At 33.9% G+C, this 100,427-nt stretch carries 69 protein-coding genes and 1 pseudogene (1 of these 70 only partly in view); 37 read left to right on the forward strand and 33 right to left on the reverse strand.

Going from position 1 to position 100,427, the window contains the following annotated elements:
* The 13 genes from FLV_RS16630 to FLV_RS16690 all read right to left on the reverse strand — a co-directional run.
* A protein-coding gene (locus FLV_RS16630) for a sulfatase-like hydrolase/transferase (protein WP_243235368.1) crosses the window boundary here: on the reverse strand, positions 1-974 show its 5' portion. 394 nt of this gene lie to the left of the window's left edge; the window shows 974 of its 1,368 coding nt (coding positions 1-974); it begins with the start codon at positions 972-974; its stop codon lies off the left edge, out of view.
* A 157-nt stretch (positions 975-1,131) separates the two neighbouring features.
* Positions 1,132-3,579 carry a glycosyl hydrolase 115 family protein gene (locus FLV_RS16635; protein WP_243235369.1) on the reverse strand — a complete coding sequence of 816 codons (2,448 nt, stop codon included), beginning with the start codon at positions 3,577-3,579 and terminating at the stop codon, positions 1,132-1,134.
* A gap of 95 nt (positions 3,580-3,674) precedes the next feature.
* Positions 3,675-5,003, reverse strand: a complete 1,329-nt coding sequence (locus FLV_RS16640) for a glycoside hydrolase family 28 protein (RefSeq protein ID WP_243235371.1) — start codon at positions 5,001-5,003, stop codon at positions 3,675-3,677.
* A gap of 1,012 nt (positions 5,004-6,015) precedes the next feature.
* Complete coding sequence (locus tag FLV_RS16645; RefSeq protein WP_243235373.1) at positions 6,016-7,368, reverse strand: glycoside hydrolase family 105 protein; 1,353 nt, start codon at positions 7,366-7,368, stop codon at positions 6,016-6,018.
* 23 nt (positions 7,369-7,391) lie between these two features.
* Positions 7,392-8,675, reverse strand: a complete 1,284-nt coding sequence (locus tag FLV_RS16650) for a DUF4861 domain-containing protein (protein ID WP_243235375.1) — start codon at positions 8,673-8,675, stop codon at positions 7,392-7,394.
* Positions 8,676-9,171: 496 nt separating this feature from the next.
* Positions 9,172-11,604, reverse strand: coding sequence for a DUF4982 domain-containing protein (locus FLV_RS16655; protein WP_243235377.1), 2,433 nt, complete (start codon positions 11,602-11,604; stop codon positions 9,172-9,174).
* A gap of 33 nt (positions 11,605-11,637) precedes the next feature.
* Positions 11,638-11,952: an L-rhamnose mutarotase gene (rhaM, locus tag FLV_RS16660; protein ID WP_262916468.1), complete on the reverse strand. Its 315-nt coding sequence runs from the start codon at positions 11,950-11,952 to the stop codon at positions 11,638-11,640.
* Between the two features lie 39 nt (positions 11,953-11,991).
* Positions 11,992-13,062 (reverse strand): glycoside hydrolase family protein, encoded by a 1,071-nt coding sequence (locus FLV_RS16665; protein ID WP_243235383.1) that lies wholly within the window; start codon positions 13,060-13,062, stop codon positions 11,992-11,994.
* A 48-nt stretch (positions 13,063-13,110) separates the two neighbouring features.
* Entirely contained in the window at positions 13,111-14,097 is a 987-nt protein-coding gene (locus FLV_RS16670) for a family 43 glycosylhydrolase (RefSeq protein ID WP_243235385.1), read from the reverse strand.
* 193 nt (positions 14,098-14,290) lie between these two features.
* Positions 14,291-17,944, reverse strand: coding sequence for a T9SS type A sorting domain-containing protein (locus tag FLV_RS16675; protein ID WP_243235393.1), 3,654 nt, complete (start codon positions 17,942-17,944; stop codon positions 14,291-14,293).
* A gap of 362 nt (positions 17,945-18,306) precedes the next feature.
* Positions 18,307-19,803 carry a sialate O-acetylesterase gene (locus tag FLV_RS16680; protein WP_243235395.1) on the reverse strand — a complete coding sequence of 499 codons (1,497 nt, stop codon included), beginning with the start codon at positions 19,801-19,803 and terminating at the stop codon, positions 18,307-18,309.
* A gap of 370 nt (positions 19,804-20,173) precedes the next feature.
* Positions 20,174-21,718, reverse strand: coding sequence for a RagB/SusD family nutrient uptake outer membrane protein (locus tag FLV_RS16685; RefSeq protein WP_243235396.1), 1,545 nt, complete (start codon positions 21,716-21,718; stop codon positions 20,174-20,176).
* A gap of 1 nt (position 21,719) precedes the next feature.
* A complete protein-coding gene (locus FLV_RS16690) occupies positions 21,720-24,863 on the reverse strand; it encodes a SusC/RagA family TonB-linked outer membrane protein (RefSeq protein ID WP_243235397.1) in 3,144 nt (1,047 codons plus the stop codon).
* 405 nt (positions 24,864-25,268) lie between these two features.
* Between FLV_RS16690 and FLV_RS16695 the strand changes: the two genes are divergently transcribed.
* The 4 genes from FLV_RS16695 (at position 25,269) to FLV_RS16710 (ending at position 34,086) form a co-directional block, all read left to right on the forward strand.
* The gene (locus FLV_RS16695) at positions 25,269-28,070 is read left to right on the forward strand and encodes a glycosyl hydrolase (RefSeq protein ID WP_243235402.1); all 2,802 of its coding nucleotides are present in this window, start codon (positions 25,269-25,271) and stop codon (positions 28,068-28,070) included.
* A gap of 18 nt (positions 28,071-28,088) precedes the next feature.
* Positions 28,089-29,213, forward strand: a complete 1,125-nt coding sequence (locus FLV_RS16700; protein ID WP_243235404.1) for a glycoside hydrolase family 88 protein — start codon at positions 28,089-28,091, stop codon at positions 29,211-29,213.
* 111 nt (positions 29,214-29,324) lie between these two features.
* The gene (locus FLV_RS16705) at positions 29,325-32,291 is read left to right on the forward strand and encodes a glycoside hydrolase family 2 protein (protein WP_243235412.1); all 2,967 of its coding nucleotides are present in this window, start codon (positions 29,325-29,327) and stop codon (positions 32,289-32,291) included.
* A complete protein-coding gene (locus FLV_RS16710) occupies positions 32,275-34,086 on the forward strand; it encodes a prolyl oligopeptidase family serine peptidase (RefSeq protein WP_243235414.1) in 1,812 nt (603 codons plus the stop codon). Before FLV_RS16705 ends, FLV_RS16710 begins: the two co-directional genes overlap by 17 nt.
* Positions 34,087-34,146: 60 nt before the next feature.
* Here the strand turns inward: FLV_RS16710 and FLV_RS16715 are convergent, their stop codons facing one another.
* The 4 genes from FLV_RS16715 to FLV_RS16730 form a co-directional block, all read right to left on the reverse strand.
* The gene (locus FLV_RS16715) at positions 34,147-36,546 is read right to left on the reverse strand and encodes a glycoside hydrolase family 31 protein (protein WP_243235416.1); all 2,400 of its coding nucleotides are present in this window, start codon (positions 36,544-36,546) and stop codon (positions 34,147-34,149) included.
* A gap of 201 nt (positions 36,547-36,747) precedes the next feature.
* Positions 36,748-38,652, reverse strand: coding sequence for a 1,4-alpha-glucan branching protein GlgB (gene glgB / locus FLV_RS16720; protein WP_243235420.1), 1,905 nt, complete (start codon positions 38,650-38,652; stop codon positions 36,748-36,750).
* A gap of 178 nt (positions 38,653-38,830) precedes the next feature.
* Positions 38,831-40,111 carry a glucose-1-phosphate adenylyltransferase gene (locus FLV_RS16725; RefSeq protein WP_243235422.1) on the reverse strand — a complete coding sequence of 427 codons (1,281 nt, stop codon included), beginning with the start codon at positions 40,109-40,111 and terminating at the stop codon, positions 38,831-38,833.
* Positions 40,101-41,528, reverse strand: a complete 1,428-nt coding sequence (locus FLV_RS16730) for a glycogen synthase (protein WP_243235424.1) — start codon at positions 41,526-41,528, stop codon at positions 40,101-40,103. The genes FLV_RS16725 and FLV_RS16730 overlap by 11 nt, the downstream gene beginning before the upstream one ends.
* A gap of 134 nt (positions 41,529-41,662) precedes the next feature.
* Here FLV_RS16730 and FLV_RS16735 point away from each other — a divergent pair, with 134 nt between their 5' ends.
* From FLV_RS16735 to arsB, 7 genes are all read left to right on the forward strand, one after another.
* Entirely contained in the window at positions 41,663-42,532 is an 870-nt protein-coding gene (locus FLV_RS16735) for an alpha/beta hydrolase (RefSeq protein ID WP_243235425.1), read from the forward strand.
* A gap of 11 nt (positions 42,533-42,543) precedes the next feature.
* Positions 42,544-43,188 (forward strand): endonuclease III domain-containing protein, encoded by a 645-nt coding sequence (locus tag FLV_RS16740; protein WP_243235426.1) that lies wholly within the window; start codon positions 42,544-42,546, stop codon positions 43,186-43,188.
* A gap of 30 nt (positions 43,189-43,218) precedes the next feature.
* Positions 43,219-43,947: a DUF3667 domain-containing protein gene (locus tag FLV_RS16745; RefSeq protein WP_243235427.1), complete on the forward strand. Its 729-nt coding sequence runs from the start codon at positions 43,219-43,221 to the stop codon at positions 43,945-43,947.
* 84 nt (positions 43,948-44,031) lie between these two features.
* Entirely contained in the window at positions 44,032-44,358 is a 327-nt protein-coding gene (locus FLV_RS16750) for an ArsR/SmtB family transcription factor (RefSeq protein WP_243235439.1), read from the forward strand.
* Positions 44,359-44,413: 55 nt separating this feature from the next.
* On the forward strand, positions 44,414-44,887 hold the full coding sequence (locus FLV_RS16755) for a DUF6428 family protein (RefSeq protein WP_243235440.1): 474 nt from the start codon (positions 44,414-44,416) through the stop codon (positions 44,885-44,887).
* Positions 44,888-44,905: 18 nt separating this feature from the next.
* On the forward strand, positions 44,906-45,535 hold the full coding sequence (locus tag FLV_RS16760; protein WP_243235444.1) for a low molecular weight phosphatase family protein: 630 nt from the start codon (positions 44,906-44,908) through the stop codon (positions 45,533-45,535).
* Position 45,536: 1 nt separating this feature from the next.
* Positions 45,537-46,595 (forward strand): ACR3 family arsenite efflux transporter, encoded by a 1,059-nt coding sequence (arsB, locus tag FLV_RS16765; protein WP_243235446.1) that lies wholly within the window; start codon positions 45,537-45,539, stop codon positions 46,593-46,595.
* A 36-nt stretch (positions 46,596-46,631) separates the two neighbouring features.
* On the opposite strand, the gene FLV_RS16770 is transcribed toward arsB, so the two are convergent.
* Positions 46,632-48,002 carry a TlpA family protein disulfide reductase gene (locus FLV_RS16770; RefSeq protein WP_243235447.1) on the reverse strand — a complete coding sequence of 457 codons (1,371 nt, stop codon included), beginning with the start codon at positions 48,000-48,002 and terminating at the stop codon, positions 46,632-46,634.
* Positions 48,003-48,290: 288 nt separating this feature from the next.
* On the opposite strand from FLV_RS16770, the gene FLV_RS16775 reads away from it, so the two are divergent.
* The 3 genes from FLV_RS16775 (at position 48,291) to FLV_RS16785 (ending at position 53,236) form a co-directional block, all read left to right on the forward strand.
* Complete coding sequence (locus FLV_RS16775; RefSeq protein WP_243235449.1) at positions 48,291-50,819, forward strand: PIG-L family deacetylase; 2,529 nt, start codon at positions 48,291-48,293, stop codon at positions 50,817-50,819.
* Positions 50,820-50,935: 116 nt separating this feature from the next.
* A complete protein-coding gene (locus FLV_RS16780) occupies positions 50,936-52,666 on the forward strand; it encodes a sodium:solute symporter (protein WP_243235456.1) in 1,731 nt (576 codons plus the stop codon).
* Between the two features lie 21 nt (positions 52,667-52,687).
* Positions 52,688-53,236, forward strand: a complete 549-nt coding sequence (locus tag FLV_RS16785; protein WP_243235457.1) for a GNAT family N-acetyltransferase — start codon at positions 52,688-52,690, stop codon at positions 53,234-53,236.
* 78 nt (positions 53,237-53,314) lie between these two features.
* On the opposite strand, the gene FLV_RS16790 is transcribed toward FLV_RS16785, so the two are convergent.
* Entirely contained in the window at positions 53,315-53,548 is a 234-nt protein-coding gene (locus FLV_RS16790; RefSeq protein ID WP_243235459.1) for a VF530 family DNA-binding protein, read from the reverse strand.
* A 70-nt stretch (positions 53,549-53,618) separates the two neighbouring features.
* Between FLV_RS16790 and smpB the strand changes: the two genes are divergently transcribed.
* Together smpB and FLV_RS16800 are read left to right on the forward strand one after the other, a co-directional pair.
* Positions 53,619-54,074, forward strand: coding sequence for an SsrA-binding protein SmpB (smpB, locus tag FLV_RS16795; RefSeq protein WP_110345592.1), 456 nt, complete (start codon positions 53,619-53,621; stop codon positions 54,072-54,074).
* A 333-nt stretch (positions 54,075-54,407) separates the two neighbouring features.
* Complete coding sequence (locus FLV_RS16800; protein ID WP_317235678.1) at positions 54,408-55,463, forward strand: Fic family protein; 1,056 nt, start codon at positions 54,408-54,410, stop codon at positions 55,461-55,463.
* A 1-nt stretch (position 55,464) separates the two neighbouring features.
* Here the strand turns inward: FLV_RS16800 and FLV_RS16805 are convergent.
* Positions 55,465-56,313 (reverse strand): annotated as a pseudogene (locus tag FLV_RS16805) (NAD(P)H-hydrate dehydratase).
* A gap of 282 nt (positions 56,314-56,595) precedes the next feature.
* On the opposite strand from FLV_RS16805, the gene gcvT reads away from it, so the two are divergent.
* The 5 genes from gcvT (at position 56,596) to FLV_RS16830 (ending at position 63,151) form a co-directional block, all read left to right on the forward strand.
* Entirely contained in the window at positions 56,596-57,678 is a 1,083-nt protein-coding gene (gene gcvT / locus FLV_RS16810) for a glycine cleavage system aminomethyltransferase GcvT (RefSeq protein WP_243235461.1), read from the forward strand.
* Positions 57,679-57,826: 148 nt separating this feature from the next.
* Positions 57,827-59,857, forward strand: a complete 2,031-nt coding sequence (locus FLV_RS16815) for a S41 family peptidase (RefSeq protein ID WP_243235462.1) — start codon at positions 57,827-57,829, stop codon at positions 59,855-59,857.
* A 307-nt stretch (positions 59,858-60,164) separates the two neighbouring features.
* Positions 60,165-60,878, forward strand: a complete 714-nt coding sequence (locus FLV_RS16820) for a YebC/PmpR family DNA-binding transcriptional regulator (RefSeq protein ID WP_026729302.1) — start codon at positions 60,165-60,167, stop codon at positions 60,876-60,878.
* A 573-nt stretch (positions 60,879-61,451) separates the two neighbouring features.
* Entirely contained in the window at positions 61,452-62,270 is an 819-nt protein-coding gene (gene kdsA, locus FLV_RS16825) for a 3-deoxy-8-phosphooctulonate synthase (RefSeq protein WP_243235463.1), read from the forward strand.
* Between the two features lie 17 nt (positions 62,271-62,287).
* Complete coding sequence (locus FLV_RS16830) at positions 62,288-63,151, forward strand: hypothetical protein (protein WP_410745978.1); 864 nt, start codon at positions 62,288-62,290, stop codon at positions 63,149-63,151.
* Positions 63,152-63,215: 64 nt separating this feature from the next.
* Here the strand turns inward: FLV_RS16830 and FLV_RS16835 are convergent, their stop codons facing one another.
* Both FLV_RS16835 and FLV_RS16840 read right to left on the reverse strand, forming a co-directional pair.
* Complete coding sequence (locus FLV_RS16835) at positions 63,216-63,758, reverse strand: DUF1697 domain-containing protein (protein WP_243235465.1); 543 nt, start codon at positions 63,756-63,758, stop codon at positions 63,216-63,218.
* Positions 63,759-63,822: 64 nt separating this feature from the next.
* A complete protein-coding gene (locus FLV_RS16840) occupies positions 63,823-64,629 on the reverse strand; it encodes a hypothetical protein (protein ID WP_243235467.1) in 807 nt (268 codons plus the stop codon).
* 161 nt (positions 64,630-64,790) lie between these two features.
* On the opposite strand from FLV_RS16840, the gene recG reads away from it, so the two are divergent.
* The 4 genes from recG to FLV_RS16860 all read left to right on the forward strand — a co-directional run bounded on the left by recG (position 64,791) and on the right by FLV_RS16860 (position 68,871).
* Positions 64,791-66,899: an ATP-dependent DNA helicase RecG gene (gene recG, locus FLV_RS16845; protein WP_243235473.1), complete on the forward strand. Its 2,109-nt coding sequence runs from the start codon at positions 64,791-64,793 to the stop codon at positions 66,897-66,899.
* Positions 66,900-67,033: 134 nt separating this feature from the next.
* Positions 67,034-67,867 (forward strand): 50S ribosomal protein L11 methyltransferase, encoded by an 834-nt coding sequence (prmA, locus tag FLV_RS16850; protein ID WP_243235475.1) that lies wholly within the window; start codon positions 67,034-67,036, stop codon positions 67,865-67,867.
* A gap of 36 nt (positions 67,868-67,903) precedes the next feature.
* Complete coding sequence (locus tag FLV_RS16855; protein WP_243235477.1) at positions 67,904-68,179, forward strand: ATP-dependent Clp protease adaptor ClpS; 276 nt, start codon at positions 67,904-67,906, stop codon at positions 68,177-68,179.
* Positions 68,180-68,415: 236 nt separating this feature from the next.
* Positions 68,416-68,871: a 2-dehydro-3-deoxyphosphooctonate aldolase gene (locus FLV_RS16860; RefSeq protein ID WP_243235479.1), complete on the forward strand. Its 456-nt coding sequence runs from the start codon at positions 68,416-68,418 to the stop codon at positions 68,869-68,871.
* Positions 68,872-68,934: 63 nt separating this feature from the next.
* On the opposite strand, the gene acs is transcribed toward FLV_RS16860, so the two are convergent.
* The 7 genes from acs to FLV_RS16895 all read right to left on the reverse strand — a co-directional run bounded on the left by acs (position 68,935) and on the right by FLV_RS16895 (position 79,548).
* A complete protein-coding gene (acs, locus tag FLV_RS16865) occupies positions 68,935-70,845 on the reverse strand; it encodes an acetate--CoA ligase (RefSeq protein ID WP_243235481.1) in 1,911 nt (636 codons plus the stop codon).
* 493 nt (positions 70,846-71,338) lie between these two features.
* Positions 71,339-72,808, reverse strand: coding sequence for a ketol-acid reductoisomerase (gene ilvC, locus FLV_RS16870; protein ID WP_243235483.1), 1,470 nt, complete (start codon positions 72,806-72,808; stop codon positions 71,339-71,341).
* 46 nt (positions 72,809-72,854) lie between these two features.
* Positions 72,855-73,379, reverse strand: coding sequence for an acetolactate synthase small subunit (ilvN, locus tag FLV_RS16875; RefSeq protein WP_243235485.1), 525 nt, complete (start codon positions 73,377-73,379; stop codon positions 72,855-72,857).
* 87 nt (positions 73,380-73,466) lie between these two features.
* Positions 73,467-75,155 carry a biosynthetic-type acetolactate synthase large subunit gene (gene ilvB, locus FLV_RS16880; protein ID WP_243235491.1) on the reverse strand — a complete coding sequence of 563 codons (1,689 nt, stop codon included), beginning with the start codon at positions 75,153-75,155 and terminating at the stop codon, positions 73,467-73,469.
* Between the two features lie 111 nt (positions 75,156-75,266).
* A complete protein-coding gene (gene ilvD / locus FLV_RS16885) occupies positions 75,267-76,940 on the reverse strand; it encodes a dihydroxy-acid dehydratase (RefSeq protein ID WP_243235495.1) in 1,674 nt (557 codons plus the stop codon).
* Between the two features lie 270 nt (positions 76,941-77,210).
* Positions 77,211-78,329: a 3-isopropylmalate dehydrogenase gene (gene leuB, locus FLV_RS16890; RefSeq protein ID WP_243235507.1), complete on the reverse strand. Its 1,119-nt coding sequence runs from the start codon at positions 78,327-78,329 to the stop codon at positions 77,211-77,213.
* Between the two features lie 43 nt (positions 78,330-78,372).
* The gene (locus FLV_RS16895) at positions 78,373-79,548 is read right to left on the reverse strand and encodes a 2-isopropylmalate synthase (protein WP_110345572.1); all 1,176 of its coding nucleotides are present in this window, start codon (positions 79,546-79,548) and stop codon (positions 78,373-78,375) included.
* A 154-nt stretch (positions 79,549-79,702) separates the two neighbouring features.
* Here FLV_RS16895 and FLV_RS16900 point away from each other — a divergent pair, with 154 nt between their 5' ends.
* Positions 79,703-81,247: a hypothetical protein gene (locus FLV_RS16900; RefSeq protein ID WP_243235510.1), complete on the forward strand. Its 1,545-nt coding sequence runs from the start codon at positions 79,703-79,705 to the stop codon at positions 81,245-81,247.
* A 39-nt stretch (positions 81,248-81,286) separates the two neighbouring features.
* Here the strand turns inward: FLV_RS16900 and FLV_RS16905 are convergent, their stop codons facing one another.
* The 3 genes from FLV_RS16905 to pyrF all read right to left on the reverse strand — a co-directional run bounded on the left by FLV_RS16905 (position 81,287) and on the right by pyrF (position 91,172).
* A complete protein-coding gene (locus FLV_RS16905; RefSeq protein WP_243235517.1) occupies positions 81,287-88,450 on the reverse strand; it encodes a PKD-like domain-containing protein in 7,164 nt (2,387 codons plus the stop codon).
* Positions 88,451-89,394: 944 nt separating this feature from the next.
* The gene (locus FLV_RS16910; RefSeq protein WP_243235520.1) at positions 89,395-90,195 is read right to left on the reverse strand and encodes an ABC transporter substrate-binding protein; all 801 of its coding nucleotides are present in this window, start codon (positions 90,193-90,195) and stop codon (positions 89,395-89,397) included.
* A 125-nt stretch (positions 90,196-90,320) separates the two neighbouring features.
* Complete coding sequence (gene pyrF, locus FLV_RS16915) at positions 90,321-91,172, reverse strand: orotidine-5'-phosphate decarboxylase (RefSeq protein WP_243235521.1); 852 nt, start codon at positions 91,170-91,172, stop codon at positions 90,321-90,323.
* Positions 91,173-91,771: 599 nt separating this feature from the next.
* On the opposite strand from pyrF, the gene FLV_RS16920 reads away from it, so the two are divergent.
* The 9 genes from FLV_RS16920 to FLV_RS16960 all read left to right on the forward strand — a co-directional run bounded on the left by FLV_RS16920 (position 91,772) and on the right by FLV_RS16960 (position 97,243).
* Positions 91,772-92,323: a helix-turn-helix domain-containing protein gene (locus tag FLV_RS16920; RefSeq protein ID WP_243235523.1), complete on the forward strand. Its 552-nt coding sequence runs from the start codon at positions 91,772-91,774 to the stop codon at positions 92,321-92,323.
* A gap of 20 nt (positions 92,324-92,343) precedes the next feature.
* A complete protein-coding gene (locus FLV_RS16925; RefSeq protein ID WP_243235525.1) occupies positions 92,344-92,793 on the forward strand; it encodes a response regulator in 450 nt (149 codons plus the stop codon).
* 14 nt (positions 92,794-92,807) lie between these two features.
* Positions 92,808-94,592: a CHASE3 domain-containing protein gene (locus tag FLV_RS16930; protein WP_243235530.1), complete on the forward strand. Its 1,785-nt coding sequence runs from the start codon at positions 92,808-92,810 to the stop codon at positions 94,590-94,592.
* A 139-nt stretch (positions 94,593-94,731) separates the two neighbouring features.
* Positions 94,732-95,316 carry a DUF4142 domain-containing protein gene (locus FLV_RS16935; protein WP_243235531.1) on the forward strand — a complete coding sequence of 195 codons (585 nt, stop codon included), beginning with the start codon at positions 94,732-94,734 and terminating at the stop codon, positions 95,314-95,316.
* Between the two features lie 11 nt (positions 95,317-95,327).
* Complete coding sequence (locus tag FLV_RS16940; protein ID WP_243235533.1) at positions 95,328-95,948, forward strand: porin family protein; 621 nt, start codon at positions 95,328-95,330, stop codon at positions 95,946-95,948.
* A gap of 33 nt (positions 95,949-95,981) precedes the next feature.
* Positions 95,982-96,134, forward strand: coding sequence for a lmo0937 family membrane protein (locus FLV_RS16945; RefSeq protein WP_243235534.1), 153 nt, complete (start codon positions 95,982-95,984; stop codon positions 96,132-96,134).
* Positions 96,135-96,183: 49 nt separating this feature from the next.
* Positions 96,184-96,468, forward strand: coding sequence for a YtxH domain-containing protein (locus tag FLV_RS16950; RefSeq protein ID WP_243235535.1), 285 nt, complete (start codon positions 96,184-96,186; stop codon positions 96,466-96,468).
* A 35-nt stretch (positions 96,469-96,503) separates the two neighbouring features.
* Positions 96,504-96,863, forward strand: coding sequence for a hypothetical protein (locus FLV_RS16955; protein WP_243235537.1), 360 nt, complete (start codon positions 96,504-96,506; stop codon positions 96,861-96,863).
* Positions 96,864-96,892: 29 nt separating this feature from the next.
* Complete coding sequence (locus tag FLV_RS16960) at positions 96,893-97,243, forward strand: hypothetical protein (RefSeq protein WP_243235538.1); 351 nt, start codon at positions 96,893-96,895, stop codon at positions 97,241-97,243.
* Between the two features lie 445 nt (positions 97,244-97,688).
* Here FLV_RS16960 and prfA read toward each other — a convergent pair whose 3' ends face one another.
* A complete protein-coding gene (gene prfA, locus FLV_RS16965; RefSeq protein ID WP_243235540.1) occupies positions 97,689-98,765 on the reverse strand; it encodes a peptide chain release factor 1 in 1,077 nt (358 codons plus the stop codon).
* A 409-nt stretch (positions 98,766-99,174) separates the two neighbouring features.
* On the opposite strand from prfA, the gene FLV_RS16970 reads away from it, so the two are divergent.
* Both FLV_RS16970 and FLV_RS16975 read left to right on the forward strand, forming a co-directional pair.
* Positions 99,175-99,630 (forward strand): hypothetical protein, encoded by a 456-nt coding sequence (locus tag FLV_RS16970; RefSeq protein WP_243235541.1) that lies wholly within the window; start codon positions 99,175-99,177, stop codon positions 99,628-99,630.
* A 193-nt stretch (positions 99,631-99,823) separates the two neighbouring features.
* Positions 99,824-100,288 (forward strand): hypothetical protein, encoded by a 465-nt coding sequence (locus tag FLV_RS16975; protein ID WP_243235543.1) that lies wholly within the window; start codon positions 99,824-99,826, stop codon positions 100,286-100,288.
* Positions 100,289-100,427: the final 139 nt, after the last annotated feature.

A 100,427-nucleotide genomic window follows, 5' to 3' on the forward strand; every position in this document is an offset into this window, starting at 1 on the left:
TTCCAGTAAAATATACAGGGAACTCTGATAGCGCCTTCATAATTTGATGTTTTCCAATCCCTGAGCGGCGTATTATCTCCCAAAGTAGTATTGGATGGATGAATACCGTTATATTCATTTTTAGAATCCCAATCCTGCATAGCGCCATTATCGCTCATAAAGATTATCAAAGTGTTTTTATCCAGCTTTTCCTGTTTTAACTTCTCAAGTAATATCCCTATACTGTTGTCCATATGACTCATAGCTGCGGCAAAATCCCTGCGGGAACTGTCTTTTATGGAATTCATATAAGGATCCTTCCATTTTTGCTCTTCCTGCAAAGGAAAATGTGGGGCACTGTAAGCTACCTCCAAAAAGAAGTTTCTCTTTGGATCTCTTTTTTCTGAAATCCATTTGACAGCTTCATTGGTAAGCAGGTCTGTTACATGACCTTTCTCTTCAATAAATTCACCATTTCTATACCAGCTCTTATCTCCGTTTTTATACAAATGCGTATATTGGTCTAATTGTCCGTGCAAAAAACCATACGAATAATCAAATCCGTATGCTTTCGGCCCACTGCTTGTCTGCAAACCCAGATGCCATTTGCCTATGAGCGCTGTCTGATAGTTATTCTTATATAATAATTTCGGTAATGTCGGAATTGAATCAGGAAGTTTCAATTGACTTTTGTCGCTAATTGGCGCAACTATTCCCATACGGCTCGCCGGTTTTCCGGTAAACAAACTTGCTCTTGAAGGAGAACAGGTTGGATTGGCATAAAACCGATACAGTTCTACCCCGTTTTTAGCTAAAAAATCAATATTTGGCGTTTTGATTACCGAACCGTGGTACCCGACATCATTCCATCCGGCATCATCAGCTATTATCAAAATGACATTCGGCTTTTCAGTTAAATTATTTTTACTTTTTTGGCTATATGAAACTGAAAAACAAAAAGATAACAGTACTAAAAGTTGTTTATTTGTATTCATAATTTTTAAAATTTGATTCAACTTAGATTTAAAACCCATAGTGAAATTATTCTTTGACAACGATTTCATAAAAAACGGTTCTCAATACTTTTTTTGTTCCGTTCCACTACACAAAAAACACTCGAACTGACGTTTTGAATGATTAAACTAATTGGGTTTAGATTTTAGTATTTACTGTGATATAATCCAGTACAATTCCTGTTTGATTCACGCTAATTGCAATCGTATGTTGTCCTTTATTTGCATTTGAAACAGGCAGTTTTACAATGGCACTATTGCGCAATACATTTTCTTTCCAGGTTTTATCCCTGTCTTTTGTATTGATCGAAAAGAACTGCGTTTTATTTCCATCAATCTGCACTTCGATTTGATGATCAAAGTTATTGGCATGCGTAGGCAAAAAGTGAATTTCTATTTCATAATTACCCACATTTTCAATTTCAAAATCATAAGAAACTGACGGTTTTTCAGTTTTAAAATACTTTTGTTTTAACGGAAATAAAGTAATAGCATTATTACTATACCCTAAACCGTTAATGTTTTTCCATTGGTATTCTTTAGATTCTTTTTTAGAAATAAACTGATTTGCACTTATGAATTTTATCGTTTTTGAAGTTTCTTTAACTGATGCTTCTTTTGAAAATTCGGCTTTTTTAATAGAATCGAAAACCGGCAGATTTCTCGGGCGCATCGACATCATGTGATTCCATTTGCCACTGCTCAGTTTCTCATTATAAAAATCAGTCAGTTCTTTTATTTTGTTGTATGATTCATTAGATAGTGTTTCGTATTTTTTTTTCTCATTTTCATCTGATGCCCTGCAAGCCAGATTCCAGTATAAAAATTTATGGTTCATATAAGCAGCTGATTTAATCGGATAAGTTACCAATTGAAAATAAGCATCTAGTCTTTCATCAGGAACAAGTTGGCCAGTATCTACTGAAACAGCAGAGTTCCAAACATCTACTTCTTTAACCAAATTATTGTAAGCTTTTATTCTTTTCTGACATTCTTCTTCAGTAAAATCGGATAGTTTTATTTGCGTAGTAGGTTCAGTCTGACTCCATCCCATGTATTCCGGCTTTCTTAGAAATGCCAATCGGTAATATTCTTCAAATACAGGACTTAAGTACTCTGCAATTTGAGGGGAAAACTCTCTGGTAAGCCAATCTTTCAAATACCCATTGATTCCATCCGATTTTATGCTGTTAATATCCCACGCCAAATCCAGAAAAAGTTCCGTATCGTATTCAGCAGGTTTAATGTCACCCACATTTACAATCCACATTTTTTTAGCTCCATTTTCATACGCTTTCGTCATTTCGTACCAAATCAAACCTGGCTGTGTTGTACTTAGCCAAAGATAATCATGCGGTCTTCCCCAATAACTAATGTGATAATAAACTCCGCTTCCTCCAGCTCTTTTTTGTTCTTCTTCATTACTCAGACGACGAATATACCCGTAATTATCATCCGGCCAGACAAGCGTAATATCGTCCGGAACTTTTAGTCCGTTGTCATATAATTCTAATACTTCTTTGTACGGAACAAAAGCCTGTGGAATATCTTTTAACGGCTTTTTAAAAGTGTTCGAAAGCATCTCACGCTGATTTAGAATGATTTTTTCGACCATTTCAATTGATTCTTTCAAATCTTTGGCTCCTTCCATTTTACTGTCATGAACACCACGCATACCTAAGGTCATAATGGTTTCGTTTTGAGCCGACTTTAACTCATCCAATCGATCCTGCCAATATTTATCAACCTGCGTTTTATTAGTGAAATAATTATAATCGCCATGGATTTTTGGTTTCCATTCGTCAACATTATTCCGGAGCATTGGTTCAGCATGTGATGAACCAATAACCATATGGTATTTTTGAGCCATTTCCTTATTCCCCGGAAGGGTAAAAAAACCTTTTGTAGAGGGATGCATAGCTGGCCAGATCGTGTTGGCTTTTAAACGTAATAATAACTGAAATATCTTCTCGTAGGTTTTGGGTCCGATGTTTCCAACTTCCGCTTCGAATGTTTTTTCTGCCCAGGGCTCTAATCCCCAGTCTTCATCATTTAAAAAGATTCCTCTATATTGTACCGATGGTGATGAAATGATGCCTTTTTGAGGAAGCTCTAATGTTAGTTTTTCTTTTTTTATCGGATGAACATCTGCCCACCATTTCCATGGAGAAATTCCCAGACGCTCTGTAATTTCGAAAATGGCATAAACTGTTCCTCTTACATCGCTTCCAACTACCACAAGATTTTCCTTCTCTTTTTTAATGGAAAATTTCTCCCACTGACCAGACAAATCTTTTGATTTTGATTTAAAAAGATCTGATGAAGCCTGTCCAATATAAATTCCTTTTTTCGAAATAGTTTGGGTTGGAACAATTTCGGGTCTTTTTCCGGTTATCTCTTTTACATCATCTGCCAATTCGTTTACAGCCCAAATAACTAATTCGTCTGTATTTTTATCGATATAAATTGTACTTAACTGATTGGAATCTGTAATTGAAAAATTAACTGCGTTTTTATCCTGACTGTAAATGTTGTTACTCAAAAAAATAAGCAACAACAGCAACCTTGCAAGTATATTTTTGTTCATATTTAAGTTTATTTATCTAAAAACAAAAGTTCAAAGTTTACAACTCATTACGTTTCAACTTTGAACTTCTGTATCTTTAAGATTATTAGAAAAAATTACTCCACCAACTGCTTGTTTAAAAGCACATTTTTTAAGGTAATTCCGTCTACAATACTTTTATCAACAGCTGTTTTTGTTGCTTCAATATTCAGGTTCTCAAAAGTAAAATTAGATAAACGAACATTCGGGTCCTTTTCTACATTAAAAAACGTATCCGATTTCATTTCGATATTTTTTAAAGTCACATGATCGCCATAAGATAACGGAACATCAGGACGGCCTTTTAAATCAAAAAACTGTTTCCATGCCAATACAACAAGAGTATTTTTTGCCTGTCCTTTAATATCTTCTACTCTAATGTACTCGTATCTTTGAGGTGTATCCGGTCTCATTTTTAACCAAAGCATTCTCGTAGCACCATCGATTTGGCAATTACGCATAATTACATTTCTGTTGTGAATAGATTCACTTCCGTTTGTTAATGCCGAATGACAGAAACCAAATCGGCAATCTTCAATGATGATATTAGCATTTGGTCCATTATTTTTATCCTGATCTGCATAAGGCCCTTTACCGCCTTTTAATGCAATTGCATCATCATTTACAGACAAATAACATCCTTTCACTAATACATTCGTACAGATATCAACATCAATTGCATCTGTACTTGGAGCCTTAACTTCTAAATGCGGAGAAAAGATGTATAAATCTAATAGTTTTACATTATTACATTTATAAAAGTGATTTGTCCAGAAACCTGAATTGATCAGTTTAACATCCTGAAATTGCACATTATTGGAGTTCCATACAAAAACCAATCTTGGTCTTGAAACCTCTAAATTGGTACATTTTGGGTTGATCTTGCGTCTTGCCCAGAAAGCTTCATAATATTTATAACCATTTCCGTTGATGGTTCCTTTTCCTGAAATCGAAAAATTATCCACACCATACGCGTTGACCAAAGCCGGAAAATAATCCAGGTTCTGACCTTCCATTCTTGAGGCCATAATTGGGTAATTGGCAATATCATCAGAACCTTTTAAAGTTCCTCCTTCAGCAACATATAAACTTGTTTTAGGCTTAAAGAACAAAGCACCACTCAGGAAAACCCCTTTTGGAATGACAATTACCCCTCCACCGCTTTTGGCTGCTTTATCAATTACCTTTTGAATCGCAACGGTCTGGATCTTGGTACTGTCTTTAGTAACTCCAAAATCTGTAATGGTATATTGTTTTCCTAAATCTTTCAATTGAAGTTTAGTGTAATCTTTAAACCATGGTGTAATGGCGCTTCCATCAGGAAATGTATCGTTTTTATAATTTTGAGAAAATGCAGACTGGGAAATTCCCAAAATGCAGATTGCAAGTGTCAATAATCTTTTCATTGTATCTTTTTTGGTTTTTAAATTTTATGAGGTTTTATTTTAATTTGACTGATAGAAATATAATATCCTGTGCTTCTTAGCTTTTTAATATTAACTCATTGGGTGTAATTAGTTTTTGATGATAATTTTTCGTCAGTTCAAGTGATCCCGATTTTTCATCGGGATTGTATCGAGAACAGAAAAATTAGTATTAAAAACGGTTCTCGATACTTTTTTTGTTCCGTTTCTCTACACAAAAAACACTCGAACTGACGTTTTTAATAATTACAACCAACGGGTTTATAATATTAATATTTTATTGCGTCTGACGATAACCTTAAACAGTATCTTTTCTTAAATATTTAAAAATAAAATAATTATTTCTGCCCATTTTTACGATTCCAATTCTTAATTAATCAAATTTATTCTATTCTTATTTTTTGTGTATCCTGTACTATCGGTTTTAATTGTTAAATAAAAACACAGGATGCTGCAGGATAACAATTCTTGCCTAACCGGTTATTTTTACTTTATCCTAAACTAAAACCATGACAAAGAAACACAGCTACATCTGTCTGTTACTGACTGCTCATATAGAAATCAGAGTCTGGATAAACGACAAAGAAATCAGACTGTAAAACAATTGTTCATTTCCTTACTGAAATACATGAATTCTGATGCTTTCAATCCAAAAGAAAAATTGAGCTTTGATGAGTAAACGATATTTTCGTAAGCCCTTCAAAAGAACAATTTAAAACGTTTACCAAAGACAGTCCGGATGAATTGAAACCTAATTCCAATCAGAATAAAGTAAAATAATTTTATAATTGAATTAATAAAAAATCTCAATTTAAACTTTTAATAGTTACACTTAAATCACTTATATACAAACAAAAAGCGTTTATAGAAATAATTCCTATAAACGCTTTTTGATATTGAAAAATTATAGAGTTTTACTGATTGGAAACAAACTTTTGATTATTTAACTTTTCTTTTCAATCATTCATAATAATTAAAATTCAAAACTTTTAACCTACTTCAACAGATTATTTTTCCCTTCAACTTTCAACTGTATAGCACTGTCGTTTATTTGAAACTGATTGTCTTTTAAAAGTAAAATCACTTCGGCACCAGCCAATAAAACAGGGCCATAACCATGAGCGGCAAAAACATTTATCGGACGATAATAGTAAAACGCAGGATCAAAACCCATTCCGGTTCCTACACACGTTCCTTCCACCTGACCTTTATCATTTACTTTTGAAGCAACAGCATTCCAACCCAATAAAACAGCAGGACCATAGGTCATTTTATCTACATAACCTCTATTAATAGCTCTGGCTATTGAATAGGTATAAATTGCTGTAGCAGAAGTTTCAAGATACGAATCATTTTTATCCAGTAACTGGTGCCAAAAACCAGTTCCGTGCTGGTATTGTACCAATCCTGCGATGTGCTTTTGAAGTTGTGATAACACCTGTGGATATCCCGGATGATTCTTAGGTAAAACTTCAAGTAATTCAACCATAGTCATTATAGCCCAGCCATTTGCTCTTGCCCAATGAAACTGAGGATGTACTTCCATAGACTCTACCCAGCCGTGCATGTAAATTCCTTTCTGGTCGTTAAACATTCTTTTAGAAAACTGATTGACCTGTTTTACGGCATCATCAAAATATGTAACATCTCCTGTATAACTTCCCATTTGTGCCAAAGCCGGTACACTCATAAACATATCATCTAACCAAAGCGTGTTGTCCTGAGGTCGGTTTCTCGCTAAAGTTCCGTCTTTTAATCGAAATTGTTCCTTACTGATGAAATGAATATAATTATTAACCAAAGGGTCAATATTAGCTTTCAAACCGTCTTTTTTGGCTTTGATAAAGGCTGCACAAAGCGCTCCTGCAAAATCTAAGGCTTCCGGATGAAGCGTTTTAAGCATGTCTTTATCTTTGATGTTTTTTTCCTGAATATTTTCTGCAACATCGGCGATTAACTTTATTCTTTTATTCGAATAATCTGCAAAATATTTTTCGCCTGTAGCTTGAGAAGCCAAAAGCATTCCCGCATAGGTAACACCCCATTCGTAACTGGTCAGCCTAAAAGCTCCTGATTCAAAAATTATGTCTTCCTTGTTTTTCTTATAATCTGTAATTTCAGCTTTTGTTGTGGCATTGACGATTTTAGAAGCCGAATTTTTATCTAAAAAATTATAAACTCTGTCCAAAACCACTTTTATGTTTTCTTTTTGCGGAATAACATAAGGCGCTGGATAATCTGGCTGCATTAAATGCAATGGGGTTGTAGCATCATTGGTCTGGGCATTTACAAAACTGTAGACTCCAAAAACAAATAAAGTTATAATTTTGGTTGGTATATATTTCATGGTTTTAGATCGTAAAGGCTTTATTATTTGCTTACTTTGATCTCTATTTTAGCAGAAAGCTGTCTTGCCAAAGTAGTTACATAATTACTGAAATAGGCAGCATCTTTGAAATTTTGATCAGCACTTAACTCCCATCCTGCAATTGGATAATAACTAATTGGGTGATTGTTTTTTGTATTCACTTTTATCAAATAGGAATTGGTTAATTTACCTGTTTTTGGAGCTTCAACATATCCTATATAATTCGCTTTTGAAACAATAACAGCTGTTCCCAAAATCCATTGACGCTCATAAGTCAGTTTATCGTGCTGAATAAAACAAACATAATCTCCGGAATCGATTACCTGTAACGGATTTTGATTATTGATATTCGAAAGCGCGATAACTAATGTTTCATTACCTTTCAACCCGCTTAAAGAAACGGTATTTTTGTATCCGTACATCCCAGGCCAGATAGAAGCGGTTTCCTGTACCTGATATTTGTTTCCTGAAGCCTGCCAGTTTTGATATTTATAACTCAAAACCGAATTTACAGGACCTTCGCTTACAATTTTAAAAGTCGTTTTCTCAACGTTATTTATCGTATCATTGATTAGAATACCAAGCCTGTTGATTTCATTCCCGACAATTAATCCGTAACCGCCTAATCCGGCTGAAGTACCAACAGGAAAAATATCCCTGCCCCAATCGTGCATCTGATGGTAATTATCTTCTACAGCTCCCGTACTGCTGATTCCAACATTTTCAGGTGTGATTCCGGGAGTCTTCTTTCCAAAAACATCTTTACAATTTCTTCCATCAAGATAATGTCTGAAACCTACTTTATCATTTTCCCAGGTTGGGCCGTCAGTCTGGTATTTTTGATAGCCTAATTTTTTATATACCTGATTGGCCAATAAAACCTCTTCGGTTGCAGGCTGTACAGGTAAATTTTCAGCTTCACGTTTGCCAAATCTGGCGCTGGTTTTTACCGTATATTTAGGATCTGTTTTGGACCATTTCAGTTCAACTGTTTTCTTTTCTTTTGCAGAAAAATAGGCAACAAAAAACAACTCATCCCATTTTCCGTCTCCATCCAGATCATTAACCTGTGCCGGAATCGTATCTGAATTTTGTAAAACTATCGGAAAAGATTTTTCAGCCCCCTTTGCCTTAAGCGTACTTCTTTTAATTGAAATTGCTTTTTGAGGTAATTCTAAATCAGCATTGTTGGTTAAAACAATTTTAATCGATTGAGATTTTTGCGCTTTACAACTTATAAAAACCATAGCTGATAAAGCTATTGAAAGACAGAGTTTCGATTTCATTATTCTTAATTTATTATTTTTTACTATTTATTTTACGACAATATTCCAGATTTTTGATAATCCTGATTTTCCTTTAAACCTCAGTTCGATTATTAGACCAATAAAAAAGTATATTAATAGCCTCCTGCTTTAGCTGGAGATTTATTGAGTTTTAGAAAGACAATCTGGCTTTAGCCAAAAATCAACACTCTTTTTATTTGGCTAAAGCCTTTTTAACTAAACTATAAGTTCTCCAGCTGAAGCTGGAGGCTATTTAATAATAATCGAACTCAGGTTTTAAGATCAATAAATTCAATACTTCCGAATCAATTTTAATCTTACGGTACCTTTCAAATATATTTATTAAAAACAATTATACTATCCTGTCCCATAGGGTTCAAAAGAAAAGATACATCTAAAATCTAAACATAAAAACCTGCCGCAGCTGCGCAAAAAAAGCACGCAGATAGGGCAGGTCTTTACAAATTAAAAAGAAATTAATCTGTAAGCTTTAACATTATTTGGATTCTAAAGCAATTTTACCCCCTTTTAATCCTTTTCCTGTTACTGATAATTCTATCTTACCTGCCTCTTCTGTTGATTGCACTAAAACAACTAATTTACCGCTAAATAGCTTCATTGTTGGTAAATGAAATTGTTCTAATGAAGTAGCGTCACCGTTACAGGCTGCACGATAGGTACCTTTACCCGAAACACTAAATTTTAGTTGTTCCGTAGCTGTTGGGCAAAGATTTCCGTTTTTATCTACAACTGAAACCGTTACAAAAGATAAATCTTCTCCATTAGCATCAAGGCTTGTTCTGTCTGCTTCCAGTTTTATTTGGTATGGTTTTTCGGCTGTGTGAATTTCTTCTTCTGCTGCTGCTTTTCCCTCTTTATCAAAAGCAACCACTTTTATTGTTCCCGGTTCATATTTTACATCCATCCACATCAAACGGTATCTGCTTTGCGGTGTTGCGTTGTTTTTTTTCTGGATCCCCATACTTTTTCCGTTCACAAAAAGTTCTGCGCTGTCATAATTGGTATAGACAAAAACAGGTGTTGCCTGACCTTCTCTTCCTTTCCAATTCCAGTGAGGCAAAATATGCAACGTCTTGTCGTTTTTATTCCAACGGCTTCTGTACAAATAAAATCGGTCTTTTGGCAAACCTGCTAAATCACTCATTCCAAAGTAAGAACTTCTCGAAGGCCATTTTTCGTCATAAGGCGTTGGCTCTCCTAAATAATCAAAACCTGTCCATACAAATTCGCCAATTACCCACGGCTTATCGTCCTGCAAAATAAAATCATCTTCGGGTAAATTAGACCAGCTGCAGTATTCTAAATCATAAGATGAACTCTGAAAATCATCATATTGCTTTGAAATTGCTTTTTCAACAGGAAACTTATAAATACCTCTTGAGCTCACTGTTGATGCTGTTTCTGATCCTAAAATAAATCCCTGAGGAAATTTTTCAAAAGCCTCTTCGTACAAATGCACACGATAATTTAGTCCCGGAATATCCATAATAGCACCAAAACCGGATTCCATTGTGGCTTTCACCTGATCCATTCCTACCGTAACCGGTCGGGTCGGATCTTCTCTGTGAAAAATTTCCTGAAGCCATTTGGCTCTTTTTACCCCTTCAGCCCCCCATTGATCCGGAACTTCATTACCAGAACTCCACATTACGATCGAAGGATGATTACGTGTAGCATGAACCAAATTAATAATATCTTTTTCTGCATCAGCCTGAAAAAAACGATTGTATCCATTCTCTACTTTAGGTTTCGCCCATTCGTCGAACGTTTCGGCTAAAAACATAAAACCCATTTCATCACATAATTCAAGCTGCTCCAGTGACGGCATATTGTGTGAACTACGCACCGCATCACATCCCAAATCTTTTAAAATAGCTAATTGTCTGCGTAAAGCTGCTTTATTGATTGCTGTTCCGATAGGTCCCAAATCATGATGCAGACACACTCCTTTAAATTTTCGAATTTCACCATTTAAGCTAAATCCTTTATTCGGTTCGTATTTGATAGTACGGATTCCAAATCGGGTGCTGGTTTCGTCTTTAAGAATATCCCCAGAATATAGCTGGGTAACAGCCGTATAAAGATAAGGCGTTTCCGGGCTCCATAATTTCGGATTTTTTACGGCAATATTTTCTTCAAATTCATTTCCGAAAATAGCATCCGATTTATTCTCAGCTACCTGATTTCCGTTGGCATCTTTTATTTTAATTACAATTTTAAGATTATCGCCTGTAACTTTTGTTTTAATATTTACTTTGGCTAAATCTTTGGTCACAACAGGCGTTGTAATAAACGTCCCCCATTGATCTACGCTCTCTTTGTCTTTTACAATTAATTTTACTTTTCTGTATATACCTGCTCCCGGATACCATCTGGATGAAAGTCCTAAATTAGAAACATGAACGGCCAGACTGTTTTTCTTTGTTCGTGAAACAAAATCAGTTACATCAAGATAAAAATAATTGTAGCCGTAATTCCACTCTCCTGCTTTTTTACCATTAACGAATACTTTTGGTTCGCTCATCACCCCTTCAAAAAGAAGCAGTACTTTTTTGTTTTTATCCAAATTTGGAACTGAAAATTCGTTTCGGTACCAGGCTTCTCCAATATATGGTAAAGCTCCGGTTCTGCCGGTTTTTTCACTGGCTGCTTTTTCATTATTTTGAACAATGGCGATAGTTTGTTTATCGACTTCTTTATCAAAAGGACCATAAATAGCCCAGTCATGAGGAACGGTTACTGATTGCCATTTGGCATCATTAAAATTACTTTCAAAAGCTTTGTCATTTTGGCCTTTGGCGAATTTCCATCCTTTGTTTAATTCAGTAACGGTTCTTTGTTGCGCATTAGCCGAAAAACCAATTACTAAAAAAGAAAGAATTAAAAGAGCGTTTTTTTTAAATTGCATTGGTGGTTTTTTTTTGAATAATTACAAAAATAATTAATCTAAGTGGAAAACCTCCTTCAACCCTACCGCTATTGGTGAATTATCAGGGTTTGTCTCCATAATATCGCCCATATAAGCCCACCATTTTTTTACAATTGGATGATTGGGCAGCAATTCAAAATCAAAATCATCGCTTATTTTTTGAACCGCAAAAAGAATTAATGTTTCTTCATCCAGAAAAATACTGTAATCCTGTATTCCGGTTTCAGAAAGTAAACCTGCCAACTCAGGCCAGATCTCATCATGCCGCTTTTTGTATTCAATTTCAAATCCCGGTTTTAATTTCATTTTAAAAGCATTTCTTACCATATTTTTTTAAATTTTAAAGGATATTTTTTCTAAAGATATTTAGATTATTTTGAAAATAAACGAAGAAGCAGTTTCAAATTTTCCGCCTTGTGAAGCAGTAAATAAATAAGTTGCTTTTCCGTTTTGAAATAATAACTGAGGACGTTCTGCACGACCATACCGGTTGAGATGTTTTGGTGCTTCGGGCTGATTGATGTATTTATTTAACGGCTGATAGGAAATTAAAGGATCAGACCAGTGAATTCCGTCATCTGAGTCCATATAAAGCCCGTAATCCTGCCCAAAAACCCCTAAATCCCTTGCCAGCATTTTGAACTTTTTATCTTCATACCACACAAAAGCATCTTCGCATTGTTTATTATCTCCTAATTTTGAAAAATCAACAACCGGATTGCCTTCATATTTCAGGTAAGGGCCATAAAGCGATTTAGCAACTGCCAATCCATATTTTCTGTTTCCTTTAATTGGAAATTTTGGATGCACATAATTTTCTGTATCCAATGATTTATAGTACAGCCAGTATTCACCGTTTGGATGTTTTAAAAAAGAAGGGTTTGTAGTCAACAGATCATCCCAGGAACCTTCATTTCCCGGAAGCAATAAGGGTACATCCGGTCTTTTCCAAGGTCCGTAAAGAGAATCTGAAGTAGCTAATCCAATACGTTTGGTATTCATTTTGCCATTAGAATTTCCCATAAAAAACAACGCATATTTTCCATCAACCAAATGAATACTCGGATTATGACAGGTTGTAGCATCCCAAAAACCTTCACCACGGGGAGCCAAAACAGTACTCACATACGTATAAGGCCCTTCCGGTTTATCGGCAACAGCATGAGCAATTTCTGACCCATTGATCCACCCACTCATTGATTTAGATTTTTTCCAACGCGAAAAAAAGACATGAATTTTACCATCAGGTCCTTCAATGGGACTGTTGCACCATACATAATAATCTTCAAATTCAAGTGCGCGGCCTACCGGCTTAAGTTTTTTTTCAAAATCAGAAAGTTTCGGATCAGACTGAAAACTATTACTTTTGAGTGGAAACGGAAGACAAAGCCCAAAAAGAGCCAGGGAGTTACTAATTATGAATTTTCTTCTGTTCATTTTATTTTTCGATAAAAATCAAATTTTAAATATTTTAAGACTAGCCAATTAATGTTTTAGATTAATATAAACCTGTTTGTCTCTATCGCAGAATAGCTCTCCATTATTATATTCTAATTCGGCTACCTGTATGGAACTTCTTCTGGTTTCAAAATTATCAACTCCTTTATTTTCAGGTATTCTTCCCGGATGGGTAAAATAAAAAATATACGCCTTGCCATTATTTACGATAACATCGGCATGTCCTCCAATTACTTTATCATCTTCCCCCGTTCCCGGAATTTGAAGAATATTTTTCTCCTGACGTTTCCAATTTATAAAATCATCAGAAGAAAAAACAGCCAAACCTTTCCATGGATCTGTAATCATCCAGTTTTTTCCTTTCCAGCTAAAAATTTTAGGCCCTTCTCCTCTGTCTTTTACTACTTTTTTTCCGCTGTCTTTCCAATGATACAAATCTTCACTGTCTGCATAATAAATAGATTTCCCATCATTTTCATTGTTGTAATACATTCGCCAGTTTCCATCAGGCAATTGAAATACAGAAGCGTCAATGCAACGCTCTGAAGCCAGTTTTAATTGCGATTCAAATTTCCAGTCTATTAAATTTTTGCTGGTCAGATGCACAATATATCTCGGATGATACCAATCTTCAAAAATACCCGGAACAATGGTCAGGTACATGTGGTATTTATTTTTATGCTTAATCACTTCCGGAGCCCAGTAAGTCACATCTTTAACCGTATAATTGATATTGCAATTGGTTTTATACTTCCAATAAGCCCCATCTTCTGATTCGGCAATGCCAATAGGAGTTCCATGCACCCAGCTTACTCCGTTTCCGTCAATATTCGCTCTTCGATTGGTATAAAACATCAGCCATTTTTTATCTTTTTTACTCCATACAATAGTCGGATCGGCAGCTCCGTCAAAAACAGTATCCCTAAATAAGGGTTTATCTGCCTTTTCATTTTTTACTTGCTGAGCAAAAGCAGAAAGACAAAATATGAAGTATATGAAAATTATTTTTGGCAAGTTTATTAAGGAGAATTTCATGGAATCTAATAAGTGATAATTTCAAATATATTTATTTATTGTTCGAATACCGTCCTGTGCTATACTGCACTTTTTAAAGCATAAAAAGAGTGATTAGTACTTAGTCATTAGTGATTAGCTTTTCTTTTAGCTATCTTCACTAATCACTCTTCACTAATCACTTACAATATTATTATTTCTCAATCAGAATTTTAAGTGTTTTAGTTCCTTCTTCACTAATTACTTTTAGAAGATACACCCCCTGATTGTGGTTAGGAATACTAAATGCTGCATTTTGATCATTTCCGGTAAGTTCAATATTTTTTTGTACTATAATCTGTCCGGTAATATCTGAAATTACAACAGTAGCTTTAGTTGATTTATAACCGTTAAAACGAATATTGAATTGTCCCGAAGAAGGATTTGGATACACCAGCACTTCTGCAGATACAGAAGCCGTTTTTTTAATCCCTAAATTCGAAATGTCTTTTATAACAATATTAGATGCAGGAACCGGAGCCATATCATATCCTAAAAAATAACTTGGATGAGGAGGCTGATTGTAAGCTGAATTTTGCCAGGCAATTGCTGTACGGTATTGAGGGTCATGCATCAAAGTAGGGATTCGGTAATCAGAAGCGATATTGGTCGTAAAAAGAATCAGGGCAGTATTGTCAGTACGACGCAGTATAATTTCCTCTCTCCAGTCTCCCAAAATATCTCCGGTAAGTGCCGGATTCTTTTTGGTATCATTATTATGCGAAACCGGAGCTGCCTGATAAATAGTAAACAAGCGGTTTAGTGATTTTGTAACCGGATTCCATTTATCCATAATGGTACCATCAAGCAATTCACGTCCTAAATCACCATCCCACCATACAGCACCATTTACAGCCTGGCTTCCGTTCGTTGGTCTGCTGGTACCAATTTGTCCATCCTGTACATTATACAAATTACCTGAAGAACTCCACATTTCATAACCTCTGTGGTTTGGATCAATATCTGCCGCCAAAGCACGACCGACATCCCCGGTAGTTACCGCTCCAAAAATCATTTTACCTGTTTTGGCATCGTTAAGCCTGATTCCGTATGGACTGTATTGCCCTTCTGATTCCAAACATTGCCAGATTTCCTGACCGGGACGATCCGGATCCATATCCGACATGTGAAGCGCATCTCCATGTCCCTGTCCATATGTCCAAAGACGTTTTCCATCATCATTAATCGCACTTGAGCCATTTATAATTTCGTCTTTTCCGTCACCATCCACATCACCAATCGTCATCTGATGATTCCCCTGACTTGAAAAAGCATTATTAGCAGGGTCACTCGCATCTTTACTGTCAAAAATCCAACGAAGTGTTAATTGTCCATCGCGCCAGTCATAAGCAGCACGCATTAATTTGTCATAATATCCACGACCGACAATCAGACTCGGACAGGCACCATCTAAATACGCTACAGCAGAAACAAAACGATCCTGACGGTTTCCGTAAGTATCTCCCCAATCTGCTGTATTTGCTCTTGCCGGCTGATAAGCAACCGTTGCCATTGCAGCTCCTGTTAAACCATTAAAAACAGTCAGAAATTCAGGTCCAGCCTGTACCCATCCTCCTGAATTTCGATGATCTATAGTTGCATTACCAATGACCACTCCTTGACCATCAATAGTTCCGTCGGCAGTTTTTAAAATTATTTCTGCTTTTCCGTCTCCATCAAAATCATACACCATAAATTGATTAAAGTGTGGACCTGCATTTACGTTTTTACCTAAATTGATTCGCCACAGTAAAGTACCATTCAATTTGTAACAATCAAAAATTTGTTCTCCCGAAAAACCTCCTCCGTTATGATTTAATGAAGTAGGATCCCATTTTAAGAAAATTTCATATTCACCATCTCCATCAACATCTCCAACACTTGCATCATTTGCTGTATAAGTGTAAGCTGTTCCATCCGGGATATTTCCTCCCTGCGGAATTTGCAACGGAATCGACAATTGATTATTAGCCCAAACCGAAACAGGAGCCGATGCAGCGCCTTCAGTACCACCAATAACTGGTTTTATGGTATAAGATCCATTGGTCAGAATAGTATCGATATAGTTTGTAGAAGTTGTTATAGGTGCCGAATTAATTTTTACATTATCCCTGTACACATTAAAAGCGATATTTGAAGGATCATTACCTAACAATCTCCAACTGATAAAAACTTCATTGGTCGATTTACGCAAAGCTACTACACCACGATTCAAAAATTCTACCTGTTTAGGTGTGTTCACTACAGCATCGGGTAATGCTAAGGTATTAAACCTAATATTTTCTCCATAGGTAGTGCCGCCATTTATAGCATAGGCTCTAGCATAATACAACGTAGCAGGTGTAAGTCCCGGAATATTTACAGAAAAACTGCCTGTTCCTGTGGTACTCGCCATAACTTTTGTATTGGCTACCGTTGGATTATTACTAGTGCTGTAAACAATTCCTCTTTCTGTAATCGCAGTCCCTCCATCAGAAGTAATATCTCCTCCTGTTTCTACAGTAGTAGCTGTAATATTGGTAACCGTATTTGTGGTAAGTGTTGCCGGAGGAGGAGCTGGAACATAAGTTCTAACAATAGGCGTTACAATACCTCCTGTATTGGCTTTTGTATAAACTACAAACGGGTATTGGCTTCCTGCAGCAATGGTTAAACTTGCCGCCGGTTCATCAATTCCTCTAATAACAGTTGGATCTTTCATTTCTGTCCAGGCAGTTGCGCCGGCAGCTTGTTTAAATACACGAGCCGCATTCGGCGGGCTACTACTCGTTATATTATCAATAAAAGAACAATATAAATTACCGGAAACATCCTTAATTAAACTTAAACTTGGAGAATCTCTTGTGCCTAATCGTGTAACAGCACTCCATGCAGGAGTTACAGCATTTTTACTGTACTCGATTGCTGTGGCCCGGTTATTTCCCGCAGGACCGGGCGTACTTGGTGTAGCATCAAAATATACAATTACTAAATTATTTGTAGAATTAAGAGCCATACTCGTATGACGAACACCACCGGTAACAGGAGAAGCAGAAGCTTCAGACCAAATTCCTCCGGTACATTTATACAATTTCATTATACCTGTACTGGTCGTTGCGGTCTCTAAATTACAAAATGCCAGCCAGGGTACATCTGCCTCATCCAGTACTAAACTTACCCCAATAGCAATTGAAGCAGCATTTACTGAAACACCTCCTACAGCTACCCAGGAAGTTCCATCAAATTTTTTGACAGTAGGAGTTAATGAAGCACCTTCTCCAAAAGCAATGTATGGATTGTTATCAGAATCAAAAGCTAATGAACAGCGTGGTGTTGAACCATATTGTGAAACACTACTGTTAACAGAACCAGACGAAACATAGAGATTGCCAGTCTCATTGTTTAATGGTTCCCATGCATCTGTAATTGCATTGTAAATTTTCACTGCAAGTTTATTACCATTTGCAGCATCCACGTAAGTCACATAAAATTGGTTGGTTTTATCCAGTAAGATTCTTGAAAAATTAAGATTAGCGCCAATATCGTTCCCTACTTGTTCCCAATTTCCGGTAACGGGATTTCTTTTTTTAACTTTGACAACGGGTCCAGTTCCTTCTCTGAACACTACATAAGGAACGTCATTTAAAACAGCAATAGATGTGTACGATGATGCTACAGCTGATACCTGTGATTCATTTCCTAAAATATTCCAGTTTTGTGCAAATGACTCATGAGCATTAAAAAAACTAAAAAATGTAATAAAAAGAATTTGAAGGAATCGCTTCCGAAAATGAATTGGTTTAAATTCATAAAGTACTTGTTTTTTCATAAAGGGTTGGTTAAAAGTTAGTGGTATTAAAATTATCTGGATAATTATTTAATACCGTCCTGCCCTACCCTGCTAATTTTCTGAAAATTAGATTTTTACAACTTAAAAACACTTAAATAAAAACACAAACTATTAGAAATCAATAGATTAACAAAATACAAATCATTATTAAAAAATACATACCTGTTTTGTTATAAAAACTAATATTATACTTTTTTATTCACAATATTTTATCAAATAATCAAAACGTATTAATTATAATTTAATTCTGAAAAACAAAAATCCCTGCCCATTTCTTAAACTCAGAAATAAACAGGGAACAATATAAACTAAACTAAAAACTTCGTTATTATCCTTTTCAATTACCAGTTATCTGTACGAAAAGGAGATGCCGGTAAATTTTCGGCATTAAATAAATTGGGTTCCGGTACTGCTTTCCAGGCAAAACGAACTGCTACGGGATTTTTTACTTTTTCAGAAGAAACTACAATTGTCTTACCATCTATTTTTGCAACAGCAGGATAAAAGATTTTATCTTCACCGGCAATTTCAAATTCCTTTAAATTTTCAGTTGTTTTCCTGAACCCCGAATCAGTATAATCAAAAAACAACTGAATTTTATCTTTTTTAATTTTCAGATGATTGTAAATTGGTCCCGAATAAACCAGTTTATCTTCCTTATATGTTTTCGCTAAAGCAATTAACGACAGCCTGTGTCCTACAGTCTGCTTGTCAATTGGATGAATATTGTTAGTATCTCCAACATCTGTAGTGACTGCCATTCCGCTATTAGCTATTTTTTTTAAGGACAATAATTGTGATTCCCTGATTTCCGGAGTCTGCCCTTTATGGGGTGTGATCTGTACATAATAAAAAGGAAAATCGCCTTGTTTCCAGTCGTCTCTCCAGTTTTTTACCATAGCAGGAAACAAAGTCTGATATAACTTCGCTTTACCCGAATTACTTTCTCCCTGATACCAGATTACACCTTTCATGGTATAATTAATTAAAGGATGCAGCATGGCATTATACAATACATACGATGTTTTATTGGCTTCTTTTTTAGGCTTTTTAAGTTCCGTTTTTGAACTTTTATTAGCCAGTTGTTCATTTTTTAAATTTAAATAATAGGCTTCTAATTTTTCCTGATATGTTTTTTCGTTTTTAGCATCTTCTTCCAGAATGGTTAAGAAATCCGGATTTTCTTCCAGCACGGTCTGAGAAGTCCAGGCCTCTGCTTTTGTTCCGCCCCATGAAGTAGAAATTAAACCAATTGGAATTTTTAATTTCTGATACAAATCTCTACCATAAAAATAGGCTACAGCAGAAAACGTTTTTATTGTTTCAGGAGAGCATGCTGCCCATCTTCCGGTAACATCATCAAGCGGTTTTGGAGAAGCATTAGTTAAAACTGTAAACAATCTGATATGAGGATAATTGGCTTTTACAATTTCTTCCTCATAGTTTTTAACTCCGGTTTTCCATGTACCTTCTTCTTTTCCAACCGGAAAATACATATTTGACTGCCCTGAACAAATCCAGACCTCGCCAATAAGAACATTATTAAGTACAATTTTGTTAGAAGCGTTAATCGTTATCGAATAACCTTTTTCGCTTCCTTGCGGAGTATCAACAGCTACTTTCCAGTCTCCTGCTGAATTTGTAACAACTTCTATTGAATTATTTTGCCAGCCTAACTGAATATTAATCTTTTCATTTGGCGATGCCCAACCCCATAAATTGACTTTTGCATTTTGTTGCAAAACCATATTATCACTAACCAAAGCCGGCAGTTTAACCTGAGCTTTTATGGAAAATGATGCATTAAAAAAAATTAAAAATAAAAGTAGATTTTTCATGTAAATCATTAAGTATTAAATTGAAACTGGAATTTTAAAGATAGACGACCAAAATCTTTTTCCTATCCTGTGCTTACCTGTTTTTAAAAAAGATATCAAAACAAAAAAAGGGCAATAACGATGTTACGCCCTTAAAATTAAAACCACTTAATTTTTTTATCAATTACCATTAAAACTCCAAACTATTTTTGAAATTTAATATTCAAATTTACTCATTAAACAATTGATAACAATCCTGTTGCACCCTGCTTATCAATAAAAAAATCAATAATCTAAGATTTTGATTTTGTCTCATTTAAATAAAAAAAACCGCCTCAAATTTGAGACGGTTAAAAAAAAACAATTTATAGAAAGGGGCAAAATTATTTCATTAATCGTAACCTAGATTTTGATCGTAAAGTCCGGGAACTGCCAGCATTTCCTGCAATGGAATAGGGTAAAGCAACATATTAGCATCAATAGTTCTAATTTTGTTACCAGTATCTTCTGCGGCTTTCCATGCATTCATTATAGTTATAGCATTCCCTGATCTGATCAAATCAAACCATCTTGTTCCTTCAGAAAAGAATTCTTTTCTTCTTTCGTCAAATAATTGATCTAAAGTAATACCAGAAGCATTTGCCGGCACACCAGCTCTGGTTCTGACCTGATTTACAATTCCGTCAACATCTGCCTGGGTACCGCCTCCCCCATGAAGTGTACATTCAGCCATCAGCATCAATACATCTGTATAGCGAATTACCATAAAATCTACACCCCAGTCTTCACGACCACCTGTTCCGTATCTGGCTGCATCAATATATTTTTTGAAAACCGGAAGTGTATAACTTCCTTTGTATGTTCCGGATGCCACTGTATAACTTGTTGCAATTCCAACTGTTTTTCTATTATCATTAGCAGCAAACATATTTAAAAATCCTGTTGAAATTGGTCTTGGCTCCAGCGATCCCTGATTTGATGTTATACCTATTGATGCAAAATAAGGCTCGTAACCAACTTCAATCATAAAATTCCCTCCAATAGAACTTGCTAAACTTTGTGTATAAGGAATCGTAAGAACATTTTCTTTATTAGTAATTCCTTCTACTTTAAATATAGCAGCATAATCAGCACCAAAAGTGTACAAACCACTTGTTTTAACATCATTTAATTGCTGATATGCTTTATCCCATTCGTTTAAACCAAGCATAGCACCATCAATACCGTAAGTTGGACTTGAACGCGTCATGTAAACCAAACCCAGTAAAGCTTTTGCTCCATATTTAGTAACACGACCAACATAAGTTGCATCTGTAGTTGGAGCCGGAAGATCTGTAATTGCTGCTTGTAAATCTGAAATAACCAGATTATAAACATCTACAACAGGACTTCTTCCTATTTTTGCAGATTCCTGAGCCGTCATTGTTCTTTCGATCAACGGAACCCTTCCAAACCATCTTAATAAATCAAAATAACAAAATGCTCTTAAAAAACGAGCTTCGGCAATCATTGTTGCTTTATCTGCAGGATTTGTAAAAATCTGATCGCCTTTTTCAGCAATTTTTTCTAATAACTGATTCGCTTTGTAAATGGCATTATAATTACTTACATAAGCTTCTTTTACATAGGTATTAGCACTAATAGAAGTATAAAAACTATTAATTCCTTCCCAATCTCTCGAAGCTGTTGTTAATGCTAGTAAATTATCTGATCTGGTTTCGCTTAAATTTAGTACGCGGTTTGCATAGCCATACGTACCTGTACCATGAAATGCAACCGAATATACTGCGTTTCTTGCCTGTACAAAATCTCCGGGTGTAGCATAAAAGTTCTCCTCAGTTCCTTGTGACAAAGGAATTTGCGTCAGTTCATCCGTACAGGAAACTGTTCCCAATAAAAGCAAATTTGCTGCTAATAAATAAATATATTTTTTCATTTTAATTAAAATTAACGTTAAGACCTAAAACGATTGATTTTGCTAAAGGCGCACCTCCATAATCTACAGGAACAGCAAAATCATTATTTGAACTTCCAGAGGTATTTACCGCTTCAGGATTAAAGCCTCCTTTGTATTTATTCCAGTAAAACCAGTTTTCACCCGTTATATAAAGCCTCATATTATCAATTCTTTTTAAGCTTTTAATAGCATCTTTCAAATTGTATCCAAGAGAAATACTTCTTATACTAACATAATCTGACTTATACATCCAATCAGAATTTGCCTGAAAACCGAAAGAAGTTTTCCAGTTCCCTCTTACAGCAGGATCAACATTTAATGAATTTTCTACAGAACCCATTCCGGTACGGTTAATTGCTCTTCCTGTTAACCCGTAAACTGTTCCTCCATTTTGACCTTGCAACAATACATTTAAATCCAAATTTTTATATTTAAAAGTATTCGTAATACCCCAGGTGTATTTTGGAGTAGGATTTCCTAAATCAACACGATCTTCTGCATTGATTTTTTTATCACCATTCTGATCAATGTATCTTGGATCTCCCAAAACTAATTTATTTCCTCCAATTGTAGTTCCACCTGCATCAATATCAGCCTGAGTTACTACACCATTTTGCTGCAAACCAAAAATCGTGTACATTGGTTTTCCTATTTCTAATTTTACAAACGGAACCCCTGCTGCAAATTCACTGCTAATTTCAATTTTAGTCTGATCCGGTCCTAATGCCAACACCTTATTTTCGTTATGACTTAAATTTGCAGATGTTTTCCATTCAAAATTATTAGTTTTAATGTTTACCGTATTCAATTCAAATTCCCATCCCTGATTTTGCACCGCTCCTACGTTGGTAAGATAACTCGTAAAACCTGATGCCGCAGGTACCGGAAGCCTAAGCAATAATTCGGTATTCTTTTTTCTGTACATATCGAATGTTGCTGAGATTCTGTTTTTTAGGATTGAAAAATCCAATCCGAAATCAATACTTTTAGATTGTTCCCAATGCAATGATGGATTTCCAATAGAATTTACTCCCTGCCCTATTCCTACAGCTCCATTAATTGAATAATTATAAGATCCTAATGTTGAAAAAGGGGAATAACTACCTATATTATTACTACCATTAGTTCCTGTGCTTGCTCTTAATTTTAATTCGCTTAACCAATCAACATTTTCTAAAAATGATTCCTGCTTAACTCTCCATCCTAATGATAGAGAATAAAATGTCCCCCATCTTTTCTCACTTCCAAACTTAGACGAACCGTCTCTTCTTACACTTGCAGAAAGCATATATTTTTCTTTATAATCATATTGAAATCTACTGAAATAAGATAATAAAGTGTTTTTTTCTGCATTAGTAGACCCCAAAGAACCTGTTGGAAGTGTTTCTATCGTTGAACTATTATAAAGTCCTCCGGAAGAAAGATTTGATCGCGTAATTTTATAAGAACTAAATGACTGACCCAAAAGAACATTAAAACTATGGTCGCCTACTGATTTATTATACGTTAAAGTATTTTCGTTTACGAAATTTAATCTTCTGTAGGTGTTATAGGCTCCTCTAATACTAGCCAAAACATCATTTGGTGTATAACTTTCAAATGCATTATCTGAATTATCAAAGTTAATTGTACTTTTTAATGTATAAGCCTTTGCAAATTTATAATCAGCATAAGTAGAAACAATATTTCTGTACATAGAGTTTTTACCTGTTTTGGCCAATGCATTAAGCATATTGGTTGTGCTGCTTCCCCACGCATATCGGGTTGTATATTTTTCACCAGCAGCATTTGCAGCACTTTCAAAAACTGGAGTTGCTGTAAGTGCTTTAAATAAGGTATTGTCTTTTCCTTCAACACCCGGATCATTTCTTTCTGAATAAGATGGAGAAAAGTTAATTCCTACTTTAAAACTATCTGATAATTTAAAGTCAATATTAGCTCTTGCAGAAAACAAGGTATAATCTGTACCAACAATATAACCTGTGTTTTTTTGATAATTAGCAGAAACATAATAGTTAACAGCATCAGTTGCCCCCGAAGCAGATAATTGATAATTACTGAACTCTCCTGTACGGAAAACTTTATCCTGCCAATCGATATAATCTAATCCCGGATGTCCTGGCATATCCCATCTTTCATCATATAAATATGTAAAATATCTGTTATTAGTTGTAACAAGCGGCGCTGATGGATTTACTGCATTGTAAGCAGCAATACGCTCTGCATTTGTCTGACTTGCAGAGGCACCGGCAATGCCAGAACCCACCCATTGACTATCAATCATGGTTTTTGCTCTTTTAATCCAACCTTCTGCCGATAACATATCCACTCTGCTGGCCTCTTTATTTATACCGCCATAAGTATTAAAAGTATATTTCGTTTTTCCTTTTGTACCTTTTTTGGTTGTAATTAAAACAACACCATTAGCTGCTCTGGAACCATAAATAGATGCTGCCGCCGCATCTTTTAAAACCTCTATAGAAGCAATGTCATTTGGATTCATATTATCTAAAGGGCTTCCACTCGAAAAACCTCCATTAACATTTGTTCCTTCTGTAGAAATAGGAAAACCATCAACAACATACAAAGGTTCGTTTCCTGCAGTAATAGAACCCGCTCCACGAATTTCAATACTAAAAGGCTGACCCGGCATACCTGTTGTTTGTTTAACACGAACACCTGCTACCTGACCTATTAACCCCTGATCTACTCTTGAAATTGGTCTTTCTGTAAAATTTTCTGTTTTAATTCCTGATATCGCACCAGTAGTTAATTTCTTTTTTTGTGTTCCATAACCAATAACTACAACTTCATTTAAATTAGCGCTTTCAGCATCTAAGGAAATATCATAAGTAGCAGCCCCACTTACTTTTTGCTCTTTTGAAACAAAACCAACGAAAGAAAAAACCAAAGTCTCTCCGGCAGAAACCGATATTTTATATCTTCCGTCAAAATCAGTACTTGTTCCTCTGTTCGTTCCTTTTACTAATACGTTTACTCCCGGAATAGAGAGTTTAGCCGGATCAGTAACCACCCCTGTTACCTCTTTATTTTGCGCATAACCAGATGCATGCAATAATGCAAACATGGCCAAAAACAGCAAAAGACTAAATTTGTTTTTCATAAAAAATATTTTTGGTTAATTAAATTAGTTCAATCAAATTTATTCAGAAGTACTTTCGACAGCATCCTGTAGTATCCTGTTAACTTTCAGTGTATTATACTTTTTTATTCAACAAAAAGAAGACAACTTACTGATTTGCAACAGCAACACTACAGGTTTTTAACAATACGAAATACAAAATTTAACTTATTTATTTTTCATATATTCCTAATTTTTCAAACAAAAAAACAACAAATAAAAAAAAATGCACTTCATTATTTATTTATTAATTTATTATCAATAAACAGTCAACAGGATGCAACAGGATAGCAAATTCATAAAAGCTTTTTATTTTTACTTGATTAGTATGCACCAAACACTGTTCTAATTTTATTATTCTTTCAAACGCTGAACACAGACATCATAATGAAACTTACGAAAACCTCACTTTCCTTCTTATTTATCTTTAGTTTTATCATTAATTCGTTTTCCCAACAGTCAAATTCATCACCCTGGCCGGAATCAACTAATATAAATCAGCCCTGGGCTCGCTGGTGGTGGATGGGAAGCGCCGTAGATAAACCAAACTTAAAAAAGAGTCTTGTCGATTTTCAGAAAGCCGGAATTGGCGGTGTAGAAATTACTCCTATATATGGTGTAAAAGGTGAAGAAAGCAATTTTATTGATTATCTGTCTCCAAAATGGATGGAAATGCTTGATTATACGATTCATGTTTCAGACAGTCTTCACATGCAGGTTGACATGGTTTTGGGAACCGGATGGCCTTACGGCGGTTCTCATGTTACCCTGCCTCATGCAGCCACAAAACTGATTGTCGAAAAATACCCGCTAAAAAAGAACGAAACAATAGACCGCTCAATTAAACTGGAAAATACTAAAGAAAAAACTCCTGCAGAACTTTTATACGTAGTAGCATACGGCAGCGATGGAAGCTATGTAAACCTAACAGATCAATTAAAAAACAAAAATTCAAAACTAAATGATAAAGGTATTGAAGGAGCTACAGTAACCTTGCCCAACACATTAGAACCGAACAAACTAAAATGGAAAGCAAAAAAAACAGATTATACTATCTATGCTGTTTTTAGCGGTAAAACCGGACAGCAGGTAAAAAGGTCTGCTCCCGGTGGAAAAGGCTATACTTTAGACCATTATTCAGAAGAAGCACTAAATGCTTACGTGGTTCCTTTTAATAATGCTTTAAAAGGGCGCGAAGGAAAAATCAGGGCTGTTTTTAATGATAGTTATGAAGTGTACGGAACTGATTTTACTCCAAATTTTTTCGAAGAATTCCAAAACCGAAGAGGTTATGATCTAAAAAAACAACTCCCTCTGATATTGAACGAAACCGATGATGAAATTTCTAACCGAATAAGAAGTGATTACAGACAAACGATAGGAGATTTATTATTGAATAAATTTGATACCCCATGGACACAATGGGCGCATTCAAAAAACTTTAAAACCAAGCTTCAGGCACACGGATCACCCGGAAATCTAATTGATTTATACGCTTCTGCTGATATCCCTGAATGCGAAACTTTCGGGTCTATGCCTTTTGATATCCCTGGTTTCAGACGTGATAAAGAAGACATTCGTGAAGGTGATGCTGATCCTGTAATGCTTAAATTCTCTTCGTCAGCTGCCCATATTTCAGGAAAAAACCTGGTTTCATCAGAAACTTTTACGTGGTTAAGAGAACATTTTAAAACTGCATTGTCACAATGTAAACCAGAAGCTGAAGATTTAATGCTAAACGGAGTGAATCATATTTTTCTTCATGGTTCGACATATTCGCCCGAAAGAGCAGTTTGGCCGGGTTGGAAATTTTATGCGTCTGTAAATTTTAACGCTACCAATAGCATTTGGGAAGATGCTCCTGCCCTGTTCTCTTATATCTCAAACTGCCAGTCGATGCTGCAGCAGGGAAAAGCTGATAATGAAATATTGCTTTACTGGCCTATTTTTGACAATTGGAACAAATACAAAAAAGGAAGTTTATTTGTCGAATACAAAATACATTCTTTAGATGAATGGCTGCATGGAACTCCTTTCTACAACACCACAAAAGAGTTAATGAAAAAAGGGTACGGTGTTGATTTTATCTCTGATAATTTTATTGCCGAAGCCAAAGTAATAGACGGAAAAATCAATCTTCCGGGCGGTACTTTTAAATCTTTAATTGTTCCTTCCTGTCAAAAAATACCTCTCGCTACTTTGCAAAAACTGATCGAGTTAAAAAAAGCCGGTGGTGAAATTATTTTTGAAGGACTACCGGAATCTGTTCCCGGTTTTAATGATTACAAAAATCAGGAAGCAAAACTTCAGTCTGTTTTAGCTGAAAACAAAGAGTATGTAAAGCCTGTTTCGAATATTTTTGAGACTTTAGAAAATGCTCAGATATATCCTGAAGTACTCGTTAATACAGGATTAAAATTCATTCGAAGAAATGTTGACGGCGAAAAAATATATTATCTGGTAAACCATACTCCAAAAACGATTGAAGGATTTATTCCATTAGAAATTGGCAATAAAGAAGTCGTGATTTTTGATCCTTTAAACAGTAATTATGGAAATGCAGCTGTTCAAAAAACAACCAAAAATACTTTGGTCAAAATAAAAATTGAACCGGGACAATCCTATTTTTTGAAAACTGAAAATACAGCTTCGCAAAAAAAATGGAATTACTATGAACCAGCCGCTGATGCCGTTACATTAAAAGGAAACTGGAAAATTACATTTGACAAAGGCGGTCCAAAATTACCTCCAAGTGCAACAATTTCAAATTTAGAATCATGGACAAAATTAGGTCCTGATGCAGAAGCGTTTTCAGGATCTGCAACGTACACTTTAGATTTTGATAACCCAAATGCTAAAGCTGAATCATGGAGTTTAAATCTGGGCGATGTTCGTGAAAGCGCAAAAGTCTGGCTTAATGATCAATTTATTGGTACTGCATGGTCTGTTCCTTATAAATTAAACATCGGAAAATTGAAACCGGGAAAAAACACCTTGAAAATTCAGGTAACAAACCTTTCTGCAAACCGAATTCGTGATAAAGAACTAAAAGGCGAAGAGTGGAAGATTTTCTACGAAATCAACATGGTTGATAAAGATTACAAAAAATTCGACGCCACAAAATGGTCGCCAATGCCATCAGGATTATTAGGACCTGTTACGATTACAGCTTTAAAACAACAAAATTAATTTCTCAATTATAATAAAATGAAAAAGTTACTTTTAGTTTTCGCTATATGCTTTTTATATACGAATACCACAAATGCACAACAGCCATTTGATAAAAAATTAGTGCTGAAACAAATGATTTTGGCAAATGATTATTTCATGCAAAAATGGCCGGAAACAGGTAAAACAATCATCACAAACAAAGAGCGCCCAAGCAATATCTGGACACGTGGTGTTTATTATGAAGGATTAATGGCTTTGCATGAAATTTTCCCAAAAGAAGCTTACTACAAATACGCTTACGACTGGTCAGAATTTCATAAATGGGGGTTTAACAGCGGAAACGTTACCCGAAATGCAGATAATTATTGTGCGGCTCAAACCTATATCGATTTGTATAATTTAGAACCGGATGCTAAAAAACTAAAAAATACCAAAGCCAATATCAACATGCTGCTGAATACGCCTCAACTTGACGATTGGTCATGGATTGATGCCATTCAGATGGGAATGCCGGTTTTTGCTAAACTGGGAGTACTTGAAAAAGACAATCGTTATTTCGAGAAAATGTATCAAATGTATATGTATTCAAGAAACAAACATGGAGACAACGGACTTTTTAATCCAAAAGATGGTTTATGGTGGCGTGATGCCGATTTTGATCCTCCATACAAAGAACCAAATGGAGAAGATTGCTACTGGAGCCGTGGAAACGGATGGGTAATTGGTGCTTTGGCTAAAGTTTTGACCATAATTCCTAAAAATGCGCCTCATAGAGAACAATATGTAAAAGATTTAAAAGCGATGGCAGCTGCATTGGTTCCTATTCAAAGAGCAGACGGATTCTGGAATGTAAGTTTGCATGATCCTACGAATTTTGGAGAAAAAGAAACTTCAGGAACCGCTTTGTTCGTTTACGGAATGGCTTACGGAATCAACAGCGGAATCTTAAAGAAAGAAACGTATTTGCCTGTAATCGAAAAGGCATGGAACGCCATGACCAAAGACGCTTTGCATGATACCGGATTCTTAGGGTTTTTACAGTCAACAGGAAAAGAACCTAAAGATGGTCAACCGTTATCATACGATAAAATCCCGGATTTTGAAGATTACGGATTAGGTTGTTTTTTATTGGCCGGATCAGAAATTTATAAAATGAAATAATTTGGGCGTGCCCCTCCCGAAAAGGTCGGGTCGGGCTGTACGTTCCCGCTTCCCGATGAAAAATCGGGAGAGCTCCACTTCCATCCCTCACGCAACTAACCAAGAACCACCATGAAAAAAATACTCTTTTGTCTTGTTTTGATATTCTTTAATTCAAGTCTTTTTTCACAAGAATTTAAAAGAGAAAAATACAATTTCAATTCCGATTGGAAATTACAAACAGGAGATTCCCAAAATGCGGAATCTCCTGTTTTTGATGATACCGCATGGAGAAAAGTTACGCTGCCTCATGCCTATAATCAGGAAGAGGCTTTTGAAAAAGATATTGACCATCATACAACAGGTATTGTCTGGTATCGTAAAAAATTTAAATTACCAAAAGGCATCAAGGACAAAAAAATCTTCCTGGAATTTGAAGGTATTCGTCAGGGCGGTGTTATTTATATCAACGGACAAAAAGTAGGGCTTCATGAAAATGGTGTAATGGGCTTTGGCTTTGATATTTCTGAAATTGTAAAATCTTTCCCTGAAGAAAACACAATTGCCTTAAGAATTGACAATGACTGGAAATACAGAGAAATAGCGACCAATTCTACCTATCAATGGAATAACATGAATTTCAATGCTAATTATGGCGGAATCCCAAAAAACGTTTTCCTTCATATTACAGGCAAATTATATCAGACACTTCCACTCTATTCTAATCTAAAAACTACTGGAGTTTACATTTATCCTTCTGATATAAACATTCAGGAACAAAGTGCCATTATTCATGCAGAAACTGAGGTTCGAAATGAATTTGAAACAGCAAAAAAAGTAGAATACAATGTAGTTATTGAAGACATTCAAGGCAAAACAATTGCTTCTTTTACAGGAGAAAAAACAAGCCTTCTTCCAAATGAAACTAAAATTATAAAATCCAGCAAACTCATTAACAATTTACACTTTTGGAGCTGGGGTTACGGCTATTTGTACACAGTAAAAACCATTTTAAAAGTCGATGGAAAAATCGTTGACGAAGTTTCAACCAAAACAGGTTTTCGTAAAACAGCATTCAAAAATGGTGAAATTTGGCTAAACGACAGAGTGATTCAGATCAAAGGTTATGCGCAAAGAACCAGCAACGAATGGCCGGCTATCGGTATGTCTGTTCCGCCCTGGCTGAGTGATTTTAGCAATAAATTAATTATTGAAGGCAACGGAAATTTAGTACGCTGGATGCACGTTACACCCTGGAAACAAGATGTAGAATCCTGTGACAGAATGGGATTACTACAGGCAATGCCTGCCGGAGATGCTGAAAAAGATGCTAAAGGCGAACAATGGAACCAGCGTACTAACCTGATGCGCGATGCTATTATTTACAACCGAAATAACCCGAGTATTATTTTTTACGAAAGCGGTAATGAGTCTATCAGCGAAGAACACATGAAAGAAATGAAAGCCATTCGAAATCTTTATGATCCGAATGGCGGACGTGCTATTGGCTCCCGTGAAATGCTGGACAGCAAAGAAGCAGAATATGGCGGTGAAATGCTTTACATCAATAAAAGCGCAAGAATACCTTTATGGGCAACCGAATATTCAAGAGATGAAGGCCTGCGTAAATATTGGGATGAATTCTCTCCTCCCTTTCATAAGGAAGGCGATGGTCCTTTATATCGTGATAAACCTGCCGAAGATTACAACCATAATCAGGACCGTCATGCTATCGAAAATATAATTCGCTGGTATGATTATTACAGAGAAAGACCGGGTACAGGAAAAAGAGTAAATTCGGGCGGTGTTAATATTATTTTCTCGGATTCTAATACCCACCACAGAGGCGAATCGAATTACAGAACCAGTGGCGAGGTAGATGCCATGCGTATCCCAAAAGACGGATTTTGGGCACATCAGGTGATGTGGGATGGTTGGGTTGATATCGAAAAACATCGTACTCACATTATGGGACACTGGAACTACGCCGATAAAGTGGTCAAAAATATTTATGTAGTTTCCACTGCTAATAAAGTGGAACTTTTTATCAACGGAATCTCACAGGGGTTTGGAAAACAAAGCAACCAGTTTCTCTTTACTTTTGAAAATATTGCATTTAAAGAAGGCACTATAAAAGCGATTGGCTACGATGAAAAAGGAGCTATTTTAAGTGAAGACTCTAAAATGACTGTTGGAAATCCCACAGCAATCAGACTAAAATTAATTACGCAAAAGCTGGGACTTCTAGCAGATGGCGCAGATACAGCTTTGATTGATGTTGAAGTTGTTGACAAAAATGGAAATCGCTGCCCAATCAGCAATGACCTGATTACTTTTTCTGTTGATGGTCCTGCGACTTGGTTAGGCGGAATTGCTCAAGGGCCTAACAATTATATTCTTTCTAAAGCGCTTCCGGTTGAAAATGGTGTTAACAGAGTGATGCTGCAGTCCATGATGATAAACAGAAAGATAAAAATTTCAGCTGTAGCCAAAGGATTAAAATCAGCTGAATTGACTTTTGAAAGCAAAGTCTTTAAAACTCAAAATGGACTTTCCACAGCAATTCCAGGTGTTAATTTAGCGTCGAATTTAGAAAGAGGCCCTACTCCAAAAACGCCATCTTACACAATAAAAAGAAATCCTGTAGTTATTGTAAGTGCTTCGTCGCTTTCAAATAATAATGATACTTTTAAAAGCTACGATGATAACGAACTAACAGAATGGAAAAATGATGGAAATGTAAAAAGCGGTTCAATAACCTATACATTCTCAAAACCTTCAACAGTGAACGAATGTGTAATAAAATTAACCGGATGGAGGTCTAAAATTTATCCAATTCGTATTTTAGCAGACGGAAAAGAAGTTTTCAAAGGCAATACAACTCAGAGTCTGGGTTATATTACGATTCCTGTAGAGCCGGTTTTAACTGAAAAAATCACAATTGAACTCATTGGATCAAACACTGAAAAAGATGGATTCTCTAAAATTGTTGAAGTGGAAGCAAACAAAGATTTAGATTTATTTAAAGACCCAACAGCTGTAGATGCAAAGGGACAATTACGCATTGTTGAAATAGAATTTTATGAAAAAATCAAATAATTTAAACCGAATTAAAGCAATTTTAATTAGTATTTCTTTAGGAATAAGTCTTTCAGCTTCCTCTCAAAAAAAAGAAATTCCATTGTGGGATAAAGTTCCGGATGCTATTGAGAATACAGAATATACAGAGAAAATAGTTACTAATAAGGAGGGTATTGCTGTTGATGTCCGCAAAGTAACCACGCCTACCCTTACAGCTTATTTTGCAGATCAGGAAAAATCAAACGGAACAGCTGTTATAATATGTCCTGGAGGCGCTTACGGAATACTGGCCATTGACAAAGAAGGTTATAAAGTTGCCGAATGGTTTAACAGTTTAGGAATAAATGCTTTTGTTTTAAAATACAGACTGCCGAACGATTTGATTATGAAAGACAAAACAGTTGCGCCTCTGCAGGATGCTCAGGAAGCCGTTCGCCTACTTCGAAGAAATGCAGTTAAATGGAACCTAAATCCTAACAAAATTGGTTTTATGGGATTTTCTGCCGGAGGTCATCTGGCTTCAACTTTAGCTACGCATTATAACGATAAGGTTTACACTCCTTCTGATACAACAAGTGCAAAACCTAATTTTTCAATTTTAATTTATCCTGTAATATCCATGCAGGAAGGTGTTACGCACCAAGGTTCAAAAGATAATTTGTTAGGCAAAAATGCCCAGGGCGAAATCGTTGAAAAATATTCGAACGAAAAACAAATAACTACTGAGACACCAAAAACATTTTTAGTGCATGCTACTGATGACAAGGCTGTTCCTGTAGAAAATAGCATCAATTATTATTTAGGTCTTAAAAAAGAAAAAGTCCTTGCAGAAATGCATTTGTATGAAAACGGAGGTCACGGATTTGGCCTGGGCGTAAAAGGCACCAACTCCTACTGGCCGGAAGCCTGTAAAAAATGGCTCGCTGTTAACGATTACATCTTAAAATCTGATGGTTATGTGTTCACTTATTTTAAAGGGAATGGTGAAGACGGTTTGCATCTGGCTTACAGCGAAGATGGTTATAAATGGAATACTTTAAAAAACGATACTTCTTTTTTAACTCCTGAAGTTGGAAAAGATAAGCTTATGAGAGACCCGTGTGTCATAAAAGGCGGAGACGGCTTATATCACATGGTCTGGACGGTAAGCTGGACAGATAAAGGAATTGGTTATGCCTCTTCAAAAGATTTGATTCACTGGTCAAAACAGCAATTTATTCCGGTTATGGCTCATGAAGAAAAAACCAGAAATACCTGGGCTCCTGAAATTACGTATGATGAAAAATCTAAAACCTACATGATTTACTGGGCTTCTACAATTGACGGAAAGTTTCCGGAAACCAAATCAGAAGAAGAAAAAGGATACAATCACAGGATTTACTATACCATAACTAAGGATTTTAAAAAATTCTCTAAAACCAAATTGCTTTACGAACCTGGTTTTAATGTCATTGATGCTTCTATTGTAAAAACAAATGAAGGCTACACAATGTATTTAAAAGATGAAACAAAAGTCCCGGTTCAGAAGAATTTAAAAATTGCCACAAGTAAAAAACTCGAAGGTCAGTACACAAAAGCAAGTGAACCTATCACTGGAAATTATTGGGCAGAAGGCCCTACTGCTATCCAAATAAATAATGAATGGATTGTTTACTTTGATAAATACACTCAAAAGAAATATGGTGCTGTTAAACAAACCTCCAAAGGCTGGGAAGATATTTCAGAACAGGTTAGTTTTCCTAAAGGAACCAGACACGGAACTGTAATTAAAGTTTCTGCAGCTGAAATTAAAGCTTTAAAAGAAATAAAATAAAATCTGTATAGATGATAAAAAAACAGCGAACTTAAATTTCAAAGTTCGCTGTTTTTTTTATTATTCTCCAACAATATGAAGCTCATTAAATTCCTTGTCTACAATTAGGAAATGATTCAATTCAAAATCAATTGCGTTAAATTCAATCTTTTCATTATCAATTTCAATTTCAGTCACTTTAAAAGGCAATCCAATTAAGTTGATTTTGTACTTGCTGTAAGCTGTATCATATTTTCCTTCTTTATGTAGCTGAATAATAAGTTCTTTTTCTTTTCCGATGGTTCTGAAAGATAAAAAGCTATAACGTCCTTTTTTATAATCGTAGCCATCCTGTGCATCTTCATAAACTTCTGATTTTTCCTTACCAATTTTAAAGTAACAATCCAGAACTAATTCATCAAATTCCAATTCCCCAACATATTGCTGTACAGGATATTTTGGAATAATAGATCCCGCTTTTACGAAAACCGGAATTTCATCAAATTTAGTATCAACCCAAACTTCACGACCTCCAATCGCAAATTCATTCGTCCAGTAGTTATACCACTCACCTCTTGGAATATACATACGTCTTCCTACAGCATTAGGCTCCAGAATTGGGCAAACTAATATATGATTCCCAAAGATAAATTCGTCATTGCGATAATGCGTCTGAGTATCATCCTGATCGTAATATACCAACGGTTTCAGCATCGGAATCCCCTCTTCAATATACTGCCAGAACATCGTATATAAGTAAGGTAACAATTGGTAGCGAAGATTCACAAATTTTCGGGTAATATTGACTACTTCTTCATCAAAGGCCCAAGGCTCCTGATTTCCGTGATCTCCTGAAGAATGTGTTCTGCAAAAAGGATGAAAAACACCTAACTGAATCCAGCGTGCGTATAATTCACCTGTTGGCTGTTCGGCAAATCCTCCAATATCAGAACCCGTGAATCCCATTCCGGAGATAGACATTCTCTGAACCTGAATATTAGCAATCCACAAGTGTTCCCAGGTTGCTACGTTATCACCTGTCCACGAAGATGTATAGCGCTGTGCACCCGAATAAGCAGATCTTGTAATGACAAAAGGGCGCTTTGGATACGCAAATCGTTTCACTCCATGATAAGTTGCTCTTGCCATTTGAGTACCGTAGATGTTATGCGCTTTTCTGTGACTGCATGGATTTCCGTCATAAACATGTCGAACATCCATTGGAAAAGTTTTATTTGGAACCTCCATAACGGCAGGCTCGTTCATATCATTCCACACTCCTTTTACTCCAATATCAGAAATTAATTCTTTAAATAACCCTGCCCACCATTCTCTTACTACAGGATTGGTATAATCCGGAAAATTACATTCGCCTGGCCAGACTTTCCCTTTCATATAAGGTCCGTCTGCTCTTTTACAGAAATAGTCTTTTTCCAGACCTTCTTTATAAACCCAGTAATTTTTATCTATTTTAATTCCGGGGTCAATGATTACTATCGTTTTAAAACCATCTTCGGCTAATTCAGCAACCATTTTTTTTGGATCCGGAAAATAATCTTTATTCCATGTAAAACATCGAAAACCATCCATATAATCGATGTCCAGATATATTGCATCACAAGGAATTTTAAGTTCCCTGAATTTTGAAGTGATTTCTTTTACTTTACTCTCCGGATAGTAACTCCATTTACATTGATGGTATCCTAAAACCCAAAGTGGCGGCAATTCCGGCTTACCGGTCAAATCGGTGTAAGTCGTAACAACATCCTGCATTTGCGGGCCGTAAACGAAATAATAATTCATTTCGCCACCTTCACTCCAGAAACTGGTTACGTTTCTTCTTTCCTGGCAAAAATCAAAAAAAGTTCGAAATGTATTATCAAAGAAAATACCGTAAGATTGTTTGTTATGCAGGCCAATATAAAAAGGAACTACTTTATACAAAGGTTCCTGATCTTTATGATAAGCGTATTGATCCGTAGCAAAATTTTCTACTCTTTTGCCTTTTAAATTCATTTGTGTGGCTTTGTCTCCAAGACCGTAAAAACATTCACCATCTTTTGATGATTTACTCATTTTTACGATATTTCCGCCATATTCATAACTCTCTTCCCAATGAAAACCAAGTTCGTCTTCGAGAATTAAAAAATCATTCAAATCATAAATCGACAAACGAAGATCTGCCTTTTTAATTTTACATTTTACTTTACTAGTCCTGATTTCAAAATGATTTTCTTCTTCTGTAACATTCAGAACATTATAACCATGCAGCTGACTTTTATCAATTGCATACGAAAAATCATTACTAAAATAGCCTTTTGTAGTAAACCTAAACCGAATTAAACTATCCCTAAGAATAGTGACTTTTAAAATTACATTGTTATCTGTATTGAAAGAAATGGAATCGCCTTCATGCTCATACGAAACGACTTTTGATGGAAATAAATTTCCTTTGTATTCTAGTGCGGTATTTGTAATCATATGACTAATGGATTAATTTTAATTTTGCTGCCTTTAGTTTCAAACTTACAAAAAAACTTAGTAATCCCCTATGAATAAACGGTTTATTAACGAAAACGTTTTTTCTGCCTGAGTGATAATTTACACCTCAAAAAAACATCAATTCATTAATTTACACCCTTAAAAATAACAAAATCACAGTCTTATGAATAAGAAGATTTTTTATACGAAAGAATAAACCGTAACACTTAATGGAGGCAAAATTAATTCAACCGAAAAATCTCTCCCATCATAAGAAAAGGATTCAACTTCTAATACTCCTGAATTTGTAACCCCGCTTCCGCCGTAAAGTTTAGAATCACTGTTAAAAATTTCTTTCAGGTTAGCTTCTTTAGGAACTCCAATTCTGTAATTATCCCTGACAACCTGAGTAAGATTGCAGACAATGACTAAATTTTCATCAGGATTATTTCCCTTTCGAATATAGGATAAAACAGCATTTTGATGATCGGAATAATTAATCCATTCAAAGCCATCTCCGCTGAATTGTTTTTCATACAAAGCCGGACTTGATTTATACAATTGATTTAAATCTCTAATTACATCTTTGATACCTGAATGATAATCATATTTCAACAGATGCCAATCCAGGCTGTTTTCAAAATTCCACTCGGCTGTTTGTCCAAATTCAGATCCCATAAACAATAATTTGGTTCCGGGATGTGTAAACATATAACCGTAAAGCAGTCTAAGATTGGCAAATTTCTGCCATTCATCACCCGGCATTTTATACACAATAGATTGTTTTCCGTAAACCACTTCATCATGCGAAAAAGGCAGCATAAAATTTTCGGTAAAAGCATAAGTCATCGAAAAAGTCAAATCATTTTGATGGTATTTTCTGTAAACCGTATCTTTTTGAAAGTATTTTAAAGTATCGTGCATCCAGCCCATCATCCATTTCATTCCGAAACCTAAACCTCCTGTGAATGTTGGTCTGGAAACCATTGGAAAAGAAGTACTTTCTTCTGCAATGGTTTGAACCCCATTAAAATTAGCATAAATAACTTCATTAAATTCTTTAAGAAAACTTATGGTTTCAAGATTTTCTCTTCCACCATAAATATTAGGTTCCCACTCCCCTTCATTTCTGGAATAATCTAAATATAACATCGAAGCTACAGCATCAACTCTTAAACCATCAACATGATAATTTTGAAGCCAAAAAACGGCGTTGCTAATTAAAAAAGCACGAACTTCATTGCGTCCGTAGTTAAAAACAAGACTTTTCCAGTCCGGATGATAACCTTTTCTACGATCCGGATGTTCATATAAATGCGAACCGTCAAAAAATCCTAGACCGTGCGCATCATCTGGAAAATGTGACGGAACCCAATCCAGAATTACACCAATACCAGCCTGATGCAATTTATCTACCAAAACCATAAAATCCTGTGGTTTGCCAAAGCGGGAGGTTGGCGCAAAATACCCTACCAGCTGATATCCCCATGAAGGATCATAAGGATACTCCATGACCGGCATAAATTCTACGTGTGTAAAACCGGTTTCTTTAACATAAGCCACCAAATCATCCGCCAGTTCCAGATAGGTTAAAAACTTATTATCATTTCCGCGTTTCCACGAACCTAAATGTACTTCATAAACTGAATAAGGTTTATCCAAAGCATTGTGCTCAGGACGTGACTGCATCCATTTTTCATCTTTCCAGTTATAATCCAAATCCCAGACCACAGAAGCCGTATGAGGTGGTTTTTCGCAGTATAAAGAAAACGGATCTGCTTTTTCTGTTACAATTCCATCAATATTTGACTCAATTTTATATTTATAAAGTGCTCCTTTATCTAAATTTGGAATAAAACCTTCCCAAATTCCGGAAGAATCCCAACGCACCTGAAGCAAATGCTCACCTTGTGTCCAATAATTAAAATCGCCAACCACTGAAACAGATTGTGCAGTTGGTGCCCAAACGGCAAAATAAACACCTTTTACTCCATTAACTTCTACTAAATGCGCACCTAGTTTTTCGTATAATTTGAAGTGTTTCCCTGCCTTGAATAAATCGATATCAAAATCAGTAAATAGAGAATAGGTAATAACGTTGGACATATATTGGGGTTCTTAGTGATTAGTAACCAGTACTTAGTGAATAGTAACTAGTCCTTAGTATTTAGTAATCAGTGTTTTTTATTTTTATTGATAATTAATTAATAATCCTAGTCATAGTCGTTAGTACAAAGAATACTCTTTACGAATCACTAAGGACTAATTACTCGGGACTAAAAAACTAATCTATCCTGAAATTATCCGGAAGAATTGCTCCTTTTTTAATGACCACAATTCCGTCCTTAATACTATATAATTCATTAGTAAAATTTTCTAAATGCTTTCCTCCGTTAATATGAACGTTATTTCCAATACGTACATTTTTATCAACTAAAACATTTTTAATGAAACAATTTTCACCAATTCCAATATGTATTTTGTTGTTTATTGTATCCCGATTCATTTCATCAAGATCCTGATAAAAATCATTACCCATTACATACGAGTGCTTAATCACGGTTCCTTCACCAATTCTGGAACGTATACCTATTACCGAATTTTTAATTTCATTCGCGTTGATGATACAACCTTCTGAAATTAAAGACTGATTGATATTTGAATTTCTAAATTTTGAAGGCGGCAATAACCTCGGACGTGTAAAGATTTTGTTTTCATCATCAAATAAATTAAATTCCGGTATATCAGCAGTCAAACCAATATTTGCCTCGAAAAAGGAATCAATATTTCCAATGTCTGTCCAGTATCCTTCGTATTGGTAGCTTAAAATTTTATGTTTTCCAACGGCTTGGGGAATAATTTCTTTTCCAAAATCCTTTGTATCCGGATTAGCCATCAAATCTTCCAATAATTGACGATTAAAGATATAAATCCCCATTGAAGCCAGATATTTTTTGCCTTTTTCCTGCATTTGTTCACTTACTTCAGACTCCCATTGCGGTAAAAGCGAAGCATCCGGTTTTTCAATAAAAGCTTCAATACAACTTTCATGATTGGTTTTCAGGATTCCAAATTCAGGGGCGTCTTTTGCATTTACGGGCAAAGTCGCAATCGAAATTGCAGCATCAGCCTTGATGTGAGCTTCCAGCATTTCGTTAAAATCCATTTGATATAACTGATCTCCGGAAAGTATTAAAGCATATTCAAAATCGTGTTTTAAAAAATGCGACATACACTGGCGAACAGCATCGGCAGTTCCCTGAAACCAGGTTGGATTGTCAGGAGTTTGTTCGGCAGCTAGAATATCAACAAATGACTGGCTGAAAATACTAAAATTAAAAGTGTTTTTGATATGCGCATTTAAAGAAGCCGAATTAAATTGTGTCAAAACAAATATTTTAAAGATATCTGAATTAATACAATTTGAAATAGGAATATCTACTAATCTGTATTTTCCACCAATTGGAACAGCCGGTTTTGACCTTGTTTCGGTTAACGGATACAAACGTGATCCCTGACCACCTCCTAAAATAATGGCAACAACTCCTTTTTTGTTAACTTTCATGTTTCTGAATTATTTGGTTATATGTTTCGATATATTCTTGGCAAACTCTTTCCCAGGAATGATCCGTTGACATTCCTTTTATTATTATTTTATTAAACCTGGTTTTATCATTATAAAGATTTACGGCACGATTGATTGAATAACAAACATCTCCAACCGAAGCCTGATCGTGACAAATTCCGTTTCCATCATCTCCAAAATCAATTACGGTATCCCGCAAACCGCCGGTTCTTCTCACAATAGGAATTGTTCCGTAGCGCAAAGCATACATCTGATTTAATCCGCAAGGTTCTACTCTTGACGGCATTAAAATAAAATCGGAACCTGCATAAATCAAATGTGCCAGTTCTTCATTATACCCAATAAAAACATTATAGTTTCCTTTGTAATCATTACTTAATTGTAACAATTGAGCTTCGATATCAGGATTTCCGGATCCTAAAATCAATAGGTTTATATCCTTAAAATTTTCAGACAAGGCCAATGCTGAAGCCAGAGGTAAAAGATCACCTCCTTTTTCATCAAATAATCTTCCAATAAAACTAAACAGCGGTTTTGAAGCATCTAAATCAAACCGTTCGCAAAGCTTTTCTTTGTTTTTTTGTTTACCTGTTTCAAAATCATCAATACTAAAATGTTCTTCCAGCATTTTATCTTTTAAAGGATTCCAGACTTCAATGTCTATTCCGTTTAAAATTCCCTTCGATTTACTTCGTACCGAATTAAATAAAGATTCCAGTCCATTAGCCGAAACATTAATTTCATCCAGATAACTTGGTGAAACAGTCGTAACCGCATGGGCACATTTGACAGCCACAGCTAATGAATTGAGAGAATTATTCCATTCTAAAAAGCCGGCGTGTTTTAAATCAAATTCAGGTATATAATGCATTTTATCAAACCCAAACCATCCTTGATACAAACCGTTATGAATGGTTATTACGGTTCTCACTTCGCTTAACACTTCATATTTATAGCTAAATTGAAGCATAAACGGAATCAGTCCTGTGTGATGATCGTGGCAGTTTATAACATCAGGAACCGTATTTCTGGCCTTAATCCAGTCTAAAACCGCAATCTGAAAAGATAAAAACCGTTCGATATCATCATCATAGCCATAGATATTTGGCCTGTCAAATAGTTCTTTAATTTCTATCAGGTATAACTCGTAACCTAATTTATCTGTACGCTCTTTTAATACACTATACGGAAATTGAAAACTGCCTAATTCGACTGTTCCCCAGTGTACACATACAAAATCATTTTCATTTTTAAATTTAGTATCATAAGAAGGAACAACTACCCGCACCTCATGACCTGCGTTTTGTTGGTATTTTGGTAATGCCCCAACAACATCGGCTAATCCGCCAACTTTGGCCATTGGGTAACATTCTGCACTAATATGAAATATTTCCATTAAAAGACTGCTGTTTTTATAAATTGGTGCTCAATTAAATTAATACGTAAATTGGTATTATTCTGTAATTTTATGTTTTTTTAAATTTAGGAAAAAACTAAGTAAAATTCAGCTGCTAAATAAAAATTATCATTATGCCAAAAAAATCAGTAAATCCTGTAAAATCCTTAAAAATCCCGCTATTTATTCTTGTTTCCAGCAAATTATGTGCTTTTTTTTCTCCTAAGCTTGCTACCATTTATGCAGCTAAACTTTTTACAACACCTATAAAACATAAAGTTCCGAAAAGAGAACTGGAAATGGATGCAGGAAGCGCACAAAAAGTAATTCATATTCCGTCAATCAATAAAAACATTACAGTTTATGAATATATTAAAAGCGAAAAAAAAGTTTTACTGGTTCATGGCTGGTCAGGAAGAGGTACACAATTGTTTAAAATTGCAGATGCTTTGTTAGAAAAAGGATACGCTGTAGTGAGTTTTGATGCTCCTGCGCACGGAAAATCAAAAGGAAATTCTACTATAATGTCTGAATTCATTGAATCAATCTTGGAAATTGAAAATTTGTACGGAACGTTCGATATAGCCATAGGTCATTCGCTTGGAGGAATGTCAGTTTTAAATTCAGTTAAGAGCGGTTTAAACGTAAAAAAAGCTGTAGTAATTGGTAGTGGTGATATTGTACAGGATATTTTAGATGATTTTATTTTAAAATTGGGTTTAAAAACCGAAATTAGTATTCGTTTACGTGATTATTTCGAAAACAAATATCAGGTCAAAATGGATGATTTTTCGGCATACAAAGCGGCTGCAGAATTAGAAATTCCTGTTTTGGTTATCCATGATAAAGACGATCCTGAAGTTCCTGTAAAAGCCGGAATCCATATTCATGAACATTTAAAGAAAGGCAGTTTGTTTTTAACCGAAGGTTTGGGACACCGCAAAGTTTTAGGAAACCAAAGCGTAATTAAAAAGATTACAGAATTCATAAACAAAAATGATTAATTGAAATTGACATGGATTTATTTGGCGAAACAAAGAACCGGGAAAACGACTTAAAACCCATTTTAAATAAATACAAAGGAAAAAAGCATCCTTTGCATTATGAAAACACCTATCAATTATTGGTAATGGTGATTTTATCAGCTCAGGATTCTGATGCCAATATCAACTCTATTGCTCCTGCCTTGTTTGCTGAGTTCCCTACTTTACAAAGTTTATCGAAAACAGACAGAGAAAGTTTTATTCCTTATGTCAGCAAGGTTCGGAATCATGCAACCAAAACAGAATGGCTTCTGGAAATTGCAAAAACAATTAAAAATGATGACAATATTCCATTAACCATGAACGGATTGACAGCTTTAAAAGGACTGGGAAGAAAATCTGCGAATGTTATCCTGAGAGAAACACACCAGCCCGCAGAAGGAATTATTACCGATTTGCATGTAATAAGAGTGGCTCCCAGAATTGGAATTGCACAGGAAAGTAAAGACGGTAACAAAATAGAAAAGCAATTAATGGAAGCTTTGCCAAAAAAAATCTGGTCAGAAATTGGCATGGCCATTTCTTTTTTAGGTAGAGAAACCTGCAGGCCAAAACCCAAATGCGAAGAATGTCTTTTGAAAGATTACTGTGAATACTTTTTAAGTTCTTTAAACTGAAAAATTATCCTTTAAATATAATTTGAATCTATGAATATTACATGTAAAAATTGCGGACAGATTTTTAAAGGGCATTACTGTAACAATTGCGGACAAACTGCCGAAACCCATAAAATTAACTCCCATTTTTTATGGCACGATATTCAACACGGATTATTACATTTTGATAAGGGAATCTTATACTCTTTCAAACAGTTATTTACACGCCCGGGACATTCTGTTCGTGAATTCATTGAAGGAAAACGTGTAAAACATTTTAAACCTTTTTCTCTGGTTGTTGTACTGGCAACACTATATGGTTTTTTATTTCACTCTTTTCATGTTGATTTATTTGGTGATTCCTCAGAAATAGATTTAAGTGGTTTCAACGAATGGTCCGTGACACATTTTTCATGGATTACTATTGCTACCATTCCAATTTTTACATTAGGAACTTACATTTGTTTTAGAAAACAGGGCTATAACTTTATTGAATATTTTGTTTTAAATTCATTCAAAGCTTCTCAAAAACTTTTTGCTCATCTTGCCACTTTCCCTTTACTTTATTATTTTAACGGAACATCGCATTACAAAACCATAACATTCATCATTTACCTGATTGATATTATTTTAATTTTTTGGACAAACATTCAGTTTTTTAATAAAATTTCCAAAAGTAAAGCACTGCTTTTGTCCATTCTTAGTCATATCATTTTCTTAATCCTTTTTACAATCATACTGGTTGCAAGCTTCATGACTACCGGAAAAATTCCATCATAACCTATGGATTTAAAAAATATATCTTTTTTTTCTTTTTTATTACTTATTTAATCGTAATATTGCAATATTTAAATAAAAAATAAAATGGGGGCTACAAAAACAGATCATTTTACTGAGAGACAAAATCAGATTGCCAAAATTGCAAAAGCATTAGGACATCCTGCCAGAATTGCCATTATTGAATATCTGCTTAAAGTAAACACTTGCATTTGCGGTGATATTGTAAACGAACTTCCTCTCGCCCAGCCTACCGTATCACAACATTTAAAAGAATTAAAAAACGCAGGCATTATTAAAGGAAATATTGAAGGAACTGCAATTTGCTACTGTATCGACGAAAAAGTTGTAGGCATTTTAAATGATTATTTTTCTAAAATTATCCTAACTGTTACCAATCAAAAATGTTGCTAAACATTTTTTTTATAATCAATCGTAATATTGCAATAAAATAATAAAATATAAAACCATGAAACTTTCAGAAATTAAAATCATACTTGAAACAGTAGAGACAGTAAATTTTCAGTTACCCAACGGGAATTTTGTACCGGAATACTTTCATGTTACTGAAGTAGGCTTAATCACTAAAAACTTTATTGATTGCGGAGGAACGGTTCGCAAAGAAACCTTAGTAAATTTTCAGCTTTGGAATGCCAATGATTTTGAGCATCGTTTAAAACCACAGAAACTAATTGATATTATTGAACTTTCTGAAAAAGTTTTAGGAATTGAAGATTTTGAAATTGAAGTCGAATATCAGGATACTACAATTGGAAAATATGATTTAGACTTTAACGGAAAGGATTTCCTGTTGCTGAACAAACAAACTGCTTGTCTGGCTCAGGACCAATGTGGAATTCCGACAGAAAAACCAAAACTTAAATTATCTCAATTACATACAGACAATTCTAACTCATGTACTCCAGGCGGAAGCTGTTGCTAAACTTTAACTTAAATAAAAATGTTAAATAAAAACACATTATTTACTGAAATAAAATATTTTACAGAAAAAATAAACTTTAAAAGTATCACTACAGAACGTAAAATAATTTTACAACCGCTTATTGATTTTATTCAACTTAAAGTAGAAAATCAAGAAGAAATCCAATTAAATTTAATTTGCACACACAACTCCAGAAGAAGTCATTTGTCACAAATCTGGGCACAAACAGCAGCATATTATTACGGTATAAAAAATGTTTTTTGTTATTCTGGCGGAACAGAAGCTACTGCTATGTTCCCGAAAGTTGCTGAAACTTTACAAAATACAGGATTTAAAATTCAGAAACTTTCTGATGGAAACAATCCGGTTTATGCAATAAAATTTGCTCAAAATCAATTACCAATTATCGCTTTTTCTAAAACCTATGACGATGCTTTTAATCCGGAAAGCAATTTTGCAGCGATTATGACTTGTTCTAATGCAGATGAAGGCTGTCCGTTTATTGCAGGAGCCGAAAAACGAATTCCGATTACATTTGAAGATCCAAAAGCTTTTGATAATACCCCGCAGCAAGCAGAAAAATATAAGGAACGCAGTCTTCAAATTGCTACTGAACTATTTTATGTTTTCTCTCAAATAAAAAAATAAAATGACTGTAAATCATTGCGCTCCGGCTGAAAGAAAAAGACTGGGTTTTCTGGACAGATTTCTAACCTTATGGATTTTTATCGCCATGATAATTGGCGTCTCTATAGGATATTTTATTCCGTCAAGCGGAAATTTCATCAATTCCTTTTCCAGCGGAACCACCAATATTCCTTTAGCAATTGGACTTATACTTATGATGTATCCACCGTTGGCAAAAGTGAAATACGAGAAGATGGGAGACGTATTTAAAAATACAAAAGTTTTAGGTGCCTCTTTATTTTTAAACTGGATTGTCGGACCAATTCTAATGTTTGTACTGGCTCTTTTGTTTTTAAAAGGATACCCTGAATATATGATTGGATTAATCCTAATTGGTCTCGCCCGCTGTATTGCTATGGTAGTGGTATGGAACGATCTTGCCGATGGAAACCGTGAATATGCCGCAGGATTAATTGCTTTGAACAGTATTTTTCAGGTTTTACTATATAGCGTTTATGCCTATCTTTTTATCACAATTCTGCCACCCTATTTTGGTTACACAGGCTTTAATGTGAATATAAGTATTATACAAATTGCTGAAAGCGTGGGTATTTATTTAGGAATTCCGTTTGCACTTGGCATCATAAGCCGATATGGTTTCATAAAATTTAAAGGAGAAGAATGGTTTCAGAATAAATATATTCCGTTAGTTTCTCCTGTAACTCTGATTGCTTTGCTTTTTACAATTGTAATTATGTTTAGTTTAAAAGGAGAATTAATTGTACAGATTCCGATGGATGTTGTTCGAATTGCGATTCCTTTAGTGATTTATTTTGTTGTTATGTTTGTTATCAGCTTTTTTACCGGAAAGTATTTTGGTGCTGATTATTCGAAAAGTACTGCAATAGCTTTTACAGCCACGGGAAACAACTTTGAACTGGCGATTGCTGTTGCAATAGGTGTTTTCGGAATCAACAGCGGACAGGCTTTTGCAGGTGTTATTGGACCTTTGGTCGAAGTTCCTGCTTTGATTGCCCTTGTAAATGCAGCCTTTTGGTTTAGGAAAAAATATTTTTCATAGAACGAAGCTTAATTTTTTTCTGATAGCGCAGTGAGGCTATTTCTTTGCTAATTTCAACAACTCTAATTTGTTGTTTAAATCATCTCCTCTCAAATCAATATCAATAATTTTTCCATCTGGATCAATTAAATATGTTGTAGGCCATGAATTAACATTGTAGCCTTTATTAATTGTTAATGGATTTTTTTCATCAATATTTTGCCAGGTTACATTTTGATTATTAATGAAGTTTTTAATATCCATTTTTCCTCTAACATCAACTATTCCAATAATTTCAATATCGTTTTGACTGAATTTGTCAAAAACCTCTTTTATTTTTGGGAATTCTTTTATACAAGGAGCGCATGTAGTACTCCAGAAATCAAGAAATACATATTTCCCCTTATATTTTTCTAAAGAAATTTTACTTTGATCAAGAATGTTTATACCGCTTATATTTGGAGCCATCATCCCTACTTGATTTGCTGTTGGGGTTGCTTTATTGTCTAAATCGTTGTGGCTTATTGTCAATTTTATTTTACTAAGATTTTGTGTTATTGGAGAATATTGAATGTAATTGTCATTTATTTTCAAATATTGAGAAGGATTAATAATGTTATTTTTATCAAGTCTGTCAAAGTATGGTTGGTCTTTAGCTAAATAAATAGATTGATTACGATTATTAGATTCCGAAATTATTAAGTAAGAATCATTTCCTAATTGGACTTTTCCATATCGGTATTGAGGAAATTTGAACATTAAAGAAAAATCTTTGCCCCTAAGATTTTGCTCAACTGTTATAAGTTGTTTGTCTTTCTGAATTGATTTACCATCAAAATATTCTATGTCAACATTGACAGCATTGTCGAGGATATCATCTTGTTTGTTTAAATTAGAAAGTAATTTTTTTGGTATATCATCTGAATAGTCATCATTATTATTTGAATCAACTATATATACAATTGATTTGTTAGAAGTATAACCTGCTACAATTGAAATTGTATTTTTTACTTTTTTATCACTTAAATGAATGGTGTCTTTAAGGTTCATTTTATTCTTTTCAGCTTCCTTTATAAAGAAATCTTTACTGTAAATACCTTGTTTATAATTTTGATAACAAAACTGAAAGTCATTTAAAATGAAAAGATATTCTTTTAGATTTGTCAATGAGTCAGGTATGTTTTTCATTTTAGGATAGCCCTTTAGTTCTTCTTCGCTAATCATGTCTCTGGAAGCTATTCCTGAACTACTTATTCCTGCAGGTCCAATTCCTTGTATAACCTTATCAAGTACTACTACTTTAGATGTTGTTTGTATTGAGTTGGTTTTATTTTTTTTATCAATAAAAGCTTGATTGTTTTTTATTTCTTGAGAATAATTATTAATTCCAATCAAGCTACACAGTAATAATAAGGTGCTGTTTCTCATTGTTATTGTTATTTTTAGTTTTATCATACAAATGATATAAAAATATCAGATATTGTTTTTTCTCAAATATATTAAAATATTCTTACAAAAAATGTTTTAAAGAACAAACGTAATTTCATAGCCGTGATGGAAGCGGCATCCTTTTTATTTTTCCTTTAAAAATAAAAAGATACAGCGGACAGCGGGAATAGCTTCTTATTAAAAAATTCAACATTAACATTTCATTTAATTACTGTTCAAAGATTTAATTAGTATTTTTGAAGCTATTTCAAAAATACGATTCACGCTATGCGAAAAACTCAGCTATTTTTATTTTTTTTTGTCACTATTCAAATTTCTTTTGCCCAACAGCCACAAAAACCTAATGCTGTTGAGATTTATAATCAAATTCAAAAACTAAATTTTTTGGGATCTGTCCTATATCTTGCAGCGCATCCTGATGATGAAAATACCCGTTTAATTTCTTATTTATCCAATGAGGTAAATGCCAGAACAGCCTATTTATCATTAACCCGAGGCGATGGCGGACAAAATTTAATTGGCCCACAGTTACGTGAATTACTTGGGGTTATCAGAACTCAGGAGTTAATTGAAGCCCGAAAAATAGATGGAGGAGAACAGTTTTTTTCGCGTGCGAATGATTTTGGTTTTTCTAAAAATCCTGATGAAACTTTAAAAATCTGGGATAAAGATAAAGTCCTTGCCGATGTGGTCTGGACTATCCGAAAATTTCAGCCGGATGTAATTATCAATCGTTTCGACCATCGTTCACCCGGAACTACACATGGGCATCATACTTCATCAGCGATGCTGAGTGTGGAAAGTTTTAATTTGACAAACGATTCAAAAATATATCCTGAACAATTAGAATTTGTAACGCCTTGGCAGGTAAAACGTCAATTTTTTAATCCTTCATGGTGGTTTTATGGAAGTCAGGAAAAATTTGATGCAGCCGACAAATCAAAGTTTACTACACTGCAGACAGGTGTTTATTATGCCGGAACCGGAAAATCAAATCAGGAAATTGCCGCCTTAAGCCGCAGTTGTCATCAATCGCAAGGATTTGGGAGCACCGGAGCCCGCGGAAATGAAACTGAATATCTGGAACTAATTAATGGCGAAAAACCAAAAAACCGTAATGATTTATTCGACGGAATCGATACCTCATGGAATCGTGTAGAAAATGGAAAACCAATTGGCGAACTGATTTCAAAAATTATAGCAGATTATAATTTCACCAATCCATCTGCCAGTATTCCAGATTTGGTAAAAGCGTATTCGATGATTCAGGAATTAGAAGATACTCATTGGAAAACTTTAAAATCGGATGCTATAAAAAACATCATTGCGGCCAGTGCAGGTTTATATCTGGAAGCTGTTGCTGAGGAACAGGAAGCTACCCCCGGAAGCACTATCAAACTAAACATTGAAGCCATTAACAGATGTTCAATTGAAATGCAGTTGACAGGCTTAACTTCGTTTCCTGACAACACCACCACGATTAAAAATAATTTTATCTTAAAAAACAATAACGACCAACGATTAAAACTTGAAATCCAGCTGCCAGATACAATAGAATATACTCAGCCCTATTGGCTGAAAGAAAAAGCCAGCGTAGGAATGTACACGGTTTCTAATCAGGAAATCATTGGAGTTCCGGATATTATCAGAGAAGTAAAAGTTGTTTTTAACATTAAAATTGATGGCGTTGAAATTCCGTTTGAGCGAACTGTTGTTTATAAGTATAACGATGGAGTAAAAGGCGAAATGTATAATTTCCTGGATATTGTACCCGAAGTTACTACTTCGATTCTTGAAAAAGTCTTGATTTTTAAGGATACGAAAAGTAAAATGATTCCTGTAAAAGTTCGTGCAGGTAAAAACGAAATAAAAGGAAATTTACAACTGGAACTTCCAAAAAGCTGGATAGTTTCTCCAAAACAAATTCCGTTTACTCTGGATAAAAAAGGTATGGAACAAACTTTCTATTTTGAAGTGATACCTCCTTCAAACCCTGAAGAAGCTATTGCAAAAAGTGTCGTTATAACCGAAAAAAAAAGTTTTGATAAAGACCAGACTATTCTTGATTTTAACCATATTACAAAACAATTAGTTTTAAAATCAGCCGAGTCAAAATGTATCCGAATTGATTTAAAAACTACCGGAGATGCAATTGGCTACATTATGGGTGCCGGTGACGAAGTTCCCGAAAGTCTGTCTCAAATGGGATACAAAGTTACTATTTTAAACCCCGAGGAAATTACACCTGAAAGGTTAGAATCTTTTAATGTAGTAATGACCGGAATTCGCGCTTACAATACTGTAAATGCTCTTGCTAACAAGCAAGCAATTCTTTTTGATTTTATAAAAAACGGCAAAACCATGATTGTACAATACAATACAAATGGCAAGTTAATTACAGATAAAATTGCTCCTTACCCACTTAAACTTTCAAATGATCGCGTTACTGAGGAAAATGCAAAAATCACTTTTTTAGCACCAAATCATCCTGTTTTAAATACTCCAAACAAAATCAGTACAAAAGATTTTGAAGGCTGGACACAGGAACAAGGTTTATATTATCCTAATCAGTTTGATCCTGCCTTTACACCTATTATTTCTTCACATGATAAAGGTGAATCTCCTAAAAATGGTGCTTTATTAGTCGCTCCTTATGGAAAAGGATTCTATATTTACACAGGTTTAAGCTTTTTTAGAGAACTCCCGGAAGGCGTTCCCGGTGCTTACAGATTACTTTCGAATATTATTTCGCTGAAACAACCAATAGAAGCTCCTAAACAGGAATTAAAGAACTAAAGTAAATGGAAGCCAAAAAACAAAAAAAATGGAAAAAAAGCTACACTTATGTATTAGTAGCTAATGCGGTTTATATCGTTATTTTTTTCTTAATCATGCAATTATATTCATAAATTATGCAATTATTTGATTGGGTCGTACTAATTGTTACTCTTCTGTTTATTGTAGGATACGGATCCTGGAAAACCAAGGGAAGTAAAAATGTTGAAGACTTTATTCTAGGAAATAACGAAACTCCCTGGTACACAGTAGGTCTTTCAGTTATGGCTACACAAGCCAGTGCCATTACTTTTTTATCGACACCCGGACAGGCTTACCATGACGGAATGGGTTTTGTGCAATTTTATTTTGGATTGCCTATTGCAATGATTGTCATTTGCGTAACCTTTATCCCGTTATACCACAAAACCAAGGTTTTTACTGCTTATGAATTTCTTGAAAAACGATTTGATGTAAAGACACGTTCATTGGCCGCCATTCTCTTTTTGGTTCAAAGAGGATTAGGAACCGGATTAACCATTTATGCTCCAGCCATTATCTTATCGGCTTTGTTAGGCTGGAATTTAACTTTGATGAACATTATTATTGGCTTGCTGGTTATAATTTACACTTTTTCGGGAGGAACAAAAGCTGTGAACGTCACCCAAAAACAGCAAATGTTCGTGATTATGTCAGGAATGTTTATCACTTTTTTTCTGATTCTACACTATTTGCCACAAGACATGACTTTTTCAAGTGCTATGCACATCGCTGGTGCCAATGATAAGATGAATATTGTAGATTTCTCTTTTGATCCTGAAGAAAAATATACTTTTTGGAGCGGAATTACAGGTGGTTTTTTCCTGATGCTTGCCTATTTTGGAACAGATCAGTCTCAGGTAGGCCGTTATTTATCGGGAAAATCCGTTAAGGAAAGCCAAATGGGACTAATCATGAACGGATTACTAAAAGTACCAATGCAGTTTTTTATATTACTTACAGGCGTAATGGTTTTTGTTTTTTTTCAATTCAATCCTGTTCCGTTAAACTTTAATCCGAATAATAAAATTGTCATTGAAAAATCACAATATAAAGAGGAATACCATGCTTTAGAGCTAAAACTGAATAAACTTTCTGAAGACAAAAAAGTAATCAATCTTTTATATATTGAACAATTGAATCAGGATTATGACAACCCTATTCTTCGAAAAGAATTAGTAACCTTATCCAATAAAGAAAAAGATTTACGCGACCGTGCAAAAGAAATTATTTCGAAAGCTGACAGCAATAGCGAAACCAATGATAAGGATTATGTGTTTTTTCATTTCATTTTACATTATTTGCCAAAAGGGCTCATTGGATTATTACTGGCTGTAATTATTTCGGCAGCAATGTCATCAACGGCTTCCGGATTAAATGCACTGGCATCGACAACTGCAATTGACATTTATAAACGAAATCTCAAAGAAGAAAAATCTGAAAAGCATTATCTCAATGCTACCAAATTTTTCACCCTTTTTTGGGGAATTGTTGCCATCCTTTTTGCCTGTGTTGGAACTTTATTTGAAAATTTAATTCAATTGGTAAATATTATTGGCTCTATTTTTTACGGTACCGTTTTGGGGATCTTTCTTGTAGGCTTTTATCTGAAGCGCGTTCAGGCAAAACCAATGTTTTACAGTGCGATTATTAGCCAGATAACCATTTTTATCATTTATTATTTTATGATTGCAATTTATCCAAGCGGTCAGGAAAAACTTGGTTATTTATGGTTAAATTTTATTGGAGCAATCCTAACTATTTTATTATCATTGTTTATGCAAATTGCTTTTTTCAGAAGAAATAATCTCGAAGCAAATGAACTATAGCACTTTATAAAAAACTTATTTATGCTGAACTTTAATTTTACTCCTTTTCCGGTTATAGAAACAGAACATTTGATTTTAAGACGAATTACAAATGATGATGTAAATGAAGTTTATAAATTACGATCTAATCCGGAAACAATGAAATATATCCCGAGACCTTTAGTTAAAACTACTGAAGATGCACTCGAACATATTGCAACTATTGAAGAAAAAATTGTTTCCAATACCGGAATAAATTGGGGTATTACTTTAAAAGGTAGCCCAAAAATATTAGGTCTTATTGGATATTACAGAATGCAGCCTGAAAATTATCGTGCTGAAATTGGCTACATGCTACTTCCGGAATTTCATGGAAAAGGAATTATTACTGAAGCCGTAAAACGATTAATTACTTATGGTTTTAATGATTTGAAACTACATTCTATTGAAGCCGTAATTGATCCTGAAAATTTTGCTTCTGAAAAAGTTTTACAAAAATGTGGATTTGTGAAAGAAGCCCATTTGAAAGAATCTGAATTTTACGAAGGGAAGTTTTTTGATAAAGTAATTTATTCTTTATTGAATCTGTAATCCCTTTATTTTTTTCATTATGCCAATTGTCTGTTGGCTTCTTTATGAGGCTAAAACAATAACTTACTGCATGTTAAATTAATTTTCAGGAAATTTAGAAAGTGATTTTAGATACAAATTTTCTACTTTTTTTCTGGCCCAATCCGTTTTTCTTAAAAAAGTCAAACTTGATTTTACGCTAGGATTTTCAGTAAAACATTTTATCTGAATTAATTCACCTAAAGTATCAAAACCATAGTAATCAACTAACTTTTCTACTATTTTTTGAAGTGTAATTCCGTGTAAGGGATCTTTTGATTTTTGGTTTTCCATACTGCAAATTTATATCATTTCTGTAAAAACAATTGCTCTTTCATATATTTGTTGCTAAATTTGTCTTCCTATGTTAAAAACAGTCAATATACTTAATAAAAGAGCCAGGTTTGATTATGAAATAATCGACACCTATACTGCCGGAATTGTTTTGGCAGGAACTGAAATAAAATCTATCCGATTAGGGAAAGCAAATATTACTGAAAGTTTTTGTGAGTTTAGTAATAATGAACTTTTTGCCATTAATACCTATATTGAAGAATACAGTTTTGGAAACCAATTTAATCATAAATCAAGAAGTGAAAGAAAATTACTTCTGAATCGTAAAGAATTAAAAAACCTTCAGAAAAGTGTTCAGGCAAAGGGATTGACTATAGTGCCGTTAAAATTGTTCACGAACGAAAAAGGTCTTGCTAAACTTCAAATTGGTCTTTGTAAAGGAAAGAAAAATTATGACAAACGTGAATCTCTGAAAGAACAGGATACAAAACGCGACTTAGACCGCATAAAAAAAGCATTTAATTAATTTTAGAGCCTGTTTAAAATTTAAACAGAATCTTAGTCGTAGATAAATATTTTTTTCTATCAAAAATCCTTTTAATATAAAGTTCAAAAAAATTAAAACAGACACTCAACCACATCGCTTTTTCATATTTTATAATTAAATTTACTACAATAACATAATTCATAAAAACATAAAAAATATCTGATTTAATCTGTTTTTTTTATGTTTATAGGCTACTGAAGCAATACAGCAATTATAAGCAGTTAAAGAGACTTCGGTAAACATCATACAGGAAAATTTCAAAAAGCAATATTTATAGTATTGCTTTTTTTATCTAAAACATAATGACAAAAAATGTCAAGACAATTAATTTCCTTCGAAATGAAATCACTTCTTAAAAATGGCAGAGAACAAAAAGGCTTAAAAACTCGTGAAGTTGCACAAATATTGGGCATTGATCAGGCTTTAATCAGTAAATTTGAAAGTGGTCTTCGAAAACCCACAAAAGAACAAGTTTCTAAATTAGCAGAACTTTTAGAAATTGATTATGAAACTTTAATCACCGCCTGGCTAAAAGAAAAAATTTTATATGAAATTGAAAACGAAGAATTTGCTTTAAAAGCCCTTGTAGCAGCTCAGGAAGAACTCAAATATCAAAAGTCAGTTTTCAAAATAAAACTATCCGGTGCATTAGATAAAATCCTAAAAGAAATTGATATTTTAAAAACTAAATATGAGGTAATTTCTCAAAACAATTTTTATGAAATTTTGAAAGAATCTGAATTAGATTATACTTTTGAAAGCAATCGGATGGATGGAAATACCATGACGCTCAGGGAAACTGAAATGGTAATTAAAGAAGGTTTAACGATTTCGGGCAAAAGTATGAGGGAGCATCTGGAAGCTGTTAATCATCAGGAAGCGATTCGGTTTATAAAAGATTTACAAAAAAACAACTCATTTAATGAACGGAATCTTTTATCGATACATAATTTAATTTTACGAGGTATAAATCCCGAAAGCGGAAGCTATAGAAAAACAAAAGACACAAACGATCAAAACCATAATATAGTTTCTGAGCCATCATTAATTGCTAAAGAAGTAGAAGATTATTTCATCTGGTATGAAATCAATAAAAACAAACTCCATCCTATAATTTTAGCAGCAGAAATGCATTTTCGTCTTTTAAAAATACACCCATTTATTGATGGAAACGGAAAAACTGCCCGACTGGTGATGAATATGATTTTATTACAAAATGGATATTCAATCGCAAACATAAAAAGCGATAGTGAAAATAAAAAACAATATCACCAATTAGTCGAAAATACTGATTCGGAAGGTTTTATGTTTTTAATTGCTCAGTCAGAAAAAGAGAGCTTAGAAAAATATATAGAAACAATAAAATAGATTAATTTTCAAGAATTAAAAAGGCTTTTCCAAGGTTTTCAATAATATCAGACGCAATAAAAGATTGATAACCGGTTTGTGGCAATGCAATATCTGCCGTCAGTCCATGAAGAAAAACACCTAATTATGCTGCATGACAAGGTTCATAATGCTGCGCCAGTAAACTTGTAATGATTCCGGTTAGTACATCCCCGCTTCCAGCTGTTGCTAAAGCAGCATTGCCTGTCGTATTTTGGTAAACTGAAGTTTGATTAATTATAAAAGTTGGAGCGCCTTTCATTACGACAATTACTTTATAATGCTCTGAAAAAGCGATTGCTTTTTGAAATTTTTCAGATTCTGAATTCCATTTGCCTATCAAACGCTCGAGCTCTTTTGGATGCGGTGTCAAAATTGTTTTTTCAGGAACTAATTCCAGCCACGATTGATTTTCTGACAAGATATTTAAAGCATCGGCATCGAGAACTAAAGGCACTTTATTGATTCTCAAAAATTCAAATAATGCCTTTTGAGTAGCCAGCTCCTGCCCTATTCCCGGTCCTATTCCGATTGCTTGCGGAATTAAAGGCAGATTAATATGTGCTATAAAATTTGTATTTTCATCAGTAACAACCATAACTTCGGGAATGGCTATTTGTAGAATTTGATAACCACATTTTGGTACAAAAGCCGTTACGAGTCCGCAGCCAGATTTTATACAGGCTTTTGATGCTAAAACTGCTGCTCCTATTTTGCCGTAACTTCCGGCAATAATCGCAGCATGCCCCTGAAGTCCTTTGTGCGTCAATGGATTTGCAGGTTTGTAGAATTTTAAAATTTCTTCTTTGGTGATTAGATACGAAGACTTCATCTAAATGTTTTTATATACTAAAATTACATAAAAAATCGAAAAACCGAATCATTTCTTAAAAGCGATCTGCCTTAGCCCTGATTACTTCACAATGTCTTTATTTCTAATTGGAGTTCAGTGAACTTCATTTGCAGCGTTATCCTTTTACTTTTTTCTTTAAAAAGCAAAAGATATAGCGGATAGCAGGAAATAGCTCCTAATTATTGCGAAATTTATAATTTAGGCTATTCAAATTCGATATTTTTTGAATAAATTTGTAGCTCAATTTTATAAAACAATACAATGAAAAATACTGCGCTTACGCACATACATGAAGGTTTAGGAGCAAAAATGCTTCCTTTTGCAGGTTATAATATGCCAATTACGTACGAAGGTGTGAATGCTGAGCACGAAACAGTTCGTAATGGTGTGGGCGTTTTTGACGTTTCGCATATGGGTGAATTTTTGTTAACAGGTCCGAATGCTTTGGCTTTGATTCAGAAAGTAACTTCAAATGATGCTTCGACTTTGACAATTGGAAAAGCACAATATTCTTGTCTTCCTAATAATGAAGGCGGAATCGTAGATGATTTGATTGTTTATAAAATGAAAGAAGAACAATATTTGTTAGTCGTTAATGCTTCGAATATTGAGAAGGACTGGAACTGGATTTCGTCGCACAATGATTTGGGCGTTGAGATGAAAAACCTTTCTGATGATTATTCTTTATTGGCCATTCAGGGGCCAAAAGCGGTTGAAGCTATGCAATCCTTGTCTACGATAGATTTGTCTGCAATTGGATATTACCATTTTGAAGTGGCTGATTTTGCCGGAATCGAACATGTAATAATCTCTGCTACTGGCTACACCGGTTCTGGCGGATTTGAAATTTATTGCAAAAACAGTGAAGCAGAACAGGTTTGGAATAAAGTTTTTGAAGCAGGAGCGGCATACGGAATTAAACCAATTGGTTTGGCTGCCCGTGATACTTTACGTTTAGAAATGGGATTTTGTTTGTACGGAAACGATATTAACGATACAACCTCTCCGTTAGAAGCCGGCTTGGGATGGATAATCAAATTCAGTAAAGAATTTACAAACTCCGAAAGTCTGAAAAAACAAAAAGAAGTAGGTGTTTCTAAAAAACTAGTAGCTTTTGAGATGCAGGAACGCGCTGTACCAAGGCATGATTACGAAATAGTAGATGCTTCAGGAACAGTAATTGGTGTTGTTACATCAGGAACTATGTCGCCTTCTATGGGTAAAGGAATTGGTCTAGGATACGTTACAGCAAATAATAGTGCTGTTGACAGCGATATTTTTATCCGAATCAGAAAAAATGATGTTGCGGCAAAGGTCGTAAAACTGCCTTTTTACAAAAAATAAGTTCAAAACAAAAATATTTAAAAAAATGCATTACTTAATTGTAATGCATTTTTTTTATCTGAATATATCGTTTAGATGTAAGAATATTTTAAAAAATGTAACATTTAATGGAAAATTAAGCGTAAATTTAGTGTAAGATTCCAGAAGTATGAAAAAAGTAGTATTGGCATTTCTGTTAATGACGAACATTCTATTTTCTCAAAATAGTGATAAGACGTGCGAAATACTTACCAAAATAAATACACTTATTCAAAATGAACACATTAGACCAAAACCTGTAGACGATAGTTTATCTGTGTACGTTTTTGACAATCTAATGAATGAATTAGATCCTTCAAGAAATATCTTTTTCAAATCAGAATATGATGAAATGTCTAAACGCTATCGTTTAAATTTAGACGATTTAATATTAAAAGGTGATTGTGGTTTTCTATCTGATATATCAGCTAAATATACAAATGGTCTTTTACGAACTAAAGCCGTTTTAGAGAAAATTCAAGCCGGACCAATTGATTATAGTAAAAAAGATACTATTCGGTTTTATAAAAAAGCATTTACATTTTATCTCAAAAAAGAAGATCTTGAAAAAGTCTGGCTTAAAAAACTGCGCTATCAAATTCTGGATGATATCGCTGAAACAAGTGACAATCTTGACTCTCTTAAATTAAACTTCAAATCGATTGAATTACAATCAAGAGTCATTATTTTATCAAATGAAATCTGCAGAATCAATACGTTATTAGAACGAAAAGACACACAACAGGAAAACCTTTATAACTTTTTTTGTACTTATTTTGATCCTCACACAGCCTACTTTAGTGATGATTCGAAATCCAGTTTTGTAGCATCGCTATCAAAAGAACATTTTTCATTAGGTGTAAGTTTAAAATTAAATGAGAAAAATGAAATCATTATAGAGGGATTAGATCCAAATGGTCCAGCTTTTCAAACGGGACAAATTAAAAAAGGCGACCAAATTGTTTCAATTTCAAATCAAAAAGAGACTTTACAAGTTTCATGCGCTTCGTTAGAATCTGTTTCAACTATGATTTTATCGGAGTCTAATAAAAAAATAACACTTACTTTAAAACGAAATTCAGGCAAAAATTTTGAGGTTTATATCGAAAAGCAAATCATGAAAGATGAGGACAATTCGGTCTACAGTTTCATTATAGGCAAGGACAGTAAAATTGGCTACATAAAAATTCCAAGTTTTTATGCTGATCTCGACGAAAATAACCGCAAAGGCTGTGCCGATGATGTTGCCAGAGAAGTTATAAAACTTGAAAGAGACAACATAAAAGGCCTTGTAATCGATCTGATTAATAACGGAGGCGGCTCTATGGAAGAAGCTATCAGGTTGTCAGGAATGTTTGTTGATTACGGTCCACTTTCTATAGTGATCGATAATAAACAAGGCCAATCCATAATTAATGATCCCTATAAAGGTTTGATTTACAAAGGGCCACTTGTTATTTTAGTAAATAGCAATACCGCTTCTGCCAGTGAATTTTTTGCATCAATTTTACAAGATTACAACCGAGCTTTATTATTAGGCAGTAATACATTAGGAAAGGCTACCATGCAAACTATTGTTCCTCTTGATGAAAATACAACTACCGATTTTTTAAAAATAAGTATCAATAAATTTTATAGGGTTACAGGCAAAAGCCATCAAAATATAGGTGTTACACCAGATGTGGTGCTTCCGGAATTTTATGAGAATGTTTACCAAAAAGAAAGCAATTTTCCAACAGCTATAAAAAACGACAGCATTGTTTCTTTATTAAAATATAAGCCGTATGTCAAGAGAACTCTAATTGACAAAATTGCAAAAAACAGTTCTGCAAGATTGACTGACAATTACTATTTCAAACAGATTAAAGAAATCAATTCAAAAATTGACGGAATGATTAATGTTCCAAAGTCTGAAGTTCCAATGACATTAAGTGCCATTTTTGAACAAAAAATCAATCGAAACAAACTCTGGAAAGAAATTAATACGTTTAGTGATGAAAACAATCCGTTAGACGTTTACAATTCAACCGTAAATCAATTTTTATTGGGAGTTTATCCTGCGGAGAAAACAATAAACCAATATCAAATTGATAATCTCAAAACCAATCCTTACCTAAACGAAGCCGTAAATATTATTAATGAATTTAATGCTTCCAGGTAAATTTCAGATTATCTAAACCTGAACCTATAACTGAATCACATTAGTTTATTTTCAAGCAGAAACATTAGACATTTATTGTCTATATAATAAAGCTTTCCGTTTCAAATAAAGTTCACGAAACTCATTGTAACGAGGTAATTGAGGCTAAAACGAATCATTTTATTCTTTTACAATCATTCGAAAAAATAACCTAATTTGGTTAAAGCTATTTTCTTTACGCTAAAACATAATTTGAAAAAGAATAGGCTTTGATTTTGGAAAAATAAGGAATAACCGTATTTTTGCATCACAAAACTAAAAATTAGAAATGGGAAGAGCGTTCGAATTTAGAAAAGGAAGAAAAATGAAACGTTGGTCAGCAATGGCCAAAACATTTACCAGAATTGGTAAAGATATCGTTATGGCTGTTAAAGAAGGCGGACCAAACCCAGACGCCAATTCGAGATTAAGAGCTGTAATTCAAAATGCAAAAGCAGCCAACATGCCTAAAGACAATGTTGAGCGCGCTATAAAAAACGCAAGTAATAAAGACACTGCCAACTATAAAGAAATTTTGTTTGAAGGATATGCTCCTCATGGAATTGCAATTTTAATTGAAACAGCATCTGATAATAATAACAGAACGGTTGCCAATATTCGTAGTTATTTCAATAAATGTAACGGAACAATGGGAACTCAGGGATCTGTTGAATTCATGTTTGATCATACCTGTAATTTCAGAATTGCAAACAATGGTCTTGATGCTGAAGAATTAGAATTAGAATTAATTGATTTTGGTGCCGAAGAAGTTTTTGAAGACGAAGACGGGATTTTAATCTATGCTCCTTTTGGAAGCTTTGGAGCTTTACAAAAAGAACTTGAAAACAGAGGTCTGGAAATTTTATCTTCAGGTTTTGAGCGTATTCCACAAATCACGAAAGAACTTACTGAAGCCCAAATTGCTGATGTTGAAAAATTGATCGAAAAAATCGAAGAAGATGATGACGTAATGAACGTTTATCACACAATGAAAGAAGAATAATATTTTTCTTTTTTAGAAATAATCAAAAGCTCTGAAAATTCAGGGCTTTTTTTGTTTAAAAATGTTAAATAAAAATAGAACTTATGAAGTTTCAGATTAACTATTATATTTGTAATTATCAAAAGTAATTTAACTTAAAAAAAAAATGAAAAATTCTAAATACACAAAAATTGCGGTAATCGCTTTGGTAATTTTATTCGTTATCATTAGCGTTATTAGCTAAATAAAGAAGAATCTTTACGATTCATTTTGCAAATAAAACTAACGTTGTGCCTTCCGGAATCTGTTTTCTGAAGGCTTTTTTTTTAAATACGAATATTACTAAAGCCTTAGCCCGGTTATTTTATTTTCCTTTTATTTTTACAAGAGTTATGTAAACTTCCTTCTAAATGAAAGTATTTTTTGAGATTTTTTTTCTCAGAGTAACTAATGTAAGCTTACTCTAGAATTCAGAAAAAAGTTGGAAAAAAAATATTGTTATGGGATAGCGGGAATAGCATCTTAAAATAATCCAAAATCTTCATCTGTAAATCGCAAAACCTAACTACCTTTGCACTGTCAAAAAATCATATTATGAACATACAACATATTCCACAAATTAAGCATACTGAAAGCGGGAATTTCTTTTTATTGGCTGGGCCTTGTGCTATTGAAGGAGAAGAAATGGCGCTCAGAATTGCCGAAAAATTAGTTGGTATTACCGACAAACTTCAGATTCCTTATGTATTTAAAGGATCCTTTAAAAAAGCCAATCGTTCCAGAATTGACAGTTTCTCCGGAATTGGTGACGAAAAAGCATTAAAAATTTTACGAAAAGTTTCTGAAACTTTTCATGTTCCAACTGTAACAGACATCCATACTAATGAAGATGCTGATATGGCTGCGCAATATGTTGATGTTTTACAAATTCCTGCCTTTTTAGTACGACAAACTGATTTGGTTGTGGCTGCCGCCAATACAGGAAAAACTGTAAACTTAAAAAAAGGGCAATTTATGAGTCCGGAAAGCATGAAACATGCTGTACAAAAAGTATTAGACTGTAATAATGAAAATGTTATGGTTACAGATCGCGGTACTATGTTTGGTTATCAAGACATGATTGTTGACTATCGAGGAATTCCTACCATGCAGCAATATGCTTCAACAGTTTTGGATGTTACGCACTCTTTGCAGCAACCAAACCAAACTGCCGGTGTTACAGGAGGAAGACCTGATATGATTGAAACCGTTGCCAAAGCGGGTATTGCTGTAGGCGTTGACGGTATTTTTATCGAAACTCATTTTGACCCTGCTAATGCCAAAAGTGATGGAGCCAATATGCTACATTTAGACTATTTTGAAGGTTTAATGACCAAATTGGTAGCTATCAGAAAAACAGTTAATTCATTCTAATTTTTACAATTCAATCATTGAAAAATAAATTTTTATTCTTGCCTTTCTTTTTAATGTGTTTTGCTGTGAACACATTTGCTCAGGATGAAATTGCAATACAAGATAAATATACAGCACACAATAAAGGAAAGTTTTTTGTATCATGGGGCGGCAACAGAGAAAGCTACTCAAAGTCTGATGTAACCTTCAGAGGAAAAGATTATGAATTCACTGTTCACAATATGAGTGCACATGATAAACCAAAAGGCTGGCATGTTGATTATGTTAACCCGGCCCGAATGACTATTCCGCAAACGAATCTGAGACTGGGTTATTTTTTTAGCGATCATTACAGTGTAACGATTGGTGTTGACCACATGAAATATGTCATGACGCAGAATCAAATCGCGAATGTTACAGGAGAAATTAATTTGCCTCTAACTGATGCCGGTTCTGTACACAATGGCGTTTACAATAATGAACCAGTACCTTTTGAGGACGGAACTTTTCTTATGTACGAGCATACTGACGGTCTGAACTATGTAAACACAGAAGTTTCAAGATTTGATGATATTTCAAAATGGTTTAGTCTTCCAAACACAGATAAAGTTCAGATTAATTTAACTGAAGGACTTGGTGCAGGGCTTTTGTATCCTAAAACCAATACAACTCTTTTAGGAAAAGAACGACATGATGATTTTCATGTTTCCGGTTACGGAATTTCGGCAAAAGCAGGAATTAATATTACTTTTTTCAAGCATTTTTATATTCAGGGAGAACTTAAAGGCGGTTACATTAACATGCAGGATATCAAAACTACCGCAAGTAATGATGATAGCGCTTTTCAGGATTTTTTCTTCTTTCAGAGAATTATTGCTTTTGGAGGAATTTTCAGAATTTAAAAAATCATACCACAATAAAAAAAGCAGAATTCAATATTAATTTGGATTCTGCTTTTTTATTGAATTATTCCGAATACATATTTAACAAATTTGTTACCGTATTCCAATTTCTTATGGTTGCTGTGACATTAAGTTTCTTCTCAATATATTTCTGGTCAAATCTCGTCTTTCCGGCTCCAACAGCATATTTAATAAAAATTCTGTTACCATCAATACTTGCTTCATCCGGTTTAAACTGACTGATTTTTAAATCATTAATATTTTCTTTTTTCAAAGCAATTGAAACAAAAGCTACGTAGAGTTTTTTGGTATCAAAATCTTTTTCTTTTAGAAAAGGATTGTTTTTAAAACACAATTCCAGGCCTTCTTTTGTAATAACAATCGTAGGAACTTCATGCCCGAAAACTTTAAAGATTTCCTGTTTAATCATAAACCCTACTTTTGAAGCACTTTCTTCTTCTGTATCAATAAAAACATTTCCGGATTGTAGATAGGTTCTCACGTTTTGAAAACCAATATTTTCTAACATTGTTTTCAAAGTTTCCATTTTCATCATGTTATGACCTGAAACGTTGATTCCTCGTAAAAGTGCTAAGTGGGTTGTCATTATTTTTTCTCTAATTAATTAACAGACTATAAATGTAATTCTAAAAATGCAAAATAGTTTGAAATTAATTACATTCTCTTTCAAATATTAATGAAATATTATCCAAATCATACGATGGTTCATAAGTATAACTTGTAGTATTTAATAGCTTAAAAACATTGTCAGAAAATCCGTAATCACATACCTTTATATTTGAATAATTATTTTTCGAAAACGCTGTAAATAAAGCTCCACTTATAAAAAACTTACCTTTTAATAAATTTTCTGAAGTATCATAACCTGAAAATATATATTCTCTTTTACCTATAACTTCATTGTCAGGAAATGAATACTTAATTTGCTCTACTTTTATTAAATTGCCAGCAGATAGTAAAAATTTCCTATATACTCTGCCATTTAACATTTCCATAATTTCGTTACCATTGTACTCATAAGTGTACAATATTGGTTCAGATTTAAAGGGATAAAAATTAGTTGTTTTTCTATTTATTAATCGGTCATCATCAATTACAAATTCTTTAGTATAAGGCGAAGTAAAATTATGAGAATACTGCACCTTAATAATGTCATTTTCATAAGTAATTAAATCTTCTGCTTCATTTGACATCCTCCAATTAGTCAGATTATTTGAAGTTGGAATTGAAACAAAACTACCTTTTACTTTGCTAATTCTATTTTGGTTATCATATTCGAAATTAATTTTACCTGTGAAATTTGGATCAAACACAGTATTTGATAATACAATATCATCGTAAGTTAAAATAAGTGTTTTCACACTTACAACTTTACAGGTTTTAATAGCTTCATTTTTATCATTTGAACATGAAAACAAAACTGTAGTTAAACAAACTAGTAGAAAAATTTTATTCATCTTATTTTTTATTTTATTTCAAAAATAGGTAATTAAGTACAAAATTTGACAACAATAAGCCCTTTTAAATTTCCTAATTAAAATCTATCTTCGCTTTTGAATTAAATCCTATCATGAAAAACCAAATTCTAAAATCAACAATCTAAACTCTTAAATCCAAAATGTCCAACAATCTCCTCGAAACCCCTATCGAATACCTAAAAGGTGTTGGCCCAAGTCGTGGCCAGCTGCTTCGTAAGGAATTGGGCATCCATAAATACGGAGATTTGGTTAATTTTTTCCCAAACCGATATATTGACAGAACTCGTTATTACAAAATAAACGAATTACAAAATACGGGTTCCGAAGTTCAGATTATTGGTAAAATCATTAATATAAAAACAGTTGAATTTGCTAAAAATAAAAAACGACTAGTTGCCACTTTCGTGGATGATACCGGGCAAATAGACCTGAACTGGTTTCAGGGACACAAATGGATTCGGGAGAGTTTAAAACTCAATGAAGTATGTGTCATTTTTGGAAAATGTTCTTTATACGGAAGCCAGTTTAGTATGGCACACCCTGAGATTGAACTTTTAAGTGATCATGAAAAAAGTCTTCGATCTGCCATGCAGCCAGTTTATCCTTCAACAGAAACGCTCACAAATCGCGGAATTTCAAATCGGACAATAAATAAATTGATGGAACAGCTTTTCATCGAAACGCAAGCTTTATTTACGGAAACTTTTCCTTCTTACTTAGTTGAAGAATTAAAGTTAATTTCAAAAAAAGCGGCATTATTCAATATCCATTTTCCCAAAAGTGCCGATGCTTTGGCAAAAGCTCAATTTCGATTAAAATTTGAAGAATTATTCTTTATTCAACTGCAATTAATAACCAAAAACCTGATTCGGAAACATAAAATAAAAGGACATCCTTTTACAAAAGTGGGCGAATTCTTTAATGAATTTTATCAAAATCATTTGCCTTTTGAGCTCACTAATGCACAAAAAAGAGTGGTTAAAGAAATCCGATCCGATATGGGAAGTAACGCCCAGATGAACCGATTATTACAAGGAGATGTAGGATCAGGAAAAACAATTGTGGCTTTTTTGAGCATGCTTTTGGCAATCGATAATGGCTTTCAGGCTTGCTTGATGGCGCCTACTGAAATTTTAGCCAATCAACATTTTATTGGTTTATCAGAATTAGCTAACACACTAAATATCAATATAAAAATACTAACTGGCTCAACAAAAACTGCAGCTAGAAAAATTATTCATGAAGAACTTGAAAATGGTACTTTACAAATTCTAATTGGAACTCATGCCTTGTTAGAAGACAAAGTAAAATTTCAAAATTTAGGATTAGCCGTAATTGATGAACAACATCGTTTTGGTGTTGAACAACGCTCAAAATTGTGGAAGAAAAATGAAATTCCGCCACACGTTTTGGTGATGACCGCCACTCCTATCCCAAGAACTTTAGCAATGAGTTTATATGGTGATCTGGATATTTCTGTAATTGACGAATTGCCTCCCGGCAGGAAACCAATTCAGACCGTTCACAGATTTGACAGTAATCGACTAAAAGTCTGGAAATTTCTACGCGATGAAATTGCAAAAGGAAGACAAATTTACATTGTTTATCCGTTGATTCAGGAATCAGAGAAAATGGATTTTAAAGATTTAATGGATGGCTACGAAAGTATTTCCCGTGATTTTCCATTACCTCAATATTCAATTTCCATCTTACACGGAAAGATGAAACCTACGGATAAAGATGCTGAAATGAAACGTTTTTCTGAAGGAAAAACCAATATCATGGTTGCAACAACCGTAATTGAAGTTGGTGTAAATGTTCCAAATGCCAGTGTGATGATTATTGAAAGTGCGGAACGTTTTGGCTTATCGCAGCTGCACCAATTGCGGGGCCGAGTTGGACGTGGAGCCGAACAGAGTTATTGCATTTTGATGACAAGCCACAAACTGAGTTCAGACAGTAAAACCCGAATGGAAACAATGGTTCAGACCAATGATGGTTTCGAAATTGCAGAAGTTGACCTTAAACTTCGAGGACCGGGAGATTTAATGGGAACGCAACAAAGCGGTGTATTAAATCTGCAAATTGCAGATATTGTTCGGGATCGTGATATCTTGGCTTTAGCCAGAAACTATGCAATGAAAATCTTAAAGGAAGATCCTCCTTTACAAAAACCTGAACATGCCATTTTAAAAACCATTTTCATCGAACTAACCAAGAAAAAAAGTATCTGGAATTATATTAGTTAGCAATTCATATTAAAATCCGTTTTTAAAACCTTCACATTACTCTTATTTCTAAAAAAACACTTAAAAAATAAAGGTTAATCATTATTTTTAAACAACATCTGCTTTCGATTCTTACCTTTGCAAAAAAATTATCTATGTCAAATATATATTTAGGGTATCATTTTTCAATTGAACCCAAAGAACTGGGATCAGAAATATTAATTGCCGAATTAGGTGAAAAAGCTTTCGAAAGTTTTACAGAAACTGAAAAAGGAATTTCTGCTTTTGTGAAGAAAGATTTATGGGATGAAAATATCTTAGATGACATTTATATTTTACAATCAGACGAATTTACAATCGAATATACTATTGAGGAAATCGATCAGGTAAACTGGAATGAGGAGTGGGAAAAGAATTTTGAAGCTATTGATGTTGATGGAAAATGCCATGTACGCGCTCCTTTTCATCCAAAAACTAACGCTGAATTTGACATCCTAATCGAACCCAAAATGAGTTTTGGAACAGGTCATCACGAAACAACACACATGATGATTCAGCATTTACTTGAAATGGATGTTGAAGGTTTAAAAACGTTGGATATGGGTTGTGGAACTGCAATTTTAGCTATTTTGGCTGAAATGAAAGGCGCTCAGCCTATTGATGCAATTGATATTGACAACTGGTGTTATTTGAATTCTATTGAAAATGCAGAGCGCAATAATTGCAAACATATTACCGTTTACGAAGGAGATGCAACCTTATTATCTGAAAAAAAATACGATTTAATTATAGCAAATATTAATCGTAATATTTTATTAAACGACATGCAAAGCTATGTTGATTGTTTAAATCCAAAAGGAACATTACTTTTAAGTGGCTTTTATGAAGAAGACATTCCGTTTATCGATGCTTCCTGTACAGAAAAAGGATTAACTTATGTTAAAAAGTTTCAAAGAAACAACTGGGTCTCATTAAAATACGTAAATTAGATATTAGTAATTACAACAGTACAAAAAACTAAAAAAATGAGTACTAAAGAAAAAGTAAGAGAAAGAGTTCGTGAAAAAGAAGCTATAGGTTTCAATAACGAAATTATTGTTTATAATGATGATGTAAACACTTTTGATCATGTAATTGATACTTTAATGCGTGTTTGCAGCCATACAGCCGAACAAGCAGAACAATGTTCCTTAATTGTACATTATAACGGAAAATGCACCGTAAAAACAGGACCTATTGATAAATTAAAACCACAATGTACACAACTTCTGGAAGCTGGACTTAGTGCCGAAATTGTTTAATTTTAAATAATATTAAAAAAAACATTCTACCTGATTCAAATACAGAATAAGGCAGAATGTTTTTTTATTTATAACGATATGGCACAATATCTGATTGTAATTGATATCTTCAATTAAATTTAAAACAACAGAAATTAAACTTGTTTTCTTATTTTTAAAAACCCAAAATTAGTTTTAATTCATAAATCTCTCGTGAAAAAATCTTTTACATTTGTATCAAAAATAATATCAAGTCCATGAAAAAAATAACCTTTCTTATTGTTTTATTAATTGCAGCAACTTCGTGTGTAAGTACTAAATCGACATTAAAAAATGTTGATGATAATGCTCCAGACTTAGTTTTAAGCAAAAACAATACGTTTATCATTAAAGAATTCAGTAAGGACAAAAAATATGGTTACAATCCAGATTATCCAATTAATATTTTCTACAGGAATACAAAAGATGAAACACTAAATGAAACTCGTTTTTTAAATGCTTTAGCAGGTCCAAATGGAGAAAAAATCACATACACAAGATTAGAAACCTGCTGTCCTTTTCCAACAAAACGAAGTGACATGGGAGCCGGCTTCCTTAATGTTTATGAATTGAAGTGGGAAGGACAGAAAAAACCGGCAACACTCTACCTTAATATTTACGAAAAAGGTATTTTGATGGTTCCAATGGGATTGACTTTGAAACAAGAAAAATAAATCAACAAAAAAAGCGTCTTAAGAATTTACCTTAAGACGCTTTTTTTATACTCATTTACAAAATCAGGAAATTCTTTCATTCATAATATCTTCAACAACTTCAGGGTTTAATAATGTCGAAGTATCTCCAAAATTAGAAAAATCTCCTTCAGCTATTTTACGCAAAATTCTTCGCATAATTTTACCTGAACGTGTTTTTGGTAATCCTGATACAAACTGAATTTTATCCAATTTAGCAATTGGACCAATATGATCCGCAATATATTGATTGATTTCCTTCGCTAAGTTTTCTTTATTTCTAACTTCACCGGTTTCTTTTAAGATAACATAACCATATAATGCATTCCCTTTTATTTCATGAGGAAAACCTACAATTGCAGATTCTGCAACAGCCGGATGCTCATTTATCGCATCCTCAATAGGTGCTGTTCCTAAATTATGTCCTGAAACAATTACAACATCATCTACCCTACCTGTAATTCTGTAATATCCAACTTCATCTCTTAATGCTCCATCTCCTGTAAAGTATTTACCTGGGAAAGCAGAGAAATATGTCTTTTTATAACGCTCATGATCTCCCCATATAGTTCTGGCAATTCCAGGCCACGGAAATTTAATACACAAACTACCAACTACTTGATTTCCTTCAATTTCGTTACGTTTTTCATCCATTAAAACAGGTTGAATTCCAGGTAATGGTAAAGTTGCGTAGGTAGGTTTCGTTGGAGTAACAAAAGCAATTGGCGAAATCATAATCCCACCTGTTTCTGTTTGCCACCAGGTATCCACAACCGGGCATCTTTTATCTCCAACATGGTCATTGAACCAGTGCCAAGCTTCTTCATTAATTGGTTCCCCAACAGAACCAATCACTTTAAGTGATTTTAAAGGATATTTCTGAATATAATTTAAGCTTTCTTTAGCTAAAGAACGAATGGCTGTTGGAGCAGTATAAAATTGTGTAATTTTATGTTTTTCGATAATTTCCCAGAAACGGCTAAAATCAGGGTAAGATGGAACTCCTTCAAAAATTACAGTGGTTCCTCCATTTAATAATGGTCCGTATAAAATGTATGAATGTCCGGTAATCCAACCTATATCTGCAGTACACCAAAAAATATCATTTTCTTCATGACTGAAAACATTTTTAAAAGTATAAGCTGTATAAACCATATATCCGGCTGTAGTATGCACCATGCCTTTTGGTTTCCCTGTTGATCCTGAAGTGTACAAGATAAACAAAGGATCTTCAGCATCCATAATTTCTGCTACGTTATAATCAAGAGCAACATCTAATAAAGGCTGTAACCAAATGTCACGGCCTTCTTGCATTTTAATTTCAGTTTCAGTTCTTTTCACAACCAAAACTTTAGAAACTGACGGACAGCTTTCTAAAGCTTCATCAACTATTCCTTTAAGATCAATTGTTTTATTTCCTCTATAACCTCCATCAGAAGTGATAACCATTTTACATTCACAATCATTAATTCTTGCAGAAACTGCCGAAGCTGAAAATCCTGCAAAAATAACCGAATGTATCGCACCAATTCTGGCACAAGCCAAAACTGTTACGGCAAGTTCCGGAATCATAGGTAAATAAATACAAACTCTGTCTCCTTTTGAAACTCCTTGCTCACGCAAAACGTTTGCCATCTTAGAAACTCTTTCGTATAATTCATTATACGTAATATGTATTGCATCTTCTGAAGGATTGTTCGGTTCAAAAATAATTGCCGTTTTTTCTCCTCTTTTACTTAAATGCCTGTCAATACAATTCTTTGTAATATTAACTTTAGCTTCAGTAAACCATTTTACTTCGGCTTCAGCCATGTTAAAATCAACAACTTTTTCCCATTGCTGGTACCATGTAAAATTTTCCTCAGCTATTTTTCCCCAAAATTTTCTTGGCTCTCTTATTGACTTATTGTAATGTTTAAAATATTGTTCTAAATTTTCAATTTTATAATAACTCATAGTTGTTGTAATTTTTTTATAAATGTATTAAATAACAATCTATTCTTAAAATTATTTAATTCATAAATTTCATTAAAAAAAAGCACATCTTTAAAAAAACAAACGTTTTTAATGTATTTTATACAAATTATTGAATTTTAATCCAATATTAGCAATACAAAAAAGGCATGATATTTTAAATACCATGCCTTTTTAAATCTAACAATTTCAATAACAATTAATTTTAATCCTGCCTGCTTTTGTCATTTATTCTGAAAATAGCAGCAACATATTAATCATAACAGAAATCTCTACAAGTATATTTATAACTAAACACACCCCTGATAATTTAGGGATTACTTCACTTAACCTTACAATCTAAAGTTAAGTGAATGTAATATGCGCTATATCTGTTATTATCTTAATAAGTGCTTACTAATTCAAAATATTACATAAAACTAAGATACAGTGCAAAATCCCAACACACTTATATGTGTGTAATTCCTAATTTATATTATCCAATCTTTTTCATTGCTGTCATAGACTCTCTTAACCAAGCACCTACTTCTTCGATAGGATGTTGACGAATCTCTTTATTCACCGCAATTAAAATAGCATTATCCACTCCGTTTGAAGTTGAAAATGGTTTTCCAATGATATTCGTTTCAACTTTTTTCATGAATTCAGTCAACAAAGGCTTACAAGCATGGTCGAATAAATAACATCCGTACTCAGCTGTATCCGAAATAACACGATTCATTTCGAATAATTTTTTTCTTGCAATTGTATTAGCAATTAATGGTAATTCGTGCAGTGACTCATAATAAGCAGATTCTTCAATAATTCCTGCTTCAGTCATTGTTTCAAAAGCCAATTCAACACCAGCTTTTACCATTGCAATCATTAATACTCCATTGTCAAAATATTCCTGTTCTGATATTGGAGCTTCTTGAGGAGCAGTTTTTTCAAAATTAGTTTCTCCTGTAGCTGCTCTCCATGTCAATAAGTTTTTATCGTCATTTGCCCAGTCAATCATCATAGTTCTAGAGAATTCTCCAGAAATGATATCGTCCTGATGTTTTTGGAATAACGGACGCATGATATCTTTCAATTCTTCTGCAAGCTCGTAAGCTTCAATTTTAGCAGGATTTGAAAGACGATCCATCATATTAGTGATACCTCCGTGCTTCAATGCTTCTGTAATAGTTTCCCATCCGTATTGAATTAATTTTGAAGCATAAGCAGCATCGATTCCTTTTTCAACCATTTTATCAAAACATAAAATAGAACCGGTCTGCAATAATCCGCAAAGGATAGTTTGCTCACCCATTAAATCTGATTTTACTTCAGCCACGAAAGATGATTTCAAAACCCCTGCTCTGTGTCCTCCTGTCGCAACCGCATAAGCTTTTGCCTGATCTAAACCTAAACTATTTGGATCATTTTCAGGATGAACCGCGATAAGTGTTGGTACACCAAAACCTCTTTTATATTCTTCACGTACTTCAGAACCCGGGCATTTAGGAGCACACATAATTACTGTGATATCTTTACGAATCTGCATACCTTCCTCAACGATATTAAATCCGTGAGAATATGCTAAAGTCGAACCATTTTTCATTAATGGCATAATGGCAGTAACCACAGCTGTATGTTGCTTATCCGGAGTTAAGTTACAAACTAAATCAGCAGTTGGAATTAATTCTTCATAAGTACCTACTTTAAAACCATTTTCAGTAGCATTTTTAAAAGAAGCTCTTTTTTCAGCAATTGCATCTGCACGCAAAGCGTAAGAAATATCTAAACCTGAATCTCTCATATTTAAACCTTGGTTTAAACCTTGTGCACCGCAACCTACGATTACGACTTTTTTTCCTGCTAATGCATCTATTCCGTTTGCAAATTCTGATTGATCCATAAATTCGCAAACCCCTAATTGTTCTAATTGTAATCTAAGTGGTAATGTGTTGAAATAATTGGCCATTTTTTTAATATTTATAAGTATGATGTTTAATTTTGAATGATTGTAACTATTTTAATTCGTTTAATAATAATGATGAAATTTCCATTTTTTCTTTCGATACAGAAATTCTTCCTGAACGAACGAATTGCATAATACCGTACGGTTTAAATTTCTCATATAATTCTTCTATTTCAGAACGTCTGCCTGATTTTGAAATAACAAAAAAATCACGAGAGACGGTTACTATTGTAGCCTGACTTTCTTTGATTATATTCTGAATTTGTTTTTCATCAAACAATAAGCTTGAAGCTATTTTAAATAACGCATTTTCCAGATAAATAGTTTCTTCATCTGTGTGATAAAATGCTTTTATTACTTCAATTTGTTTTTCAATTTGTCCAACGATATTTTTAACCCATTTCTCCGTTGTTTCAACTACAATAATAAACCTTGAAACATTCTCTATTTCTGATTCTGAAACGTTTAAACTTAATATATTAATGTGACGCTTTAAGAATATTCCTGATATTCTATTTAATAAGCCTACGTTATTTTCCGAGTATACCGATATGGTAAATGTTTTTTCTTCCATGTTATTTTTTAGTTTTTTTTGTTTCAGGCTTCAAGTTTTATGTTAACGAGAACCTGAAACTTGAAACCTGAAACTTGAAACTTTTTTTTAGCTCAATCTCATATCAGAAACCGAAGCTCCTGTCGGAATCATTGGGAATACGTTATTTTCTTTTTCAACCATAACTTCTAAAAAATAAGAATCTTTTGAAGCCAGCATTTCAGCAACTGCTTCATCTAATTCTTCTCTCTTAGTTACCTTTCTTGATTTAATATAATACCCTTCTGCAATCGCACAAAAATTTGGATTAACCATAACTGTAGAAGCATATCTATAATCAAAAAACAATTCCTGCCATTGGCGAACCATTCCAAGAAATTCATTGTTTAGAACAACAATTTTTACAGGGACTTTTGTCTGGTGAATTGTACCTAATTCCTGAATATTCATTTGAAAACCTCCATCACCAATAATAGCAACAACTTCACGATCCGGTTTTCCCATTTTGGCACCAATAGCTGCCGGTAAAGCAAATCCCATTGTTCCTAAGCCACCAGAAGTAACATTACTTTTAGTAGAATTGAATTTAGCATAACGACAAGCAAACATTTGATGCTGTCCTACATCCGAAACCATTATCGCATCTCCTTTTGAGTGTTTGTTAATCATTTCGATAGTTTCTCCCATCGAAATTCCTTTTCCGTTAGTAGGAACTAACTCCTCATCTATAACTGCATCTAATTCAATTTTATATTTCTCTTTGAATTCATTGTGCCAGGAATCATGTGATTTTTTATCAATTAACGGAATCAAAGCGGTTAATGCTTCTTTAAGATCAGCCAAAACTGCTACTTCGGTTTTTACATTTTTATCGATCTCTGCAGGATCAATTTCAATATGAATCACTTTGGCTTGTTTAGCATAAGTGGCTAAATTTCCAGTAACGCGATCATCAAAACGCATTCCTAAAGCAATTAAAACATCACATTCGTTTGTTAAAAGATTTGGCCCGTAATTACCGTGCATCCCCACCATCCCTACATTTAAAGGATGATCAGTTGGCAATGCAGAAAGTCCCAAAATAGTCCATGCAGCGGGAATTCCCGATTTTTCAACTAATCTTTTTAGCTGTTCTTCTGCTTCACTTAATATAATTCCCTGACCAAAAACAATAAATGGTTTTTTGGCATTATTAATTAAATCCGCAGCTTCTTGTACTTTTTTAAGATCTAATACAGGTTTTGGATGATAACTTCTAATTCCTGTGCATTTTTCATAACTAAAATCCATCTCATCAAACTGAGCATTCTTAGTAATATCAATCAAAACTGGACCTGGACGGCCTGATCTGGCGATATAAAAAGCTTTTGCTAAAATTTCCGGAATTTCATGCGCTTCCGTAATCTGATAATTCCATTTAGTTACCGGAGTTGAAATTCCGATAATATCAGTTTCCTGAAAAGCATCCGACCCAAGCAAATGTTTTCCAACCTGACCAGTAATACAAACCATTGGTGTAGAGTCAATTTGAGCATCTGCAATACCAGTTACTAAATTTGTTGCTCCTGGTCCGGAAGTAGCAATCGCCACCCCTACTTTTCCAGTTGCTCTGGCAAAACCCTGTGCTGCATGAGCCGCACCTTGTTCGTGGCGTACCAAAACATGGTGTAATTGATCCTGAAACTTATATAATTCGTCATAAACCGGCATGATTGCACCTCCCGGGTAACCATAAACCAAGTCTACTCCTTCAGCTAATAAACATCTAATAACGGCTTCTGCCCCTGATATTTTCATAGTATATTTTTTTTCAAAAAATCAATGACAATAACAAAATCAATTTGAATAGTAAACTGATTCTTTTATATTTTCATTGGTATTGCAATTGATTTTTGATATTGTTATTAATTATTTGTCAGTAACACATCCCTCTGAGGCACTGGAGACCGAACGCATATATTTAAGCAAAACTCCTTGTTTAATTCCATTTTCAGGTTTCTTCCAATTAGCTTTTCGTTTTGCTAATTCTTCATCTGAAACCTTCACATCTATAGTATTATTTACAGCATCAATTGTAATAACATCTCCATTTTCTATTAAAGCAATTCCTCCTCCTTCGTAAGCTTCCGGAGTTACGTGACCTACTACGAAACCATGTGAACCACCAGAGAAACGTCCATCAGTAATCAGAGCTACACTACTTCCTAAACCGGCACCCATAATAGCTGATGTTGGTTTTAGCATTTCAGACATTCCAGGACCACCTTTTGGACCGCAATAACGAATAATTACTACATTTCCTGACTTAACCTCACCAGCCTGAATTCCTCTTATTACATCTTTTTCACCTTCAAAAACTACAGCCGTACCTTCAAAAAACTCCCCTTCTTTACCGCTAATTTTAGCCACACATCCTTCAGTAGCAATGTTTCCGTATAAAATTTGAATATTTCCCGTAGCTTTTAATGCTTTTTCGATTTCAAAAACTACTTGCTGACCATCATGTAAGTCAGGAACTGAATCTAAATTTTCAGCTATTGTTTTTCCTGTTACAGTTAAACAATCACCATGTAAAAAACCTTCTTTCAGTAAATATTTCATTACTCCCGGAACACCTCCAACATTATGTAAATCTTCCATTAGGTATTTCCCACTTGGCTTCAAGTCTGCTAATAATGGTGTTTTATCACTAATATCCTGAAAATCTTTCAATGTCAATTCAATACCCACAGAATGTGCCATTGCGATTAAGTGCATAACCGCATTTGTAGAACCTCCCAAAACTGCTACCATCGTAATTGCATTTTCAAATGCTTTACGAGTCATAATATCTCTGGGCTTAATATCTTTTTCTAATAATATTCTGATTGCTTTACCGGCATCAACACATTCTTGTTTCTTTTCCGGACTCAAAGCAGGATTAGAGGAACTGTAAGGTAAACTCATTCCTAATGCTTCAATCGCAGATGACATAGTGTTAGCGGTGTACATACCACCACAAGCACCAGCACCAGGACAAGCATTTTGAATTACTCCTTTGAAATCTTCCGGTGTAATCGTATTTTTAATTTTTTTACCTAAAGCTTCAAAAGCCGAAACAATATTTAAATCTTCACCTTTCCATTTTCCCGGATGAATTGATCCTCCGTAAACCATAATAGAAGGACGATTTACTCTACCCATAGCCATCAAAGCTCCCGGCATATTTTTATCACAACCCGGAACAGCAATCATACCATCATACCATTGTGCCCCCATAACAGTTTCAATAGAATCGGCAATAACATCACGGGAAACCAAAGAAAAACGCATCCCATCATTTCCATTAGAAATACCGTCACTTACACCAATAGTATTAAAAATCAAACCGACCAAATCAGCATTCCAGACCCCTGCCTTAATATCTTTAGCCAGATCATTTAAGTGCATGTTACACGGATTTCCGTCATAACCCATACTCACAATTCCTACCTGCGCTTTTTTAAGATCTTCTTCTGTCAAACCAATTCCGTAGAACATTGCCTGTGAAGCTGGTTGAGTTTCGTCTTGCGTGATTGTTTTGCTGTACTTGTTTAATTCCATTATGTATTATTTGTAATTAATTTTATTCCTAAAAAAAACCTCCCAACTATGTGGGAGGTTATAATATATTTTTTTCAATTATATTTATACCATTCCCGCTTCAGATGCGCTAACCACACTGACAACAATAATAAAAGTAATAATAATTGAGATTTGCATTTCCTTATTTTTTTGGTGTCACAAAAGTACAAAAACTAATAGGACTAAAAAAATAAAATCTCAACATTTTAAACACTTCTTGTTATTTAATTCAATTTTTATCAAAAAAGATTAAACAATCGTAGATTGCCCTATATGAACGTTATCATTATTAAAATACAGTAAATCATCTTTACTGAAAATAAAATTCGAAACAAACTCTCCCACTTCGTTAGTACCAAATTTAGAATCCGGTTTCAAATCCATGGTAACCACTTTAAATTCAATTGCTTTTTCAATTGCTTTATAGATCACATTTGCTTCTTTAGACAATCCAAAATGCTCTAATAACATTGCTGCTGATAAAATAGAAGCTATTGGATTTGCTATATTTTTTCCTTTTGCCTGAGGATAGGATCCATGAATTGGTTCAAAAAGTGCATTTTTTTCTCCTAACGATGCCGAAGCTAATAAACCGATAGAACCTGTAATTACACTTGCCTCATCTGACAAAATATCTCCGAATAAATTTTCTGTTAAAATCACATCAAATTGTTTCGGATTTAAAATTAATTGCATTGCCGCATTATCAACAAATAAAAAATCTAAAAGAACATCCGGATAGCTTTCTCCAACTTTCTGAACCACTTTTCTCCACAACCTTGAAGTTTCTAAAACATTTGCTTTATCAACCATCGTAAGTTTTTTGCGTCTGTTTTGCGCAGATTTAAAAGCCAAATGTGTAATTCTTGTAATTTCCTCTTCTGAATATTCACACAAATCAGATGCATGTGTCCCTTCTTCATTTAAAGTTTTTGCTCCAAAATATGCCCCCCCGGTTAATTCTCTAAAAATAGTAAAATCAGCACCTTCTATAATTTCTCTTTTTAAAGGAGAAGCATCAATCAATGATCTATAAGGCTTAATTGGACGAATATTAGCAAATAAACCTAACTCTTTACGCAATTTCAACAATCCCTGCTCCGGACGAACTTTTGCATTTGGATTATTATCGTATTTTGGATCACCAATCGCTCCAAACAAAACTGCATCCGTATTTAAACACAGATTTAGCGTTTGCTCAGGAAGTGGTTTTCCGGTTTTATCAATAGCAATTGCCCCCATTAGAGCTTCTTCAAAAACAAATTCATGATTATACACTTCACCAATCGCATACAAGGCTTTTTTGGCTTGTGCGATTACCTCCGGTCCAATTCCGTCTCCTGGTAAAACTGCTATTTTCAAATTCATAATGTCTCGTCCTTTATGTATTTAAAACCTCTTTTTATCTCAATTAATTTCTTATTAAATCTCCCTGAATTTTAGAGGCTTCAATAATTTGATGAATATCTTCATCTAAAACCTCTTTCTTAATATCTGCAAATTTCAGAAACTCAACATAAACAATATCTAATTGTGTTTTTGTCAATTCGTAACCAACTTTCTTTGCACGATATGCTAAAGCCGCTCTACCACTTCTTGCTGTTAAAATAATCGAAGATTCATTAACACCAACATCAAGCGGATCCATTATTTCGTAAGTTGCTCTGTTTTTAATTACACCATCCTGATGAATTCCTGAACTGTGAGCAAATGCGTTTGCTCCCACAATAGCTTTGTTTGGCTGTACTATCATTCCCATACTTTCAGAAACTAAACGACTCATTTCGTTTAACTCCCTTGTATTGATATTAGTATCTAAATTCAAGTACGGATGCTGTTTAAAAATCATTACTACTTCTTCAAGTGCAGTATTTCCTGCTCTTTCACCAATACCATTAATAGTACACTCAATTTGTCTTGCCCCATTTATAGCTCCTGCAATTGAGTTTGCAGTTGCCATCCCTAAATCATTATGACAATGGCATGAAAGAATTACATTCTCAATACCTTTTACATTTTCTTTTAAGTATTTTATTTTTGCCCCGTATTCTTCAGGCAAGCAATATCCGGTTGTATCAGGAATATTCAATACTGTTGCACCTGACTTAATTACTTCTTCACAAACTTTTGCAAGAAAAGCGTTATCTGTTCTACCAGCATCTTCTGCGTAAAACTCAACATCTTCTACATACGATTTTGCGTGTGCTACTGCATATTTTGCTCTGGCAATAATGTCTTCTGGAGTAGTATTTAATTTATGGAGTATATGAGATTGTGAAGTTCCGATTCCGGTATGGATTCTAGGTTTTTTAGCATGCTTTAAAGCAGCTGCAGCAACATCTATGTCATTTTTTACGGCTCTTGTTAAGCCACAGACAGTTGCATTTTCAACAATTTTACAAATCTCAGAGACCGATAAAAAATCGCCGGGACTTGACACAGGAAAACCTGCTTCGATGATATCAACGCCCATTTTGTCTAGTCTCTCTGCAATAACCAATTTCTGATTAGTATCTAACTTACATCCTGGAACTTGTTCACCATCACGCAAAGTGGTGTCAAAAATTTGAACTTTCTCTCTATTCATATTCATTTATTTAATGTAATTTCACATCTTGAAACAAATATATATTGTACTTCATCAGTATGAAATTCGTTTTAATGAAATTATACTGTTCATAACGCAATTTATAACACTTTAAATTATTAAAAATCAATAAGTTACATTATTATATTTTACAATGGCTAACCATCAAAAAGATTTCTTATTTGTACTAATCAAGTCACTTTCTAAATCTGAAAAAAGACAGTTTAAAATTTTTGCAAGCCGTTTAGAAACAAGTTCGAATACTAAATTCATTGAGTTATTTAATATTTTGGATAAGTCTGAAACTTATGATGAAAAACTTATTCTAAAAAGCGGAATCATCAAAAAAGTTCAGTTATCTAATTTAAAATCATACTTATACAAGCAAATTTTAGTTAGTATCCGTTTGAATATTCCCAGCCAGAATATTCGTTATCAGTTGCGTGAACAAATTGATTTTGCTGTAATTCTATACAATAAAGGATTATACAAACAGAGTTTGAAAATTTTAGATAAAACCAAAATATTAGCACTTGAAAATGACGAAAAACTAATGGCTTATGAGATTGTCGAATTCGAGAAATTAATCGAATCACAATACATCACACGAAGCATTCAGGGACGTGCTGACGAATTGGTAATTCAGGCCAAAGAATTAAATTACCGCAATACAATTTCCAGTAAGCTATCCAATCTGTCTCTTCAGCTATATGGAATCATGCTAAAAACCGGCTATGTAAAAAATGACGAGGAGTACAAATACATTGATGATTATTTCAACAAGCATATTTCAAAATTAGACGAAAGTAAATTTGGTTTCCGTGAAAAATATTGGTTTTATAACGCAAATCTATGGCGTAGTTTCCTTGTTCAGGATTTTCTGTCAAGTTACAAATACGCTTATAAATGGGTTCGATTGTTTTATGATCATCCAAATATGATTTATCAAAACCCAGTATTTTTTCTAAAGGGAAATCATTACTTTTTAGAATCGCTTTACATGTTGAAATATAAATCGAATTTCAAAAAATACTTAACGCTTTTAGAAGAAACCATTCAGGATCCTAAATTTCCGGTTAATGATAATATTGCATCGCTATCATTTTTATACCTATATAATAACAAACTAAATTTTCATATTCTTGAGGGAACTTTTGCCGAAAGTGAATATTTGATTCCGGAGATTTTAGAGAAAATTAAAATTCATAGCGAACACCTTGATGAACATCACGAAATGTTGTTTTTCTACAAAATTGCCTCTATTTATTTTGGAAACGAAAAATACAACGAGTCGATTTATTATCTGGACAAAATTATCAACAACAAAAACTTAACGATGCGGGAAGATTTAATGTGTTTTGCAAGGCTTTTATCCTTGATCGCACATTATGAGTTAGGAAAAGATTATTACCTTGAAAATCATCTTAAAAACACGTATAAATTTTTACTCAAGATGAATGATTTACATGAAGTTCAAAAAGAAATTATAAAATTCATGAGAAACCTAAATAATTTTTATCCAGCCGATATCAAAAAAGAATTCATTAAGATGCGTGAACGTTTTATTGAATTAGAAAAAAACACTTATGAAAAAAGAGCTTTCCTGTATCTGGATATCATTTCATGGCTGGAAAGCAAAATAGAAAATCGAAAAATTGCAGATATCATAAAAGAAAAAGCAAAATTAAGTAGCCGTTAAAATAAAAGAGCTTCCAGATTGGAAGCTCTTTTATTTTAATTATCTTTTTAATGCAAAATGTGCTCTAAATACTTTTTTTACAGATTGCTCTATATATTCTACTGTAAACCAATAATCGGATGCCGGCATAACTGACCCATTATAAGTTCCGTCCCATCCATCTTCTAAAGAACTTATTTGTTTTAATAACTTTCCGTAGCGATCGAATATAAAAATTTTGGAATCGGGCTGATCTTTTAATCCAATTAAATTCCAATATTCGTTATAACCATCTCCATTGGGAGTAAAAAATTTAGGGTAACCAATAATATAAACCTCAGCACTTAAATCAGTACATCCATTAATATCCCTAACTGTTACAATGTGTGGACCTGGTTTTACATTATGAATTTCATTTGAACTCTCAAAAGGACCATTATCCAATTGGTATTCATAAGTTGCACTTCCGCCCGTTACTGTAATTGTAATTACTGAATCATCTGCAAACGCTAGTGTTTGGCTTGTTTTTAATTCTAGCCCCGGGAAAGATGCATCTACATTTGCCGTGACAGGATGAGAAACACAACCTGTACTATTATTAATTGCTATTACAGCATATTCTCCTTCTTGAGTAGCCTCATAAGTATTTGATACTGCACCACTGATTTTATTAGAATTTAAATACCATACAAAATCATAATTTGTTTTACTCAATCCTGTATCTAAAATATAGGATTTAAATGCTTTACCTGTTTTTTGATCCACACATATAATACCATTTTTTAATATTGGTTCTGGTAATGGGTTCACTAAAACCTCAATAGAAATTGACTTCCCAATACATCCGTTAAGTGTTGGAGTAATAGTATAAGTAACGCTTCCCTGATTATTTCCTGAAGTCTCCAGTATTTGATTAATAACATCTCCACTACCATCTGATGCTCCCGAAACTCCGTTTACAACAACTGTCCATTGAAAAGTTGTACCTGCCAAACTAGGAGATAAACTAATATTAGGCGATTCACCACTACATATAACCCCTGGCGGAGTTCCAAACACCTCAGGTAAAGGATTTACTTTTACAATCACATCCAAAGGAATTCCCGAACAACCATTTTTATAAGGGGTTATTGTATATGTAACTGTCCCTTGCGTACTTCCTGTTGCAAATAATTGCTGATTTATAATATTACCTGTACCTGAACTGGCACCGGATGCACCATTTTGTACTACAGTCCAATTAAAAGTTACCCCTACAATATTTTCTGCAATTAAATTCACATTGGTTGTTTCTCCTGAACAAATTGTATTTTGATCAGGGTTTGCTTTAACTATTGGCTTAGGCTCTACAATAAAATTGATTGCAATAGGCAAACCCTCACAGCCATTAGTTATTGGAGTAACCATATAAACGACTTGCCCCGGGTTATTACCATTACAGGTCAATGTTTGCACAATTGTATTTCCATTTCCTGCACTGGCTCCTGTAACATTTGTCTGTACTACATTCCAGACAAATGTTGTTCCCGGCAGATTACTAGACAATAATATCGAAGTTGTATCTCCAGAACAAATGGAAGCACTTGAAATATTTGAAATTGCTATTGGTGTTGGTGTAACATTTATTGTAACATCAACAGGATCTCCAACACATCCGTCAATAGTAGGGAAAACTTTATAGACAACAGCACCCATTGCATCCGAAGTCGTTTTTAGCAATTGGCTAATCGAATTGCCTGAACCTGCTACTGCTCCGGTAACTCCTGTTTGAGAAACAGTCCAGGAAAAATTTGTTCCGGCTGTAGAACTAGTCAATAAAATATTTGTTTGCTGATTAGAACAAATAGTTTCTGTTGATGGCGTTGAAACAACAATTGGAATTTCATTCACTTTTACCAAAACATTTCCGGTTTGTATCTGAAAGCAGTTAGTTGCAGTATTTCTTACACTTACCAAATCATAACTTGTAGTTGTTGTTAGATTTCCTGTTACTAAAGAAGCTGTCCCATTAGAATTTAAAAGAATTGTTTGGTTAGCCCCTGAATTTATTTTATAAGTTACTTCTGCTTCTGGCGTTCCTGTAAAATTAACTGTTGTTCCAATTCCTGCACAAACTGTTGTTGTTCCTGAAATACTTGCTGTAGGCAATGAATTTACAGTTACTGTAGCTGTCCCTGCCTGAGCTTGCGAACAGGTTGTTACAGGATTTTGTACACTTACCAAATTATAAATAGTATTTGTCGTTAAATTTCCTGTTGCTAAAATAGCCGTTCCTGCGGCATCCAGATTTATTGTTTGATTTGTACCACTATTGATAGTATAAGTTACTATTGTATTTGGAGTCCCTGAAAAAGTAATATTTGCCCCAGTTCCAGAACAAACTGAAGTACTTCCCGAAATACTTGCTACAGGCAATGAATTTACAGTTACTGTAGCTGTCCCTGCCTGAGCTTGCGAACAGGTCGTTACAGGATTTTGTACACTTACCAAATTATAAATAGTATTTGTCGTTAAATTTCCTGTTGCTAAAATAGCCGTTCCTGCGGCATCCAGATTTATTGTTTGATTTGTACCACTATTGATAGTATAAGTTACTATTGCATTTGGAGTCCCTGAAAAAGTAATATTTGACCCAGTTCCAGAACAAACTGAAGTACTTCCCGAAATACTTGCTGTAGGCAATGAATTTATAGTTACTGTAGCTGTCCCTGTCTGAGCTTGCGAACAGGTCGTTGCAGGATTTTGTACACTTACCAAATTATAAATAGTATTTGTCGTTAAATTTCCTGTTGCTAAAATAGCCATACCTGCGGCATCCAGATTTATTGTTTGATTTGTACCACTATTGATAGTATAAGTTACTATTGTATTTGGAGTCCCTGAAAAAGTAATATTCGTCCCTGTACCTGAACAAACTGAAGTACTTCCAGAAATACTTGCTGTAGGCAATGAATTTACAGTTACTGTAGCTGTCCCTGCCTGAGCTTGCGAACAGGTCGTTACAGGATTTTGTACACTTACCAAATTATAAATAGTATTTGTCGTTAAATTTCCTGTTGCTAAAATAGCCGTCCCTGCGGCATCCAGATTTATTGTTTGATTTGTACCACTATTGATAGTATAAGTTACTATTGCATTTGGAGTCCCTGAAAAAGTAATATTTGCCCCAGTTCCAGAACAAACTGAAGTACTTCCCGAAATACTTGCTGTAGGCAATGAATTTATAGTTACTGTAACTGTCCCTGTCTGAGCTTGCGAACAGGTTGTTACAGGATTTTGTACACTTACCAAATTATAAATAGTATTTACGGTTAAATTTCCTGTTGCTAAAATAGCCGTTCCGGCTGCATCCAGATTTATTGTTTGATTTACACCACTATTGATAGTATAAGTTACTATTGTATTTGGAGTCCCTGAAAAAGTAATATTAGTCCCAGTGCCTGAACAAATAGAAGTAGTTCCCGAAATACTTGCAATTGGCAATGGATTGATACTAATTTTAAATGTGCTAGCTGGTCCTGTACAGGTCCCATCTGAAGCTGTAACTGAAATAACAGCAGTCTGAATTACCCCTGTTGTATTTATAGCAGTAAAGGATGGAATGTTTCCTGTTCCATTTGCAGCAATTCCAATAGAAGTATTGTTACTTGCCCAATTAAAAACTGCTCCTGTAGGAGTACTTGTAAAACTTGGAACTACTACTAACTCATTGGCGCAAACTGAAGTTATATCGGCCATTGAGTCAACTATTGGAAGTGGACAATTTGAGGAAGAGCAATTTCCACTACCTGACGTAATACAGGTATTACCTACAGAAGTAACAGTTATCGCAACATTTTGTCCAGGTATTAAATTATTAATTGTTAATGTCGTTCCTGTAGTTGTTCCTGAAACTGGAGTAGCTGCATCGATACTATAATTATAGGTATAACCCGTTGCTCCAGAAATGTTATTCCAATTAAATGTAACACTTGACGTTGTTGATGTACCACAATTAATAGATAATACAGGCCGTGAATTGATATTTATCGTTGCTACACTAGAACTATTGCTACATGGTGAAGTTCCGTTTAAAGTATAAGTAAAAGTACTCGTTGTTGCTCCAATTGCAGGTATAAAAGTACCTAAAGTCGCATTAAATGTCCCTCCAGTCCCTGTACTTCTCGTCCAGATTCCTCCCGTTTGCTCACCAGCTATTAAACTGAATAAATTGATTGAGGATGTACTGCTTTCACAAGCCGTTGTACTTCCTGAAGATCCTGCCACAGGCTGTGGATTGATATTTATCGTTGCAACACTAGAACTATTACCACATGGCAAGGTTCCATTTAAAGTATAAGTAAAAGTACTCGTTGTTGCTCCCACAGCTGGTGTAAAAGTTCCCAAAGCTGCATTAAACGCACCTCCTGTACCTGAAGATCTTGTCCAAATTCCACCTAATTGCTCACCGGTTATTAAACTAAATAAATCTATAGATGTTGCACTATTTTCACAAACAGTTGTATTTCCTGAAGATCCTGCCACAGGCTGAGGATTAATATTTACCGTTGCTATACTAGAACTATTACTACATGGTAAAGTTCCGTTTAAAGTATAAGTAAAAGTACTCGTTGTTGCTCCCACAGCTGGTGTAAAAGTTCCCAAAGCTGCGTTAAACGTACCTCCAGTACCCGAAGATCTTGTCCAAATTCCACCCGATTGCTCACCGGTTATTAAACTGAATAAATCTATAGCTGTTGCACTATTTTCACAAACAGTAGTATTTCCCGAAGATCCTGCTACAGGCTGTGAATTGATATTTACCGTTGCTATACTAGAACTATTACTGCATGGAGCAGTTCCGTTTAAAGTATAAGTAAAACTGCTTGTTATTGCTCCAACTGCAGGGGTAAATGTTCCTAAAGCAGCATTAAATGTTCCGCCAGTTCCTGTGGTTCTTGTCCAAATTCCACCCGATTGCTCACCGGTTATTAAACTGAATAAATCTATAGGAGTAGCACTGCTTTCACAAGCTATAGTACTTCCAGAAGATCCTGCTACAGGTTGAGGATTAATATTCACAGTCGCAACACTTGAACTATTACTACATGGAGCAGTTCCGTTTAAAGTATAAGTAAAAGTACTCGTTATTGCTCCCACAGCTGGCGTAAAAATTCCCAAAGCAGTATTAAATGTTCCTCCAGTTCCTGTAGTTCTTGTCCATGTCCCACCAGTTTGCTCACCTGTTATTAAACTAAATAAATCTATAGATGTTGCGCTATTTTCACAAAGAGTAGTATTTCCTGAAGATCCTGCATTTGGTTGTGCATTAATTGTAATAGTCGCTGTTGAGGAACCTGCTAATTGACAAGTTGCAGGATTTGCTGTTACAGTATATGTCACGGTATATGTTCCGGCTGTTGAAGCAGTCAAATCTATTACTCCGGTACTTGCATTTATACTTAATCCCGAAGTTGAGCTATACGTTCCTCCTGTCACAAATCCTGTTACACCAATTGGCGAAGGATTTATGCCATTTTTACAAACTGGTGATGTATATGAAAATCCAATAACAGGTGCAGACCCACCAATTGTTACGGTTGTGGATGTCGTTAAAGAACAGGTTTTAGAAGATGTGGTACTAAAAGACAAATCATCAATTGCAAAATCGTTCCCTCCTCCTGAAATATTAGTGTCTATGATTTTTATAGTTGCCAAAGAAGAAACTGTAGAATTCCATGTACCTGTTATATTCGTCCAATTACAGGTTGTTGTTGCCGGAGTTCCTGCAGTAACAACATTAGTAGCCGAAACAGAACTCAATGTAATTGGAGCTCCATTAATAAGTACCTGAAAAGTAGCAACACTACCATCGCCAATGTTTTGCACCCAAAAAGAAAAATTATAACTCTTCGATGTTTCTACAGGTACCGTTTGTGACCAAATTACACTATTTGCAATAGTAGCTCCATCAGCTACTAACATTTTTCCTGTTCCTGTTGTTTTATCACCGCAAGTTGTAAACTTATTATACCAGGTAGAAGGATTTGAAACAATTCCGTATGCAAATTGTGTACCCGCTGTATTAGATAAGGAATAACCATAATCAGAATAAAATCCTGATGTTCCGTTTTCAAAACCAGGGTTTCCTATTAAATTTCCAACTGAAGGCGGAACTGTTGTTGAATTTACCGTATAAGTTGTGGTTACAATTGGGTTTACGGTAACACTATTACTTGTACCCGAAATTGGACCACCTGGCGAAGCTGACCAGCTATAAGCAGAACCTCCATTGGCAGCGGTTAACGTAACCGCAGCTCCAGATAACAAACAACCTGTCGGGGATGCACTTAAAGTAATATCCAACGGAGCTGCCAATGTCACTGGTGTAGAAACTGTACTCGCAGGCGAATTCGAATCTGTTATAGATACAGAATAATTTCCACCTGCTAAATTTTGAAAAATACCAGTAGTATTTGTAGCTGAGGAAGATCCTGACAATGTAAAAGTAAATGGGCCAACACCTCCATTTGGATAAGCAACAATTACCCCATCATTTCCAGTTGGACAAGATGGATTAGTTACAGATGTAGAAACTGTTAGAGGTGCAGGTGGTGCATATAAAGATATATCATCTATAGCAAAATCATTCCCACCTCCTCCTGCACTATTTGTCGAAAGCTCAAAATGGATATAAGCAGTTCCTGTTCCGGCAACGTTTATCGTATATGAAACTTTATTCCAACCGGCTGGCATTGCACCAACATCTGAATTACCTTCTTTAAGTATTTTAGTACACGGGCATTGATTTGATAATGTTAAATCAATTTTAGGAGCTGGATTTGCTGCATTGCTTACATTGTTAACATTCTTTATCCAATAGGTAAAAGTGTAATTTAACCCTCTTTGAATCGGTAAGTTTGTGTATTTGTAAAATATGTCATTATTCTGCCCATCAACAACCATCATATTTCCAGTACCAGAATGGTCTGTACTGTTCATGAAATTTGCCGTATTTATTGGGCGAGGATTTGTTGTAATGGCATATTGCCCGGGAACACTGTTTCCTGTTGGTGCGGAAATGAGAGAATAATTACTAGAATATCCTCCCGAGGATTCAAAACCTCCATTCGAAATCAGGTTTTGCGATTTACAAGTAATGGAGGTAAGAATGCTAGCAAAAATAAATGTTAAAACTCTCTTTTTTTTTGGGGCAAAAAAGGGTAACAAACGGTAATAAAACATAAATTAGATAGGTTTAATTAGTTTTAAATCTCAATTTATAAATTATAAACAAAAATATGTACTACGTTTTTTTTAAGTTAACTTTTGATGATATACATAATTTATCATAATCATAAATGAATATTTAATAATTTTAGGTGCTAAATTTATATAAATTTTAACACAAAAAACATTTGTAAATTTGCATCTGTTTACGATAACGTAATAGTGTTGACAACTTTGTATAATTATCTGATTTACTGCTATAATTAGGCGAATAATTACAACCAAAAAGCACCTACATATTTAATTTGAAACTTATTTTTTCACGCTTTTCTATAGTGATTTTAACACCGAAAACTTTCTCCAGTTAACAAAAATGATTTTGGCTTGGTGTGTGAAACAAATAATTTCAAAAAAAACTTTTTTCTTTTATACGGATAAACTTCTGAAGAAAGAAAGAAAGAAAGAAAGAAAGAAAGAAAGAAAGAAAGAAAGAAAGAAAGAAAGAAAGAAAGAAATCTGAAGATCCTTTCAGCAGATAAAACAAGCAGCTTTTTTTTAGAGAAAATCTTAACTTATGTCCAACAAAGTAATAACAAAACCTTAACAGCAAAAGATAGATATATATCGGACATTTGTAATGTAATAAACTGGTTATTTATTATTTTGGTTTTGGTTAGTTAAATGATGCCGGCGTCTTCAAGATGCCGGCATTCTTTTTTATATGAGTTTTGTTTCAGATTTTCTCCGTTTCTTGTTGAATGTACCGCACTTTGAACATAATTTTACAACAAAGTTCACTACATTTTTTTCCACAAATTGTACTAATTAGCACTAATTCTAACAAACCTTATATTACTAAAAACAATCTCATTACATATAAAAAAAAACCTTGAAAAACCTGACCGTTAAAAAATACAACACTAATTAACTTGAAACCGAAAACAAAGAAAAACATTAAACTAATTTTTAAGTCTTTCATGAAGTAATTTAAAATACAAAAAAGCCTTTAACAACCTGCTTCCGTGCCAGGAAAACATTTCGCCGTCTACAAAAATTGTTTTGGCATGATGTGTAAATCTTCCTATTTCAAAAGCGTCTTCTTCCTTGAAAGGATAAGGTTCTGAAGAAAGAAAAACCAGATCCGGATCGCCTTCCAACCGCATTTTTTTAAGTTCAATTTCAGGATAACGACCTTTCTCTTCGTAGATATTTTTAAAATTGTTTAATTTCAGCAATTCATTAATGTAAGTATCATTTCCAACTACCATATATGGATTTTTCCAAATAAAATAAGCCGCTTTCTTACTCTCAATATCCTGAACGTAATTTTTAAAATCGTTTAAAGCAAAAGTTATCTTATCATTCCATTTTTGAGCTTCAGTTCTGCAATTAAAAAGTTTTCCAAAGTCTGAAATCATCTGAAAATTATCTTCAACATAAACAATATTCGTAACCCAAACCGGACAAATTACAGTTAACTGCGCTACAATTTCAGGTGTATTTTCTTCTTTATTACAAATAATAATATCGGGCTGCAATAATTTTATCTTTTCGAAATGAATCTTTTTAGTTCCGCCAACAATTTTCTTTGTAGATTTTAAATGATATGGATGTACACAAAACTTCGTAATTCCTATAATTTTATCTTCCAAGCCTAAATCATACAACAATTCAGTTTGAGACGGTACTAACGAAATAATACGTTTTGGAGCTGTTTCAAAAGAATGTAAATTACCTAATTGATCTACTAATTGTTTCATTGATTTAGATTGTGATTTTTAACCGTAAAGTTCGCTAAGATTTACGCTAAGAACACAAAGTTATTTTCTTTGCGAAACTTGCGAAACCTTAGCGAACTTTGCGGTTAATCTATTTATAAAGTTGGTTAAAACTTAGAATTAATTATTTCCTCCATTTCCTGCTGTACTTTTAAAGCCTCTTCCCTTGCCTTTTCTGCAAAATCGGTTCCGTTTGAAGCATAAATAATAGCTCTGGCAGAATTTACCAATAAACCAACTTTATCATTCATTCCGTATTTGCAAACTTCAGACAAGCTTCCACCCTGCGCACCGATTCCCGGAACCAGTAAAAAACTGTCCGGAACAATTTTTCTGATTTCTGCAAAATATTCGGCTTTGGTAGCGCCAACCACATACATTAAATTATGACTGTTTTTCCATGACTTAGAAGTTTCTAAAACTTGTTTATACAATTCTTTAGCTCCGCTCAATTCGGCTTCGCCTCGTGCTCCATTTGTTGTTAAGGTTTGAAAATCGAAAGCTCCTTCGTTTGAAGTTAAGGCTAACATTATTGTATGTTTATTTTCAAAAGCCAGAAAAGGCTCAACTGAGTCTTTTCCCATGTACGGTGCAACGGTAACACTGTCAAAATTTAAATCTTCAAAAAAAGCTTTGGCATACATGCTTGAAGTATTTCCGATGTCGCCACGTTTTGCATCAGCAATCGTAAAAATTTCAGGAAACTTTTCATTAATATAATTGATTGTTTTTTGCAGTGATATCCATCCCTTTATACCATACGCTTCAAAAAAAGCAGTATTAGGTTTATAGCCTACAGTAAGATCATGTGTCGCATCAATTATAGCTTTATTAAATTCGAAAATTGGATCTTCGGTTTCTAATAAATGCTGGGGAATTTTTGTTAAATCCGGATCCAGTCCAACACATAAAAATGATTTTTTCTGAAATATTTGTTCGTGTAGTTGTTGTGTAGTCATTCGTGATTTTTTAGTTCTTCCAATTCAAAGAAATGATTCATTTTAGAAAGTATGCAAAAATAAATAAAGACACTCAATTAAGAATAACTTTTGGTATTTATATTCTAAAGAACACTTAAAACTTTTTTATTTTCCGAAAATAACAATTCAAAGTAAAATCAAATTATTCAATAAAAAAATGTGAATTATACAACAGTTTATAAAATTGATGTAACACAAAACCGATATACAATTTGCAATTTTACATTATAAAATTCTTCAACATAAAATCATGAATTTCAAAGAAATAAGAAAACTGGAATGAATTGAAAGGAAAGTTGAATCAAAAAATGCCACTCTGACGATGACGATTTGATGTTTGCTAAAGAATCTAAATTGCAAAGAAAACTTTAGCAAAAATTAGGTAAACAAAAGAAGAAGTGCATCAAATTTTGTCAGAATTGCATAATCCTTTCAAAATATACCAGTGTACCGCCTAACCTAAATTAGGCGGTATTTTTTTAATTTTTAAATTTAAGTTTAACGTTAGACAATTCCTAAAGTCCCTAATTAACACAAAAAACAAATAAATTAGTTATCTTTAACCATATCTTTACAAAATGAAATTATTTATAAAATTTGACATCAATACAATTTGTACACTTTTTCTAAAAGAAAAACTGGATGAGCAAAATTTAAATTTTGCTACTTTAGGTTTTGGAGAAATTGAACTTGAAGACAATCTAAGTACAGAGTCATTAGATGAACTTAAAAACAGTTTAAGTCCTTTTGGTTTTGAAGTAGTTGAAAATCAAAAAAGTGTTTTGGTTCAAAAAATAAAAGATGCCATAATAGAACTGGTTTACACTGATGATAACAATAACTTTAAAAGTTCAGCTTATCTTGCAGACAAATTAAATCATAGCTATGGTTATTTATCAAATGTGTTTTCTGAAGTGACCTATTCCTCTATTGAAAATTTTATAATCATTCAAAAAATTGAAAGAGCAAAACAGTTAATGATTGTGAATGAAATGAGTTTAACCGAAATTGCTTTTTTACTAAATTATTCCAGTGTCGCACACTTGAGTACTCAGTTTAAAAACACAACAGGAATAACACCTTCAGCCTTTTTGAGAATTATTAAAAAACGAAGAGAAAATTTAAAATAAAAACCAAATACCTATAATCAATGCAAAAAAACGCATTACACATTTTACTTGCTGACGATGACGAAGACGACAGACTTTTTTTTAAAGATGCTTTTGAAGAAGTAAAAGTACAAACCAAAGTCGAATTTGTTTTCGATGGCTTACAGCTAATGGAGCATCTTATGAATCCGGACACTAAATTACCTGATATTTTATTTCTGGATTTGAACATGCCTAAAAAAACGGGTAAAGAATGTTTAATAGAAATAAAAAAAACAGAGCATCTTAAAAACCTTATAATTGCAATTTATTCAACATCCTCTTCTGATGAGGATATTGAAGATACTTTTGTTGAAGGTGCCAATATTTATATAAAAAAACCGAGTGATTTTAATGCTCTTAAAAAAATTATTAATGAAGTAATAACGCTAAACTGGCACTATCACACTTCAGGACTTAACAGAGACAATTTCTTATTGAGCCTTAAATAAAATATTACAATCTAATGAAATGGATGCCTAAGTTTAATTCCTCAAATTCTTTGAGAGTTATTTTTATAATAGCTATTTTCATTTTACTTTTTCTTTCATCAATAGCTTATAAACATAATCGTGATCTAAACGAATCCAGCAAACTGGTAATACACACCTATGAAATTAACGTACAGCTTGAACAGTTAATTTCTGCCATAAAGGATGCTGAAACTGGTCAGCGGGGATATATTATTACCCGCAATCCTAAATTCCTGACTCCATATATTTATTCAAGAGATAAAGTAAACAGATCGTTTATTACGCTTAAAAAATTAACTTCAGACAATCCGAAGCAAAAACAAAATCTTGAAAATCTGTTTTCTTTGGTTGTTCAGGAGTTCAAAACTTTCGAAAACTGTCTAAAATACAGCAATCCCAAAACTTACGATAAAAGAAAACTGGACAATTATATGTTCAGCGGTCGTATTTTGATGGAAAATATTCGTTTTCAGGTTGAAAAAATGAAAGATATTGAGAAGAAATTTTTAGAGAAAAGACTCCGCAAATATGATGAAGAGATTTCTTTAGGCCCTATATTTTCAATTTCTCTGTTTTTAACCGCACTCACTTTTATTCTGTTAGCTTACAGACAAATCAGCAGAGATCTTATTCGATTAAAAAGTTACAACAAAAAACTATTAATTTCGAGCGGATTGATGTCTGAGTCTGAAAAAATAGGACAATTCAGTACCTGGCAATGGGATTTAGATACTAATAAAATTGACTATTCAGATAATCAGTTTCGAATTTTAGGCTATTCTCCAAATTCTTTTGTTCCCAATAAAGACACTTTTCTCGATTTTGTACATCCGGAAGATAAAGATGCTGTTGCAAATTCTATGGAAGGGATTATCAACAATAATGAGCTGCCATTTACTTATTATAAAATTATCAAACAGAATAATGAAATCAGGCATTTTAAATCTACAGGAAAATTACTTGTCGACCAGAACGGCAGTAATATTTTGTTAGGAATAAATTTTGACATCACTGATGAGCATTTATTAAACATTGAGCTTAAGGAACGTAATAGTCAACTGGAAAAAAGTAACAAAGAACTCGCTTCCTTTAACCATGTTGCTAGCCATGATTTACAAGAACCGCTTCGTAAAATTCAAACTTTTATTTCGAGAATTTCTGAAACCGACAGAGCTGCAATTTCTGACAACGCCAAAGAATATCTTATCAAAATTGAAACATCTGCCAAAAGAATGCGCGTTTTAATTGATGACTTATTATTGTTTTCAAAAACCAATACAACCAAAAAAGAATTTATTAAATCTGACCTGAATGAATTATTAGAAAATTCCAAATCAGAACTGGCTGTAATACTTGATGAAAAAAAGGGAACTATTAAAGTAAGTAAACTTCCAAAACTTCATGTAATTCCGTATCAGATTGAGCAACTTTTTATCAATTTGATTGGTAATTCATTAAAATACAGTCAGCCGGAAATAGCTCCTCAGATTGTTATTCGCTGTGAAAAGATTTTATCTAATGAAATTCCGGAATTGATAGACCAGCCATTTAAAAAATTCTACAAAATTACTTTTACTGATAACGGAATGGGATTTGATCCTCAGTTCAAAGACAATATTTTTGTATTGTTTCAGCGTCTGCATTCTAAAACCGATTATCCCGGTACCGGAATTGGTTTAGCCATCTGTAAAAAGATTGTAGAAAATCACAAAGGCTACATTACTGCCGACAGTAAACCCAACGAAGGCTCGGTGTTCACAATATTTCTGCCTGAATAAATTTCTCAGTAATACTTTTAAAAACGTTATATAAATCCTGCTATGGGAATTATATAACGTTTCTTTTTTATGCTGTAAAGCAATCCTTACCATTCGTTTGCATCTTTGTAATGTAGATAATGAATAACAAATTAACAAGATGCTCTCATCAAAAACATCATTTTTAAAAATACTTTTTACAGGAGTTACATTGGTATCAATTAACGCTTGTGAAAGAAATGACAAAATTGAAAAAGAAGACATCCAAAACGTTCTTATAACAAACAATAATGAAGAAACAGAAGTTTATTTTTTTACTGCTTTAGCAAATTCAACCCAGGCTATTATTGCTAAAAGTCAATTGGCGCAATACAAAAGTTTAGAACAAAATACGAGAAAAATGAGTTCTAAAATCGAAAACAACCAAGTGATGCTATTGCAGGAAATAAATAAGATTACACTAAAAAAACTTATTGTCATTACCGATATAAATATCCCTACGAATGACGATTTGTATAAATTAATTGATACTTCATATGTAAGTTTTGATAAAGTCTATATTAATTCTATGACCAAATTATTATACGAACAAATTCAATTATTAGAATCAATTTCTAAAAAAACAAATGATAGTACTGTTTCAAAATTAGCATTTCATTATTTACCAATACAATACAAACTTTTGCTTGAAACTGAAAAATTAAATGAATTAAATACAATTAAGAATACTACAATTATTAACTAAAACTTTAAATTATGAAAATGCCATCAAATATTTTATGCACCTTAACCTTTTTTTTAACAGCTTCATTTGGAATGCTGCATGCTCAGGACAACAATGTTAATACCGAATTTGGTATAAAAGGCGGAGTAAACATGTCAAACTTTTACAACGAAGATGCAGACGATAAAAATATGTTATTCGGTTTTAATGCAGGTCTTTACGCTACACTTCCAATATCAGATTTTGTAGCAATCCAGCCGGAACTATTATTCACTACCAGAGGATCTGAATTAGAATATAATGGACTTGTTTCAGGCAGTACAAAATTCAAATTAAATTATATTGAACTTCCTCTGTTAGTAAGAGTCAATCTAACTAAAAACTTCAATATACATGCCGGTGGTTATGCCTCTTATTTGGTGAGTTCTAAAATAACAGGAGAAGGAGATATTGATTTTGAACAAGAATTTGATACCGATAATTTCAACAAATTTGATGCCGGTATTGCAGCTGGTGTGGGATTAGATTTTAACCCGATAAGTGTTGGATTACGATACAACTACGGATTAACAACTTTTATTAAAGACGGTGATAATTCTTCTGATTTAAAAAACACCAACTTTTCTTTATATCTATCATATAAACTAAACTAACTCTTTAATTATTAACCCTAAACAATCTAAATCATGTCAAATTTATTATACACCATCGCAGTAATTTTAGTCATTCTTTGGGCCTTAGGATTTTTTGTCTATAGCGCAGGAAGTATTATACATATTTTATTGGTAATTGCCATTGTAGCCATCTTGTTAAGACTTATTAAAGGTCGCGAAATTTAAAATCAAATATTATTAAAATAATTTATATCAATCTTTTAAATCAAACATTATGAAAACTAGCAGCACAATTTTAGGAATTTTAGGAGCCGCAGCGGCAGGAGCATTTTTAGGAGTATTATTTGCACCGGACAAAGGGTCTGAAACCAGAAAAAAAATCAAAGATAAATCGAAAGATTACGGAGATAACCTTAAAGGAAAAGTAGATGGTATTTTAAGCTCATTAAATTCTAATGGCAAAGATATTATCGAAGAAGGAAAAGCAAAATTCAATCAGGTAAAAGAAGACTTCAACGCTATCAAAGATGAAGCAAAGACTGTAAAAACGAACTACTAAAAAGTGAATTTTTCAATCATAAAACACCCAAAATCATGGAAACTAATGCAACAACAAACGACAACCTGAATATGTACGACAAAGCAGAAAACTATACCAAAACAAGTTTAGAATTAATTAAACTTAAAACGGTATCAGCAGCTGCAGATGTTTTATCAACATTAACATCACGGATAGCGGTTGGCGCTGTTGTTGCATTTTTTACTTTGTTTCTCAATATTGGACTTAGCTTATGGATTGGAAAAGAACTTGGCGAATACTATTATGGCTTTTTTGCAATAGCACTCTTTTATTTAATTGTTGCTATTGTACTACACAAAACACAGCACAAGTTGATTAAAACACCTATTGGAAACATGATCGTTTCCAGTATTCTGAAAGACTCAAAAAACTGATTTTACAATTGATAAAGAAAAAGACTGTTATGGAAACTATTTATACTATTGATGCATTAAATCAGAGAATTCAGCTTTTAGAAAATCGACAAAACAGGGAATGGTGCGACATCAAAGACGAAGTCGATGAAATCAAAGAGAATTTAAAACCGCTGAATCTCATTCGGAACACGGTTCAGGAAGTCAATGAAACTGTAGGTTTTAAGAGTGATCTTGCCCAATCAGCTGTAAGCATCGGAATAGGTTACCTCGCTAAAAAACTGGTAATCGGAAAAACCGATTCAACGTTTAAGAACATTCTCGGATCAATATTACAGCTTGCCGTGACCACTTTAATCACAAAGCCAACAGACCATGATCCTTCTTCAGTGAAGGAATAAAATCAAGAAGATTCACTTAAAGAGTAACTGTATAACTAAAAACAACTTATTATGGAAAAGATAAACGAAATAATAATCAAAAATGGTGTTTACATTTACTCCAATTTCTATAAATGTTTTGAATACACAAGAGTATTTCTAGGTATCTAACTGTTTATACGTTCAGCTACAACAAACGGTTAAATGGTTAATACATCACTATATTTTAAGGTTCTGAGTTACTAAGGCACTAAGATTCTGAGTACAAAAAATTAGAATTCGAAAATAAGCCTTATCTCAACCAAAAAGAGACTGTCTCACTAATGTGAAACAGTCTCTTTTCTTTTATACCAAATAGAACTGTAATTTTTTTTTTGAGTCCAATTTTATAAACAAAAAAACGACCGTTCCATAAAAAACAGTCGTTTAAATATTTTAAAACTTAGAACCTTAGTATCTCAGAAACTTAATAGATTTCTGAAGCTTCTTTCAATTTCTCCATATTATTCACCAACTGAAGCTCAGCTACAATTTTCTGAATATCACCATTCATGATGTTTCCTAAGTCGTAAAGTGTCAAACCAACTCTGTGATCCGTCACACGGCCTTGCGCATAGTTATACGTACGAATCTTAGCCGAACGGTCACCGGAACTTACCTGAGACGTACGTTTTGTAGCATCTTCAGCTTCCTTTTTGGCCAATTCCTGCTCGTATAAACGCGAACGTAAAACGTTTAGTGCTTTATCTTTGTTTTTATGCTGTGATTTCTGATCCTGACATTGCGCCACCAATCCGGTTGGAATGTGCGTTAAACGTACCGCCGATTTCGTCGTATTTACAGATTGTCCTCCAGGTCCTGACGAACAAAAGAAATCTACACGAACATCATTCATATCAATTTGAACATCAAACTCCTCTGCTTCCGGCAAAACCATAACAGTTGCAGCCGATGTATGCACACGCCCTTGTGTTTCTGTCTGAGGAACACGCTGTACACGGTGAACACCTGCTTCAAACTTCAAAGTACCATACACATCTTCTCCGGAAACCTCAAAAATAACCTCTTTAAAACCTCCAGAAGTTCCTTCGTTCATATCTACCACTGAAGTTCTCCAACCCATGCTTTCGCAATATTTAGTGTACATTCTGAACAAATCTCCTGCAAAAATACTGGCTTCGTCCCCACCCGTTCCGGCACGAATCTCGACCATTACGTTTTTCGCATCTTCAGGGTCTTTCGGAATCAACATAAATTTGATTTCCTCCTCTAGTTGAGGCAGGCGTTCTTTTGCTTCATCCAGCTGCATTTTGGCCATTTCGACCATATCTGCATCGCTTCCGTCAGCAATAATTTCGTTTGCTTCATCAATATTGGCCAAAACAAGAATGTATTCTTCTCTTTTTTCAACCAACGCCTTAATGCTTTTATATTCCTGATTAAGCTGTACATAACGTTTTTGATCCGCAATTACATCCGGCTGAATAATCAAATCCGAAATCTCATCAAAACGCTGCTTTACATATTGAAGTCTGTCTAACATTTTCTAATTCCTTTTATTGGACTGCAAAATTACAAAATTTTTGTGGAAAATTCTATCATTAACTTTTTGTGTTTTTTAAGAGTAAAATTTGGTGGAATTAGGATTATTTTTAGGAGCTGTTTCCTGCTATCCGCTATATCTTTTTAGGCAGAATATTTACGGTTTAATAAGATCTTTTTCGTTAGCCTAAAAAGGATACCGCTGCTATCAGGGCTAGGTCTTTTGGGTTTTATAAAAATGGTATTGTAAAAGAATATTTTAGAATTTTATATGATGAATTTTCGTTATAAATAAATTATATTTGAAAAATAATTTGAACCAAAACATGCGCATAACATACCCATTTGGAATTAAATGAGGTAATTTTATGCGTATATAAACGAGTTATGAGCAAGCAAAAAAGAACTTTATGACAAAAAAGAAAACTACTGAAAAAGGTCTTCCCTTAAATATCATTCTTGCAATTTTATTTATTTTATTTTTAATAATTGGTTCAATCGTACACTCTTGTTCTAAATCAAATACTCAAGATGTTAATAAATACGAAGAAAAAAATATTGAAACATCCGCAGAAGAAAATATTGACGCTAAAACAGAAGATAATAACTATTCAGTAACTACATATTATGTGAAGCAACAAACATATGCAGGAACATGTGAAGAATGTTTTGATGAAATTTTTGATTATTGCAAAGTTGATGATAGAAAAGCTCTTCAAACAATGGAATATGAAGGAAAAATGAAAATACTTCATGAAGGACAAAAAGTATATTTACTTGATGCAGGCTTAACTTATGCAATTGTAAGAGAAGAAGGATCGACGGAAAAACTTTGGGTCGTTAATGAACATATCGAAAAACACTAACAATCTTGCCAGCTCATAACAGCTACTACAACGGATTTGGGCAATTGGCTTAATGGGAAGTTGGTTTTGTATTTGGGATGATTTGGCAAATCCGAAAAATGGGCTTAATTTAATCCCAAACCCGCTGTAGTGCCAAGACGTTATAGCCAATGCAAAGGAAGAAGACAGAAGAAAAATACCCAAATTAATTGTAATGAAATTTGAATTAAAGTTTACAACAGATTACGGACAGTTCTACATAAATGACAAAAATGCAACTGGAAATACTGGTTCCGAAAATTTTTGGGCTGACCAAGCTTTCGCCGACAAACTTGCTGTTGAAGATGGAGTTTTAGGAGTTGCAATTGCAAATGATGAAGGAAAAGTAGAATGTGAGTTTGAAATTTTGGATTCAAAAAGTTTAATTAATGATTTTAGTGGATTTGACCACATTGTAGAAGCAAGTATAAAAATTCATTCCAAAATTTTACAAATATTAGACTGTCCACATTCTGAAATTGAAATCGAAACCGAAATTGAAAATGGCGAATATAGAGTACGGGTTTATTCTATAAATTTAGACTCTGCTTACGATGAAATCCCAAACGATTCTTATAAAATAGAAATGTGGAAAGAAGCTTATTCGGAACGAATTGTTTTGAAAAGACATTTGGGCTAATAAGCACTGGCTATAATCGAGTAGACGGCTCCGTCTCAAATAGAACGGAGTGCGCCTCTCACACCACCGAGCGTACGGGTCACGTACTCGGCGGTTCGCAAAGTGATGGGTTAAGTTCGATGTAAACATCCATTAAAGA

It is taken from the genome of Flavobacterium pectinovorum, from assembly GCF_022802975.1.
Classification (GTDB): domain Bacteria; phylum Bacteroidota; class Bacteroidia; order Flavobacteriales; family Flavobacteriaceae; genus Flavobacterium; species Flavobacterium pectinovorum_B.

Bases quoted from the DNA above. Each gene is read 5' to 3' on its own strand.
- FLV_RS16905 (WP_243235517.1), bottom strand. From the start codon at position 88,450: ATGTTTTATTACCGTTTGTTACCCTTTTTTGCCCCAAAAAAAAAGAGA.
- FLV_RS16920 (WP_243235523.1), top strand. From the start codon at position 91,772: ATGAAATTATTTATAAAATTTGACATCAATACAATTTGTACACTTTTT.
- FLV_RS16940 (WP_243235533.1), top strand. From the start codon at position 95,328: ATGAAAATGCCATCAAATATTTTATGCACCTTAACCTTTTTTTTAACA.
- FLV_RS16715 (WP_243235416.1), bottom strand. From the start codon at position 36,546: ATGATTACAAATACCGCACTAGAATACAAAGGAAATTTATTTCCATCA.
- FLV_RS16685 (WP_243235396.1), bottom strand. From the start codon at position 21,718: ATGAAAAAATATATTTATTTATTAGCAGCAAATTTGCTTTTATTGGGA.
- FLV_RS16675 (WP_243235393.1), bottom strand. From the start codon at position 17,944: ATGAAAAAACAAGTACTTTATGAATTTAAACCAATTCATTTTCGGAAG.
- FLV_RS16690 (WP_243235397.1), bottom strand. From the start codon at position 24,863: ATGAAAAACAAATTTAGTCTTTTGCTGTTTTTGGCCATGTTTGCATTA.
- FLV_RS16725 (WP_243235422.1), bottom strand. From the start codon at position 40,111: ATGAAAGTTAACAAAAAAGGAGTTGTTGCCATTATTTTAGGAGGTGGT.
- FLV_RS16645 (WP_243235373.1), bottom strand. From the start codon at position 7,368: ATGAAATATATACCAACCAAAATTATAACTTTATTTGTTTTTGGAGTC.
- arsB (WP_243235446.1), top strand. From the start codon at position 45,537: ATGACTGTAAATCATTGCGCTCCGGCTGAAAGAAAAAGACTGGGTTTT.
- FLV_RS16735 (WP_243235425.1), top strand. From the start codon at position 41,663: ATGCCAAAAAAATCAGTAAATCCTGTAAAATCCTTAAAAATCCCGCTA.
- FLV_RS16800 (WP_317235678.1), top strand. From the start codon at position 54,408: ATGTCAAGACAATTAATTTCCTTCGAAATGAAATCACTTCTTAAAAAT.
- FLV_RS16815 (WP_243235462.1), top strand. From the start codon at position 57,827: ATGAAAAAAGTAGTATTGGCATTTCTGTTAATGACGAACATTCTATTT.
- FLV_RS16695 (WP_243235402.1), top strand. From the start codon at position 25,269: ATGAAACTTACGAAAACCTCACTTTCCTTCTTATTTATCTTTAGTTTT.
- FLV_RS16900 (WP_243235510.1), top strand. From the start codon at position 79,703: ATGGCTAACCATCAAAAAGATTTCTTATTTGTACTAATCAAGTCACTT.
- leuB (WP_243235507.1), bottom strand. From the start codon at position 78,329: ATGAATTTGAAAATAGCAGTTTTACCAGGAGACGGAATTGGACCGGAG.
- FLV_RS16750 (WP_243235439.1), top strand. From the start codon at position 44,032: ATGGGGGCTACAAAAACAGATCATTTTACTGAGAGACAAAATCAGATT.
- ilvC (WP_243235483.1), bottom strand. From the start codon at position 72,808: ATGGCCAATTATTTCAACACATTACCACTTAGATTACAATTAGAACAA.
- pyrF (WP_243235521.1), bottom strand. From the start codon at position 91,172: ATGACTACACAACAACTACACGAACAAATATTTCAGAAAAAATCATTT.
- FLV_RS16930 (WP_243235530.1), top strand. From the start codon at position 92,808: ATGAAATGGATGCCTAAGTTTAATTCCTCAAATTCTTTGAGAGTTATT.
- FLV_RS16635 (WP_243235369.1), bottom strand. From the start codon at position 3,579: ATGAACAAAAATATACTTGCAAGGTTGCTGTTGTTGCTTATTTTTTTG.
- FLV_RS16740 (WP_243235426.1), top strand. From the start codon at position 42,544: ATGGATTTATTTGGCGAAACAAAGAACCGGGAAAACGACTTAAAACCC.
- FLV_RS16970 (WP_243235541.1), top strand. From the start codon at position 99,175: ATGACAAAAAAGAAAACTACTGAAAAAGGTCTTCCCTTAAATATCATT.
- FLV_RS16730 (WP_243235424.1), bottom strand. From the start codon at position 41,528: ATGGAAATATTTCATATTAGTGCAGAATGTTACCCAATGGCCAAAGTT.
- FLV_RS16790 (WP_243235459.1), bottom strand. From the start codon at position 53,548: ATGGAAAACCAAAAATCAAAAGATCCCTTACACGGAATTACACTTCAA.
- FLV_RS16925 (WP_243235525.1), top strand. From the start codon at position 92,344: ATGCAAAAAAACGCATTACACATTTTACTTGCTGACGATGACGAAGAC.
- FLV_RS16775 (WP_243235449.1), top strand. From the start codon at position 48,291: ATGCGAAAAACTCAGCTATTTTTATTTTTTTTTGTCACTATTCAAATT.
- recG (WP_243235473.1), top strand. From the start codon at position 64,791: ATGTCCAACAATCTCCTCGAAACCCCTATCGAATACCTAAAAGGTGTT.
- FLV_RS16760 (WP_243235444.1), top strand. From the start codon at position 44,906: ATGTTAAATAAAAACACATTATTTACTGAAATAAAATATTTTACAGAA.
- FLV_RS16780 (WP_243235456.1), top strand. From the start codon at position 50,936: ATGCAATTATTTGATTGGGTCGTACTAATTGTTACTCTTCTGTTTATT.
- ilvD (WP_243235495.1), bottom strand. From the start codon at position 76,940: ATGGAATTAAACAAGTACAGCAAAACAATCACGCAAGACGAAACTCAA.
- smpB (WP_110345592.1), top strand. From the start codon at position 53,619: ATGTTAAAAACAGTCAATATACTTAATAAAAGAGCCAGGTTTGATTAT.
- prmA (WP_243235475.1), top strand. From the start codon at position 67,034: ATGTCAAATATATATTTAGGGTATCATTTTTCAATTGAACCCAAAGAA.
- FLV_RS16950 (WP_243235535.1), top strand. From the start codon at position 96,184: ATGAAAACTAGCAGCACAATTTTAGGAATTTTAGGAGCCGCAGCGGCA.
- rhaM (WP_262916468.1), bottom strand. From the start codon at position 11,952: ATGGTAAGAAATGCTTTTAAAATGAAATTAAAACCGGGATTTGAAATT.
- FLV_RS16945 (WP_243235534.1), top strand. From the start codon at position 95,982: ATGTCAAATTTATTATACACCATCGCAGTAATTTTAGTCATTCTTTGG.
- FLV_RS16785 (WP_243235457.1), top strand. From the start codon at position 52,688: ATGCTGAACTTTAATTTTACTCCTTTTCCGGTTATAGAAACAGAACAT.
- FLV_RS16910 (WP_243235520.1), bottom strand. From the start codon at position 90,195: ATGAAACAATTAGTAGATCAATTAGGTAATTTACATTCTTTTGAAACA.
- FLV_RS16680 (WP_243235395.1), bottom strand. From the start codon at position 19,803: ATGAAAAATCTACTTTTATTTTTAATTTTTTTTAATGCATCATTTTCC.
- FLV_RS16840 (WP_243235467.1), bottom strand. From the start codon at position 64,629: ATGAATAAAATTTTTCTACTAGTTTGTTTAACTACAGTTTTGTTTTCA.
- kdsA (WP_243235463.1), top strand. From the start codon at position 61,452: ATGAACATACAACATATTCCACAAATTAAGCATACTGAAAGCGGGAAT.
- FLV_RS16855 (WP_243235477.1), top strand. From the start codon at position 67,904: ATGAGTACTAAAGAAAAAGTAAGAGAAAGAGTTCGTGAAAAAGAAGCT.
- FLV_RS16665 (WP_243235383.1), bottom strand. From the start codon at position 13,062: ATGAACAGAAGAAAATTCATAATTAGTAACTCCCTGGCTCTTTTTGGG.
- ilvB (WP_243235491.1), bottom strand. From the start codon at position 75,155: ATGAAAATATCAGGGGCAGAAGCCGTTATTAGATGTTTATTAGCTGAA.
- FLV_RS16955 (WP_243235537.1), top strand. From the start codon at position 96,504: ATGGAAACTAATGCAACAACAAACGACAACCTGAATATGTACGACAAA.
- FLV_RS16820 (WP_026729302.1), top strand. From the start codon at position 60,165: ATGGGAAGAGCGTTCGAATTTAGAAAAGGAAGAAAAATGAAACGTTGG.
- FLV_RS16770 (WP_243235447.1), bottom strand. From the start codon at position 48,002: ATGAGAAACAGCACCTTATTATTACTGTGTAGCTTGATTGGAATTAAT.
- FLV_RS16935 (WP_243235531.1), top strand. From the start codon at position 94,732: ATGCTCTCATCAAAAACATCATTTTTAAAAATACTTTTTACAGGAGTT.
- FLV_RS16650 (WP_243235375.1), bottom strand. From the start codon at position 8,675: ATGAAATCGAAACTCTGTCTTTCAATAGCTTTATCAGCTATGGTTTTT.
- gcvT (WP_243235461.1), top strand. From the start codon at position 56,596: ATGAAAAATACTGCGCTTACGCACATACATGAAGGTTTAGGAGCAAAA.
- FLV_RS16705 (WP_243235412.1), top strand. From the start codon at position 29,325: ATGAAAAAAATACTCTTTTGTCTTGTTTTGATATTCTTTAATTCAAGT.
- FLV_RS16755 (WP_243235440.1), top strand. From the start codon at position 44,414: ATGAAACTTTCAGAAATTAAAATCATACTTGAAACAGTAGAGACAGTA.
- ilvN (WP_243235485.1), bottom strand. From the start codon at position 73,379: ATGGAAGAAAAAACATTTACCATATCGGTATACTCGGAAAATAACGTA.
- FLV_RS16895 (WP_110345572.1), bottom strand. From the start codon at position 79,548: ATGAATAGAGAGAAAGTTCAAATTTTTGACACCACTTTGCGTGATGGT.
- FLV_RS16975 (WP_243235543.1), top strand. From the start codon at position 99,824: ATGAAATTTGAATTAAAGTTTACAACAGATTACGGACAGTTCTACATA.
- FLV_RS16860 (WP_243235479.1), top strand. From the start codon at position 68,416: ATGAAAAAAATAACCTTTCTTATTGTTTTATTAATTGCAGCAACTTCG.
- FLV_RS16655 (WP_243235377.1), bottom strand. From the start codon at position 11,604: ATGCAATTTAAAAAAAACGCTCTTTTAATTCTTTCTTTTTTAGTAATT.
- acs (WP_243235481.1), bottom strand. From the start codon at position 70,845: ATGAGTTATTATAAAATTGAAAATTTAGAACAATATTTTAAACATTAC.
- FLV_RS16640 (WP_243235371.1), bottom strand. From the start codon at position 5,003: ATGAAAAGATTATTGACACTTGCAATCTGCATTTTGGGAATTTCCCAG.
- glgB (WP_243235420.1), bottom strand. From the start codon at position 38,652: ATGTCCAACGTTATTACCTATTCTCTATTTACTGATTTTGATATCGAT.
- prfA (WP_243235540.1), bottom strand. From the start codon at position 98,765: ATGTTAGACAGACTTCAATATGTAAAGCAGCGTTTTGATGAGATTTCG.
- FLV_RS16700 (WP_243235404.1), top strand. From the start codon at position 28,089: ATGAAAAAGTTACTTTTAGTTTTCGCTATATGCTTTTTATATACGAAT.
- FLV_RS16960 (WP_243235538.1), top strand. From the start codon at position 96,893: ATGGAAACTATTTATACTATTGATGCATTAAATCAGAGAATTCAGCTT.
- FLV_RS16710 (WP_243235414.1), top strand. From the start codon at position 32,275: ATGAAAAAATCAAATAATTTAAACCGAATTAAAGCAATTTTAATTAGT.
- FLV_RS16745 (WP_243235427.1), top strand. From the start codon at position 43,219: ATGAATATTACATGTAAAAATTGCGGACAGATTTTTAAAGGGCATTAC.
- FLV_RS16835 (WP_243235465.1), bottom strand. From the start codon at position 63,758: ATGACAACCCACTTAGCACTTTTACGAGGAATCAACGTTTCAGGTCAT.